Below are 115,343 nucleotides of genomic sequence, written 5' to 3'. Positions count from 1 at the left end.
AAATGAGGAATCACGACTGTTGCTCTTACAATTCTTGAAGTCCGATAGCTTTGAAGACGAGCTTGCAATGGCGGCAATCAGTGCGATCGAGCAACATAGAAACGCAGCTTACATTCCAGCTTTGATCGAAACGATCGAGCGACATAGAGCGATTCCGACCAGCAAGTTACTGCCGCCGGCCTTAAGGTGTCTAGCGTCGATAGCAGCGTCAACTCAGGATAAATCCGATGTAAGTGAGCTGCTCGTCAGTTTCCTTGACTCGCCTAAGACCGTAGTACGTGTAAGCGCCTTGGCTGCAATCGGAACGCTGGGCGATAGTCAGTCGATTCCGATCCTGGAATCGATTCAACAAAGCGGTCATCCTCAGTTAAGGGACCAAGCTGCCGAGTCACTTGACAAGTTGCGAACTTTGAAACCTGTTGCACCGGAGGAAATCATCAAGTTGCGTGAAGAGGTCGGCGACCTGCGAACAAATTATGATAAATTGAAATCTGAAATCGAAGACCTGCGGAAGCTACAAAAGGCACTGCCTTAATTTGCATGACACCGCCTGTCCTGAGTAACCATTCTGTAACGATAACGCGGTGTTTGTTATGCCTGCCAGTTCGAACGCAGCCTTAGACGCTCCACTTGCAGCTCCCAGACCGTCGCTGCTGGTCCGACTCATTCGATTATCCGCAGCCATCGCGATCATCGGAACAGTTGTGAGTTTCTTTGCCGCGCATTACTGGATTGCTGACATCGTATCGAATCTTTCTGTCCAGTTTTTTGCAATGCTGATCCCGGCAGCGATACGTGCGTTGCGTCAACGCCACAAAGTCCTTTTTACCGTGTTGCTGGCCTTTATAAGTTTTCATGCGATCAAGCTTACCCCGTACTGCCTCCCGTTGAACAGACAACAGGCTGGCGTGCCTGAAGGGAAAAGCCGCCGTCTCGTAGTTTACAATGTGTTGCGCACAAACGAGAAGTTCCAGCAAACACTCGACACGATCCTCAGCGCCAATGCGGACGTCGTGTACTTGATGGAAGTTCAAAATGCTTGGGAGCCTTATCTCAAAGGAGTTCAAGATCAGTACCCCTATCAAAAGATTCTTGCTGCACCCGATTACACGGGAGTTGCTTTACTGTCGAAACATCCGTGGCGAGAACTGAACGTTATTTCGTTGGGCTATGTGTCGAATCCGTCGATCGACGCTCACATACAGTTTGATCAAGATGAGAACGCAGAGCTTCATCTGATTCTCACCCATCCGCTGCCTCCTTTTGGTAATGCGTTAACGGAATCGCGCGACGACCAAATGATCTCCTTGGCGCAGCGCTTCAGGGCAGGCGAGAGAAGAATGCTTTGCGGAGACTTTAATTTAAGCCCTTGGTCACCACGATTCGCAAAGCTTCTGCAAGCGGGCCAGTTGAGGGATGCGTCGTTGGGTTTCGGTCTTGCGCCTACGCTCGTCCCGTTGCCGACTTGGTTGGGAGGTGTTCGAGTCGACCACGTTCTTTGCAACGAGTCGGTTCGAGTTCATGACTACCAGGCCCAACGAACACAGAACTCCGACCATGCCATGGTTATTCTAGACTTTTTGCTCCTCACAACCGACGTAGAACCCGCCACAGTTGAAACAAAGCAGTAAGTTCGAATCCTTGAGTGCCAGATCGGCACATCCCTGTGCCAACTCCTGCCGCTGCTCATTTGCTATTTGACCTACTCCTCCGTCGCGCAATTTTGCTACAATCAAAGGTCCCATCGACTACAATAGGGTGCGGCAACGGGCATCTTTACTGCCTTCCGACCGATACCTTCCTTCCTCCCTACTGCCCAACGTTGGTTCAGCTATGAGGTTAACCGCTCGCTTCGCTCCAATTCTTGCCTTGCTGTGGCTTCCTTGTGCGTTACAAGCCGCTGAACCAACCGAATTGCAACAACAATTCTTGCATGACATTCAACCGATGCTGAAAACGCATTGCTACGACTGCCATGCCGGTGGAGCGAACGAAGGCGGATTGGCGTTTGATACGAGTACTGAACAAGAGTTACTCGCGAATCGCAACTTGTGGTGGAGTGTGCTTAAAAACGTCCGTGCTGGCTTGATGCCGCCAGCGGGCGAAACGAAGCCAACGGACGATGATCGCGAACATCTGAGTAAATGGATCTACACCGGAGTCTTTGGCATCGACCCCAGCAATCCTGATCCGGGGCGAGTAACCGTTCGTCGATTGAACCGAACGGAATACCGGAACACTATTCGAGATCTCATGGGCATCGACTTCAACGCGGAAGTCGTGTTTCCACCCGAGGATACAGGTTTTGGGTTCGACAATGTGGGAGATGTGCTTAGCATCTCGCCGTTGCTAATGGAGAAGTATCTACAGTCTGCCAGCAAGATCGTACAAGAAGCAGTTCCAACCGTTTGTAAGATTACGCCAATCTCTAGAATCAACGGTAGCGAGTTCCTGAACGAAGATGGCTCAACGAAGGGCTCCCGATTAGATTGCGGCACGCCGATCAAGATCAGCAAGAAGTTTAGCGTTGAGACGACTGGCAAGTATGATTTGCACGTCAACATTCGTTCGTTCGGCTCGTTCTTCTTTAATCCCACGCGCTGCAAGTTAAAGCTCTTCGCAGATGGTGAAGAGCTTTACGAAGACGAATATGGGTGGGACGAAAACAAGCTGAGCGAGTATCACTTTACAAGAGAATTGACCGCCGGCGAACATGAGTTCATTTTTGAATTAGAACCGACAGTTCTGCCCGACGCGCCTGTCGAAGGCGAAAGCGGAGACGACGATACTTTCGTGGGGCTCGGCGTTGCACATATTGATGTCGAAGGCCCGATGGGCGTCGATAAATGGACACATCCCAAGAACTACGAACGCTTCTTTCCACGCGACGAACCACCTACATCGCAAGCCGATCGCCGTGAATATGCGGAAGAAGTCCTAAGCAAGTTTCTAACTCGAGCGTATCGCCGCCCAGCAGATCAGCCCACACTGGAGCGGCTGGTAGACCTCGCAGAATCCGTTTACGAAATGCCTAACAAGACATTTGAAGCGGGCATATCACAGGCGATGGTGGCAATTCTCGCGTCCCCAAGATTCCTATTTCGCATCGAGAATGTCGAGGCAAACGATGACAGCACATTCCCACTGATAGATCAATATGCGCTGGCTTCACGTCTGTCCTACTTTCTCTGGTCAACGATGCCAGATCAAGAATTATTCGAATTGGCTCAGAACGGACAGCTTCGAGACCAATTGGATGTTCAGCTTGCCAGAATGCTACGTGACGATAAATCAAAAGCATTCATCGAAAACTTTACGGGGCAGTGGCTACGCAGCCGTGACATCGAACATGTGTCGCTCGACCCCGTTGTTGTGTTGGGCTTTGGCGAAGAATACGATTCGCTGCTAGCATCCTTGCGACAGCGAGGCGGACGAGGCCGTGGACAGCCATCACCCTATGACGAAGAGCTTCAAAAGGTTCGCAATCGCATCCGGGAGATTCGCACGCAAACTAGCAAGTTCGACAATGATGCTCGACAAGCCATGCAACGCGAAACCGAAATGATGTTCGAGTTTATCGTCCGCGAAGATCACAGCCTCCTGGAAGTCCTCGACAGCGACTATGTCTTTGTAAACGAAAAACTTGCAGCACTCTACGATATCCCTGACGTCGAAGGGAAAGAAATGCGACGAGTGACGCTGCCAGCGGGCAGTCCTCGTGGTGGCCTGCTGACTCAGGGCACCATGCTAGTCGTCACTTCGAATCCAACCCGAACTTCGCCTGTCAAACGAGGACTTTTCATCCTGGAAAATGTGCTTGGTTTGCCTTCGCCGCCACCGCCGCCGAATGTTCCCGAGCTTGAGGAAGCGGCGGGTAAGTTTGGTGATCGTGAACCGACCCTACGCGAAGTCCTCGCAGCGCACCGTGAATCGGCTTTGTGTTCATCCTGCCATTCTCGCATGGATCCACTCGGCTTAGCTCTCGAGAACTTCAATGCGTTAGGCATGTGGCGTGAATCGGAGCACGACCAAGCCATTGATGCATCCGGAGAGCTAGCGACCGGCGAGACATTCAAATCTGTCCACGAACTTAAAAAGATCCTCGTGGCCAATCATCGCGGAGAATTTTATCGATGCCTGTCGCAAAAACTGATGACTTACGCGTTAGGACGCGGAATGGAGTATAGCGATGAATATGCGATCGAGGAAATCGTTCAGCAATTAGACCACAATGATGGCAAGTTTAGCGTCTTACTGAAATCCGTCGTCACCTCTCCAGCGTTTCAACGTCAACGCCGCAGCTTGCCACCCGAAGCAGTTGCGGGAACAGACATATCTAATTCCCATTAATATTGCACCTGCATTAGCCCACAACAAACGTTCACACCCTCCAAGACTTTCGATCGGAACCTAGCGATGTTATCCAGCAGAAACAAATCGGTCCATCAAACCCGAACCTTATCGGATCGTCGTAGATTCCTCAAAGGAATCGGTACCTGTGTCGCAATTCCAGCGTTTGAGTCACTGCTGCGTCCTGCCAAAATGGCGCTGGCAGCAACGGAAACAACGAAAGCTCCGCTCCGCATGGCTTTTATGTCAATTCCGAACGGAGTTCAGCAGAATCATTGGTTTCCCGAAGGCGACACCAAGAATTTCACGCTTAACACAACGATGAAGCCGCTGGAGTCCGTCAAGCAAAACATTCAGATTTTGGCAGGTCTTAAGCACGACCATGCAACACCCGGCAACGACGGAGCAGGGGACCACGCGCGAGCAAATGCCACATTCCTAACAGGTGCCCGCGCCCGCAAGACTCCCGGCAAGGATATCTATGTCGGTACATCCATTGATCAAGTTGCCGCTCAGTCTTACGGCCATTTGACTCGTTTCCCGTCACTTGAACTTTCCTGCGACGCTATCCGAAATTCGGGCAGCTGCGATTCGGGCTATGCCTGTGCCTACCAGTACAATCTCGCATGGAGCTCACCTACAACCCCGGTGACGCCTGAACCAAATCCACAACTCGTGTTCGAACGCTTGTTCGGCGAGGGGCAACATGGCGAACGTCAACGCAACATGGAGCTTCGCCAAGCATCGCAAAAATCAGTGCTCGACTTTGTGCTCGACGACGCTGCCAGTGTGCGACGAGAACTTGGCTTGGTCGATCGTCGTAAGCTGGATGAATACCTGGACGGTGTTCGTGCCATCGAACAGCGGATCAAGTCGGCGGAACTCTTTGGCGATGTCCCAGATCCGGAATTGGCCACTCCAGGCGGAATTCCTAGTAACTTTGGTCAGCACATGGATATCATGTACGACCTTTTGACACTCGCCTTCCAAACCGATTCGACTCGAATCGCAACACTGCTTCTTTCCTATGACGGCAGCAACCGAATCTTCCCAGACATTGGGATCACCGAAGGCCACCATTACTTGACGCACAACCAGCGTAAAGAAGATCTCGCCGCAAAAGTCGCAGAAATCGATCGCTATTACATGCAACGCTTTGCGAGCTTCTTGGAAAAACTATCCAAGACAGAAGACATTGATGGCAATTCGATCCTTCATAATTCGATGATCGTGTACGGTGGAGCAATCGCTGACGGTAATCGTCACACTCATGACAATCTGCCTGTTATCCTGGCAGGGTCTGCCGGAGGAGCATTCGAAACTGGCCGATACTTGCAGTTGGAAGAAGCACCGATGGCTGACCTTTTTGTAACCATGTTACGACACGCCGGAATCTCGATCGACCAGTTCGGCGACTCCACCGGCAACTTGGACAGTCAACTACTCAGCTAACGCGGCGTCTCAATTAGAAGATTAAGCATTCCTGCAACTGACCATAGGAATTGTCCCGAAACAGTTTCCAATTTTAGCGGAACGGCGCAAGCCGTCCGGTGTCACAAAACCGGAGGGCTCGCGCCCGTACCGCTACAATTGATTTGCGGAAGTTATTTTAAGACAATTCCATAGTGATGGACTAGGCCAGCAACTCGCTCCGCTGACGCATCGTTGTAACAGCGGAATGTTACTTACTTATGTTATTTATACCACCTGACGAAACACCTCCAGCGAACCTTCTTCAGCAGTTATCGACTCATGGAGGTGCTGGATCGGCAAACGGTTTTGATGTCGTGGCCGTTGGCGCGCATCCCGACGACACCGATGTCGCATGTGGCGGGACATTAGCCGCACTGGCCGCTCAGGGCTATCGCGTCGCTATGGTTGACTTGACCGATGGCGAGCCGACTCCCAATAGTACAGGACCGTTGCAACGTCTGGAAGAATCGCGGCTGGCTGGGGAGACGCTTAGGGTTGCTTACCGACGGATCATGAACCTTCCTAACCGTCGACTAATGGACAGTTTCGAGACACGCATTGCACTTGCTCAAGAGCTGCGATTGTTGCGTCCGCGAATTGTGATCGGCTTTGGCAGTAAGACTCCGCTCGCTTCACCCGATCACTATCAAGCGGTCCAAATTACAGATGCAGCCATCTTTTATTGTCGCTTAAGCAAATGGGACGAACACTTTGCGGGCCTTCCACCGTTTGTAATCCAGCGTCAACTCTATTTTCGAATCCCGCTGGAACCGATGACGCCGCAGAGCACCGACGCGCAGATCACAATGGATATTTCCAATCACATGGAAACGAAACTTGCTGCAATTCGCTGTTTCAAAAGCCAGTTCGCGAAAAGGCCGCATGTAATCGATCGGCTGCGTGCCGCCGCGATTCTTGCAGGCGCATCGGCTGGCTATGAAGCTGGTGAGACTTTTGTTAGCCCGCGACCAATCGGTACCCAAGATCTTGTACAATCACTGCTGGCAGATGGTTCGCAAGCCGCAGCCCTCCAATCGCTGTTCGTTGACAGCCAGCCTCCACGCAATATCGAATGATAGTTATACTGGCATTGTGGCTGCCTTCGCTACTCACCGCCACCGACGTGTTAATCGCCGATCACACAGCAAACGCTATAGCCCTCGATAATTCATTATGAACGTATTGATCGTCGCTATGATCGGAATCGCGGTGGTCTTGCTGTGTATTCTCGTCCTGCGTCTGCATCCAATCATCGGCTTGCTCTTGGCCAGTTTGTTCGTGCTCGCTGCAACTCCAGAGCCAATCAAGCTACAAAACCGATTGGAGAAATTTCGCCAACCCGTAGCCGCAGTACAGGGCAATTCGATTGGAACTTTGCATGCGATTGATGATGGAGCATACTATCACTGGCCCCAAGGTGAGCCAATCCAGCATTCGCACGAAATCTTGCTTAGGCGGCAAAGCATAGCCTCCACGTCAGAACAAACAACAGCTCTCGAGTACAAGGATATCGCGTTCTGGTACTCAGCGGACGCCGAACTGGCTTCGTTAAAACAGGGAGATTCTTTCGTAGCGGTGACGGCTTATGAATCGACTAGACTGACGATTTGGTCTGGGCTCGGGAGTCAACTGGCAGATGGTTTTGCTCAGACATTTCGCCGTTTGGGGATACCGGTCACAATGGCCGCGATCGTCGGAGTTTGCCTGATTGAAAGCGGAGCAGCGACGCGATTGGTCATGGCCATCGTCGCGTTATGTGGTGCTCGCGGAACTGCGCCGGCTTTAACCGTGAGCGGGTTTATACTCGGAATCCCCGTTTATTTTGACAATGTTTTCTATCTTTTGTTGCCATTGGCCAAGGCGATAGGCCGTCAAAAGCCGGCTTTCTTCATGACGGCGGTGATGGCAATTATCGTGGGCGCAACCATGGCTCACTCCTTAGTTCCACCGACGCCAGGGCCGCTACTAGTTGCTGCCGCAATGCAAGTCGGCGTAGGGACAATGATTTTGGCTGGGACGATCGTTGGAGGTGTCGCCGCGACGGCTGGGTTCGGCTACGGGGTTCTATGCAAACGTTGGGTGCAACTATCAATCGATCAACTGCCTGCGGGCGAGTCGGCCGAAGTTCCACATTCAAGCATTGCCGCAAAACGAATCCCCTTAGCGCTGGCTGCTCTGCCCATTGGGATACCGATTGCTGTGCTGGGAAGTGCCGAGATCGTTACCTTCCTGGCTCAGGATAGTGACAACGCAGCACTCCAAAATGCAAGCCGTTGGATCGATGCTACCAATGACCCGACACTTGTCTTTATCCTAACAGCGTTGCTTGCCATTTGGATTTTGAAAACGTATGGAGCTCCTCAAGGCGTCCGCAAAGCTGTTTCTCGAGGACTAGCAGATGCAGGCACGATCGTACTACTGACGTGCGCGGGAGGCGCCTTCGGGGCTTCGCTGCAACAACTTCAGTTGGCGGATGCGATCGGCGATCAATTCCAGAACTTTCGGACACCGTGGGGGTTGCTGTTTACCGCTTTTTTCTTGACGACGATCATCCGAGCTGCACAAGGGAGTGCGACGGTCGCGATGGTGACATCGGCCGATATTATCGCTCCAGTTTTGGAAACGATGGAGTTGCCGTTCCACCCGGTCTATCTTGCACTCGCGATAGGTTGTGGATCGAAGCCACTGCCCTGGATGAACGATAGCGGCTTTTGGCAAGTAGCAACGATGACTGGCATGACCGCAGGCCAGACGCTAAAAACATTCACCGCCGCGCTCACACTCATGGGCATCGTCGGCTTCATCGTCACCCTTTTGGGCGCGTGGCTACTTCCGTTCAAGTAACACCACAGATTGCGGCTCACTGGACGGCATGACCGCCAATATGGACAAGAGGACCAACGGCGTCACCCACCAATTACGATCGTTGGGTGACGCGAATGGCACTCCTCAGGTTCCAGCAGCGGATGACCGATATCGTGCAGCAAAACCAATCAGGTGGTAATGCAGTTACTGCAAAGCACGTCGTCATGGCGTACAATGCACTTGGTCAGAAGACATCCATCGCTCGGTACCAAAGCACCGGAACCAGCAACGCTGTGGCAAGTTCGACGTTTACCTACGACACAATCAACCGCCTGAGCGGCCTGACGCATGCCCAAGGCGGCACGACGCTTGCCAGTTATAGCTATGGTTATGACGGCATGTCACGCCCGACTTCGATCACATCGTCGATCGAGGGGGTATCGACTTTCACGTATGACACTACCAGCCAGCTAACCGCTGCCGACCATGCGACCCAAACCGACGAGACCTACGGCTATAATTTAAACGGCTCTCGAAATACGACTGGTTACACAACCAGCACCAACAATCGAACCTCAGCCGCTCCTGGCTTCACCTTTACCTATGATGACGAAGGAAACCGCACCAAGCGTACGGAAACCTCGACTGGGAAGGTACAGGAATACGAATGGGACCATCGCAATCGATTGACTGGCGTCAAGAACCGCAACTCAGCGATGGGCTCCGTTGTATTGCAAGTTGATTACGCTTATGACCATATGAATCGTTTGGTGAAGCGAACGTATGATGCCGATGGCGCAGGAGCCGGAGCAGCCACAACACAATTCTGGGTGTATGACGAAGGCATCAATGCGGTGATGCAATACGACGGAGCGGCAGCGAGCAATCTCTCGCACCGCTACCTATGGGCTGACTCCGTTGATCAACTACTGGCCGACGAGCAAGTGACAAGCCTTGGCTCGGGCGGCAACACGCTTTGGGCACTGTCGGATCACCTCGGCACGATTCGCGACATCGCCGATTTGAACGAAGGCAGCGGCGTTACATCGGTAACCAACCATCGCACTTATAATGCCTTCGGCGCTTCAACGGCCGAAACGAATGCAGCGGTAGATTTGATCTTTGGCTTTACTGGCAAGCAGCTCGACGAAGCCACCGGCATGCAGCACAACCTAAACCGCTGGTACGACTCTGCGCTTGGCCAGTGGCTGAGTGAAGATCCAATCGGGTTTACAGCTGGTGACGAGAATTTGAGGCGTTATGTTAGAAACAAAAATGCAGCTGCTCTCGACCCGTTTGGGCTTGCGGAAACTGTTCTGAAAGACTATGCGCCAAATCCCGATCTTATTCGACTCTATAAAGAATCTAAGATCGGGGGAGCTAAAAGGAGTTCAACTGAAGAACTAGATGAATACGGAAACCGGCTGCCTGGTTGCGCGTGCGTTGACCTTGCATATATGGCACAAATGTTTATTGAATATAAACAAGACCCAAACATTACGACAAATTATGTTGTGTCGTACAATTATATTAGATATAAAGACGCAACCGGTGTCACTCGAACTGAAAAGTCTCATGCTATAAATTTGATTGGCTATAAAGATGGGACATTTGCACTTGGCGACATCACGTTCGGCGAAGACTATGTTTCCCCAACATACAATAGCAAGGAAGACGCTTTGGCTGATTTGCCTTATTTGATTATGGTATGGCATCAAGAACAATCGAAAGATATCGAACTGAGCCTCAAAGCCGCTCGCAAATTGAAATATGAAGGAGGTGATGAGGTTGGGGTCGGTTACCACCTTACTGAATATAAGGACAAAATGCCAGATTCCGTAATGTATTACAAAGATAGAGAAACTCGGAAATCACTTGAAGATTACTTTCGAAGTGTCAAAGTGACAGATGTACATAAAAAATATTGGCCAAAAAATCTTGAGGAAGGAAAAAAGTACGAGCGTGATCAAATTAAGCGGACAAACAGGTAGATAACTAATTTGGTCGAGCCAGAATTTTGTGGGTAAGCACTTTGGAAATTTTGAGAGAACGTCAGTTTTTAGCGGCCGATGAGCGGAGAAGACGAGAATTACCTTTGTTGGTGATGCCAGAATAAGTTACCCACGAAAAAGCTTGGTGGACCACCAATTTCTGGCCACCCTCGATGGCGACAATACTTTATAAAGTTCGACTTATGATTACTTAACACTGGCTGTACTGTCAATCGGCTTAACTTCTTCTGCACAGAAATGTATAAAATGCTAAGCTTTTCTTTCCGCCGTAGACTAGTGATCTTGGTATTGCTTTCAGCAGCTGGTCCCTTCAATTGCCATGCTGGGTTTCCATTGCATGACCTTATTGGAGACCTAATTATAGCCCCTGATCACGAAATAAAGGAGAGGGTATTAACGTTCGATTTCACGGCAGATACAAACGGGGACCACGTAAAATATCTTCACATTACAGACTCATTTGAAATTGACTGCAATGTCAAAGACACAGTTCTGGATGCGGTTCTTATCGCAACAGACGCAACAGATAGGTTCTACAAAGGGCCGACACAAGTGATGCTTAATGACAGGCAATTAGAGGTCGAAAAAACTGATATTGATGCAGAATTAGTTTTCGCGAATTGGGCATCATCACCATCGATTTCAGCCGGAAGCAAAATGCAACACTTTACAGTTGAGCCTGAGCTAGGCAAGAATAAGTTTGTACTCGACTATTATGCGGATTTTGATGAGCAAAATGGATTTGAGTTCTATTTTTCACGCAATTCAAAGCACGGATTTGTGACCGTTCAATTTATTCTCCCACGACACTGGAGTTTGCGCAATGCAAATCTCCCCTATCTTCAACGCGACAATTTCACAGTCAAAACGTATGTGTTCGATGGCGATTTAAGGGATTTAGGCAAATTATCCACTCAATTCAAGATCCTTCCAATTCGAGAGAATCCTAATATTGCTTTTTATGCGACATTTCTACCAATGGCTTTTTTAATTTCAACAGTTAGCACTGTTATTGCTTATGCTCTTTTTAAGTTTTGGAAACGAATTGAAAGCTGTGGCGCAGAGGTGTCTAGCCACCCTGAATACGAAGATTGGTCAGAACAATAGGTGCCACAGAACAATAGGTGCCACACACGAATGGCACTGTTGAAATGGCTTCGGTGTCATCAAGCAGATAATTTCGTACGCAAAAAATGGGTACCGGCACCAACGTGCAAAAACGCCTAGTAGTAAGGACAAAAGGTGCCACCCACGAATGGTACTTTTGCGTACGTAAGTGTTAAGTTTCGAAAAGGTTATCACCTTTTAGTAGTCTAGCCCGGAGGGACGGTCGCGGCTTCGTCATCAAGCGATTACTGTCCCGGCGTTTCTTGACGACGCGCGGCTCGAAACGATCCGGGCGATTGGCGATGCAACAAGCTGCAATTTGCTCGAGCAATCTCACACTGTATGACAGCCTCCCGGCTTCGCTCAAGTTTAGCATCGCGTTGAGCCAACCAACAAGCACATATTGACGTGCCGTCGTAAAACTGATTTCTCGCGGTCGACGCTCATGCAACGCTGCCGCTCCCGCAATCACAACGCGGATCAGATTATACGCCAGCATGGTCGTCCAGAATTCTAGGCGAACCATCGCGGGGGTTTTACAGCGGAGATGATTCAAGTTCAAAAACGTCTTGATACTTCTGATATCCAACTCCGCATTCCAACGAAATGAATATAACTCGGCGATCTCTTCAAAGCTCACGCCTTGCTCGCCTTGATCTTGCACAAACGTCGAAATGACAATAATCGAACTTTGCTTGCGCCCCGGTGCACTTATCACGTAACGTAGTTCTCGAAGCTCAATCCTCTCGGGCATGCTTGCGTATTGCTCAGCCGACATCCACGATGGCCGAGATGGTCGTACCCAACTGACCAAGTGATCGTCCCATCCCAATCGCTTTCCTTTGCGAAAGTCCGTAGGCCGTTTCTGATGCTTGCGGAAGCGAAGACTGTTTTGAACTTCAGCAGCAAGAGTTCCATCTTTCTCAAAGGCTTTGCGCCAGTTATGAATCAAGTTGTCGCGGATCCCGAGATCCCGAGCGACTTGGCAATAGGTTAAGCCTTGTTCAATGACCTTTTTAACAGCCGCCAGCTTGTAATCACGGCTAGAAACACGTCGGTTCGACATCAACTCATCCTCCGTCAGCATTTTGACATAAGGTGAGTCACTGTCTACCATTCTTGGGGAACTTCACTTCGATCGAATGGGCTACAATAGTGGAACATCACTCTTCAGATTACTCGTAGAAATTCGGCGATTTAGTCCATGATCACTAGAAACACACTCAGCGTATGTTCAATCGGCAACATGATACCTTTCAATCTCAGCGCTCTTATTTGTTATGCGTCGCTGTTCTTGACGCTGCAAATCGAATCATTTGGCCAGACACCTACAGAAAATCGTTTTGAACCAAAGGTGCAGGCATACGAAGAATCGGACAAGTTGATGCCACCACCTAAAGACGCCATACTTTTGGTTGGGGACTCGCAGTTTTATCGCTGGAAGACTTTGGCCGAGGACTTGCCAAATTATACCGTTATCAATCGAGGGATCGATTCGTTTCAGACATCCGATTTGGTTCACTTCGTCGATAGAATTGTTACGCCGTATCAACCTCGCATGATCGTGCTGCATGTTGGCGGCAATGATGTAAACAATGGTAAGTCCGCAGCACAAATACTCGAGGATTTCAAGACATTCGAAAGCAAAGTGCGTGCAAAACTACCCGACGTACCGATCGCTTTTTCCAGCATTACTCCAGGACCAGGACGTTGGGAGCAAGCTGATCGAAGGAAAGAAGCAAATCTCGCGGTTAAGGAGTATGTCGATACGAAGGACAACCTGTACTTTGTTGATCTTTGGGACGCGATGTTAACTGCGGAAGGGCAGCCACGCGAAGAGCTTTGGGTCGAGGACCGAGTTCACCCAAACCAAGAAGGCTATCGATTGCGAGTCAAGATCATGAAACCGATGTTAGGACCTCCCGACATTAAAAAGTAAGAGCCTATCCGTTTAGGTAACCTACCGCTGAGCATTTGCTTCTCTGCTTTGAGCTAGGCGACTTGGCGCTCTAGCTGCCGACGATACAGTGACGCGAACACCATACGAAGCGGGCGCCTTAACCAAGATTTAAGCCGGGTGGTGGATGACGAACTACGATTGATTGGCGCGGTCGCTTGACTACTCAAGGGTGAATAACTGATACGATGACTACAAAACCTGTTCTTGCAATTACCATGGGCGATCCAGCTGGTGTTGGGCCTGAAGTCTGCCTTCACCTGCTCAAGAACGCTGAGCTTGCCAAGAGTTGCACGCCCATTATCTTTGGCGACGCCGACATACTACGAGCTTGTGCAATGCAAGCTGGATTGCGATTCGCTGCCCCCGTCATTGCCGCGAATGATTGGCCAGTGAAAACTCTTCAGGAGCCGTCCGTACTTAATCTCGGGTTCATTCGACTCGATGACTTCACACCCGGAACCATCAACGCTGCAACCGGTCTCGCGGGTTATTCGTACGTGAACCGTGCTATCGACGCGGCTCTTGCTGGAGAAGTTGCCGCCGTTTCCACTGCACCGCTTAACAAAGAAGCAATGAGCCTTGGGGGGATCAAATTTCCCGGCCACACAGAAATCTTCGCCGCGCGCACCAACGCTGTTCGCTCGTGCATGATGCAATACTCCGAGGAGATAACTTGCACGTTTGTTACTGTTCATGTCGGCTATGCCGAAGTGCCATCGCTGCTGACTCAGGAACGCATTCTTGACGTTATTGAACTAACGGCCGCCGGACTCGAGCGCATCCGCCGTCGAAAGCCCAAGCTCGCCGTTTGTGGACTTAATCCCCACGCGGGCGAACATGGCTTGTTCGGAAACCGTGAAGAAGAGCGCATCATTATCCCCGCAATCGAAGCGGCACGAACTCGCGGCCACGATATCGAAGGCCCGTTGCCACCCGACACCGCGTTTTTGCCATGGAAGCGAAAATCGACCGACGCCTTCATCTGTATGTATCACGACCAGGGCCACATTCCGGTCAAAGCGCTCGCGTTTGATTCCGCTGTGAACACTACGCTCGGCCTTCCGATTATTCGAACCAGCGTAGATCATGGAACTGCGCTTGACATCGCGTGGCAGGGCAAAGCTCGTCCCGATAGTCTCTACTCTGCCGTGCGTCTTGCTGTGCAACTCGCGGAGAGCGGACAGTGATAGTCGTTCTGGCTGATGATTTTTCTGGGGCTGCAGAATTAGCTGGTTTAGCGGCATCGCGTGGTTGGAGTGCTGAAGTACAGACACGCTTTGATGCGAGTAGCGTCGCGGAGGTCATCGCATTGGATGCAGACACTCGGCGAAAGAGTGAACTCGAGGCGGTCCGCATAATGCACGAAGTCACAAAGCAAATTACCGCCGCAAATCCGGCTTGGATTTTTAAGAAGACCGACTCCGTACTGCGTGGCCACGTGCGAGCTGAAATTGAAGCGGTGATGAATGCCGGTGCGCATAACGAGTGCGTTTTCATTCCTGCGAATCCAAGTAAAGGCCGCGTGATCATTGACGGACGCTATTTCGTGAATGGAGTTCCGCTTGATGAGACGTCGTTCAGATGTGATCCCGATTTCCCTCGCCGCAGTTCAAGCGTTCTAGAATTGCTCGGCAAATCAACTCGGATATTCACGCCAGAATTCGTAGCGTCTCGGGAAGATTTGCCATCTTCCTTACCAAAGACTACACTCGCATCAGGCGCTGCCGATTTTTTTAACGCTTTGCTCGGACCTTCGCGTCCCTGCGCGAATCAACAAAAGTCTCAAATCAGATGTGAAAGAATGCTTTTGTTGTGCGGAAGTCTGGCTGCGTGGGAGGCGGGGCGTGCCGGTGAAATGCGCCGTCAGAAGTTTGTCGTCAAGACTCTAGGTGCACCAATCACAGAGACGCTTTGGCGAGAATCATCGCGTTTAATGCTTGGCATCGGCCACCTCGTCGAGAAACGAGAACGCGACTTAGTTGCCGAGTTAATCGCCGCAGCACAGCCTCTGTTGGCCGACAAGCAGAATCTTTGCATTGCAATCGAAGGAGGTGCAACTGCTCGCGCCTTTATCGATAGCTGCGGCTGGACGCGATTGCAAGCGTTGGCTCAATGCCCAGCAGGTGTTGGGGTTCTTCATCCGCCTGATGGACCGCTGATACTTATCAAACCCGGTAGTTATTCTTGGCCTATAAATTTTGCCGATTTTGGTAGTATTCAATAACGCCTTGCTGAAAGGATAGGGGACACGATTGCTCGCTGCTCTTGGTCCGGCCTACGGTAGAGGTAGTGTTTCGCAGAGCTTGTGAAATCTGCTCACCAACTTTGCAAGGAAAATCTTCATTGGGATCTGCAATATTTGGTCTGACTTGCATGCGAGAATTACCAACTGGTTGTTCGGCGGATCGATTCAAGGAACTCCATTCCAGCGTTTGGTAAGTCTTCGTGCGTGCCTTCGAAAATAGTCAGCCGAGCCACTCCGGCTTTTGCGCGAAATAGTACGGCGCGTGAATAAGTTTCGTCGTCGATAGCTGCAGATGTAGATTGCTCGTCAGCTCCGGCACTTAACCACTTTTCGATTTCGATTTCAGATACTGGAGGAAGTTTGTTTGCAATTGCAATGGCGTTGAATGCAGCAATCGATTGGCTAACGGGGACCGATCCGGTATGTCCGTCATGCACGCCAGTGTTTATATCGATCGGCACCTCAGTCGCGTTTGCCAGATGATACACTGGAGAACGCATTTCCAACTCATGCTCGACTGCATCGCTGCTACCGGGAACCCCACCGACTAACGCTTTAGGATTAAGCCAACGCTAGAAGTACATCATTGGGATGATGGCGTTGCTGGATGAACAATCAATTCGTAAGGCCGGTGATCGCTGGTTGTAAGATCGTCTGGAAAATCGTCTTGCCTAACAATCACTCGCGTTTGTGGTTTCCAGTTGCGGGCTGCTCCGGCGACAAAAAAACCGTCCAAGATCGAGGCTGGATAGTCGTTGACGAAATCTAGATTTTCGTCGGTCCAACATGTATCAACAAACTTGTCTGGTTTGACCCACTTCAAAATATTGTCGCGATTCAGTTCCTCAAACGCTTTGTTTCCGCTGCCCTTAACATAGTCGAAATCATAGTTGAAATCTCCCATTACAATAATCGCTTCCGATTGCCCGCGCGCCCATTCGCGTAAACCAATCGATTGCTCATTTCGCATCGCCTCGTCACCCCGTGCTTGATGGACTAATACTGCAAGGAAGCGATTGTTCGTCGTTGTATCTCGAAATGCACAAACGAGCGGACGTCGGAGATTCCCGTGATCGACAGTTACGCCTCCCATCTCGCTAGGCTCTTTTGATGCAACCAGTTGCAATCGATCACTGTCGAAAATGAATTGAAGCCGATCGTCACCGCCGCTTCCGCCGCGTACATCTTTAAAGTGACGTCCCGGTATTGTATTTACGGCCGCTAAGTATCGATCGAATGCACTTGGCAAGACTTCACTCAAGCCGAAAATCGTCGCGTCCTTGAACTCCGCCAATTGCGATGCGATCCGCTCCGGTTCGCTTTGGCCAGATTGCAAGTTCCATTCAATCGCTTTGATGGCGGTTGGTGCCATTTCCGATAACAGCGGAGTCACTTCGGCAAAGGGCGAGCCGGGGCCAGGAGGATCATTGCGGGCGTCTTCTAAAGTCCGCGCGACTTTCGGTGGCGGCAGAATCATCTGCGAATCGATGTCACTCACCAACACGCTGAGTTGTCCGTTCTCCTCTTGCAGTTCACCGGTCGCAGTCACCGTCTCGTTAATAATCTGACCGCGAAAGTTTTCATAACCACGTCCCGGCAACGTCTCGGCTTCTTTCGTCTGTATTTTGATTGTGAAGCATTCGGCGCTACGGAAATCTTTGATGGAATTCAAATACACGTTTGTCTTACCGCCAGAGGCTGCTACGACGAACGAAACGGTGACTTGCTGGCCGACCATTTGCCGCAAACGTTCCATGTCTTCCGGCTTATTCGGCGAATAGCCCACAGTGATCGCTGTTGGTGCATTGGAAAGGTCCGTCGGCGTCGCAGCTAATTTGGCATCAGATGTTGCAGTTGTCGGATTCTCGTTTTCCGGCTCAATTACGTTCGCAGTATTTTCCTGCACATTTGGGGTTGGAACAACAACGTCCGACGGGGCGGCGACCGTGTTTTCTGGAATCGCAGAAGCAGATTCTATCGACGGCTGGCTTTGTCCGAACCATACGACGGCGAAAGCGACGACCGCCACGAGACAGATTGCACCGATCAAAGTGCGGAGATTCTTCTTTGGCATAGGAGCGATTGCAAACGACTAAAGTGAAAATTAAATGCGAGATCTCATGATTTGATCCGATCTAGGGCACTGCAAGTATAGTCGTACCACATCATTTATCAGAGGCTCAACAGTCGATAAATTCCGACGGTTAGCCTTTTTGCCATCGCCATAAGATCACAAAAAAGAGGTCCATTGGTCAAAATAATGGGTACATTCACTAGACTTGCAATTCCATCAACGATTCCCAACGGGTGTAGCAGGCTTCCAGCTGAGCCTGTAGCTTCTGCAACGCGGCTTGCTCTTTCACGATGATCGATTGCGGTTGCTTGTAGAAATCTGGAGCCGCCATCTCCGCATGCTTGGCAGCAATCGCAGCTTCGGTCTCTTCGATCTTTTTCGGCAACTCCTCAAGCTCTTGCTTTTGTTTGAAAGTCAGTTTTTCCACAGGCTTGGCCGGAGTTTTGCCGGATTCCTTGGGAACCGAACCCGACTTTGACTTCTTGTTCTCCGCTCCACCATTCGCCTTGGACTTCGTTTGACGCAACCAATCATCGTAACCGCCGACGTACTCTCGAACACCATCACTCTCGAATACAATTGAACTGGTCACGACATTGTTCAAAAATTCACGATCGTGACTGACAACCATCAGCGTGCCGTCGTATTGCACTAGCCGCTCTTCTAACAAATCCAAAGTCTCCGCGTCCAAATCGTTGGTAGGTTCATCCAACACAATCAAATTCGCGGGCTTGGTGAACAGCTTGGCAAGCAACACGCGATTGCGTTCGCCACCGCTCAGCATTTTGATCTGAGTTCGCGCACGCTCCGGCGTAAATAGAAAATCCTGAAGGTAGCCAATGATATGTTGCGATTTACCATTGATCTTAACTGTCTCGTAGCCGTCACCCACATCGTCCTGAATCGTTTTTTCTTCATCCAACTGCGCTCGCATCTGATCAAAGTAGACGATTTGGACATTGGTTCCAACGCGGAGTGTTCCCGACTGCGGTGCAAGTTTTCCAAGCAAGATTCGCAAAAGAGTAGTTTTACCAGCGCCGTTGCGGCCAATAATTCCAACTTTGTCGCCTCGCATGATCGTGGTCGAAAAGTTATCCAAGATGACTTGATCGTCATAAGCAAACGATAGGTTTTCAGCATGCAACACCAAATTCCCGCTGCGGCCGCCTTCTTGTATTTGCAAGTTGGCCGTACCGACCGCGCTGCGGCGCTCACTGCGTTGCTCGCGCATGGCCTTCAGTGCCCTAACGCGACCTTCATTCCGAGTACGCCTCGCTTTTACGCCTTGACGGATCCACGCTTCCTCGATCGCAAGCTTCTTATCGAAAAGCGCGTTCTGCTTTTCTTCGGCAGCTAGCGCAGCTTCCTTGCGAGTCAAGAACGTATCGTAATCGCAGGTCCAGTCAAAAAGCTTGCCGCCTTCGATCTCAAGAATGCGACCTGCCAGTTTCCTCAAGAACTGACGATCATGCGTGATGAACATGAAAGCTTTGGGCCAACGTGCGAGGAAGCCTTCCAACCATTCGATCGCAGGGATATCGAGATGGTTCGTCGGTTCATCGAGCAGCAGCATGTCTGGTTCGTCAGCCAGCGCCTTTGCTAACAGAACTCGACGTTTCATCCCCGACGACATTTTTTCAAAGCGAGCTTCCGGGTCCAATTCCATTCGCGAGAGGATTTGATCGACAGCGTGTTCGCGCCGCCATTGATCCGTTGCAGCGTCATGCTCGGCCGCCGTGCCACAGACTCCGGCCAGAACTACTTCATGGACTGAGCCATGGACGCCATGCGGCACATCTTGCGGCAGCAGGGATACTTTTGCACCCGATGAGTAAATGATCTTCCCCGAATCAGGCTGGACCGTGCCGGACAGCATTTTTAGCAGCGTGGTCTTTCCAGCTCCGTTTCTGCCTAACAATCCAATCCGTTCCGCCGGATCAATCAAGCAGTTAACGCCATCCAAAAGAGCAGGGCCGCGGTAACGAATTGTCAGATCTGTAATCGTGATGAGAGGCATTCGAGAGTTGTCTAAAGTTGAATTAATCCCGCAAAGTTGCAGGAGTGGCCAAGTGGGAAAGAATCCTAAAAGCTACCCAAAACAGCTCTCTTTTGACAGGGCAATTGGATCGTGCCAAAACTATCATTGGCGTTGAAACCACAAGAATACTTGAGGTTTTCATGAAAACCCTGAAAAAAGGTTACGCCGGAGACCGCTCCTGAATTCGGTGTTGACCTTCCAAAATGGCTCAGGAATGCAATCAAATGCAGACTTAAGGACAAATTGACGAGCCTTCTCGGCTGAGCTATCGTAAATACTCCCCCCTTAAGTATCCCACCCCAAAAGCTCGACGGCCGTCAGCTTTACGCGTTCAGCGCGAGATGCGGCCGTTCGACATCGACGATATCTAGCTCGACAGGTTTTCTCATGCCACGGTTTGAGTTTCGCCGCTTCACCTTACTGGTTGCATCCTGCTGCCTGCTGGCTTCGACGACCATGTCCAGCTTGGCCGAAGAGGTCTCGGTCAGTTTCGAAAAAGACGTTCTACCGATCTTTCGCGAGCATTGTATGGGATGCCATCAGCCCGCGTCGCAAAGCGGCGGGTACATGATGACCTCGCAGGACAAGCTGATGCTGGGCGGCGAGTCGGGCGAGGGAGCAATTGTCCCAGGCGACGCCCCCTCAAGCGCACTCGTCCATTTGGTAACACCGCATGATGGCACGGCTGAAATGCCAAAAAACGCGCCGCCACTTTCCGACCAACATCGCGATATAATTCAGCGATGGATTTCCCAAGGCGCTCAATTCGACGGAAGCACATCTAGGCCGACTTACAACGCTGAACATCCGCCGAAGTACTCGCGTGCACCGGTCGTGTCCGCGCTCGACTTTTCTCCCGACGGTCAACTGCTTGCGGTCAGCGGCCACCACGAAGTTCTCCTGTTCGAAACGGATCGAATGACGCTACGGCATCGTTTGATCGGCATGAGTCCACGAATTGAATCACTCAAATTCTCTCATGATGGAAAACGATTGGCGGTTACTGCAGGGGAGCCCTCTTCGAGTGGGGAACTGCAAGTATGGGACATCGCCAACGGATCATTGCTCTTGAGCAAATTCGTTGGCTCTGACACCCTGTTCGGAATCGATTGGTCGCCCGACGATCAGTTGCTTTCATTTGCATGCACCGACAATACAATTCGTTGCGTCCGATCAGACTCTGGTGAGCAAGTGCTGTTTCAAGGCGCCCACGACGACTGGCCGCGAGCAACGTCGTTTTCGGTCAGCGGTGAACATGTTCTTTCGGCCGGCAGAGACATGACGGTCAAACTGACGGAAGTTGCTACCCAGCGCTTTATCGATAACGTGACAAGCATAACACCTGGTGCCCTTCGAGGTGGCATCAATGCTTTAGCTAGGCATCCTTACCGCGATGAAATATTCGTAGGCAGTTCGGATGGCGTCCCGAAGCTCTACCGCGTCTTCCGTCAAACCGCTCGCCAAATCGGCGACGACGCCAACTTGATTAGGCAACTCCCTGCTATGCCAGGACGCATTTTCGATGTCCGCATCAGCTCCGACGCATCCATCCTGGCCGCAGTCAGCACTCTTGACCAAGTTAGTCACGTGCGCGTTTGGAAGTATGAAACTGCAGACAATGTGCCCGAAAATATCCGCCAGATCCAGTCAAAGAACGCTGCGGATCGCACGACCGAAGAACGAACCGTGCTCGACGCATACAGCAGCGCCGAACCAGTGGAAATCGCTCGCTGGGAATTGCCCAGCACTGCCGCTTACGCTCTGGCAATCAGTCAAAACCGAACGATTGCTGTGGGCAGCGCGGATGGCACAATACGTGTTTGGAAAATTGACGACTCAAGCCTTCTCCACGAGGTGTCCGCCATCACCGACAACATGTTGGCGGGAAGTGAAAAACGAGACAGCCTGCAACAACAACGAACAGCATATCTTGCGAAAGCTGTTCCAACTTCGCCTGCGGGACACCTTGAGAAAGATCAAGCGAGCATTCCAGAACATATCGTTTCCATTCGTGTCTCACCCGCTAAAGTCAACCTCGAGAACTGGAAACACTATACCCAACTTCTTGTTACGGCAGAGCTTGCTGACGGAAGCGAGATCGATGTCACCAGACATGCAACGGTCGAAACAAATGGGCGTTCAGTTCTGGTGCATGAGGACGGCTTCGTCGAACCGCTACACGAAGGCGAGGGTGAACTGAAGGTTAGCATCGGCGATCATACTGCTAGCGTGCCTACCCGAGTTGGGGCAACAGCGATTGATGAAGTGGATTTTGTACGTGACGTAAATCCTGTCCTGTCACGCATGGGTTGCAACCAAGGTACTTGTCACGGTTCGCAAGCCGGAAAAAATGGCTTCAAGCTTTCGCTACGGGGCTATGATCCGATCTTCGACATTCGAAGTCTGACGGATGACTTGGCCGCGCGCCGAATCAATTTTAGCTCGCCCAACGACAGCTTGATCCTTAGCAAGCCACTAGGCACGGCACCTCATGCTGGCGGTGTGCTGATGCATAGCGGCGATCTATACAGCACCATCGTCGAACAATGGATTTTGCAAGGTGCGAATCTGGCAACAGATAGCAAACGTGCCGTCAAAATAGATGTGATGCCCAGCAATCCCGTGGTCGATCAAGCAGGAAATTCTCAACAAGTGCGCGTTGTCGCTACCTATGAGGATGGGACCGAACGCGACGTAACACGCGAGGCCTTTATTGAAAGCGGCAATAGCGAAGTTGCTCAGGTCAATCGAACTGGTTTGGCTACTGCGATTCGGAGAGGTGAAGCGCCGCTTTTGGCACGGTACGAAGGCAATTATGCCGCCACAACTCTCACTGTCATGGGCGAGCGCGACGGATTTGAATGGAGTTCTGTTGAAACGTGGACGCCCATCGATGCGTTGGTCGCCGAAAAGTGGCAACGCATGAAAATACGGCCATCAGAGCTTTGCAGCGATGCGGACTTTATCCGCCGCGTCTATTTGGACCTTACTGGGTTACCTCCAAGTGCGCATCAGGTTCGTGAATTCATCAAGGACGCGACGCCGACTCGAGTGAAACGCGATGCACTGATTGACCAGTTGGTTGGGAGCCCCAATTATCTTGAACACATGACAAACAAGTGGGCTGACCTACTGCAAGTCAACAGTAAATTCCTGGGCAAAGAAGGAGCAACTTCGTTCCGGAATTGGATCGCGGAAGAAGTGAAGAAGAACACGCCGTACGATCAATTTGTAAAAAACATCTTGGTTGCTTCTGGTTCCAATCGCGAGAACCCGGCCGCTTCCTACTATAAAATCTTGCGAACTCCGGAAGAGATTATGGAGAACACAACACATCTCTTTCTTGCCGTACGATTCAACTGCAACAAATGTCACGATCATCCATTTGAGCGTTGGACGCAGGATCAATATTATGAGACGGCAGCTTTCTTTTCGAAAGTTGACTTAAAGAAAGATGAAGCGAGTGGCGATCGGATGATCGGCGGTTCCGCGGTGGAAGGCGCTAAACCGCTTTATGAAGAAGTCTATGACAAAGCGGAGGGCAGTGTCATACATCAACGAACTGGCAAAGCCATCGAACCCAAACATCCATTTAGCTGTGAGTTTGAGCATGAGGAATCGCTGGGCCAACGGGCCGAAATGGCGGCCTGGCTAACCAGCCAGGACAACCCCTATTTCGCTCGCAGCTACGTCAATCGTTTGTGGGGATATTTGTTAGGTGTCGCCTTGATCGAACCAATTGATGATATTCGCGCTGGTAATCCTGCGTCGATTCCCGCGGTACTCGATCATTTGGAACAGGAGTTTATCGCAAGTGGATTTGATGTGCAGAGCGTGGTAAAACAAATTTGCAAGTCGCGTGTCTATCAGCTTGATTCAGGTACAAATGAATGGAATCAAGACGATCAGACAAATTACTCGCATGCGATTGCCCGCCGACTACCTTCGGAAGTGCTCTACGACGCCGTCCATTTTGTCACAGGAACTGAGACGACTATTCCCGGGGTCGATAAGGGAACACGAGCTGCAGCGCTTCCAGATGCCGACTCGGGATTGGCCGACGGCTTTCTTAACAACCTTGGCAGACCAGCGCGTGAGAGCGCATGCGAATGTGAGCGTTCAAACGATCTGCAACTTGGAGCTGTTATGGCGTTGCTGAGCGGCCCGACCGTTGGCAATGCAATTTCTGAGAAGAACAACACGTTGCACCAAATCGTAGCTCAACTGACGGAAAACGAACAACTGATCGATGAGCTGTACATGCGTGTTCTGAATCGACCTGCCAGCGATGCGGAAATCGCAGGCTGTAAGCCATTTTTCGAGCAAGTCGCAACTGATCACATGTCGTTGCAGTCGGCTCTTCAGGAAGTCGAGACATGGTGGGCAGCCGAACGCGAAAATAGGGAAGCGACGCGTGTGAAGAATTTGGCGGAGGCGAGGCAGAGATTGGTCGCGCGTGAAATGGAAATCGCTGAAGCTCGCGCCATCGCCGAGACCGAACGACTTGCGCAGGAGACTGCGGCGACTGCGGCGGCAGACCAATACCTAGCTAGCTGGCAAAGCGATCTTGATTCTTGGTTCTCGGCCAGAAAGTCGACCGTGCGTTGGGATCTGCTCGCGCCCATGGATGCATCGTCTAGCAATGGAGCCGAACTCCGTCCTCAGCCTGACCGATCGATTTTAGCTGCGGGCAACAAGGATAAAGGAGTCTACAACATTACGACCGCTTCGGCGTTATCATCGGTTAGGCAAATTCGGCTGGAAGCGCTAACCGACCCATCGCTGGCGGCAAAGGGTCCCGGCTTTCCTTTCAATGGAAATTTTGTAGTTACGGAATTCGAACTATTCGCGGGCCCCGCGTCTGATCCGAATGCTTGGACAAAGATCAAACTGCGGGAGGGCAAGTCAGATTTTGACCAAGCTGGCTTTTCGGCTGCCGCAGCGATCGACGACAAAACGAACGATCAAGGCGGATGGGCCGTAGCGAATGCGGGTGGAGTCGAACACTGGGCCGTCTTTGCTCTTGAGCAACCGTTGCAACTGCCCGACGATTGGGTGATTCAGGTGAGAATTCATCAGAACCATGACGCCGCCGAGCATCGATTGGGTCGATTCCGACTGTCCGTTTCGAACTCTGAAGAATTCGTTGTAGGGTTGCCCGAATCCTTCTCCACTATCCAGCGAACTCCGAACACATTACGCAGTGAGAGCAGCCGCGAACTGCTTACCGCGTACTTCATGAAGACGGACGCCGAATACATGCGGTTGCAGCAAGTCGTGGCCGAAGCAAAGAAGCCGCTGCCTGAAGACGAGCAATCGGTTGCAATCAAATTGAGCATTCAACGGCTCGAAGCGCCGATTGCCGATGACCTTAAAGTCGTGCAAATGAGGTCGGACTTTGAACAGAGTAAACAACAGTTGGAGCAGAGCCGCATTACTGCAGTCGAAGATATCACGTGGGCTTTGATCAATAGCCCGGCATTCTTGTTCAACCATTAGAATACAAACCACTCGGCAAAACGAGCTATTAACCGGAGACTGATACGATGTTTCGAATTCTGGGCGCGCGCGGAAAAGATCTTTGCGATCGACATCTAAAATTTGATCGACGCGATGTACTACGATTGGGTGGTGCGAGCATGTTTGGTTTGTCGCTCGACAATTTGTTTCGATTGCAAAGTGCATCCGCAAGTGAAGCTGTTGGCGGCGGGCCGGGCTGGAATAAAGCCAAAAATGTGATTCTTGTCTACCTGCAGGGCGGTCCTAGCCACATTGATCTGTGGGATCCGAAAGAAAATGTGCCCGACAACGTCAAATCGGTCTTTCAACCGATCAGCACGAAAATACCTGGCATTAAATTTACCGAAAATCTGCCACAGCTCAGCCAGTTGAACGACCGCTTTACGATGATTCGTTCGATGAGCTATACCCCCAATGGCTTGTTCAATCATACAGCGGCGATTTATCAGATGATGACTGGTTACACGACCGACAAGGTGAGTCCTTCCGGTCAGTTGGAACCTCCGTCGCCAAAGGATTTTCCGAACTTCGGCTCGAATATCGTTCGCTTGCGTCCCACCGACACTCCGATGCTTCCTTTCGTCATGCTGCCACGGCCGCTTCAGGAAAGCAATGTTGTGGGGAAGGGCGGCACGGCTGGCTTTCTTGGCAAAGCGTTTGATCCCTACACGCTGTACCCTGAAGGCGACGATATGGATATGCAGAAGATGGAGAAGATTAACGTTAGCGACTTGCAGTTGCGGCCGGAAGTTTTTTCCGTTCGTTTGCAACGTCGCGCGGCTTTGCGTGATGTGATCAATCAACAGATGCCCAAGATCAATGCGGCTGTCGAGAATTATGAGCTTGATAGTTATTTTGATCAGGCTCTTTCGCTGATCGTGTCGGGTAAAGCGCGAGAAGCGTTCCGATTGTCAGACGAATCGGATGAGCTGCGGGATCGTTATGGACGCAATACGTTTGGACAGAGCTGTTTGCTCGCTCGCAGATTAGTGGAAGCGGGTACTCGGGTGGTCGAAGTTGTTTGGCCCAAGGTGGCTAACAGTGACAACCATTCATGGGACCAGCACTCCGACTTGTCCCGTCGCTTGAAGAATCAATCGGCTCCGATGCTGGATGCAGGACTATCAACCTTGATAGACGATTTGGACCAGCGAGGTTTATTGGAAGACACCTTGTTGATCGCTGTTGGTGAATTCGGTCGGGCGCCACAGCGTGGTGTTAGCACTAGTGGCAATGGTAACTCAGATGACGGCCGTGATCATTGGCCCTATTGCTATACGGCGGTAGCGGCGGGGGCTGGCATCAAACGCGGTTACGTGCATGGTCAGAGCGATGCAACGGCGAGTGCACCGACGGAGAATCCGGTGCATCCAACAGAATTGTTAGCTACCATTTATCATGCATTTGGCATCGCCCCCGACACCATCGTGTACAACCATCTGAACCAACCCCGCGAGCTAGTAAAAGGCCAAGCCGTAACCTCCCTGTTTGGCTAAGACTTCGATGGGCGTCAAAGCGTCAGGGCAATCACACGACAAAGTAGTCACGGGCAATTATTTGCAACGATCTCCGATCCGCGAGTTCCTCGCGAGACGCTGGTGCGGGATTTTGGAAGGTTGTCTTGCAGAGTCGCAGGTCAATCGCACGTGATCGATGCGGCGCAAATTCGTCACAGCAACCGACATTACAAAACTCGAGCTCGCACACGAGCGCAGCTAGCGGGCTAGAGCGGATCGGTCGGCCGAATCATACCCTCGCTTCCAATAAGTAAGCCATCCAACGAGATCGACACTGCACGGATGGAAGAATTCCGAGTCAACCTTCGTTGCCTCTGTGCCAACGTCTCGCCAGATCGGTCAAGCACTGCAGCTTTTCCGCCTATGAAAGATTAGACAGCACCGCAATTCAAGATTGCGGAGATCGTCCACGTCAGAAAAAAGGTGTGTCTCCAACTTGCCGCGCCATATGCGTCCCCGCGTGTTCCATTCGTCGATCTCAAAGTTTATGTCAGAACTCGTTGCACAGGGCGGTTTACAATGCATTGCTGTTGAACGTTGTCGAGATAACGGAATTGCTGCGGGGGATGGAAGGAGTTCCAAGTGTCTCGCAATTCAGTTAGTGATATTGGATTCTTGAAGACCTTCACTTGTGAGAAATGGATACCGACGGCAAGATCTTGGGCATAAAAATAGTCATCAAATTCTTCTCTGGTGACTGCCGAAATTTTGCGTACCTTGGGCCACAACTTTGCTGGTTCAAATGCTTCTATGCGATCTATTACAGCGGAAGCGACCACGGCGCATCTTGGCATGGAGGCATAGATGACCAGCTGTGTACCAGCCTCAGCGCGGGGAATTCGCTTTCTCAACTCTACCGACTTGCGGCCATCCAAAATTGCTTTGACATACCGTGGGTGTATCGACAAAAAAAGCATTTCCTACTCCAGTTTTGAGGCCTGCCGATAAATCATTTCAAATGCCGATTGCCTTATCTCCACTGCAGAAACGAATTGCTGGCGTTTCATTCCATCCTCTACCAAAATCGCATTTAGCTCGTCCAGTGGGATTGTTTGTGGAAACAGTTCGGTATTGGTGAACTCCATAGCGAAAGCGGAAGCATCTGGTTCTCCGAAGTGATCCATAAGGTGCCTCCATTCAAAAACTCCCAGTCGCTGATACTCTCGATATAGATCTTTGACTGTGCCCGTGACACCTTTGGTCATTACCGAACAAGCTCGAATGCACCCGCCGCCACGTTCTTTGCTGCCACTCACGTACCAAAGAATGCGAGCAATGTCGCCTTTGGGACTGTTCTTGGGCCTTTTGTAGTAAACGGAATCGGGGTTGATTACCAAGCGGGTGTCCATCGAAAGAAGCGGACGACTCCAGATGCGAAAGTCAAATAGTTCCTGTGCCCATTCTGGTTGAATTGGAACTACGAAGGTTGGCAGCTTACCGAAAGTCACTTTGCCAGGATGAATCAACGCCTCAAGCCGCTGCGCACTGCTTAGACAACCACTCGCAGTGGCGTCCGCTAATTCAATGATCCCTTCACGCAACGAAGCGGGAAGGCCATTTGCCGCAATGAGGCCGTTAACGACTTCCTCCAACGACTTACGATCCCAAACTCCCGGCAAAATAGTTCTGATGTATTGATGGCCAGCAATTTGGAAACCGCGACGCAAACATGCAGAAAGAAGTGCTGCCTCAACGAGCGGATCTTCAATTTTCAGTATTGCATTTTGAGTAGAGTTCGCTGTTCCGGTCGGCAAATATGCGATCAATTCAGAGATAACATTCCCAAGTCTTGTACCCGCGAGCCTGCGAGCTACCCGAAAGATGCGAATACTTTTTTCGGCAGCACTCTTGGCTTCAGTCAGAATCATAGCCAAAGACCGGCGATTTGTATCGCGAATGTGACTGACCTCAAAACGATCGGGAAGGCTGAGAGCTCCGTCGATCAGCGCCGAAAATACTTTTCGAGTCTCTCCATGTTTTTCTTTTACGAACTCTCCAATATCGATTTCGTTCATTGATTTGACACGATGTCGTTCGATGCCCGTGTTTCGCATTTCGCGATACTGATAGACTCCTGCTCGAACAACAGAATCAATTTCCGAAATGATCTCAGAAGGCCTCTGCACCCGTAGTCCAAGACTGCCTAGAATTTCAGGGGCCTTCTTCAGCAATTCCTCATCATAAGTCGCAAACGCAGCAGCATTCCGTGATGCGGCGATCGCTAAATGTCGCTGGTCTGAAATCTCGCTCGGGTCTTTGGGGTCGCCAAGTATTGATCGTAGCGGGTCTCGGTGTCGCTCTGCAGCGTCATTATCTGAGGAGATGACATTCCACGACATACGAATCGATGAGATCATTTCACTTCTCATTGGCTCTTCTTGTCGATCCAAGTCATTAAAGACTTCTTCTGTAACCGCAATCGATATTTCATCCGCCAACCAATCGGCAAGTAAGCCTGAGGCGTTTTCGTGCCTTGGCCGGCCTGGGTATCGAATATCAATGCAGACATTCGCGTCGCACACGATCAATGGCTGCTCTGGAACGCTGGGTGAAAGCTCGAACAACGGCGTTTCGTTGAGCGTTAAGGTGTAGCCTATCAGCTCGCTTCCACCTAGCTTTTTGCCAGGTATACGCTTGGCTGCATGGAACCCCAGGCGGTGCCAGACTTGAGCTGCTTCATAGTCAGCCCTGCAGTTCAGGCGAATGCGCGCGCATGCCGCAAAGTCTGCTCGCAACTGATTTATCAATAGTCGACTAGTTCTTTTTCCTCTGAATCCGCTCGATACAGCCAAGTGGGCAATCCTGATTTCGCTTTTTTGATTCACTGAGAACAATACGTAACCTACAACATCTTCGCCACTCTTGGCCACGAGTATTTGGCGTTTTGCCAAGCGTTCTTGGAATGCTCCCGCCGGAAGAAACCCAAGCTCGCGCTTATTCTGTCGATAAATCGATGCGATCTCTTCGAGTTCCTTTTGTGATGATGCGTACGCGATAATTGTGTCTTTTATGGCTCGGCCTCGCGTTGCAGACGGACTGTCTTAGTGGAAATTCCAAGGCTACATTGTAGTCGAATTGGCCTGACTCAGGCCTGTCGATAAGTCTTACAGCTTGCTAGGCGGATTAAGAATGACTCGTCCTGCTTATCGTGCGCCCACATGCTGACCCGCAATGCTACACGCAGGCATTGGTAAGAACACCTCTTTACGTTTGATTCGCAGACGAAACGGGGAAAGTATCGTTCAACCGCGTGCCCAACGGGCCACGATACCTGCTACAGGCACCATAAACGCGGGGCGATGCCCACGCGGTTAAACGAAACCCTGCAGTTTCATGTAGCATTACAAGGACGACGCTCGTGCCCTATAGATGGTTGGCACTTTGCCTCAGGTCCACGCATCAACCTCGAGTTAAATACGCGAGGTTGACTTGACTCAGCGGTCGGATCGACGAATGTGCCGTCTTGCTTACGCCTAGCTCGCGGGCTTCAGATAGCCATGCATTCCGAGCCAACTTACATAGGCATCGAACCAGCCGGTGCTGGTCGTGGTTTTCTTGTACATGCCGAAGCCGTGCCCACCTTGTTCGTAGTAATGCAATTCAACAGGGCGATTTGCTTTACGCCAGCTTTCAATCAGACCAAAGCCAACAGGAAAAAGCGGGTCATCGGCGGCAATAGCTGCGAAGAGCGGTGGTGCGTCAGCAGGAACTTCGACCGCATTCAAGCCGCCATAGATGCTGGCGATGAACGCGGGTTTGGCTTCGCCTCCGCTCAACGTTGTGGTCATGGTCAGCATTGCGCCGGCGGAGAAGCCGATCATGCCGATGCGGTCTGGATCCACGTGCCATTTTTCGGCATTCTCGCGGATGAGAGCGAACGCAGCGTTCGCGTCAGCAACTTGCGGTGCGATACGAGCGGTCATCTCGGCCGGTGTAGGACGCGCCGGACGCGGCCCACTCCCGGTTCGGGGCGCAGTCGGATTCGCGAACTCTTTGAGATCGGCCACAGTCTGATTAAGACGATACTTGAGCACAAAAGCAGCCACGCCTTTGGCAGCGAGTGCCTCGGCGACTTGCCAACCTTCATTTTCCATCGACAACGTTCTGAAACCTCCGCCCGGTGCAACAATCACAGCCGCGCCGGTCGCAGTCGAAGGATCAGGTAGAAATGGCGTCAACGTCGCGACAGTAACGTTGCGCGCGAACTTGCTTCCGTACTGACTGTGCCACGACTCGGACGTTTCGGCGTCGGGCAGCGGCCCCGTTCCCAACTCAATGGCGTTTGGTTGTTCGGGAATTTCAATTGGCGTCATGGCGTCTCTTGGAGCGTTTTCGCTCGCGACGTTTTGACTTGCCGCTTGCTGAGCTATTCCAGGCGTTAGCAGCGAGAGAAAGCACGCTGACGATAACGACACACAAAACAATTTTCTCCTTGCCTCTCGAAACAAGCGAGCGACGATTTTACTTGTGTTTCTATTTTTCACAGGTGACTCCAGCGGTGGATGGTTTATTTGAGAGAATGCCGACTTGGGATCTTGGAGTATATAATGCGTCGATTGGTCTAGCTACCATCCAACGTGATTACATTGGGTTGCGTGGATCAAATGAGCTCGGCTAGGTACCAAACAAAATGAAAATGAAATTAGTCGAAGAAGAGAGGGGAGACTTAAAAATTCGTTCTTCCCGTACGTGGCTTCGGGTCGACAGACGGTGCCCGACAGCACTGCTCTCGATGAAACAGCATTTTGTGCCAATTGTCGTTTCAATCTTCATCCATCTCAATCTGGTTCTAGCGCTGCTTCTTTGCACACTTGCTAATCCCGGCGAGAAAGCGCTGCTTACATTCAACTTTCAGCTGCCAGATGAAGCAGACGAGCCAATGCTAATCGTACCTGAGATTCCTATTGAAATCTCACTTGAAGTTCCAGATGAAATCGAAAGTGAGTCACGCTTCTTACCAACTGTTGATACTGTTGCGCCCGTCATGTCAGCAATAGGTATCGGAATTGAAGGAATTGGCGGATCTGGTCAGCCCGAAGATGAATCACATGCTGATGCGCAAGAGTATGCTGTTCGCGATGTCATTGTGATTTCGGGAATAGTCACGCATGCTATCGATGCAACAATGAAGAATCCATGGGAGCGGCTCGAGAAGGATAGGAGTGATTTCCGTCGAGATTTCTCAGCCGAAGTTTTTGAGTTGGACGAGGCCAGATTTTATTCGATCACATTTTTTCCGCTGGAAGCTTCTGCTACTGATCTTTGTAGTGAGGCCATCGCTAGCAAATTGCGAGCGGTTGTTAACTGGTCGAATGAGTACTCCCGTAGAACAGCCGATAGTCAGGGCACACCCTATAGTTCTGAATTAGTTTTGATCTTACATTCTGGCAAGATACCGATTGGTCAACTTCGAGACTTAATTGCGCTGAAATCCAGGGAGATACCAATGCAAATTGTCTGCCTTAAATATTCCGTGGGTGCGGACGATCAGATCAAGAGTTTAGCCGGAAATGCTGGTGGCCAATACTTTGCGTCTAGAAAATGAACAGAAACTTGCCATGCCCGTTGAGTCGGCGAACATGTTGTGTCCGAGGCTGACGGCGAGGTCGTTAATCCACCCGGAAGGCTACAAGCTTCCATGGCAACGAGGTCAACTTTGTGTTTTTTGAAGAAGGCGGTGAGGTTAGTTCGCTCTGTGACAGCGTTGATAAAGTGATGTTTGTGAGTTTCGAAGTCAAGAAAGCAGCACATTGTCTTGAACTTACCGAGGTCTAGAGCGAGAATGTTGACGGTATATGTTCTTAGGGTTTGGGATTGGAAGTCTGTCAGCGAACATGATTCAGGCAACTCGAGATCACGGGCCCGAGTTGCCAGATTTTAATCAAATGACTCCCATCCCAAGCTCAGGACTTACATAGATTTGTTACTCATTAAAGGCAACGCATGATACCTGCTTCAAATCCGCATGCGCGAACGATCGTGCGAAAGCTTGCGCTTTCCGAAGAGGGCGACGAAGTGGTATACTCTGAAATGACCGCTGAACAACGGGTTTTGATGGTCTGGCCCCTCACGCTCACTGCATGGAAATTTGCTAAGCCAGATGGATTTGAATCCAGACTTCAAAGACATGTTACTCGCATTGAGAAACGCTAAAGTCGACTTCTTAGTGGTTGGTGCATATGCTGTTGCGGCACACGGCTACCCAAGGGCAACTGGTGATCTGGACATCTGGATTCGCTCTGACGAGGAAACGGCTCCGCGTGTCATGCTTGCACTGGCGGCTTTTGGAGCACCAATTGGTGAATTATCCGTGGCGGACTTCTCCGTTCCTTCGATTGTTTTTCAGATCGGCGTTCCTCCGGGCCGCATTGATATTCTGACCACTGTTTCTGGCGTGGATTTTTCTGACGCGTGGAAAAACCGAATGCAAATCAAGCTGGATGATCTCTTACTTGACGTCATAGGTCGCGCTGACCTCATCAGGAATAAGAAGGCATCAGGACGCCCCAAAGACTTTGCCGACGTCGCCGCGCTAGAATCATCGAATGACAGATAACAAATAGATAACAAATAAAGGTTACATGTTGCGTTGCTAAGCCAAGAAGATAATGGGCATGAACGGTTCGTACTTGGCACCTTTGTAGATTGACAAGTTGCGTGACGAGATTGGAGCGTGCGTCAGCAACAGTAGCATACGAGCCAGCGACAAGGGATGCTTGCCGAATAGCGTAGCGGCGGTGCTCGCAAGCGAAATCGAACCAGCCGCGACGGCTCCGCAACCTTCGAGCCGCGATCACGAATGCCGCGATATTTTTGGCTCTTGATTGCCTGAACTCCGAATCCGGTACAGAGGACAGTCGGCACCGAATACGAGTAGAGGCACACAAGTCTTCAAAATCTTGTGGGGTATAGAAAGGCAGAAAGGCTATACAATGAGTTTCTGACAGGCTAGAAGCTTATCCCACCTTAGCGGGTGTTAGGGTTGAGGCATTTGGAGCAATAAGACGGCGTCCCCGGTAAAAGGTGCAACAAGTGAGGCCGGGCTGTTGCTGACAGCGATTGCGTCGGATTGAACCCAGCGTCCGCTGCGAGGATCATACCAACGGACCTGCCATTCACCGGCAGGTAGTGATAGATTTAGCGTGACCTCAGATTCCAACACATCGGCCGACTGCGGTTTGTCAGAGGATGGCTGGTGCGCATAGACAATGATCTGCTGCCGGCTGCTGATCACACTGAATTGCTGAGGGAGATCGCCGGCGATTTCGGGAGTAGGATGCATGCCAGTCAGCTCTATACCCGCTTCGCGAAAGAACTGCGAGATAAAGCGAAAATCGTGTGCACCGTCATCCAACAGGCCCGCAGCAACCGCAGTCTGGTAGCCTTGAAGACCTTTGGTTTGCTCTCTGCCTGCGAAAGCTTCATAAGTCTCCAAGCCACCATAAGTCGCGTGTCCTCCACTCAGTAAACTCGACCACATCAGCCGGCGGAAATAATAGCGATCGTGTTGCGGCGACCGGTAGATGCCATAGCGATCTTCATCATTGACAATTGGATCTGCAGTCTTCGTGTAATGCTTGTCAAAAATCGCGCCGGATATTTGGTCCATATCTTCGATGGTGACGATATCGGACCATGGAGCATCTATGAAGGCGTAGCCGGAAAAACGCATTTGGTGATTGGTTAGCAGCGTTCCCCACGCTTCGCGTTCGTACATGTCCCGTCCAATTTGATCGATAATCTGCGGGGCTACGCATCTACCACAATTGGCACGTTCCAAATCCTGGTCATTGGAAATACACCACTGCACATTGGGGAACGCGGAGAATCGAGCTTGTGCATGGCGGGCGATCCATTGGGCTGCCCGATCCCCTTGGCCATAGCGTCGCAGTTCGGGTGCGTCTTCACCATAAGGGATAAGCTGGAATTGAATGTGTGGATAGCGTTCGAGTGCATACAGCAGTCGGTGCTCCATCTCATTCCAATAAGCTTCGTTTGGCCCAGTTCGCTCTGAATTCAGAAGTGCTTCGACCGTTCCCCGGCTGCGACAGAACCAAGTACGAATTTTGGTAAAACCAGTTGCGGCTGCCTGATCGAGATACTCCTGCCAATGCTCTTCTGCATCGGTCACATACCGATAACCAGTATCGCCAATATGCAGAAACCACTGGCCGTTGTCGTACGCGAATTGTCGTGAATCGCTGGAATGTTGTCGCAGCTTGCCCGGGAATCCTGACGGTGCAACGATAAACTCTCCGGTGCGACCGTCGAGCTCCACTGCGGGCGCGACGGCAGTGCATTGCCAGCGGTACGTTCCCAGCAACCGACAGTAGGCACGCGCGATCCACTGAGGCGAGTCATCTGTTAGGCCACGATAAAATGCCTCAACCCGGACTTGTTCGCCGTCAGGTTGCGTGAAGGTAACTTGTACGGGACTGTCCGCAAGTGGATCCAGGGGAGCGTTCCGAGCCGGCAATTCGAGCTGCCAAATGCCATACTGCGCAGCTTGTGGGCTACCCTGGCTCAGGTTGGGCAATTCAGACGCAGTAGAAGATTGGGCGACAAGTGGGCTCGAAAGCCCAAAGATCGCCAAGATGATCGATGAAATGCAAATCAAGGGGCGCATCAATTTCCCATTGTAAATGTTTACTGGTGGTCGTACGGTGCTGGGGCTGCGGAAAGCTATGGAACCAAACGATGGAAACGGCAGAGGATTGGCCAGTAAATGGCTTCAGAGAATTGTTGCACAATTGACAGATTCGAACATGCTTGGGCCTACGAAAAATACAAACCTAAAACTGCATCCATTGTTTTGCTGGGATTCACCGGTTGATTGTTTGCTGTCTTAAGATGCAGCCAATGGTCAGATGAGCTCTGCACCGGCCGAACGCCGCTGTGTTGACTGTGGAGCAATCTTGCCGTCGAGAATTCCTGGTAGAGGAAAACTGAGGCTCAATAAAATGGCTGGTGACAGCAAGGAATCGCCATCGTTCCGGTTCCGTTCCGGTTCAAATTATTGCAATTATGACGATTCTGCGCTTTAATCAACGCCTATTCTCATGGAGCAATCTCGACTGAGTTTCTGCCCTTCTGCGGAAAAATGTCTAGACAATGAGGATTAGGGCCCCATCTTGCAGCAACTAAAGCTAACCTTACTCTTCGTTTTATTCGCTAGTATCTGCACTATTAGCGCCGAAATGTCGCTCGCTGATCTAACGGTTCAGACACCGCCACCTGCGGCTCAAGGCCCCGCCCCGCCGGAAGACATTCGAACGTGGATCAACGCAGGCGAGGTAGATCTGGTGCGAAAATGGGTGCTCGAGCAGACCGCGGGCAAGACTGACGTCCTGCACACGGACATTATCGTCGCGAAACTCTTTTATGATTCAGGCCGAGCTTTCGTGGGCAAGGAGATCCTTGAAAAGCTTTCAGCCCGCGAGCCTGACCGATTCGACGTGCAGTTTGTCTTTTGCGAGCTTGCTGTCGGCGACCAGCGCTGGTTTGATGGCTGGACGCACGCCTCGGCTGCTGAAAAACTTAGCCTGCCGGAAACGTGGAGCAGCGAAAAGCAAGCGTCCGCCAAAGCAGAACTCACGTTGCTAAAAATGGCTTGCCAGGAAGGGCGAGGCAATTTTGCCGCGGCTGCCCTAGGCTACGAGACCGTGCGGCAAACAACCAGTATCGCGAGAGCTTTTTATCAGAGAGCATCGATCGGCGCGATGCGTTGCCATGTACGAGTTAGCCAGCCGGAGCCTGCCTATGCGATTGCCAAGGAACTGGCGGAACAAAAATTACTAAATGATACACCCGAGTGCGTCATTGCAGAACTTTCAGAACTGGCACAAGATGTTGAAAACGCCGAAAAGTATTTTAAGCTTGCCATAGCCCATGCAGGCACTGCTGGCGATTCGGCCAAGATCAAGTATGCGCGCTGGTTGATCTGGAACAATCGACCAGCCGAGGTCGCAGAGATTTTGAAGGATAAACAGGGAGCGGATGCGGCCGAGCGCGAGCGTCAGTATTTGGCAGCGTTGGTCGCGAGGATGGAGGGCAAGCTAGCAGATGCCAAACGGATATTATCCCGGCTGCACCAACAGGATTCGTCATCTTTTCCGATTGGAAATCAACTGGCGCTGGTACTGATTGAAGATTCCGATGAAGCCTTTCGCGCACGCGCATTGCAGATAGCGGAATTGAATGCACGGACGGCGAACAGTGCGGAAGCTTGGTCGACTCTTGGATGGGTGCAATTTCGGTTAGGTGATTTACCCAGGGCGCAAGAGAGCATGAAAAATTCTTCCATCCGTGGCGAATCGAACCGAGACACCGTGTATTACATGTCCAGAATCTTGAGCGCGGCCGGCAAAGCCGCTCAAGCGCAACAGCTTAAAAAGGTTGCACTTACTATGCGTGGCCCCAAGTTCTTTCAGGTCGGTACCGACCAGCCTTGAAACGCCGAGCGCCGCTCAGCGAACGTTCCAAAATCCCCTGTAAATTTGTCCCACTTCGATTTCTAACAAGAAGGTTTGTCTACTGTGAGTCAAAAAGAAATGAACTTGCGCCGAGCATTTCGCATGACGCTGCTGTCAGCAGTGCTCGGTTTTGCATCGCTGAACGCATCTGACAACACGTTGGCAGATGACAATCCCAACGCGGGTCAGCACTATAACGCCGTGGTCAACGTGAATGGTCAGTCAGGTGTAAACGATGGTGATAATGGTAGTAACGCCACATTGCTAAACATGATTCCAGCAGCACCGTATCTGGGTGCAGACTCGCTTTTCGCGAACCAGAGGGCCGTTGGTGGGACTGGGGGATACTCGTTCGAGTTGCAGGCCGGAAATGGCGGGAATGCGTCATCGAAGCTTGCTATCGATGGCAACTTTGGCGCTCTTAACGTGAATACTAGTGCCATTGGCGGCGATGGAGGCTATTCCGATTATGGGACAGCAGGTAATGCAGGGAACGCCACGGCGGAATCTATGGCAAACAATTCCGTTGGTGCATCGACGGCGTTTGCCGAAGCACATGGAGGTGCAGGCGGTTTCACATATTACGGAACGGCAAATGGCGCTGCCGGAACGGCATCGGCTGTAGCAAACTCAAGCTCTATCGGACTTGCGACGAGCGAAAGTTATGCCTATGGCGGGCAAGGTGGAGGACTCTTTTATGGTTCATCAACGGAACCTGGAAGCGTTGGTGGCGCCGCCATTGCCAGCGGTTCTGCCAGCGGGGCAGAGGCAAATCTTTGGCTTGAAGCGCGCGGGGGCAACGGCGGGGAGTCGCTCGGTGATGGCGGTACAGGAGGTAACGGTACTGTTGGCACTGCCGGCGTCACGGCTACGAATTCGGCTCAGATCAACATGAGAGCGTACGGCGGTTCAGGCGGCAATAGCTATGGCTCGGGCAACGGTGGTGCGGCTGGGATTGGCGAATTAGGAACATTTTCATTCAATGGACCAGCTGATCTAAGTTCATTTACCGCTTTGGTCTCAGGGCACATTTATGGTGGAAACGGTGGCAATGCATATGGGACCGGCAACGGCGCTGATGGCGCATCTGTCGCACTGACGAACGCGATCGACGTATCAGCTTTCTCAGGCTCATTCAGACTGACTGCCTATCAGGACGCATTTGCAGGCGACGGTGGTTCGTCGTCCGATGAAAGCGCGACGTCCGGTAACGGTGGTAATGCAAGCTCTTCCTTGACACTCGTCGAAAATGCGATAAACCATTTAGAAGTTGGCGTAACGGCGGAAGGCGGAAATGGAGGAAATGCGTACGGCTCGGGCGTGGGGAACGCTGGTACGGCGCTGGCGAATTCCTCTGCCACTAACACGTCGGATACCGGCCGGGCAATGAGCTATGCTTTCTCGGTTGGGGGTAGCGCAGGTAGGAATTCCACAAACAACAAGACCGGCGGCAGCGCGGAATCGACGGTGTTCGCCCAAGCTAACGGATATGCTTACGGCAGAGCGGATGCGCGGGGTGGTACTGGTAGTGGTTATTGGTACGACGATGCGAATGGAGGTAATGGTGGCAGTGCAACGGTAAGCGGATTCGCACAATCAATTGACAATAGCTTTGTAGCAGAAAATGCCCGTTTGGATTTATCTGCCACCGGCGGTCAAGGCGGAAGCTCTAACAATGGGAATGGTGGAAACGGTGGAGATGCAACCGTAGGAAGCAGTTCGATCATAGGATCAAACTACCTTAGCGCGTACGTTGACGTGAACGGGGGATCTGGCGGCGAGTCGTACTATGGAAACGGTGGAAATGGAGCAGCGATCAGTGTTACGGATTCTATAGCGGTTTCCGATACGGCGGTCGGTGTTTGGATCAGGCAGACAGCTCGCGGAGGGAACGGCGGTTCCTCCTACTATGCAGTAGAGGGTACGGCAGGGAACGGTGGTGCCGCATCAAGTTCTCTTTCGGTGACTGGTGCATATTCAGAAGGAGTCACTATTAACTCCGAGGCAATCGCCGGTGCTGGTGGCATTTCCTACGAAGGCACGCCAGGCAATGGTGGTAACGCCAGCTCAACCGCCAACTCCATAAATACTGGCGTTGGTGAAGCCAACGCTTATGCTTACGCCGCCGGTGGTAGCGGAGGGTATAGCTGGTACAACGGCGACGGAATTGGTGGTAATGCCTCCTCTGCAGCCTTCGCGTCGGCAGCAGGTAAAGCCGATGCGCGAGCTGAGTCGTACAGTTCGCAGCATGCAATTTCTTCCGCGACAAGCATCGGTTTGAACGCTCAATCGACGGCGACCAGCTCGGGTGCAAGCGGCTCCGCCACAACACAAGCAACCGGATTTAGTGCTGGGTCGAACTTTGGAGCCAAAGCCACTGCGCAAGCTTCGGTCGGCAGCACCGCCAATGTTTCTAGTTTTGCATCGGCCGACGGAAGTTCTACTTCGCATTACACAGGCAGCGACGAAGCTTTTTCGTACGCTTCGGCCAATAATTCCAGCTGGTCAGCGGCAAGTGGCACCTCCGGTCAATTCGCTATCCAGCAGGCCTTGCAAATTGATCCTTGGGATGGCTCTGGTTCGGATATTGTCGGGATGGGCGGTTTTGGTGGTCAGCACCCAGACGACTCCTACAACTCGGCAACCCACACGGGATCCGTCAGTGCCGAATTCACCTTTGACAGTAACGCTTACTTGGGCAAAGAGCTTGTCGTTGGTCTCTATAATGGCTACATCTCCGGTTTTGATGCCAGCAATTATTGGGAATTCACTATTGAATCCAGTGGAAGTGGGTTCTCACAAACGTGGAAATCAACCGATTCGGATTTCCTCAGCTTGTTCACCGACAACGTGATCTCGCTTGGAATCTATGATACGCTTGACTGGAATAGTTTGGCCTTGAATTTGTCTTGGACTACCAATGGTTCGGGCCAGTATCTCGGAGGTAACTTCGTAGCAGGCGTTTCAGCTGTTCCTGAGCCTTCAGCGGTAATTTTCTCATTAGTTCTGCTTGCAATTGGAGGTGTATGTGGCGTACGGTACTACAATCGCCAGCAGTTGCAATTAGGCACGGTTTAAGCAAGCAATTGTTTTCCCGACACACTTAAGTGAAGATCTGGCCCAACTTTTTGTTGGGCCTTTTTTATGGGGTTCTTGCGCTGCTTTATCAAATTTCTTCCCGTCCTAGCGAACGCAGCACAAGGCATTTATTGGGTCCATCCGGTTACTTCGAGTACTTTGAAGCCACCACCAAGCTCGGGGACCGTTGAAATACTTCGCACGGCTCAGTGGCTGTAGGATACCTATCGCGGCCGACGACTGAAATTTTTTCGGTCGGCTACATCATCTAGTACCAGACCATTTAGCGCCAGACGCTGTTAGATGCGATCTGGAAGCGGCTAGATGGCGTGTATTTGCGTGAGAAGGGGTCTGTATTCTCCTTTATTGTCCCTAATTGGTCTCCACTTCGAGTTCGTGTTCGTAAAGTGCGCGCAGCTTCCCATTGTGAATGTTGATTGGTGGTCGTACGGTGCTGAGGCTGCGGAAAGCTATGGAACCAAACGATGGAAACGGCAGAGGATTGGCCAGTAAATGGCTTCAGAGAATTTTTGCACAATTGACAGATTCGAACATGCTTGGGCCTACGAAAAATACAAACCTAAAACTGCATCCATTGTTTTGCTGAGATTCATCGGTTGTTTGTTTGCTGTCTTAGATGCGGCCAATGGTCAAACCGCCCCTCTTCCCGAAATGGGGCGAGGGGGGAAGAGCTTTCGGCGCTGTCGATTCAATATCATTGCGCTTGATTGACCCAAGGCCGTCAGGTTAGCGATCTTATCAACAATCTTAAACTGCTGGTTCTACTACTTGGTTTGGAAAGAATATTGAACTGGTTGAAGTGCTACGCCACCAGCACTTTGAAAATTCTTGTGGCGTGGGCTGTTCAAACCAAGCCGGTATGTCCGACCCGACTCGAGCGCAACGGGGATTTTGCAAGTTCGATTGTCCTCAGACCACGAAGGCTGCTTCCCCTCGGCAGCCTTCGGGAACTCAACTCCACCTCCGGTCCACGACATTCCCTTGCCCATCGGCATGTTAAATGTCACCGAAAGCCACTCTAATTTGGGATCTACGTCGATGGCGCCATTGGCGGGTTCCATTCGAACAACTTCAGGCGTCTTGGCAAGCGCGATCAATTCCGCTGAAGCACCCTCCGTGGCAAAGTATATTGAGTAGGGTTCGGATGCAACACCGTCGGTCGATTTAAAGTTGGTATATGATTTGGAGTTTAAGCCGACTCGATAGTATTTACCTCGCTCCAGCTTAACTGGTAAAACGCAAGTTCGCTTGTCTATCCAACGGGCCTTTGCATCGCTTCCCGGTGGAAAGTAAGGTGGACCACCAGTCCAACTCATCCCGGCACTCATGTCGCGATCAAATGTTACACGAATTTCGGTTCTTGAAGCTTTAACGTCGATTTCTCCTGCAACGGGGTCTGTCGAGACGATTTGCGGAATCTTAGTTTTTGACTTGGTGTTCTCTTGCGCTTCACTCGACTGAAGAAGCACCATCGGAAGCAGAGCCAAGCTTGCGACTGCAACTACCAGTCTGGATCCGAGACCAAAATTAGTTTCACTTTTTTTGAACTTCATAATTTTCTCCAATCGAATCTGAATTTGCGAACTACTCTCAAAAACTCCTACCAAACCAACTCCTTTGGGCGAATTTGCTTGCGCCCGAGTCACTAATTTCAGCATCGCGTCGCCGTAGTCCTCGGAAAGAATCGAGGTTTGCTTTAGTACCGCTTCGTCGCACGCCTCCTCGCGAGATTGACGAATCTGACGCATCGCCCACCAAAAAAACGGGTGAAACCAAAAGAAGCTCAGCGCAATTACCTGAACCCAGCCCACCAACGTATCCCTCCGTTGATGGTGAACGAGTTCATGCGCCATCACGATGGCAATATCTTTCGCGCTTGCGTTTCGCACAATTGCCTCAGGTACTACAACGCTCGGCCTCCTTACTCCGACCAGAAATGGACTGGTCCAGAGATTCGTCACGCGCAGGTCTGGGCAATTCGCCATACCAAGTTCCATCGCAATCTTTTCGTACGCGATACGCAGCGATCCTTCATCCAAAGTTTCAACGTCGCGAAGTGATCGAGAAATCCTGCGGTAACGTCGAATAACCATCCACCAAAATAAACCGATACCTACTAGCCAAACCGCCAGGCACACAACTAATGGTGAGAGTGTTTCTGAAGCAACATCGGCCGTCAGAGTGCTCGTCGTTGCCCCAACGGACATTGCTTGCCCAAGTTGCCTGGGCTCAGGCGCGTCGAAAACAATAGCCTGAGGCAGAACAGAAGCGAGCCACGGAAAGGACTCGGTGCTCAAGCGTATGTAAGGTGGGAGTATTGCTTTCGCTAACACCACCAACCATAGCGAATGATGCAAAAGAGCGGAGCGAGAACGGAGCAAGCTTGATATGATCGCAACAATGGCGATCAAGATTGCAAGTTGCCACGAAGCATGGAAAACCCAATGCCACCAACAAACCGCAACTTGCTCGATCCACTGCATCATGATTTGCTCTGATTCGCGCGTCGTTTTTCATCAAGCTGCCGCTTTAATTGACGAATTTCGTCGTCGGTCAATTCGAATTCGTCGATAAAATGTGCCAGGACATGTCGTGACGCATCGCTGATCAAGCGCCCGATTACGCTTTGCACTTCTTGTCGAGTAGCTGCATCGCGATCAATCGCAGCTCGATACAGGTACGAATTCCCTATCTGGTCGTAAGCGACGGCGTTTTTTGCAACGAGACGGGATAACAGCGTTTTGACTGTTTTGTAAGCCCAGACATTCTCGTCTGGCAGCGAAGCGAAAACGTCTCTGGCCGCTGCAGGACCGCGTTCCCACAACACTTTCATGATTTCCCATTCCGCAGGAGACAATCCCACCGTAATCTCTTCGCCCAAAATATAGCCCCCTACCTGAAAGCAATCGCTCAACATACTAAGCGATAGACTACATCTGTAGTCTTCCTGAGTCAAGCGATCTGTTCTGGGTTCGAGCAAAAGTTTTTTGCTTTTGATCGCTTGATGCAAGACTGCATATTGATAGGAAGCGATCGGTGATTGAATTGTGTTCTTCGACCTTTACTAATCAATTGAGATCTGATGTCTTGTAAAAAGACAACACCAATTCAAGTATATTTGGCACCTCGCGACTAGCGCATTAACCTCCATTCAGGCGCCCGTTGGACTATACTATCTAGGTCGACCGGAATTGTTTTCGTCCCCTAATTCACTGGGCTCTTCAACGACGCCGTCTCGTCGGTCAAACGGAATCGAGTTTCGCCACTGGGGCAATCTGCCCACGAACTTCGATCACTCGTTTGAACTCTCTTAAAGAATGGACGAAAAGATGAAGACTTCCTGGTCACTCGCATGTGGCATCCTTGCAACACTCTTAGCAATCACCCCTGTCCGAGCCTCGGTTATAGTCGAACTGACAACTAACGGAGACTTTGAATCGGGTAATACGTCTGGTTGGGCATCCTTCCCAAGTGGAAGCTCAACGTTCGAAGCGATAAGCTCGCCGGCGTCAGATGTTCACGCAGGTAATTTTTCGGCCAAACTTGCCAATACAATTGAAGGTCAAGCAGCTATCATCAAGCAAGCGAATCTTGGTGTTGGTGTCGTACAATCATTCCAAGAGATCACGATCTCGTTTTGGGCAAAAGGATCGGGTACTGCGGGCGGCGTGCAATTTGCCGAATTCTTTTCAGAACTCAGTGGTGGCGGTACTTCTAAATCAGAAATCCTCGGCGGCGCACCTCTTTTTCTCGGCAATGACTATGCGTTTTATTCATTCAATGCAATAACCGGTGGAGATGTCAGCGGCGGCGTAACCTTGCAGTTGAATGCTGCAACGGGCGCAAATCCTGGCAGCACTTCGACGTTCTTCATAGACAACGTGTCGGTATCGTACGTTTCAGCTGTACCAGAACCCGCATCCATCGCCATGTTCGGTGTCGCCGGCACATTAGCACTGCTGCGTCGCCGAAGAGCGCGGCAATAAGGAGTAGTTGGCTTACTACTTGCAGTTTCCCCCGAGCGACCAAGAACGAAATAAGTTATCCTCTGTACAGCGCTGCATCGATCGTTGACCAAATGTGGGCAATGAATCCGAGCATTATCACCCACAACACCGATCCAAGGATAAAGAAAAAGAGCGCCGCGAGAATTCTTCCCTGAGCAAGTTGCCCAAGCCCAGGGATAAAAAAGCTTGCAATGGCGGCGATGACATTGCCTGTACTGCCGCGACGTGTTTCTACTAGAGGATTCATCGTTGGATCCTTACTCAACTGATCGATTGTTACACAACTACCGGAATGCAAGATTGGCAGACTGCCAGTGCTTCCAATTCGTTCACTACGCATAATTCTTGCCAAATGGCAAAAAATTTCAGAATGTGGGCTATCGTGCCACAATAATCGCGTCTCTCTGAGACTCAAATCAGCGTCACGGAGCGATGCTGCTACGTGGCAACATCAACTGCATCTTACTTAGATTGAAGATGAATGACGCCATCCCAGTTGGCTGGCGCGCGTCGACCATGTTGAGCGATGTAAACGGTCAAGAAATCTTTGACCCGGTCACTAGCCGGTACATCGTACAAAAGACGAAAGGCGTCTTCCCACTGTCCAGCCAAGAATGAGTCGAGGGCCCGTTCGTAGGCCAGAATTCCAATATCACTAAGGGTGTTCGCGGTCGACGAAGGAGGGAGCAGCTCGCTCACCACCAGCGGTCGCTTCATACCGACAGGCAAAACTTTGGCCACGCGACGCACGCGAGCACTCGTGCCCGCATCGCTCTTGCGAATAAATTCGGCGGTAGCTTCATCGACCAGAATCGGCGCAAACAATTGTTTGGTCATGCTTTCTAATCGCGATGCCAGATTCACAACTGGTCCGAAGACGGTGATTTTAACTTGGTCAACTGTACCGATTTGTCCAGCCACCGCGCGGCCGCTGGCGACTCCTAAACCAGCACGAAAGCCGGAGAGCACATTGCCTTCCTTACCTGCCGCATCTTCAAATTCAGCGTGGATTGCCAGCGCGGCCGACACTGCTTTCAGGATGTAGTCGTCCGAATCTAGCGGCCAACCCCAAAAGCCCATCGCTGCATCCCCGTGAAAATCACCGACGACTCCGTCCCGCATCAAAATATGCTTCGTCGTAACACCCAGCGCATCGCTCACGCGTTGCAAAAGTACAAGCAGTTGGTCTTCTAGGAGCTCGCTCTTTTCCGAAAAACCTCTCAAGTCACAGAAGAGGACCGACACATCTGCTTCTCTTGGTTGCAATTCAAGGTTGCTACCGCGGCGCAAGATCGATTTCCGGACGACGGGAGCAAAGAAGGGTCGCAGCACGTCCTGACGTTGCTGCAAGTAGCGAGCTTGGCGAACCGCGGCAATCGTGGTCGCTGTTAGCTCTGTAAACTTCATCTCTTCGTGCAAGACCAATGTACTGCTAGCTTGCGGAGTCGCACCTAGCACATCGTTGGTATCGGACAGCTGATCGAGCTTTCCTGCGACGTAGATCGACCAGCCTTCGCTGCCTTCGCCTTGAATCGGAACGCAAAATGCCCAATCGACATTGGCCACTTCCGTGTGCGCGATTGCAAGATTAACGCTATCATCTGCCGATGTATCGTGGTTGTGCCAAGTATGCAGGACGCTTTGCCCTAGAGTATTAGCGCGGCGAATTAGCGAACGACTGGGTGAGAAGGCGCGGCGGTTCAGATCGCGGCTGTCCCAATGCAGGATTTGGATACCGTCGCTTGATAAGTCAGTATTCTTGCTTGAATCCGCGGAGCTTTTCTTCTGTGCAACTGCGCCGGTTGCTTGCAGGTCTTTGACGATGGCTATAAAAGTCGCGTGGCGGATTCCGGTCATGAGCACGTTCAGGACGCGAACTACTAATTCTTCGTCGTTGGTACTGCTGCCGATGACGCTTGGAAGTCGACTGAGCGCATCGATTCGGCGCTGCGCATCGCGGTAGCGAATTTCGTCGAGTTCTTTTGTCGTAAAGCTTTGTTCAGAGACCAGCGGTTGATCGGACGTATCGTTAGAGACTTCGATTTGCTGGTTAGCTAAAGTGAATGTTGTTCCACCGATTACAAAGTGTTCACCTATTTGTAAGGAGAATTCGTCATCTTGTTTGCCTCGAAAGAAGATGGGATTTCGCGCGTCCACGTGTCGTTCGACGTGCAATCGCTGTCCATCCCAGACTAATTTCGCATGTTGCCGAGAAACGCGACTGTCCCAAGGGACTTCAAACGCTTCCGAAGTTCGTCCCAATATCACGGGAGGAAATGTTGGTATGTTCGCAGGTAGTGCCTTGCGCCAACGATCGGTTCCATCGGTACCTTGAGCGATCAAGTCGGGCATATACAGTCCATGTAAACAATACGTAATGCTAGAAAGTCTGCACGCGCGGTTGACAACATTTCAAATGTTTCGATATTGAAACATGTCTGCCACCTATCCGCTACGACCTATGTAATTGTATGAAGAGCAAGAGATCCGCCAAGTCGATGACAGCCGAACAGTTGTCAGAAGCTGCTGAATGCCTCAAAACTATAGCTCATCCGCACCGATTGAGGATGCTACAAATGATGATGTCGGGGCAATATACGGTTGGTGAACTGGCAGCGGCTTGTGACATTGCCAGTGCTGTAGCGTCCAATCATCTGCGGTTGATGGAGCGAACCGGGCTGCTCAATAATCGCCGCGACGGAAAAAATATTTACTATCAGATCGCCGATGTGCATTTGTCACCGATCCTGACGTGCGTGGAAAGCTGGTTTGGGTAAGTCAGCCACGCCCGTTTGTTGCCGCTATGAAACCGGCCAGCAGACTAGGTGTGCTTGATCTCTTCAGCGATGGTTTCTGCAATATTGGTTGCGTGGTCGCGAACGCGCGTGTAGGCGTTCAAAGCTGCCAGGAACGCAACGCTGACAACCGGCGGAGTTCCCCCGGCCGACAATTCTTCGAGATGCTTTTTGCGTAGCGATTTGATCTCGCCGCGAATTCGCTTGCTGGCTGCATCAGTCTGCGTGAGCACGTTTCTATTTTGCTCTCGCATCGCCGTATTCACCAGTCGCAGGTACTCGGTGAGGTGCTGGTTCAACTGTACTAAATCGGCTCGATGCGATTCCGAGAAACGGTGACCATCCCGTCGCAGTTTCCGATCGAAGTTATCCAGATCAACGATGTAGTCACTGATGGATTCGTACTCGTCTGCGAAATGGAACTGTTGACGCGCTTCTTCCGCCGTTGCATGCGACACGTTTGCCGAAAGTAGCTTGGTGACGAATTCGGCGATTTCGTCATGGACAGAATCTAGTACTTTCTCCCGATGTCGCAAACGATCGGCCAAGCTCTTATCGGGCTCATCTTGTTGTAACAATTGAGCAAGCCAGTCGAGCATCTTGCTACAACCGTCTCCCATTTTCAGAATTTCTTTGTGCGACTGTTCGATCGCCAGCAGAGGCGTTTCAAGAATTCGAATGTCCAGATCGGTCAGACGCGGTTTTTCTTTAAAGCCTTTGGATGGCACCAGCTTGGTCAGCAACTTGACCATGTGTGGCACAAAGAGGATGAAAAGCAGCGTATTGGCGATATTGAAGATGGAATGCGTCGCTGCTATAGCAGGAATGGTCCGTGGAAAGGTTTCGTTCCCATCTACCATCACAACCTGCTGTACATCGCCCCCAACAAAAACCTGGATAAACTGGATGTACCATGGAAAGATGAGTGTGATCCACGCCACACCTATCATATTGAATATAACGTGAAAGTAGGCCGCGCGACGAGCATTGGTCGTTGCCCCTAACGATGCTAAGAACGCAGTGATCGTCGTACCGATATTTTCGCCTAAAACCAATGCAGCCGCAGTTTGATAGCTGATAATGCCTTGTGAGGCAAGTGATATAGTGATCCCTAACGTGGCCGATGATGACTGCACGACCATCGTCAATATGCAGCCGACCATCGCGCATTTGAGCACTCCCAAATAGCTGTCAGCTTGGAAAGTTTTGAACCAAGCTTCAAATTCGGGCAGGTCGTTGATGATCGAACAGGCGTTCTTCATGATTTCAAGGCCGAAGAAGACCATGCCAACGCCCATGACTGACATTGCCCAATACCGCCATCGATCGCCCTTGGAGAATAGGTACATGAAAGCGGCGGCACCGAATAGCGGTAATCCATACTTGCCAACGTTCAGCACAAGAATCCAACCCGTGATGGTCGTCCCGACGTTGGCTCCCATAATGACGCCAACGGCTTGCGTGAGTTCCATAACTCCGCTGTTGACGAAACCGACCACCATGACCGTCGTGATGGAGCTTGATTGCACAACGCAGGTAACTGCGATACCGACAGCTGTCGCCATCAACCGATTATTGGTCACCGCTCCAATTAGTCGGCGTAGACTAGATCCTGCGACGGCCTGCAATCCGTCCGACATGTACTTCATGCCCAGCAAGAAGATCCCAAGTCCTCCGACCAATTCAAAAATCAACTTGGATAATGTTTCGATATCCATTGCACCGACGGATTGTTAAGTTTTGTTGAATAAATAGAATTTCAGCTTAGTTTGGCGCAGAATTTTTACCAGGAGCATGAGGCATGGGCATCCAAAAGGCAAGGGTGGGAGACAAAGTTGTCTTTGCCAAAGAAAAATTCAGCGATTCGCCCGGGCGCCGCGCGCAAGAGATTTCGGCAGCCACCAAGGGCGATAGCTACAGCTATATCGTGGAAAAGTACTGGGTGGTGAAGGAAATTAAGCCGGACGGCTCTCTCGTCCTAATGACGCGTCGAGGCAAGGACCACACAGTATCGGCAACTGACCCACGACTTCGCCGTCCCACTCTTTTTGAACGAATTTTCCTGCGGCGACGCTTTCCCACCATAGATGCAACTGAATCGGGATCCAACATCGCCGAATAAGCCTTCGCAGCTCCAAAGGTCCTGAATTGTCGCAAGCGATCGACTACAATACGGCAAGCTCGCTATATCTCCCCACCTAGAAGCACGATCGATGCACAACACAACAAACCAAGCAACGTCTTCACGCCGCGCGACCCTGGCCAAAATTGCGACTGCGACTGCGGCGGTCGTTTGTGGGGTTTCTACATTGCCGCTTGCACCACAACAAGCGATGGCCATTGAGCCGTTCGTCCGTCAATCGCCAAGTAGTTTGCGGGTCAGCCTTGCAGCTTATTCATTCCGCAAATACCTGACGAGTAAATCTGGTGACAAGATGGATTTGTTTGGCTTTGTCGATTGGTGCCACGCGCATGGCGTGCCAGGAGCAGAGCTAACAAGCTACTACTTTCCGGAAGATGTTACCAACGACTACCTGCTGAAGTTGAAACGTCACTGCCACCTAAAGGGCGTAACGATTACGGGTGGTGCAATTCGTAACGACTTTTGTTCGGCTGATGACGAAGCGATTCGTCGCGATCTCGAACACGCCAAACAATGGATTGATCGTTACGCAATCTTGGGAGCTCCTGTCATTCGCATTTTCGCCGGAACTCAGCCGCAAGATTGGGACAAGGAGAAAACAATTCAGCGTTGCGCTCGCGTAACAAGTGCTGCTTGTGAGTATGCACATCAAAAGGGGGTCATGCTCGGGCTTGAGAACCATGGCGGCATCACTTCTTTTGCTGACGACCTGCTGGCGATTGTCAAGCAAGTACAATCGGATGCGATTGGAATCAATTTCGATTCAGGCAACTTCAAAATGATGGAAGACCCATACGCCGAACTAGCCAAAATCGCTCCGTACGCAGTGAACGCACAAATTAAGATTGATGTCTTGCCGAGCGGCAAGCGTGAAGATGCTGATTTTAATCGCATTGTTAAAATTCTTCGCGATGCCAACTACAGCGGATGGGTTGCGCTCGAGTACGAAGGGGAAGCAGAGCCGCTTGAAGCAGTTCCAGGCTGGTTAAATAAATTGCGAGCAGCAATCGAGTCTTAGCTAACGACTCAAGCGAAACCACTGATAAGTCTGGCTGACGATTTAATATGCAGTCAGCGGACAGGTCTAGCTGCGGTCGTTGCCGCTTTCCAGGACGGCCATGAACGCTTTTTGTGGAATGTCGACCGAGCCAATCGATTTCATGCGTTTCTTACCTTCGCGCTGCTTGGCCCACAGCTTACGTTTACGCGTAATGTCGCCACCGTAACACTTCGCAGTCACGTTCTTTCGCAAGGCGGGTACAGTTTCACGAGCAATGACTCGCGATCCCAAAGCAGCTTGGATAGCGACCTCGAACATGTGGCGATCGATTTCCTCTTTTAGCTTCTTTACGACAGCTCGGCCGCGGCGATCGGCATCGCGACGATCACAAATGATCGCGAGCGCGTCGACCTTGTTGTTATTGACCAGGATATCGAGCCGCACCAAGTCCGCTTGTTCAAAGCCGATAACCTCGTAGTCCATGGTTCCATAGCCACGTGTTGCGCTCTTCAACTTGTCATGCAGGTCGTAGATGACTTCAGCGAGCGGCAAATCGTAAGTTACCATCGCCCGGTTTGCAGACAGATACTCTTGGCTCTTGAGCACTCCACGCCGATCTTGGCACAGCGTCATGCAAGTGCCGATATGTTCTGTTGGTAGTACAAAATTCACTCGCACAATCGGTTGTCGAAATTCTTCAATAGTCCCGGTGTCTGGAACATCTTGCGGTTTATGAATCTCTAAGATCTCGCCGTTGCGCGTGAGGATTTCGTACGTGACGTTCGGCGCAGTTTGCACAAGGTCCAGGTTGCATTCATTCTCGAGCCGTTGCTGAATAATTTCCATATGCAGCAAACCCAGAAAGCCGCAGCGGAATCCGAATCCCAGCGCATCACTCGTCTCTGGTGCAAACTCAAAGCTCGGATCATTGATAGCCAGCTTCTCCAACGCGTCTCGCAGTTCGCTGAATTCTTGTCCATCGCTTGGATAGAGCCCGCAATAAACCATTCGCTTGGGTGGTTTGTAACCAGGAAGTGGTTGCGTGACGTCGTCACCGACGGTTAGAACTGTATCACCGATGTGGACATCTTTCAGCGTTTTAATGTTACAGATCAAGTAACCGACTTGACCTGCATGCAGCTCATCGCATTGCTCGCGTTGTGGCACGAAGTGCCCAAGTTCGATACATTCGTGAGTTGCCGCCATGCGCGTGAACCGTAGCTTCTGGCCACGTTTTACAGATCCTTGCATCAGTCGAACGTAAGTAATCGCGCCGCGAAAATCATCGTAATGCGAATCGAACACCATCGCTTGCAAGGGTGCGTTCTCGTCGCCACCGGGCGCAGGAATTCGATCGACGATCGCCGCCAAAAGGTCGTCGATACCGATGCCCGCTTTGCCGCTGCAAAGTACCACTTCGTCTGGATCGATCCCCAGAACTTGCTCCATTTCGTCGAGCACTTCGTCGACGCGGGCATAGGCTAGGTCGACTTTATTGATCACAGGAATGATCTTTAGGTTGTGTTCCATGGCCGCGTAGGCGTTTGCCACAGTCTGAGCTTCGACGCCTTGGAACGAATCGACCAGCAGCAGAGCACCTTCGCAGCAGGTCAAGGAACGGGAAACTTCGTATTGAAAATCGACGTGACCGGGAGTATCGATCAGATTCAGTTCGTACTTTTCGCCTTTGTGCGTATGCTGCAAAGTCACCGCTTTGGCTTTGATTGTGATCCCCCGCGACCGCTCGAGATCCATGGCATCCAGCAGTTGCTCTTTCATCTTGCGAAGTTCGACGGTGCCCGTTTTCTCGAGTAAACGGTCGGCAAGCGTACTCTTGCCATGGTCGATGTGTGCGATGATGCAAAAGTTGCGGATATGCGAACGAGGAGGGGCCATTCTTCTTCCAAACGATGACAGATACAAGGAGCGGCGTTCCTGCCTTTCCCTTACGTTTCCATCGGCGAAAAGCAGTATTTCCTTAGCGAAACGCGATTATAAGTCGGCGGCGGGCGTTTCCGAAGATCTATTCAGAAAGTGATGTTCCGTTCTGCCGACCATTTTGGGCTAGCTAACCAAGTTCGGAGGGGACTGCAAAATAACCGCAGACGTGCAGAATGTGAGCCGATTTCGTTAACTTTCTGTATAGTATAGATTCTAACGACAAGCGTTATGGAGCCTTCACGCCGGAATCACCTGCCCACGGTGGACCTTGATGTTGAAAAATGGAATGCAAAACTACTCGAGCACTTACCCGATTTATCTTCGGCACAACTGTCGGACGCTCCGATGCGGAGTTTTCTCCAGCGCCCTAATAATATGGTGGGCTTCCACACTTGCTTATGCCAAAAACCCCGAATCGGCGGCAGACCAAGAAGCGTACATCCTATCGTTGATCGACGAATTGGGCTCGGAACAATATTCGACGCGAATTGAAGCTTCTACCCAATTGCAACGCATTGGCGTTCCCGCACTCGACCAATTGCGGTCGGCAACGTCGCATAGCGATCCACAAATAAGTGCAACTGCTCGCTATCTTCTTCACAGCGGGATTTCTTGGAGCAATGAAAGTGATTCGCCGCAGGTCAAAAAGATTCTGCAAGGCTACGCGACCGCCAGTCTCATGGAGCGGGCACTTAAGCTGGACCAGCTTGCCGAACTTTCCGAGGACGATGGTATTCAAGCACTTGCTCGAATCGTGCGTTTTGAACCCTATGGGGATTTGAACAAGCGAGCTGCACTCTTGCTCTTGCAGATGCCAGAGAACTATCTAGAGCTTGACGCGATCCAGCTGCGCTGGTCACAGATCATGACCGTCGTCGGTCAATCGAATAATGATGCATGTCTATGGTTACGTAAACAAGCAGCGTTCTATGAATCTGCGATGGCAGCGAGTGCTGCTCCGCCCGATCTGTCCGCCTTACTGTCGCAGATCAAACTGCAAAAGCCGTTAGAAGATTTTGATTATGTTCGCCCCCCCTTCGGCCTCCTTAAACTTGAACAGTACAAACTGAATCTACCTAAAGACTCCTTTGATACGGAGTGGTGGACAAATCAGATCGCCAGGCAAAAGGAACTGCTTCAATCTCTTGACGGGGAGACTTCGAGTGACACCATCGAGAAGCTATGTCGTTTTTGCGTCGAGCTGTTAGTGAGAAGTGGCAATCGAGAAGATGCGATTGAGTTCGCGGCGCAGCTACCAACCGCTTCGCTGAGCGGCCCGGATGCGTACTCCGTCATCGACGAAAGGGCGAGCTGGGCGATCGATTTTGCCATGCCCGAAATTGCTATCGAAATTTACGAGAGCAATCCCGACCTCGTCGCTTCTCAAGCCGCGTTGCGGTATCGTTTCGCTGAAGCTTACCGTTGGCAAGGCGACGAAGCGAAGGCCACCGAGATCGTTTCGCAGATAACCTCTAGGCTTGCTTCGCCGTGGGAAGTATTAGAGCAAGCTGGCAGACTTACAGAACGCGGCCAGCATGATTGGGCAAAAGCCGCCTTTGATTCCGCCCTCAGCAAATTCGTGGCAAACGATGAGATCCGTGTCTTAGCTGCTTTGCAATTCAGCGAGTCGCTGCAAGATGGCGGCGACTGGACCGCAGCCGTAAAGCTCTGGGAGCCGATCATTAAGCTTATCGATGAAGATTTGAAATACCGTCAACGCGTGGACGGTTTGCTATCGCGATATTCTACTGATCTCAATATCGAGTTGCTACGCTCACGCTATCACCAAGCAAAAGCGATGGCGGCATTATCTGACAAAAAGTTTGAAGCCGCCAAGGAACATTTTCGAGAGTCGATCAAGTACTCGCCAGATAATGTCGACGCCGCGATCGAAATGCATCGTTTGGATGGAAATGCCGAATGGAAAAAAGAAGTCGACGACATTATCAAATCCGTACTCGAAATCTTGAAGACCGAAACCAAGGCATTGGAAGGCGATTTTCGATTGGCCAGCTCCGATGAAATGGCAAGAATTCGGAAGCGTTACGCGAATTCGTTGAACACGTATGCGTGGATGCTGGCAAACATTGACCGAGACTTACCTTTGGCATTACAGACGAGTCAACTTTCGAACAAATTAGCCCGAGACCAATCGGCTTATATCGACACGTTAGCTCGTTGTTTCTATGAATCTGGCGATCTGAAATCTGCTATCTATTGGCAAGAACGAGCCTACAATCTTGAACCATCCCAGCGACAGTTGCTGCGTACGCTTCTGAACTATCGGCGCGAACGGGACGAACTAAACTAGTTTACACACCAATCGCGTCCATTTCCTGTTAGACGATTTGACGACAAGAACCTTAAAGAAATCTTACGAATGATCAGCACATCCGATGCACATCCTCAGTTAGAACGCTTGCAACAAGCACGCGATCGAATTCGCGAACAGCTCAGCAAAGTGATTGTTGGCCAGCAGGATGTTGTTGATCAACTCTTGATCGCAATTTTCTCGCGAGGCCATTGCTTGCTGGAAGGTGTTCCTGGACTTGCTAAAACGTTGATGATCAGTTCGCTGGCCAAAACGCTTGATATGTCCTTCAGCCGAATTCAGTTTACGCCTGATCTTATGCCTGCCGACATTACAGGAACCGAGATCATCGAAGAGAATCGCGCTTCGGGACAACGCGAGCGACGATTCATGGAAGGCCCGCTCTTTGCCAACGTCGTGTTGGCAGACGAAATAAATCGTACTCCGCCAAAAACGCAAGCTGCTCTGCTCGAAGCGATGCAAGAACGCACTGTGACGATCGGGCGTAATCGCCATCAACTCTCAGACCCGTTCTTCGTTCTGGCAACTCAGAACCCGATTGAGCAGGAGGGCACTTACCCGCTGCCTGAAGCCCAGCAAGATCGCTTCATGATGAAAGTGATGGTGAAGTATCCATCGTTCGAAGAAGAGTTTGAAGTGGCGCGGCGAACGACGGGAACCAGCACTGCACAGATTAGCCCTGTGTTGGATGGGCAAGAAATTATTGAACTGCAGGATTTTGTTCGTTCGATCGAAGTCAGCGAAAATGCAATTAGATTCGCTTTGGCTTTAGTACGGCAAACTCGCATCGATCAAGAAGGCATTCCTGACTACGTGCGTGAACAGCTAGGCTGGGGTGCTGGCCCTCGCGCGGTCCAGTTCCTGATCCTTGGTGCAAAAGCCCGCGCTGCCATGCTCGGTCGTGCTCAAGTTGACCCTCAAGATATCCAATTTTTAGCCAAACCTGTGTTGCGCCATCGCATCGTAGTGAACTTCGCTGCCGAAAGTGAAGGCGTTACCAGCGACAGCGTTATCGACCGATTAATTGCCGACACTCCAACCGCCCAAGACGATTTGCTTCGCGATGCCCGCTTCCAAAAAATATTTGCTTCCTGAAGCGATCGCCGCAATCCAATCGATGGAGCTACGGGCGCAGCGCATTGTTAACGGATATCTATCCGGCATGCATCGCAGTCCTTACTTCGGCCAGTCGCTTGAATTTGTCCAGCACCGTGAATACGTGCCCGGCGATGACTTGCGACATATCGATTGGAAAGTCTGGGGACGCCAAGATCGCTATTACATAAAACAATACGAAGAAGACACAAACCTTCGTTGCAGTATGCTGCTGGATGCTTCCACGAGCATGGAGTACGGTCGAGGCCCGCTCAACAAGTTTGATTATGCAGCGACGATCGCCGCCTGTTTAGCTCATCTTTGCCTGCGTCAACAGGATGCGGTTGGACTCTCGGTTTTCGACGATCGAGTGCGATTGAAACTTCCCTGGCGCAGCGGTCGCAAGCAAGCGCGGTCGATCTACGAATCCTTGACTCAACAATCGCTTAGCGAGAGTACAAACATCAGCCAAGTCTTCAAAGATGTGCAGCAGAGTTTCCCGCAACGAGGACTCGTTGTACTGATCACCGATTTCCTGGGAACAGACGCTCAATCCCTTCGGGGCTTGGCTTCCTTGAGGAAAGCAGGGCACGATTGCATTGTGTTCCATGTGATGGACGACGATGAACTAGACTTTCCGTTCAACGACCCAACTCGTTTCGAAGGCCTTGAAGCCACAGGCGCACTCGCTTGCAACCCGAGAGCATTGCGGGATGGTTACCTGGAATCGTTACACAAGTTCCTTGATTCGATTCGAAGAGCGTGTGCATCGTACGAAGTTGACTATCACCTTGTCCGAACAGCCCACCCCGTCGATGCGACATTAACGGCGTTTTTGGCTGCTCGTATGGCCCACCTGAGAAAACGTTAGTACAAGAGTTTAGCAAAAATAGGAATGAGAACGCCGTTGAGTAAGGCGTAGGAAACAGTACGAATGCAATTTGTTTTTCAAAGCTTGACTTGGGGATTTCTCTTAGTCTTGCTGCCACTGCTGATCCATCTGATCAATCTGCTGCGTTACCGCCGCCAGAGATGGGCCGCCATGCAGTTTCTTCTGGAAAGCTACAAACGGCATCGTCGCTGGGTCTGGCTTAAACAAGCCTTACTCTTGCTCAGTCGGATGGCCGTCCTCGCCGTACTCGTTGCCATGCTCGCGCAATGGGTAAGCGGCGCGAGACTGCTTTCATTACTCGGGCAAAGCGTAACACATCACTATGTGCTCCTGGACGATAGCATGTCGATGGGCCAAAGCTTCCGCGATGGCACGTTATTCGAGCGTGGCATCCGCAGCGTCACCAGTCTGCTTGACCGCGAAGTCCAGGACGGCGGATCTCATCAAGTCTCGATCATTCGTTTTAGCCGTGCGGCACTTCAGGCCCCCTCAGCAGAGCAGGCGGCATCTAGCGAGACAGATGTTGCAACTCAAGTCGAAGAAAGTTCGGCTCGAAACGTCGATGCGATCGCCGACCTCATGTCTCGATCAGTCATCGGCAAGTCAGACAGCTTATTCGAATCGCTTGCCTCCCAAGGCGTTGTTGATGTCGACGTGGACGGAGTTGCTGCGATCCAACTGGCAAACTCCCTCATTACGAACGCAGGCTCAAACGAAAATGCGACCGTCTATTACGTTAGCGATTTTCGCGACAAGGAATGGGAACAGCCAACTGACATTAAAACTGCGTTGCAAGGATTGGAAAAGCAAGAAAGTCGAATTGAATTGATCGACTGTGCGGACGCGAGCGTTGAAAATATTTCGTTACTTACGCTTGAGCCAGACCAGGAAGTCTTGGCTGCTGGCGTGCCGGTGATTTTGCGACTCAGCCTTCGGAACCAAGGCTTGAATCCCCTGCGCAATGTTACCGTGCGGATTACGTCTTACAACTTCAACGACTCGCAGCTTAACATCGCGTTTGACCAGTTTAGCTCGGGCGCTGCGACCGAACTTCCCGCGATCGTTATCGAAAAGCTCGACCCCAACGAGACTGTAAGTCGGTCGGTTCAAGTCGTATTTCCCAACAGCGGTTCCCATATCGTGAAGGCAGCTGTCGCGGATGATGCGTTGAAGGCAGACAATCAGCTTGCATGTGTTCTCAATCTCGTAGACGCGCAGCGACTGCTGTTGGTTGACGATTCAGCCGAGCGTCTTACGGCAAGATTTTTGCAAGCGGCCCTTGATCCAGGCGGCACGACGAAGACTGGCTGGAAAGTCTCAACGGAATCATCGTCGTACTTGCGTGATTCGCAGATTGAATCGCTGCAAGATTATGCAGCCATCATGTTGACCAACGTAAATAGTCTGGACGAACGGGCCGTTCGCAACTTACGTCAATATGTCAGCAACGGTGGTGGCCTGGCAGTTTTTCCAGGAGCCGCTTGGAGCAGTTCTGACGCACAACGAATGACTCAGTTGCTTGGTGACATTCCTTCAAATGGCTCCGGTGCCGACAGCAATTTACCAACCATCTCACTGCTACCTTACGCACTGGCCAGCGTGGAGGAGGTAACTCCAAGGTCAGAGACGGAGACCGTTCAATCATTGGTTGTGGAAAATCATCCGATATTCTCACCGTTGCTCAGCCTCGCTTCCTCACCTTTTCAGTTCGTCCGATTTTCGAAGTATGTTCGAGTTCGAGAACTTGACGCGAACAATACTCAATCGGCCGAATCACGCAGCAGCTCTGTTAAGGTCATAGCCAGGCTTGGAAATCGAATACCCTTGATGGTCGACCATACGTATGGCGATGGGCACGTCGTGCTATTTACTTCGGCCGTTGACCCATCTTGGAACAGCTGGTCTCAGGACCCGACCTTTGTCGTGGTCATGTTGAAACTTTCCGGTTACCTGGCTTCATTTCAGCGTTCGCCGACTAGCCAACCTGTGGCCAGCGGCATCACTCACGCGTTCTCGCCACAAGAGTTCTTGCCCGATGTTGAACTTGTGCTTCCCAACCGAGCCGGAGCTTCTCGACAGAGCATTCAATTGAATGCGAGAGCCGTCGATGACCGTAATCTAGTCGTGCGATGGAATCCGCTGGATTCCTTGCAGGCAGAATCTGACGAACGGTTTTTATTCGGGGGCGCTCGCGAGTTATGGTTATCGTCATTGTCGGGCGGTCGCAAAGTGATTAACTTCCCGGCGAACGCTCCAGCTCGCGAGGGCGAACTACAGAGAACTCCCAAAACCGATCTACTCGAGCGATTGAGTCCATTGAAAGCAAACTATCGTACGGCCGATGCGGCGCTCGACTCAAGTCCATTCTCCAGCGGATCCAGCCAGCAGACTTGGCTGCTCGGACTGCTGATCGTGCTTCTCTTGATCGAGCAAGCGTTAGCATATAGCGCAAGCTATCACCTCCCGCAGCGTTCTGCGACTCCGACACCTGGAGTTGCGTCATGAACCCACAATCCCGTGTTTACTATGAGTGGAGCCGTCTGGCTGCCATGGAGCAATGGTGGCAATACGCTGTACTCGCCGCTGCCGTTGCGTTGATCATTGGATACATTGTTGTTCTTTATCGACGCGACTGGATTGAGCTTCCGCGAGGTTTAGGGTTAGCCTTACTCTTCCTGCGCATCGCTGCGTTTGGTGGCCTGCTGCTATTCTTTTTAAACTTGCAAAAGCGTTCCGAACAACCGTTAGTTCGACCTTCACGACTAGCGGTACTCGTGGACAGTTCGCTCAGTATGACGCTCCCGGCAGGCGACGCCGCCAGCGAGTCAGGACGACGTGACGAAGCGACTTTCGCGAGTGATCCCGAGTTTCCTCTCGAATCTCGTATCGAACAAATTGTTCGAAAATTCAGCAGTTCGGACTTTCTGAAAAACCTTGCGGCAGATCACGAGTTGAGTGTTTATCGCTTTGAATCAGGAGAGCGTCCGGTTTCGATCGCGTCGTTTGCAAAAACGAATTCTGTTGAAGGGGTCGATGGCCTTGGGAGCGATTCGACGTTATGGACATGGCGGTCGATTTCCGTCTTCATCTGGGCCGGTACAGTACTTCTCACTTTGTCGCTTATCACATTGATCGCGACTATCGTGATTCGGCTTCGTCGTCCAATGAGTGTGCGAACTGCGAAAGAGCGGCGAGCGAACATACTCGGTTTTAGCGAGTTCAATCCTGATCGGCTTGCCTACATATCTCTCGCCGCGGTCGTGGCCTCGATTGCAGGCATCGTCTTTATCGGCGCCGCAGCGCTGCGTGGATCCGATTATGCTTTTACAAGTCTATGGAGCTTTACGGAACCACCCCGGCTCGATCAGTCAACCATTCAAGAGACGGGTAGTACCGCTGAGGATCAAGGCAGGCTGGATGCATCGCCTAACGCTTTGGATTGGGCAACTTTGTTGACCGCCCAAGGCTCTGAGACTCGATTGGGAGATGCCATCGCAACGATTCTTGCACGCGAGCAAAATGCACCGTTGGCAGGCATCGTACTTCTGACAGATGGCCAAAACAATTCAGGACTTTCGGTGGAAAGCGCTGCTGGCCAAGCTGCGGCGGCTGGAATTCCATTACACGTCATTGGGCTAGGGTCAGCACTGGATCCGGTCAACGTTCGCTTAGTCAATGTCGATGCTCCTCGTCGCGTGTTCCCAGGTGACCGATTCCGCATATCTGCTACGCTTCAAGCAACAGGTTTGGAAGGCAGACCGGTAACAGTCCAGCTTCGTAGACGTGGCGGGGCCGAGCCGAACGCTAGCTCCAGCAATTTTGCGATTGAACAAGAAAAATCGATCACACTTGCGTCCGCAGACGAAATGTCGGCTATCGACTTTGAAGTTATGCCGCAATCGATTGGAACTTACAGCTACGATGTCAAGGTATTGCCACCTAGCCAAGATGTGAACGAGAAAGATGATTCCGCCGAAACCGATGTGGAGGTCATCGAACCCAAGTCGACCGTGCTGGTTTTTGCTGGTGGCCCAACTCGTGAATACCAGTTTGTTAGGAACTTGCTCTTCCGAGACAGCACAATCCAATCGCATGTGTTTTTGCAGACGGGCGGCCCAGGGATGTCGCAAGAATCGGATGAACTGCTGACGGAGTTTCCAGCGACAGCGCAGGAGATGGCGAGGTACGATTGCGTGTTATGCTTCGACGCCGATTTTATGCAACTCGAAGCGGCCTCGATCGACGTGCTCGAACAGTGGGTCAGCAGCGGAGCAGGGGGATTGGTAATCGTTGCAGGCCCTGTTTGCACCCCTGAGTGGACAGGATCGGGCGCAAACACCGATCCTCGCGCTGCAAAGCTGCGGGATATGGCTCCGGTTGTTTTGAATTCCCAAGCGTCGCGTTTGGTATCGCTGGGACGGTTTGAAGGCGAATCGGTCTGGCCACTCAAGCTCACGAATGAAAGCCTCAGTGTTGACTTTATGGACGTGGCAAACTCTCGCGAACTGTCCGCGCAAGCGTGGGACCAGTTTGCAGGAGTGTATAGCTTCTACAACACCTACGAATTGAAGCCGGGAGCGACTGCGATTACTTACTTCTCAGATCCAACAACATCTCTTGATGCTGCACTTCCCATTTATTCAGCCAGCCACTTCTACGGAGGCGGGCGAGTGGTATTCCAGGGAAGCGGTGAAATTTGGCGGCTACGCGAGGTAGACGAGAACTATTTCAATACGTACTGGACAAAACTTGTGCGTTGGAGCGCCCAGGGGCGACTACTGCGAGACTCCGATTATGGACTGTTGCTAGTCGATAAAGAAGCAGCTTTGTTGGGTGACCAAATTTCGGTTCGCGCCGTGTTACGAGACCAGCAATTCCGTCCCCTTGAGCAATCCTCAGTTACGGCCAATCTAGTCGAACCCAATGGTCGGCTCGTGCCGTTAACTCTTTCACAGATGCAAGGGACGGGACAGGCCGGCGTTTTTGTCGGTCAATTCTTGCTTCGTCAGACTGGTAAGTACCTTATTCGACTCGATTCCAGCATTCAAGGTGATGCCACACTGACGGCTCAAGTAATCTCAAGTGTTCCAACGCGCGAGATTGAGCGTCCGAAGCGAAACGATCCAGTCCTGCTTGCCGTCAGCCAGCGCACGGGCGGCTCCTATTTTGCCGGTATCACCAATGCCATGGCGGGCAAGCCAATCACCAAGCTTCCCGTAGCGAACGAGCAAACAGAAACGCTTGAACCACCGGTAATTGAACAGGCCGAGTCGGCGTTGCCAATTCATGAATTGATTCCAGCGCGGGACCAAGTGAACTTCCTGCCCGGCGCGCCTGACCGAGACTTTCAACAGCGCTGGATGTTGATTCTGATGTTGTCGATCGCGTCCGCTCTGTCGCTCGAATGGTTGCTCCGCCGTCTGAGTCGACTTGCCTAGTATTTCGATTTGAGTGCAACCACTGCGATTTAAAAAATGAGTTCTGCTAACGTTCCATTTACCGATTCGCGCGTTATCGCTGAAACGCTTTCGCGTTTGCGTCGACTGATTCGTCGCTACATTTCCGTTCAAGGACTAGTGCTTCTTGGCATCTGGCTGATCGGATTCTTTTGGATTGCCGGACTTTTAGACTATTTGCCGGTATGGCTTGGTGCTGAAGAGTCCCCGCTCGCCGTCAGAGTTGTGTTCTTGCTCCTGGGAATCGGCGTCGGGATTTACATCCTAGTTCGGTTTGTCTTGTCGCCACTTTTAGTCCGTTGGCCTGACCGTGCTGTAGCCTTGCTTTTGGAGCGAAAATTTCCCTCGTTAGAAAGCTCGCTTGTCACTTTCGTTGAGAATCGTAATTTGACGAAGGATCGCGAAGGCTCAAGCCTCGCTCAAGGGTGGAAATTGGATGCTGACGAGCGATTGCGGCAACAAATTGCAATTCAGGCAGAAAGCCGACTGAAAGAAATCGATCTTGACGACGTGCTGAAGTGGGATCCGCTTCGCCTACAATGTGGCATCTTGGGAGCTTTGGTCGCCGCAAGCGTATTGGCTTCAGTCGCGATGCCCAATTGGACATCGCTTTGGAGCAAGCGATTGTTAGCACTTTCCGATGTGTCTTGGCCACGAAAGTCAGAACTCAGCGTGCGGGGCCTCCAAATTCCAATTCCAAATTTCACTGGCGAGACCGATCGTAATTTTTACGAAATGCCGTTCGAGAACAACCAAGTTACCGTTCCGTTCGGACAAAATAGCCGCTTGCTTGCTACGGCTAGCTTGAAAGCCGATGAGGTTCCTGCTTTTTGTACCGTGAATTACCGAATGGCCGATGGTCAAACGGGGCGAGCAAACTTGCGGCGATTGCCAGTTGATCGGCTTGAACAACAGCAGCCTTTCCTCCTGGAAGGACCTCCGCTCGATTCGATCCATCAAGACATTGAACTTTCGCTCCGAGGGGGCGACGTACGAATTTCTGGACTGCGAATCCAGTCGTTGCCGGCTGTTGAATTCGTGAATATGGACCTTGCCGTGATCTATCCGCCCTACTTGCGACAACGGTCCACTTCGACGGCCCTGGATGGGGTCCAGGCGTATCGCAACGGTATTCGCCTGCCTGAAGGAGTCGATATTACATTGCAAATCAAGTCAAACAGTGAGTTAAGCCGCTGTGAATACCGAGTGATGCATCAATCCGCTGAACAGAAAGAAACCTCTGGTTCAATCTCAATTACGTCCGACGCATTCGAACTTCCACTGGGCGTCCTTCGCGAAAACGTATTGATTGAATTTCGCCCTTGGGATTCGCTTGGACATGCTGGTACCGATGTCAAACAGTACGTCATCACGATCGTCAAAGATCAACTTCCGAACGCTGACTTTCGATTGGAAGGCATTGGGAACTCCGTAACACCGCTTGCACGACTGCCATTTCAAGTCAACGTGCGAGACGATCATGACGTCAAATCTGTTGATTCTCAGTTGTTGATCGGTGACAAAGATCCAATGAAAGATTCGATTCAGCTTAACAAGTCGTTGGAGCTAACGGGCGAAATCGATTTGCGAGAGCTCCGGGACAAGCAGAATATCGTTATCGAACCGGGCACTCCGCTCATGTTGCTTGCTACGGTTACGGATTACTTCGATTTAGACGATTCATCACGCACCGGCAGCTCTAGCCCGGCTCAACTTACGGTAGTTACAGAAGACCAACTACTTGTGCTGCTGGACCGTCGTGAGCTTGACCTAAGAAATCGACTCGAGCAAATAATCATTGAGCTCAATCGGCTGACAGAACTGCTTAGCAGAAATTTGGAGTCCACTATGGAGGCTCCGACATCCGATGAAGCACAACCGACGGAAGAAAACAGCGACGAAGGCAACTCAAACCGCATGGTTCTTGTCCGCGTTCAAGAAGCGAAGATTCAGGTTGAAAAAAGCAATGGGGAGCTCAGTGGGATTGCAAACCAGACTGCGGCGATCAATAAAGAACTGGTCAATAATCGAATCGATAGTGCAGACCGCCAAGTTCGGCTAGAAGAAAAGGTACGTTTACCAATCCAGTCGGTCCTGGACAATGAACTAGCTGAACTCGATGCAAAGTTGAAAACGATCGAGAATAGCTTGCGTGATAACACCTACGAGCTTTCGCAGATGAATGAATCAGTCGCTTTGAACCTCGCTGTTATTTCAAGGTTGAACGAAGTCCTTCAGAGTCTGCTCGACATTCAAGATTTCAATGAGGTTGTCGACATGGTTCGCGACATGCTGCAAAAAGAAGAAGAGCTAATCGACCGAACCAAGGAAGAACAAAAGCGTCGAGCTCTCGAGTTATTCAAGTGACGTAACGTCTGCTTCACTGTGCTGCAAATTCGAAATTGAGTCGCTGCTTGCCGCGCAACACCGTAATCGAAAGTTTGTCGCCCGGTTTTGTTGTAGACGCGAGGTAGGTCAGGAGTTCGTCCTCAGAGAGATTATCCGACCGACCTTGGAAAGCAACGATAACGTCATCTTTCAGAACGCCTGCGTTTTTGGCGTACGCGTGTTCCCCGTATTGCCCCACATGCTTCGCCAAGAGGGCCATTTCGTTACTCTTAACCCCAATCTGCGCCCGCGCATTATCATCAAGTGACTCTAGAAGAATGCCGCCTGTCAACATTCGCCGCAGATCCCAACTGGTTGCCCGCCAGCTAATGTCATCCAAGCTCCGCCAACCTTCCGGAAGACTCAGACTCAACTCCATCTGTTTACCGTCTCTTTCCACGACCGTTTCCAAGCGGTCCTTATCGGTGTGGTGCAACACCCATTGGATATCTGCCGTCGACAAGATGGGTTGATTGTCTAACTGAACTATTCGATCATCCTTTTTGAAACCATCGCGTTGTCCCGTGGATCCCGTGGTGATCTTGCGGATTGCATTTGCCTTCCTCGGGTCCATGATAAGCCCCAAAGCCTTTGGATTTGGATACGGATGCAGCAAGTTATCCGGGATTGCTTGGTGTTTATCTCGATAAATCAATCGCTGCGCTTCGCCAATCATATGGCAGTGGATACAGCTTTGGACCACTTTACCTTCGTAGTCCAATTCAGATTTGAACTTGCCGTTGAAAGAGGGAAATTGTTCGGGCTTCTCAACCTCTAGTGGACCACCAGTCTTTGCAGCGAAAATTTCATCATTGTCTTTGTATTGGTCGTGCCAACGAAGAGCTATCGTCAGCGCGTCTGCAAAGCCCTCAATTGAAATATCATCTTCGGAGCGTGTTTGGTGCGAACGCGTGCCGTACCGTCCATAGATAGTCTTGTTGGCGTTCATCATTAACGCCGTCCAAGACTGATCGTAGTCGTACTGCAACAGTGAGAGGTCCATGCCATTGGTATAGATTAACCGCACGGCAACGAAGTTGGACATGAGTTCTTGAATGCGTCGATCACGCTTTACCACTTGCTCATCTAGTTGCGCGCATGCTTCGCATGGCACGCAGCGCATCACGACCAAGAGCGGCTTGCCAGTTCGTTTCGCTTCATCCAAACCTTTCTGCAAGTCGTTGTAGATCCAATCGCCGGCTGCTTCAATTGCTTCTTTATCGCCCCTCACTTTGGTTTCGCGATCTTGCGCTGAAACGTTTGCGCAAGTCGTGCCAATGGCTAGGAGAGCGACTAAGTATCGTAGCTTGCTGATTTGCATCACAGGTTCCCAAGAGAGAGCGAAAATGGCCAATGGCATCTCGGATGCCTCATCTAACAGACACGGCGGCCTTCATTGTATGCGGTTTGCGACCACACTTCGATCAGGGCGCGTATAATAACCGCCTGGAGGTCGTCGTTTACCTGCGTTGTATTCCCCTCCTTGTAAAGTACTATACGGGTTCCGGTTCCGACAACGCTGGTATGAATTCCTATTTGTTTACGCGAGGATAAAATTATGGAGATTGCAACGCTGGCTGGTGGGTGCTTCTGGTGCACAGAAGCGGTATTCCAACGGCTAAAAGGCGTTGAGCAGGTCGTGTCGGGATACATGGGTGGTGCTTACGAAAACCCTACCTACGAAGCGATCTGTACCGGTAAGACGGGACACGCTGAAGTCATCCAGATCAAGTTCGATCCCGAACAGATTTCGTTCAGCGAGCTGCTAGAAGTATTTTTCAAAACGCACGACCCTACGACGCTCAACCAACAGGGCGCAGACCGCGGGACGCAATATCGATCGGCGATATTTTACCATTCTGACTCGCAGAAACAGGTTGCCGACGAGACCATCGCAGGCTTGAACAACATCAAAGCCTTTTCAAAACCGATCGTAACCGAGGTTTCGGAGGCTTCCCGCTTCTATCCAGCCGAGGAATACCATCAGAATTATTACAACGACAACCCACAAAACGGGTATTGCCAGCACGTTGTTCGCAGCAAAGTGGATAAGCTGGAAGAGTATTTTCCGCAGCGGCTTCGATAATCGCAGCAGGCGACTGGAGCCAATTTGTCCTTTTTAGACTCATAAGCCGCAAATGGGGACACTTTCTCCCGGATTTATCGGCGAAATTTTTAGACCACGTGGGGCTCCGAAATATTATATGATCTGGATCTGGCACGCCCCTGCGTGCCCCAACCTCGACCGACACTAGCAACTGCGTTTTATGGCCGTTTTGGCTGACATGTCTCTTCCTCAAAACATAGCAACCTTGGACTCCGACCGCGATTCCAGGTCTGCCGTTGCATACAGAGTTACAAATCTTGATGTGACCCTTTTGCGACCGTCGGAACTGGATGTCGAGATGCAGACCGTTTGGAATGAACTTCGATCGACCCATCCAACATTTGCAAGCCCGTTCTTTTCACTTGAATTCGTACTTGCCGCCGAAAAATCTCGCGATGACGTAGTTGTACTTGTTGTCCGCCATGAAGATCGTCCCATTGGTTTTCTCCCTATTCAATTCGCAAGCAAGGGACATGCAGTGCCGGTGGGCGGAGCCTATAACGATTCGCACGGCTTGCTCTTCAACCCGCAGGTTCATTCGTTCGAGTATCTTGAGCTTCTAAAGCTTAGCGGTTTAAAAAGCTATACCTATCATGCAATAGGGATTGAGTCGTGCGAATTGGCTCAGTTCAGCTTCGGAAGCTCCAAAAGTTTTCTTGCGGATCTTCAATCACATCCCGAAGGCTATGTTTCATTTCTGGAGCAATCTCGAGAAACGATTTTTAAGCAACGCCGTAAGACCAAAAAGATGATTCGCGACCTTGGACCGCTTCGACTTGAGTTCGAATGCCAGGACCCAATGGTTTTGCAACAACTGATTGATCTTAAACGCTCGCAATATCGCAGAACGAACATCTTTGACTTGCTATCGATTGAGTGGATTGTCGATCTAATTAAGCACTTGTATTCGCAGCCCAACAAACGAGATTGCCGCGGAATTGCTTCGGCACTTTACGCCGGTGAAACGCTGGTGGCCGGCCATGTAGGTATTATCGAAGGAGATTTGCTCCACTATTGGTTCCCAACATATGACCCTCAATTCCATGCATATTCTCCTGGAACCGCATTGTTCCTTGAGACATGTAACTTTGCTAAAGCTCATGGTGTGAAAAAGATCGACTTTGGATACGGTGAGCAGCCCTATAAGACAAAGCTCACCGATACTATTTCAACGATGCACTTCGGTCGGGTTGATGTTTCCAAAGCACGCTGGTTACGCCAAAAGGCACTTTGTTGGTTATGCTCGCAACGGAAGGCAATTCCTTTTCGCGAGACGATCAAAAAGCACCTGAGAAAAATCAGTCCTGATTTTGGTGCTGCCCAATACCGCTAACAATCGCTCGCGCCTCATAAATTTTTAGAGGTTATCTTCTAGCTTGGCCATCGCTTTCGCCAAATGATGCCACTTGATCGCCATGTCGTACGTTTCAAGAACGTCTGCATCCGTACGATCAAAGCCTCGTTCGCTGATATGAATTGTACTTTCAAGTTCGATCAAAGCTTGCATCATCACTTGATCAAGCTGTTGATCTTCATCGTAATTATCGTCGCCATAGATGCACGATATTGGTGAAAGACGTGAGTGCATGGCCCACAATGCAGCTCCGGTCAAATCCTTTGCATCTAAAACCATCTTGAGGCTACCGCTTTGAACATAGTACTTGGCCATAATGTAACTCCCGGCTGAGGGATCCGACTTTCAAAAGGCTACAGTGAATGATAAGGTGAGATGACTGAAGTTGGGTTTCCGTATGCCAGGCATTCGTGTCGCTCGAGAAATCATCTGGAGAATTCTCTGTCGTCGAGGACCAACCTCGGTGCGAATCGACCGCTCGACTCCACCTGCAGGAGATCCTTCGGACACGTGACTATGCTTGTCCAACCTCGATATTACAATTATCGAAATGGCTTGGACACGTTTGGTCACGGGGCGAAACTTTTGGAAACAATTTTCGAATCTTGCAATTGAGTTTACTCAACCGGAAGTTGAGCTATGCCTTTGCAAGCATTTTGCAGTTACGCTGTAGTCTTAAAGCGTGTCCGGACTCCCCAGGATAAAGCCTGCTGAAAGCCCCAGTGCCACCAGTAGATATAGAGCCAACGGAAAGAACGTGTCTAAAGAAATCGATAACATATAGCGATCGGATTGAATGAGTAAAATTGATGGTCTTGACAGTGGACACATTCCGTCTTGTGTCCGACCAAGGATGCTAACCGCCGGTTACACCTTGGTCTCCATTTGAATCCGTTCGCAAGTCTTGCCGGCGTGATTAGCTGGCATGAAGGGATGTATCGGCCAGTTTGCGGCCAATCTCACCATCAAAAATTGCCGTCTGTTTTCAGCCGAGCATCCGGCACATCTAAAACTTTTAGTCAGGATTTATAGACAGTTTTAGGGTCGACGACTTGCTCCTCACTAATTGCATAACCGTCCTCTGTCAGCTCGCGGAAGAAGCAGCTTCGATAGCCTTCGTGGCATGCAGCCCCCACTTGGTCGACGAACAGTAGTATCGTATCTGCGTCACAATCTATCTGGATCGTGGTTACTTTCTGTTGATGACCGCTCGTCTCGCCTTTTCGCCACATCGAACTGCGAGAGCGCGAGTAATAAGTTGCCAGACCGGTTGCAACGGTTTCCTCGTAAGCTTCTTGATTCATCCAGGCCAGCATTAACACGCGGCCGGTTCGATGATCTTGAGCGATCACTGGCAGCAACCCATCATATCCTTTTTGAAAATTGGGCTTCGCCGTTGGCACCATCATATCGAAACGCTTGATTAAAAGGGGAGTCGCTTAAACGGACGATTCAGCAAAGACAGAACAACTGACAGATTCGTTCGTTTTTACATTGATTCATCTCTTCCTATTTTGCTTGCCGACGCAAGAAAGGGGAAGGGCTCTCCAGTTGAGCCCTTCAGTTCCGCGGATGTTGTTCGATTCAATGAACATACAAAGGGTTTTTTGCAGTGAATCGATCGGAAAAACTATCGGTCGTCATTCCAGTCCGCAATGACGAGGCAGGAATCGCGGCCGTAATTGAATCTCTGTTGAACTATGTTTCCTCTCTTGCCAGGGATGTGCAGATAATCGCGGTCGACGATGGCACATCGGATGCTACCGCCGAGGTGCTTGACAGTTTGCGTCTCGCGCACGCGCAGCTGGATGTCAAGCGATTGAATATCGCGCGTGGCCCTCGCGCAGCCGCCGCGGCTGGCCTGTCCATGGTCCACGGTGACTTTGTATTCGTCCAGGAGTCGTACGAACCCGTCGATCTTGATGCGTTGCAACAGCTGTGGGAACTGCGAAACGATGAAGACTTGGTGATGGCCAGGGTTCAAGTTTTCAAAAACGAGATCGACGCGGAATTAGTCCAAAACTTAACTCGATTTGCAGCCAGCTTTGAGACGCATTTTTATGCCAACCGCGGCGAAAGAAATTTAGGCGATATCTCTGCCACCGGTAGTCGCGGAGAGGGATACATTAATCGCCGCCCGGATGGTCAGCTTCAAATGTTGCGGCGAGACGCAATGAAAGAGTCCGCTAAAGCTATCAACGCATGCCACTTGGATTTCGAACGACAGCGTCACTCCAGCGTCTTGGGCAAAGTCGACTAACGTTCTTCCGTTCGCGAAGCTTCGTTTGGGTTAGGAAGGCAACGGATTAGAGCAACGTGGTGGTGGAGCAGGGCGACCATAGAAGTACCCCTGTCCAAGCTGGAAGCCCATTTCTTTACATACGGCCGATTCTTCTACAGTCTCGACCCCTTCTGCAAGGGGTTGCACCCCAAGATCGACGACCATGGAAACTAAAGACGCGAGCATCCGTTTGCGCTCTGGCAACGCTTGATCAATTCCCCGAATCAAGGCCATATCGAATTTCAATACGTCCGGCGGAGCTTCGCTCAGTTCGGCCAAACGGTTTTGGCCTGCACCGAAATCATCGTATGCCAGCTGAATGTTTAGATCGCTTAGGGCTCGTCGCAGGTCTCGCATATTGGCTGGGCTAGTCACCGCGGCCTCATGAATCTCAAGCATGAGCGAGCGGTTTGGCGAGGCCTCTCGGAGCCTGCGCAAGCTGTCAAGGAGATTGCTTTCCGCTAGCTCCCGCGGGTGTGTGTTTAGATAGATGTGATTGCTGTCTGGTATCTCAATATTTTGGTTGATAGCTTCCCATCGCAGCATCTCACTCAATTCCACTTCCATGTTCAGCCTACCAGCGGCGGAAAACATGGCATATGAGCTTTCCAACCCCAACAAACGACTGCGAGCTAGGACTTCGTAGCCACAGACTTCGCCAGATTCCAGCACGATAATTGGCTGAAAGAAAGGCGTAACAAGGCGATTTTCAATGAGTCGATCGAACTGGACGAGCGCAAGGGCTTGGTCGCAAACGTCATGAGATTCGGTATGTGCTGCCGTTGTCGGTGCGTCGCAACGCAAGCGAAAGGCGACATCAGCAAATTGAATGTACTCGCCACCATGCAGATCGATACTGCCTTGAACTCGCTGGCCGTTAACGTAAGTGCCGTTTGTACTTTGATTGTCGATCAACGTGAGCACGTCGCCGCGCATGACAAATTCTGCATGCTTACTGGAAACGGTCCGTGAATTGATTTGGAGGCTCAGGCCTGCTTGCCGCCCCAGTGTGTAGGGACAAGGATGGATGACCGTGAGTGGGTTACAAACGTGTTCGGTCCCTACAGCCGCGAGAATCCACACCTTCTGCGTAATAGTTTCCGCAAAGTTCCTCGTGCTGATTCGTGGTATTGAGATGCCAACTGCCGATTGCATAACCAAATTTGCCTTCCTCCGAAATCATCGCTCGCCGTTGCGAATGTGATTCCCCGCGATCAATGAATTTATCCATCTCGCCAACTCGCAAGTCCGATTATTCGGATTGCACCAGCTGACACGCTGACACAGATTATCGGTACGTTCGAGCCAGGAGAATCTAGGTTGCAGTTGAGATACTAGCCAGCATTTTCGGAAATTTACCAAGCAATCTCAACGGACGCCGCTCTCAAGTCGATGCAAATCGACAAGGCACGTACTCGTTTTGAAAAATGTGAGTCATAAACCGATTGAGAATCCGAATCGCCGCTAGCTGCGAAATGTGGGATTCACTTTTCCAGCTCGTTGCCCGCACAACGTTGCTCGGCAAGTGAAAGGAAATAACGTCAATGTCCTATCAACAAAGGCCCCGCGATACGCAATCCGTCGTGAATGATGCACTGCCATCGGTCATGAACGAGGATGCGTTCTGGCCAAGTGAGCCCAGGACACTTGAAGAAGCTGGTATCACGGAATCGAACCTCGAGAGCATCATGTGCCAGATGCTCCTGAATTCGGGAACATTGAGCGGCAGAAATCTTTCCGAGAAGATCGGACTGTCTTTTGCCATCATCGAACAGCAGCTGTCGACGCTCCGCATGCGTCAAGTTGTTGCCCATGCTCGCCCAGCTCCGTTGAATGATTTTTATTATTCTCTTACCGAAAACGGACACAAGCGCGCAAGCAGTTATCAGAAGAGCTGCGCGTACGTTGGTCCCGCACCAGTCCCGTTGATGGACTATTGCTTGAGCGTTGAAGCACAGGCCTCTCATTTTGATCCGATCACGGAAGCAAACTTGCGAGCCGCCCTTTCTGAAATTACATACGATCCCAGCTGGTTGGACCTGCTGGGGCCAGCAATCAACAGCACCGGAGGCATTTTTCTCTTTGGCCCTCCAGGCAACGGCAAGACGACTCTAGCGAAATGTTTGACGGCGTGCCGCGGTTCCGAAATTTGGATCCCTCACGCTATCATCGACGACGGTCAGATCATTAAGGTCTATGACACAGCATATCACCAGCCGTCGCGTGGGGCCAAGAGCGCGTATAGCATCATGGCCGCGCAGGATTACGACCGGCGTTGGATTCGAATTGTAAGGCCAACGGTCGTCGTCGGAGGCGAACTGACTCTTGAATCGCTCGAACTGCGATATGATCCGCGCAGCAATACCAGTGAGGCACCGCTGCAGGTAAAAAGCAACTGCGGATGCTTGTTGGTAGATGACTTTGGTCGCCAGAGAGTTGCTCCGGCGGAGCTGTTAAATCGATGGATCGTCCCTTTGGAGAGTAGAGTCGATTACCTTACGCTCTCGACTGGCAAAAAGATTACAGTCCCCTTCGAGCAATCAATTCTCTTTTCAACGAACCTGCAACCAGAACAGTTGGTTGATGAAGCATTCTTGCGGCGTGTCCCTTTCAAAATCGAAATCGCCAGTCCGCCGCGGGCAGAGTTCGTTGAATTGTTCAAGCGGTCGTGCGCTTCACTTGAAATAGAATGGCGCGGCGAAATCATCGACAACTTGATCGAGCGCCAGTATGTTCGAGCGAACCGCCCCTTTCGACGCTGTCACCCAAGGGATTTACTAAGCCAGTTTGCTGCCATTTGTGCCTACCGACAAGAACGCTCTGACTTACGATTGGACTACCTCGAAATCGCGTGCAGGAACTATTTTGGTCCGGCTATTCTTCCAGGGGCTAGTGTGCAACGAGCTCCGGCTCAACCTATGGCATCGCGACCGCCACTCACTTCGGCCGCTAGACCTGGGGAAGCGCCGCGGTCTGTTCCTCGAAAAGCGCCGCCGAACTCCATCCCGGCTCGCCCCACCCAAGATCGAACTCAACAAATTGCTGCACCGGGGCCAGTTCCGACAGACGTTTTGGCTGCAAATCCCACGGGCAATTTTACAGTTCCGATTCCTTTCCCCAATCCTTCCTAGTTCCCTTATCTCGTAGTTTCCATGGCGTCACTCGTAGCATTTGCTGAAGCAGGATTCGAACCGATCCCCGGTTACGTCCTGCGCGAGAAGATCGGGGCTGGCGGATTCGGTGAAGTTTGGCTGGCCGATGCGCCAGGTGGACTCAAGAAGGCACTGAAGTTAGTTTTCGGCAGTATCTCGGAAGACAGAGCCGCCGGCGAGCTTCGTTCCCTGCAACGCATTCGCCAAGTCAACCATCCTTTCGTACTCTCACTCGAGCGAATCGAAGTTGTTAATGGACAACTGATCGTTGTAACCGAACTCGCGGATGGCTCCCTCTTGGACCGATTCCGAGAACTTCAACGTCGAGGAATGGTAGGGATACCCAGAGAAAAATTGCTAAGGTATCTGGGCGATGCAGCAGATGCGCTCGATTTCATTTGCCAGCAACATGATCTCCAACATCTGGATGTAAAACCCGCGAACCTACTGTTGATCGCCGACCGCATCAAGATTGCTGACTTCGGATTGATCAAGGATGTACAGCGAACTAACAACTCTTTGCTTGCGGGGCTAACACCAACTTACGCAGCACCGGAAATGTTCGATGGACGCCCAGGGCGATCCAGCGATCAGTATGCGCTGGCGATCGTCTACCAAGAAATGCTCACTGGTTGCCTGCCGTTTCAAGGCCGAACGACTGCGCAGTTGGCAAGCGAACATCTGCATAAGGCACCAGGCCTTGACGCCCTACCAATCTTTGACCGACCAGTCATCGCTCGCGCATTGAGCAAAAAACCGATCCAGCGGTTCGCCAGCTGTCGGGAAATGATCGACGCGCTGATCAAAGCAGAGGTTGGAAACGCAATCGACAACGTCGGCCCACCAGCGCCCGCTCGACCTCGAGCTGTGTCACGCGCAATCGCCAACCCGCGGACTCGCCGAATCCACCCAACACGGCCCGAGCAAAGCGCAAAGCTAAACTCTGGTACTCAGCCCAATTCAATCCCTTCGGATTCATCCCAGTCGCCGTATCGCACAGACCAGTTCGGCTCACAATCGCGTTCCCAAAACATTGCAACGCTACCTCCGATCAACCTTCAGGAGAAAGATGCTCGGAAGACGATCAATCTCTTCGTAGGCGTAGGCCGAACTGGCATTGAGTCGATCATGTACGCTCGTCAGCAACTCGCTGGCCGGGGAATCCTTGAAAAGTCGTCTTACGGTTCGGCTTGGCTGGCATTTGACACCGATGCAGTGGTTTTACAGCGTGCAACCGATCCTGAGACGATCGCCGCATTGCACCCGAGCGAAGCGATTCACCTACCGCTCAAGACACCGCAATACTACAAGGAACAGCCCAAAGAACTCTTCACTCCCATATCACGTCGATGGCTGTATAACATTCCGCGATCCCGTGCTACAGAAGGTGTCCGCGCACTTGGCATGCTGGCTTACCTTGACGCAAGCGTTGAATGCTATGAAGCTCTTTACCACAGCATAAGCGACGCAATGTCGAGCAGTGAATTTGAGCCGACAGAACTTGTTCCGAATGTTTACATCGTAGCTTCGGCGCATGGTGGAACTGGGGGTGCTATCGTATCGGAACTCGCCTTCTTGGTTCGACGCGTGCTGGCCGAACTGAAGGAAGACAAGCATCTGCACGCTGACGGGCTCGTAACTGCCGTGATTACTACCGCGGTTCATGATGATGGCGCAACGCTTGAGTTACCAGCAGCGTCGGGGATGGCCTGCATTGCTGAACTTACGCACCACATTAATACTTCAGGTCTTCACCCCGGAATACCTGCCCTCCCAGTATTTCCGCTATCCGTTGCGCCGGTTGATGATGCATATTTTATTCACGGCGGGCGACTCGGAAGAACCGACGACTGGAAACGAGCAATTCTCCAGGCTGCTGACTATCTCTGCACCGATGCATACTCGCTGTTCGGCACCGCGATGCAGGAATGTAAACAACAGTTGCGTTCTGGTGAAGCGAATATGTCTCATGAATGTACGCCTTGGATGCACACTTTCGCGGGTACGCGAGTCGAGCTGACCAACGAACTGCAGCCATCGCAACTCACAAAACACTTCTTGCTTGAGACAATGCAGAGATGGATAACTGCCTTTGATTCAGGAGAAGCGGCTTGCGAGCCAATCAAACCGCAGTCAGCGAACCCTAGCAGCACGAGCACTCCCGTTCGATCCAAGAAAACCAATCAAGCCATCGAACTGTTTTGCGACGATCTCTTCCGCGATGTTGGCTGGAACGCACAAGCCTGGGTCAGGACTTGCTTCGCTATCTTAATTCCGGCGGCCAAGGAATCTTCAAACCAGAAAAGTGCTACGGACTCAAACGATTCAACAGAAAACTCATCCTTAGAAGACAGCTTGCTAGCTTTAGTAGCCCCCGACTTAGAACTTGTTCAGCGCAGCTTAAACATATCGATCGATTCATCACGAACGATTGCAAGGCAACTTATCGATTCGTCTCTTATGAGCATGTTCGAACAGTTGCGGGTGCATTGGACAACGCACTACCAAAACTGGGCATTTATGTCTTCGTTGTTGCATCGTGTGTCCGAGCGACTGACACGCCAAGCAGAATCACTAGTGATCGTAAGCGGACGCTTTGCAGAGCGTCTTCAAGCCATCGACATTGAATGGATCCGCTTGCCAGAAAATGCTCTTGAGGAACGTTCGCAAATCCAGACAGAGCGCAACACGGTGTTAGTCCAGCGTGATGTGCACCAACTGGCGGCTTCGTTGCTCAAGCGGCTCGCAAGTCTGATCGATCACCATACGCGACTGTGGAAAGTCGAGTCAAATTCTTTACGTGAGTCGTTGTGTTCGTACTCTACCGTCATCGCGCAAGAATTAGGATTATCTGTCGACAAGAACGGCCGAGCAAATATTGCCTATCTTCCATTGCCAGCCTTTTGGACGCGGGTAAGCCGCGAAGTGCATCGAGCGTTAGACGAGGCGATCGGTCGCAAAGCCATTGATCAGTTGCAATTCGTCTGGTCCTCAGGCACCAATCCAGCAATCCCCGTTCAGCTCGACGCACTCGGCTCTAGCGCGGCAGGATCACAGGACGTTGTTCAAAATCCAGCGTCCATTGCCGCTTCTGAGACCGGTAGCTTGGTGAACACCAGCGTAGCTGTCCAAGGCGAAGTATCGGTTGATGGTACGATCGATAGCCCCAACCCGTACACGCCGGAACTCTCACAACTTTTGCAAATCGCAAATGAGTCTCAGGAGACTGCGGCCAAGGCGCAAGGTATCGCTCTGGACGGAGGTGACAGCGTCGCTTGCCCACGCATGACTCTGCAGACATTGCCAGAAATGTTGCGTGAGACAACTCCACCGCTGTTGCTATCGGGCAATTCAAAACGCGTATTCTTGCTGTTGCCAGAAGATTATCGACTGGAAGAGAACGATCCTCTATGCGCGGAAGAACTAAACAAAGGTGTGACAATCATCCGTACCGATCTTGTCGACAGTCCGAGACTTGTAGTGGATGGCGAACGCATGATATTAAATGAAGTCGTTACTTCGCTTTGGCCGCCTTCGTCACACCGCTCCGAGCTAGCCAATCGGTTATTTTCCCGTACTGACGTCGACTGGCCCGCGATAATATAGTTCACTCTGTAAGCCAAACGCCGTACTTTACATCTGCACCTAACAAACAAGTACGCAACAATTGCCTACCGCTCATTAAATCCACAACACGCGTACGTTCAGATTCCATGGCAGAGCGTAAGCTTGTTCGAACGGTGCATTTAGACGGTGGTTCAAATGCGACTTCCAGCCTAAACTCGACATGCCTGTCCAGCGCGTGCTTTCAACAATCTCTTGATAACTCTGCCCGTCGACTTCTATATTGTCACGCTGCAATTGGACTTTGATTGGCTCGAAGCTAAGCAGATTAAATGAATCCGCTGTGACTATCGCCGCCGATTCATGTCCATCAAGCGTGAAAGTCGACGATCGATCCGTAAAGATGACGATGCTATCTGTTCCTCCTCCAGCATCAATGTTGAACGACGTGGACTTTGGAGCAAGAACGGTAATTTCATCGTTGCCGCTTCCGCCCGTAAGCTCAATTTGACTATGCTGAGCGAAACTCTTGACGGCCAGTTCGTCATCGCCAGCGTCTCCTGAAGCGAATATAGAAGCGATATTGCTTTCGACTACCCAACGATCGTTTCCACCCAAGCCATACGCTTCAAAGAAGTCCACGGTCGCTGTTACAATAAACTCGTCGACTCCAAGATCGGCTAACGGTGCTGGAGCAAGTACGTTGGGCACAAAAAAGCCATCGCCATTTTCATTCGTACCGGCAACGACGATAGCGTTGATCGGTTCATCACGTCGTACGGCAACGGTCTCTACCAAGTTGCTCGAATCGCGTTGGCCAGGCGTTCCAAGAAATACAACTTCGACTCCGCCGTTGTCACCAAAGTCGCGAATGATCCATTTGTTGTCCAGATTGTTTCGGAAGACAAGCGTGTCGGGCGTCCAAAACACTTCGTCCTGCACTTCGATCCCCGTGTTGCGATTGATAATGTCCGATAGGCGTGTCGATTTGACTTCTGCAATCAATTTCGAATCAAGATAGTTCTCGAAGTAGAAACGGTCACCATCGCGCATCCGAGTAAACTGATCGACCATGTAAGCGTAGATCGTTTGTCCGACGCTAGTGCCTGGAACGTGGTCTTCCGAAATGGCGACAATCCATGGGTCGGCATGATCCGGCGAACTATAAAGTTCAGTCAGTTTGTTTGCGAGTTCGACATCGGATATAACATCATGAAAGGTTGCTACTTTACTTAGCCCAATCGCAGCGCGGACCGTGTTATAGTCGGGCAAGCCATGATCACGACCACGTTGAATATTTCTCGCAGCCAAATCAAAGCCGCCTGGTCCCGCGTTTAAGAAGTTACGCACCCCGTCGACAATATGATTGTCAACTTCTTGCATCTTTTGCTTCACGATCCCAGCAAATATTTCATCGATTCCTCGTTGAGTAATGAATGCGGGGCTTGCAAAAGCATCCTTCAACGAGATAGTCTCGCCGTCAGTACCAATCAAGAATTCGTTCGGCAAAGTCGTATGACCTAGACGATACATTACCGTAGAAAATTCATTGGACAGCGTCGCGTTGACGTTTGGGTCGTAGCCTTTGTAGGTCGCAATGGCGTTAAAGCCGATCGTGCTTGGGAGAAACTCGTTGTAAGTGATGTGCTGAATCAAGGCCGCTACAATCTGCCGAGCTCGATGAAAGATTTCTTCGTCAACCGCCGCATCGGCTAAATCACGTCCTGCAAACTCCGTCGCCGCAAGCTCGCCAGCGATACGATTGTGCTCACGGACAAACAGCGTCTGCATCGCCGTCAAAGCGATATTCTCATTGACGCGAACATCTCCCGCGAGAAACCCCTGATCGCTCAACGGCAATAGTTCACCCACGTCGGTGACTATCGAAGCCATGCGTCCCCCGACATGAGCTCGCAGCGCCGAAGTGGTGGCTGCATTGGCTCCGTATACCGCACCGCCGTCAATAAAGGATGATGCGAAATTGATTTGCTCGCGTGGTGATGTAATACCCGTTGTTCGATCAAATGGAGAGCGGGTGAAAGCCATTTCTTCGTTGATGGCAAATGGTTCTACAGGCAATGTTCGATCAAGACTAAAGCTCTGAGCTATATCGTGATCCAGGAATTGCCCCCATTGGAACCACACGGAGGTTATGAAGCGATCATTTTCAATCGACTCACTTTGCGCTGCAACAGCGTTGCTAATGTCGCGAGGATTAGGGTTGCTGGTCAGCGATGGCGCGTTCAAGCCATCGGCATACGCGGCCGGAGCAACTCGATCGAACTGCTCGTTGGCAGCTCCCCATGTGGGATTGCTCAGATTGTTACCAACGCCATCCAGGCGCTGGATCTCGCCCAATGATCCTAACGCAAATTGAAAGTAGCCGTTAGTATGAAGGTATTCGCCCTGTCGAAATCCAGGCGCGATCCCATCAGCCGCTGCCCAAGTCCCAGTCGAGAACACCCCAGCACTTTCCGTTTCTACAACAGTTCCATTGATTACAACTTTGTCGACAATCAAGTTCCGATCAATACCTTCCTCAGGTCGATAGGCGTCGTTCGTAAAGGCAATACGAACTTGATCAGGCCTGACGGAATCCGCGATTTCAAAGCGGTAAGTTTTCAGCTCACGGTCAACCTGCCAGCTAGCTACTTCTTGTCCATCAATTTGCAAGACCATCCGTTCATCCGCAGTTTCGCCACGTGCGTAGACTTCAATGATAGATTGGTTGGCAAAGCGGAATTCGCCATTGGTGTGCAGATATTCGCTTTGCCTGAAACCAGGCTGTATGCCATCTTCCTGCTTCCATGTCCCGGTTGAAAAGACAGACGAACTCTCTGTTTCGAACCGGATTCCATCGATAGCGATTGCGCCAACTCGCACGTTGCGATCAATTCCTTGCTCGGGGGTATACAAGTCATTGATAAACTCGATTTTCACTTGCCCGACTGCAATCTGTTGATCGGTTGCATACGATAACTTGACGAACTCCCCGGCGTCTGCATTTCCACCCAAATTCTCCCAAGTCTGCACGACGACATCGTCAATCTTGAGTTGAATTGTTTCTTCGTTCGTTGCTCCGGCTGCAAAGATGTCTACTGCGGACAGCATCTGCCGATTTTCTAGCGTTTCGAGGTGCAGTGACAGAAATTCATCACGCTGGTTGGCTGGACTTATTTTCGACGGACTCTTTATTCTCTTCATCATGCTTTAAACCTGGCGCCAGACTATTGTCAGGCGTTGAACCGGAGCACATAGGGATAGTTATCGCAGCGATTTATTTCGCCCAAACGTTTGCTCAATTTGACTACCTTGCAGTCCGCCTGTTGCATCGGATTAGTAACGCCATGTTCAGCGCAACGTAACACTCAACAAACGCTTGAGCACGAACGAGACTGAGAATCGGCTGCGTTTTGACGAGTTTAGTTGGTCGAAAAGCGAATTCAATGAACTCGTTTGACAGAGAAATTGCCTAGAAAAACTTGAGATTCCATGTCCCTAAATCGGACGAATAGACATCCCTTTGACATCTGCGAAATTTTGAAACGAGCCGCCCTTAAGGCAAGCTGATTTTGATCACTTGGTCAGCGATCTGGGTCAAAAACGCTCGCAAAAATTTTGCGACGATTGAGAAAAATTTTGACGCTTCTGCGGCTAGCAAGCGCCTTCAGAATGGATAGTCGAGCCAGCCGCCGGCGTTCTTTGCCTTAGAACAGCTTTCGATGAAACTTAAGATTCTCGAATGCGCAGAATCCTACTTCTGCGCATTCATAGCAAAGATCCCTCTAGGCTGCGCGGCTCAAGTTTTCACTCCGCTCGCCCGCCATCTCAAGATAGGTGTTCCAGGAATCCTGTGCAGCGGCGATTCGATTGGCGATGGTCCTCGATAACGAGCCATCTTGGAGTCCGAACGTCCAACCTAAACGATGCGCGACTGATACAGGATTGAAAAGGCTAGCAGCCAGTCGTCCCATGCGAACCGGGAGGCTATCAAGCTTTATCGGCGACTCAGGCAAGTTGGCGTAGGCACGAGCGATGCGACCTAGCATCTGACCATCGCCATAGCCAACGTCTTTCGAATCGGGTAGCACTTGACCGGTGGAAAGCTTGGCTTCTGCATACCGAGCCACCATCACTCCTGTTGCTTGCAAGGCCAGCGCCAGTTCAACCTCAGCAGATGCCAGCGAACCTTCCGTGAACAGCCCCCCCAAACTGAGCAAGAGCTTGCGGCTGAAATATCCGCCGTTGATCAGCGGAAACGCTTGCTCGTTTGTCTCAATACTGGAAACCAACTGGCGACGTGGGAGCTGGGAAGCTCGGATACCGATCACAGGATTTTGCGTCCCGGTGACGTTCGTCGCCGCCGCAACTGCAGCTACCTTACGATCATTGAAGGCTGGCAGCACATCTTCGTACCAGCCATCCGCGACCACGGTCCCAGGCATCAAGATTTGCACTACTCGCGATGTCGCTGCGCTTGCAGCTTCGTTGATCAAATCAACTGCAGTGGACTGCGGATCCAGTTCGAGGAGCGTGATTTCATCGCCGCTCAAACAATACGGATCGGCATAGTCACCGCTATGGGCAACGATGACTTCCACTTGGGAGCTACGATGTTCTAGCAAGGAAACGAGCGTTTGTTCTAACGCAGCTTCGTTCGCTAAATGCGGTACTATTATGGAGAGACGAGGCACAAAATTACCCCTTCTGATACTCAAAACGCGATTTTCGCCTCTGGCGTTTTGCAAGCTTTAAGGTGTGATCGCACACGCTTGCTGCCACGACAGATCTAATCGAACTGTCTTTAAGTGTTGTTCGGTCTGAACCATTCAGCATGTTCAAACATTGTCGCCCGGTCCAGTAAGGCAAGCCTGGCAAGATTTGCAGCCGGGGCAAGATTTACGGCCAACAAGATGCTTTGAATCATGCTCAGCGGGCGCTTTGTTCCCACTTCATTAGCTCTCGTGCTGCGGTCGCGACATCTGCATTCTGCGAATCGCTAAGAGCGTCCAGCATGGGCGTGATCTGGCCTGTATTGGCGACTCCGGCCATTTCAACAGAATAATGCAGAACTCGGATAGGATTGATTCCATCTCGCAGATCCTCCAAAATCTTGAATTTCTGTCGAATCTCTTCCGCGACGGCCCAATCCTTGGCTTGTATCGCTCGCAACATTCGCATGGACCACGTTGGCGCAACACAGACGCAGCCGCTTGTAAATCCCGTCACACCGAAGTACTTCATATGGGCGATCGCAGGTTGTTCTCCCATACCGCTGACCATCATCGATGGTGAAACGAGTTCGACGATCTCTTTCAAGTAATCGTCCTGCAATGGATCGGGCAAGACCACGGCATACTTGATCCAGGATATCAGTCCATCGTCGACCAGCTTCTTCACTTCCAACGGGCTAATCCAACGATTGTGCTTGAGGTAAAGCACGACGGGCTTACCGTAAGACTCTGCAAATTTTCTTATTCCGCGACACAATCCCGACGGTGTATTAATTTCGACCGAAGGCAGAATCATAGCTGTGGGAAAATCTAACGATCGCAGTATGTCCGCTTGATCCATCATCAGCCCATAGCTCGGCCCAACACTAGGTACGACCAGTGTGTCAGACGCAACGATCTCACTTAGCATTCCTAGCGTCGATTCAAACTCGGACAAGCGTAAATGGTAGAATACTGCGTTGCCGCCATAGAGCAACGTATCGACGCCACCCGCTTCGAGATGTCTTACCAGCTTCTGGTTTTCTTGCTTGCAAACCTCGCCTCGATCATTGCGAGACAAAGGAGGAACTGCGATGACGCTTTGAGCGAGCCGAGCTTTGGTGATTGGTTTAATATCCATTCGTATCTCTATTAAAAGATGTCAGGGTCACGGTTGTCGGAACCTGCCAAGAAGTTGAAATCGCAGCCATCGTTGGCCTGAGTTACGTGGTCTTTGAAAAGCCGCGTATATCCTCGCGTGAATTTTTCTTCTACCGGTGTCCATTGTGCAAGCCGACTTGCAATCTCGTCATCGCTCAAATCGAGGTGAATTCGACGATTGATGGCGTCTATCTCGATAAAGTCACCATTGCGAACGATAGCCAGCGGACCTCCGACATGCGACTCCGGTGCAACGTGAAGGACGCACGTGCCGTAGCTCGTGCCACTCATTCTCGCATCAGAGATACGGACCATATCCCGAACGCCTTGCATGAGCAACTTCTTAGGAATAGGAAGCATGCCCCATTCTGGAAACCCAGGTGCTCCTTGTGGCCCTGCATTTCGCAACACCAAGACTGTATCCGCTGTGACGTCCAAATCGTCCGCATTCAATTGCGACTTCATGTGTAGATAGTTATCGAATACCAGTGCCGGCCCACGGTGAGTCAGTAGCCTTGGGTCTGCAGCCGACGTTTTAATGATACACCCGCCGGGTGCCAGATTGCCTCGTAAGACACACAGCCCTCCATTGGGATACAAAGCCGTGTCACGATTGCGAACGATATCCGAGTTGATCGTTTCCGCACCTGCAATCCGCTGGCCGAGCGATTGGCCTTCAACGCATTGCGCGTCGATGTCTAGGAGATCTTGAAGATGCGAGAGCAGGGCGGGCAAACCACCCGCTAGATCAAAATCTTCCATGAGATAGGTACCGCTTGGTCGCAGATTCGCTAACACTGGCACGCGGCGTGACCAGTAGTCAAACTCGTCGAGTTCCAGTGGCACGCCAGCTCTCCTGGCCATCGCGATGATATGCACGATGGCGTTGGTCGATCCGCCGATAGCCAACAAAGTAATCATTGCGTTTTGGAAGGACGCTTTGGACAAAAAGCTAGATGGCTTTCGATTCTTCCATGCCAGATCAACAGCCAATCGACCTGCGATCGCAGCCTGCCGACTATGTTCTGACACAACGGCTGGCACGCTACTCGACTTCCGAAGCGCGAATCCTAACACTTCAGCGATACTTGCCATCGTCGACGCTGTCCCCATGGTCATGCACGTGCCGGGGGATCTCGCAATGCAGTCTTCGACTCCTTTCCAATCGGCGTCGCAGAAGTTTCCTGCACATCGCTCGTTCCAAAACTTCCAAGCGTCTGATCCGCTGCCCAGCGTTTGATCTTTCCAATACGCTTTCAACATTGGCCCGGCCGGGAAAAAAACGGAGGGAATATCGGCCGAGATTGCCCCCATTAACATCGCTGGTACTGTTTTGTCACAGCCGCCCATCAGCACAGCCGCATCGATCGGATGACAACGCAGCACTTCTTCGACCTCCATCGCCAGCAAGTTGCGATAGAGCATCGTAGTCGGCTTCATCATCATTTCGCCCAGGCTCATGACCGGGATTTCGACGGGGAAGCCACCCGCTTGGAACACGCCCCGCTTAATCTCTTCCGAGCGTTGTCGAAAGTGCGAATGGCATGTATTCAAATCGCTCCAGGTATTCAAGATGCCGACAATCGGTCGGTTTTGATAATCGATATCGTCAAAACCCATGCCCTTTAAACGTGATCGATGACCAAAACTACGAAGATCATCTGGGCCAAACCAACGGTATGAACGGAGTTTTTGGGGATCGTGACTTTCGTTTTGCGAGCCTGTTGTCATAGCCGCGTTACACTGCCTTTCCGTTGCTGGAAACCAACAAAGATCCGCTGCTTTCAAACAGCAGCCGCGGCAAGCACATCAGCCAGCGATATGTGACCTTCGTAAAGCGTCCGTCCAATAATACAAGCGTCCGTATTCATAGCGGTCAGCTTAGAGACATCTGCGATCGTTGTAATTCCGCCGCTAGCTACGACCGGGAATGGACTCGCCGCTTGCATCGTCGCTAATGCGCCAAAATTCGGCCCCGCCATCATGCCATCCATCGCAATATCGGTATAGACGACCGCAACACAAGCCTTCGTGCGTTTGGCAACTTGTTGTACAAGATCTTCGGCAGGCGTTTGGCTGGTTTCAAGCCACCCTTCGGTCGATACGAAGCCGTCCCGCGCGTCGACGCCCAACACCATGTTGCCTACGTACTTTTCACACATCGCAGCAAACCAGTCGGGATCTTTCAACGCCGCAGTCCCAACCACCAAGCGACTGATGCCCAACTTGAGCAAACGCTCGATGGTCGCTTCATTGCGTACTCCACCACCTAGTTGAACGGGGCGATCACCCGCAACTTTCAGAATGCTTGAAATGGCTTCTTCGTTGATAATGCTGCCCGACTTTGCGCCATCCAAATCGACAACATGCAAACACTGTGCGCCTTCCGTGAACCACTTTAACGCAGTCGCTGCCGGATCAGGGCTAAAGACAGTGTTTCGCGCATAGTCACCTTGTTGTAACCGGACACATTGTCCGCCTAGAAGATCAATCGCAGGCCATATCTGCATCGTATTGGAAACCGGTCGCTCGTAGTTAACGTCGTGAATTCAGTGGCCACAGCATAATGCGTCGCCAGCAATTTTGTTCTTCGGAATGATCGGCGAACAGCGTCCGACCGCGCCGGCACTTACTAGAACAAACATTGGAAGTTTCGAGAATAACCCTCGGCGCTAGTTTGTGAACAAGCCAGCTCGCAGAATCCTCGATTTTGCGACGTTTGTACAGCTACGGCAAAAAGGGGACCGGCAGCAGAAATGCGTGCTGGACAATCATGACCGCGGAACCATCCCAGCTGGAAAGCGGCGCAAGATATAAAAAGAGCATGTATATCGGAAAGCTGGCGACCATCAGCAACCATGCTGGCCAGCGATTGTACCAAGCTCGCTGGACAGTGCGGCGGTCAGCGTACCGGATTGCCCATCCGACAAGAAATTTAGCAGGCAGATTGAAAAGCACAAAGAAGATACACAACAGCCAAATCAGTTGAGACGGAGGAGTCTCGATTCTCAGTAGATATAGCGGCAATGAAAAAAGTACCAGCAGCACCATAGAAACCGCATGCAGCCACGGCGCCCTACGAAATCCTTGTCGCACATCGCTCAGTCGAATGAACGACGAGAACTTCAAGGTTTGGGCATAACGCATTTGCAAAAATGGTAGGTACTGCAGCACGATCATCATGGTGATAATCCCCGCGAGTGTTAGCAGACCGCGTGCTCCATCCGATTGTGCCTTGAGGCCGCCAATCATCAGTAGGCCTGGGATTATCAAATAGAGCAGGGTTCCGAGAGCGCCGAAAAATCCGATGCGCAGTAGATAAAACAATCGAATGCTTTCGACCGCCTTGCTCAGGCTATCAGCGGCGCTGGTCCATGTCGCTGGCCGAAAAAATTCGCGAACGAAACGCAGAGGAGCTGGCCAAATAAAGTGATAGACTCTTCCACCACGCAGCAAAGCCCACCACACGTAGACGCACCATATCGCTCCGATAATGGCAGAGCCGATGCGCCATCCGATGTCCTGTGACGTACCGGGCGCGAAGAAGTGAGCCGACGCTGACAAATCCCGTACAACGAAAACTGGGATGCTTGTTAAGGCGATCCAGAAAGCAGCGGTTCCGATGTACCCGGCGACTACCAATCCGGGCAGACATCGCCCAAGCCGCTCGCCGCGAGCCCATCGCCCCGCCGCTTCTAGCAGATAACCCAAGCTAGCGAGCTGGATGATTGGCAAGCTTGCTGCTATCGACAAGATCACAACCAAACACGCAAACTGCCAGAGAAAAACGGCAAGCTGCATGGAAAGCCGCAGTGATTGCGACGCGAATCGAACAGGCCAACTACGAGCTTGAACCGTATAACTCTTTGTTTCGGCCACTTCAGGAACTGCGAAGTCTTCCGAGATTGCTAGAGTTGCCATCATCGCGCTGGGTACTTTTTCATGATCGGATTTTCCTTGGCTGGACACGCTTCACTCGTTTTTGATTCGAAGTCAGACTACGATTATTGATAGAAAACTGGGCGAACTTTCAAAAAGGTCTCGAATGCTCGCTGCCTTTCGCACGCCAACCAGCCCACCAACCACTACAATCCACACAAACAACCCTATCCGCAGATTTGCCGTATTTGATAGACGCGGCTTCATTATTGGTTAATAATTTGGAAAGAATGGTGGTTAAATTTTTGACCGTCTCTCCATTTTAACGGATGCTGACATGAGCCCTGGGGCATTGCATCCGGAAACTTGGCAAATGATTGCCTGACCCGCAAAATTCCCGCTTTTAGAGCTTTAACTGATTTACTCGTTTTGGATCTACCGAATGCGTTTTCAACTTTCCTCGCTTGCTATCGCTCCGCTTACTATCTTGATGGCGTGGTCCACAACCATCGTTAGCGCCCAGGAGCCAGAGTTCCCTCCATCGGAAAAGATACTCGAAGGATATGAAAAGGTCGAATCCCGCTCGCCGGATGGTCAAACGCTAGGGAACCTGTACAAGCGTGAGAAGGACGCGCAGGTCTACATCGAACTGCCGAAAGATTTTGCCACCCGCAAATACTTTATTGCATTGACAGTTAGTAGCGGCGAAGAATACGCAGGCCTTCAGGCGGGTGACTACTACGTCTATTGGCGCCAGTATGACAACCGCCTAGCTCTCATCCTGCCGAATGTCGACATTCGCTCAACGGGTGAACCCGAGTCTAAGTCGAGCGTGAAAAGACTCTTTACAGACCGCGTTCTAGCCGACGTGCCCATCGTGACGATGGTTCCGCGGGGCGGCCCTGTTATTGATGCAGACGAACTGCTCGTCAAAAGCGCGTCTACTTTCTTTGGTAACGAATATCGTCCTACCAAGCCGCAATTAACCAAAATCGTGAAGGCGAAAGCTTTTAGTAAGAATTTAGAAATGGCTTTCGAAACCGTCGGACGCAATGGTACTTTGCAGACCTTGCACTATTCGTTGAGCGAAGTACCTGAAGAAGGCGGCTACCGCCCACGACGCTCCGATGAACGCATTGGTTATTTCTCGACGGCTTACAGCGACTTAGGAAAGTACCGCGAAGACGACGTCAAAACCCGCTATATCAATCGCTGGCGACTCGAAAAGCGAGATCCGAAGCTGAAAGTCTCCCCGCCGGTCAAGCCCATTCGATTCTATGTCGAGCATACGACTCCCGTTCGCTATCGCCGTTGGGTCAAGCAAGGCGTTGAGTATTGGAATGAGGCCTTCGAAAAGATTGGTTTTGCTGACCCTGTGGAAGTCTATTACCAAGATGCTTCGACCGGCGCATATATGGATCTTGATCCCGAAGATGTGCAATACAATTTTATTCGTTGGTTGAACAACAACAACGGAACAGCGATTGGGCCTTCGCGAGTTCACCCTCTGACGGGAGAAATTCTCGATGCAGATATCATTTTGACCGATGGTTGGATTCGTCACTTCCAGATCCAGTTCGAAGAAATGATGCCAGAAATTGCAACGGAGGGCATGGGGCCTGAAACTCTCGCTTGGCTGGCTGATCATCCTAGTTGGGATCCACGCATTCGCTTTGCGCCGGAAGCCGATCGCAGACACATGAGCTCGATTATCGCCTCGAGTGCCAGCCAGCCGATGGCAGGCCATCCAATCACCAGGGTTCATGGAACCCTGATCGGTGATAACCCATTCGATGGTCTGGCTGGCCGAACAAGTCAGATTAATGGCCTGTGCTTGGCGGCGCGCGGCAAGAAACTGCAGATCGCCATGGGCAAGATGGCCTTTGAAATGCTTTCGGTCGCAGAATTAGCAAATGAGGAATCGGCCGAGGAGAAGAAAGAAGAGGAAGAGAAGAAGGACGATAAAGAAAGCATCGAGGAGAAAGATGGCGAAAAGTCGGACGACGAGAAGAAGCCGGTAGAAGAGGGCGATGAAAAGACCGACGACGAAAAAGCCGATGAAGCCAAGGATGACGACAAGAAGAAGGACGAAAAGGTTGCAGAAAAAGAAGACGAAGAAGACAAGCTTGACGGCATGCCCGAGTCTTTTATCGGTCCATTGCTAGCCGAATTGGTGGCGCACGAAGTTGGCCATACGCTTGGTCTGCGGCATAACTTCAAAGCATCAAGCGTCTATGACCTTGAAAAGATCAACTCGGAAGAAATTCGTGGCAAGAAAGCCTTGGCTGGTTCGGTAATGGATTATTTACCGATCAACATTCCACTCGAAGTCGGCGATACCCGTGGCGATTACACGATGATAGGCATCGGGCCATACGACTTGTGGGCCATCGAATACGGCTACACTCCCGACGACGCCAAGCTGGATAAAATCCTGGAACGTGTTGCTGAGCCTGAGTTGCAGTACGCTACCGATGAAGACACTTACGGACCCGACCCACTTGCACGACGCTATGATTATTCGGCAGATCCGCTGGATTATGCCAATAATCAGATGCGGTTAGTTGAGAAGTTTCGCGAAAGGCTGCTAGAGCGTTACGTGAAGAAGGGGAACTCCTGGGCCAAAGCTCGCGAGGGATACGAAATCACATTAGGTATGCAACTCAAGGCCGTTCAAATGATGGGCAACTGGGTAGGAGGTGCAAGTATCAATCGTGACAAAAAGGGCGATCCTGGCGATCGAAAGCCGATTGAACCGATCGATGCCGACACGCAACGAGCCGCATTGCAGTTCGTGATTGACAATTCATTTCCTGATTCGTCGTATGGCCTGACGCCAGAGATTCTTGAGCGTATGACTCTGGACAAGTGGTGGGACGAGCAGGACAGCGTCACAAACGATTCGACGTTCCCTGTCCACGACCGAGTACTCAGCATGCAAGCGGCGACGTTGACGATGTTAATGAATCCGACAACTCTACGGCGAGTCTTTGACAACGAGCAGTTGATTCCGGCGGATCAAGATGCGCTGGTACTTCCTGAACTGATGGAGAAGATTTTGAGTGCTGCGTGGAGCGAACTGGAAAGTAAACCGGAAGGCGAAGTCTCGGCTCGCAAGCCTCGAATCAGTTCGTTGCGTCGAAATCTGCAGCGTGAACATATGGAACGCTTGATTGACCTTGCATTGCCTGACGATGGCAACGCGGCGATGAAACCAATAGCAACATTGGCAGTGATGCAATTGCGTGAGATCAAGCGAAAGATCGATAATTCGCTGGAATCCCGCGATGCGCTCGACCCGTACTCGGTTGCGCACCTGAGTGAAGCGTCGCACCGAATTGAAAAAGCCATCGACGGTCAGTACATCTATAACATGCCGAAAAACATGGGAGGCGGCGGTGGAACGATCTTGATTTTGGGTGAAGACGGCAAAGTCCTCTCGCACGATTTCAACCAAGCCTTCCCCGCCGACGCACCGAAGCAGTAGCGGAAACTTGAGTTTGGGTGTAGCAATTCACCCATGAATCTGGCTCCCCTCGCCCCGTCTCGGGGAGAGGGTTCGGGGGTGAGGGTTTGTTGCGCTAAATTGGAGCCTGCACGAGCGCTTCGTATTCCGTCGATCACGCTCTCGATCCAGCCGCTTGCCTTCTTCTGTCATATGTGATTCACCGTCTAACTTCGATCACCAAGTTCAGATCCATGCAACAGAAGTCGACCGCATAGGAGGTACGGGAACTTCGCGACGAAATTTTGCATTGCCACATTGGCGATTGCGAATCTATTGCCAAACGGCATCGGCAAACTCGTTGGCTGTTCGTCTTTGCGACTTAGCGAATTGAATCGATTCTTTTGAACGTGCACGACTGCGTTTCATATCTGCTACCTGCCGCGAAAGCCCCTCACCCCTTCGTTCCTCAAGGGCGAGGGGGGGAGAGTTGTCGGCGCCGTGCATTCATTTTAGGAGTAACAGTGCGCTGCTGCAATTCAGCTATGCAGGAGCAACGCAACTCTTCAAAGGTCACATGCCCCAAGCGTAACCCCTTGCCATCTTCTCCCCTCGCCCCGTTTCGGGGAGAGGGGTCGGGGGTGAGGGGTTTTGAACTGGAATTTCCCAGAAAAAATAGACCGTGGATCACTATTGTTTGTTGCTTTGAGGTGGCTCCCTTGGAATTCACCAACAAAGGCAGGGAATGAAATCTTAGCCTTCTCTGTCACCATTCCTCGCTCGCCAGACAAGCTAGTTAGCGAGCGACGAATGGCTACGACGAAGGCAGATTTCAGGCGGTCATTTCTATTTCGACCAACTCTTTGTTTTGGTAGTGAATTGGACTCGGATAGCCGATGGCTGAGTGCAATCGAGCACTGCGTCGAGCGGGGCAATCAAACGTTGAGCGAAAAAGATTTGTCGGCAATGCGCACTTGTGTTGAGCGTGGTCGTCCTCAATGGCCTCACAGATCAACACAACTCCATTTTCTTGGTTAGAATTGCATCAATCCCGGCTTTTCAGAATATGTTCCCGCGTCCGCCAAAGAGTCCAGTCACTTCCCATGTCAATCAAAGACGACTGACACGCCAAACGTAAACTACCTAATAACTCGCAAATGAACGATTCCAATTTCTACAGCGCGGCGAACGACGTTCAGAACTTTCCGAACGGTCGCGGACGGCCTAGCCCAGGTGGGAATCCTATACTGATTGTTCTTGGAATTCTGGGCGTTCTAAGTTTTCTTCTCTGCGGAGGCATTGTGGCGTTCGGCTTCTTCGCAGCTCACTCCGTAAGCAACCCAAAAGTCAATATCGTGGCGCCCGATATCGATTCCGGTTTCTCCGCAGATGAACGCCTGTTTAACATAGCATTGCAGCAAAAATTGCGCGAGGTCAGACTCCTTGGCGATCCGATTCAGGAGTTGGAAACGAGCCAACCGCTTTCGCCCGAGAACGAAAGTTTGATTTCATGGCTGAAAGCGATGGCTGAATCCGAACAGCCGGTATTATTGGATAATGAATATTTCCAGTCGGCAGTACTGAAAAGAGGAAGAGGAAAGATTGGCGTGCTTTCTGCCATATCGCTTCGCAACACAATACAGGATGGAGCAGAGCTTGAAGCGGAACGGGATGAACATGGAACACTGCTGAGTGTCGCTTTGAGTGAAGATGGAAAGTATGCAACGGCCAACTGGTTGTTCTATGACTCAAGCGGTAACGTTCTTTCTACCCAGTGGTTCATTGCAAAGAAGCAATCACAATGGGTCGTCTACGATTGGCAGCGGCTTGAATATGGTCGCCGCTACAGCGATGAATTTGCAAACTACTTTGCAAATAGTATGAACACCAATGCAGATGGCTACGATATCGCGATGGAACTGGTTGGTGAAGCTTTGCAGACAGAAGATCAGAATGAAGCGTTGCGGAAGATTCGTCGCGCGGAATCGATTCGCATGTTGGACGAAGACCAGAATGTCGCAAAACTGAGAATCGCGTGGACTTACATGCACTATAGTAAGTACGATGACGCCAAGAGGTTGCTCAAGTCCATTGAAAACCCTAAGCGACTTTGGGGTGCGTGGCATACCTTAGCCATGATTCATCAGATTGAAGGGAACGAAAGCGAGGCGATCTCTCTCGCCCAACGATCACTTGAAATCAGTCCAGATCATCCCACGATAAACATGGTCTTGTGTGATGAATTGCTCAAACGCAATAAAGGTGACGATGCGACCAACGGTTATCGCAGGATGTTGGATTCATGGTTGCTTTGCCCCGAATACACCTCACTTTTGTATCGGTTGTCGGCATCTGCGACTCAAGCAAACGCACTTTCGTTGCTCGTCGCCAGTGCACGCAGTGACCCATCCCTTGCAGGTTTTGATAGAGTTGCCGAAGAACTGCTTGCCCGTGATTTGCTGGAAAGCGACTCCGTTGACCAATTGCGTAAATTGCGAAGCATAGATGTCGATCGAATTCGATATTTGGAACTTCGTATACAAGCAGAAAACGGTGGCCAAGAAGATTTTGACCAATTGGCCAGTTCCTTTAGAGACCTCGTTGCGAACTCTAAGGATGAGGATTTTCGTCAATCGATTTCAGATTGGTACGTAAACCACTGCGAATCGATCAGCCGTTTCGACCTGATTTTTGTCGATCCTGATTTGACGAATAACTATCTCAAGAATGTCGCGTTGCAATTCGCGTACGAAGAAGTTTACCTTAACCAGCAGAAGCTACAGCAAGCCCTCGACAATGCGCCTGAGTATGTTCAGAAAAATCATTTCTCCCATCTGATTCGCGGCGGACTCGTTTCTGATACCAACGCTCCCCTTGCGATCGAAAGCCTTGAGAAATACTACGTCGCGACGGCAGAGGTAGGACAACGCGTTGATGAACATGCAGACGAATTTTCAGATCCGCAGATCAGCGAGTCTGAAGGCTTTCAGAATGAAGAATATTTACGCCAATGGGTATCGAAACAACTGGGCATACTTCTGGCAAGGATCGGAGATTCGTCAAAGGTCTTCGAACGCTACGCGACCGATAAAACACTTCTTACGTCTTTTGTTGACGGTCTCATTTTAAAACAAGATCTACAACGAATTGTTCATACCGCTGAAATTCTCGAAGCTGCCGAGTCGGATGAAGATGCACTATTGCTTCATCGCCTCAGATCGGCAGCTTGTTATTTGTCTGACGATCCGAGTGGCGGTGATCGCGAACTACTGAAAGCAATCGAACTTCAGGAAGCATTGCCAACCGGTGACGAAGAGGGCAGTGCGGAATGGGCATCCATTCTGTTGAAAAGACAGCGAGGAATCGCGATCGCCAGAGCAGGAGTCGCAACGGAACAGGATTTCGACCAGCCATTTGCGACGGAAACGAAATTGGCCATGCTTGACGAGTTAATCTCGCTCCGAGACATCGACGCTTTTGAACGCGTTCGGGTCGCGTTGTCAAAGCAAGAATCGCTGGAAAGACAACTTGAAATAGGGATACTGGAGGCTGAGGTTGATCTGGCTGACTGGATGCGGGACACGCAGAGCAACAAGGCATCTCGAAGCGAGTTGCTACACCTACAAGAACCTGAGAATGAATGGGAGTGGATGAGAAATGCAGAATCGCTTGCGTCGTTATATATTCGCGATTCTCAATTCGACGAATGCGAGCGTCTTTGTGATAGTATCGATCGAGTTGCACAGCAAAGCCAAAGGCAGTTCTCGCGTAGTCGCGGTCATCTTTTACTAGCGAGTGGCGAAAAGGAAAAGCTGATGCAACTTTTACAAACCGCAGCACCTGAGGACGTGAGTTCATGGATGGGGACTGCGGAAACAGGAAGAATACTTCGTCAGCATCCAGATATTGCCAAAGAGTTGCTTTCGCAATGGCCTCTTGATTTGTCATATGGTTGGATGATGACGGAACAGGTTCAAGATGAACTGATTGTAGCTGCAGAAGCGGGCAAGCTGCCTGAGAAATCTTCAATCATCGCTGCTGTAGAAGAGTACTTTCCGAACCAGGAAATTGACTGCATCGAACTGAAGGACGAAGATGAGAAAAGTACAAATTCGTCCGCTTGGTTGATTCGTTTCAGCAAAACGGACCAACTCTTCGTTGAAATTCAAAACGAAACGCGGAGCATTGATCCAAACCTACCTGATTCTATCGTCGACTTGGTAGCGAACGAACTGCAGTGGATCAGTTTGTCAGCTAGCTACGAGCCAAATTTTGAACGGCAAGACCTGTTGGGTATCATTCGATCGATTGCCGGCAAGCCTCTAGTGTTGCTTTATGACCCAAAATCAAAAGCGACTTGGACGAGTGCGGACATGCCCTCCAGTCTCCCGTTTGATCGGCGATTGCCAACTTCGAACAGGACCGTATTTGTGCCATACTTCGGTACAGAATATCAATATTCAGTCGAAGAAACTGAGGACACTGAAGATCAGATTACTCTGCTTGATGTCCTCGAGAAGATGAACAATGGCGAACGCGTTTTGGTTGACTTGGTGCTTCTTAATAATGGTTTCATTCAAGAGAAGGTTCAAGCGGAAGTAGCGGAGGCGAACGCAAGTGCATACAGCGTTCAGGTCAAATTGCTTCAGGCGAGCGAATCAGACTTGCTTCTACAACCAGGGCAACAAGTAATCGCATCTCCGTACCAACTTCGTCGCAGGCATTAAAGTGATTGGTGTAGCCTGCGAAAATCAGCGAGGCAAAAAATCGATAGTGGGCGTGATGCCGCCGGAGACCAGCTCATTCCCGACCGAAGACAGCGCCATCAAACGCAACACTATAACCCGTGTTAATATTAAAGTTTGCGCGATCTTCCTTGGCATCCTAGTGGTCTTAAGGAAACGCTTCCGCACCCTCAACTTTTCTGTGTTAACGTTTCCATGAAGCCTGGGCCACCGCAGCGTGAATAGATATGTTTAAGATCACATCTTTGTTAATTGCTCATTTATTCTTGTCGACCATTGCGATGGAGATAAATGCTCAGACAGCGCTCCCCTCTAATTTCGATGCTAGTACTGCGATAATCGAGGCGGCAAAAAACGTCCACTATAAAGCCCCAATCCTCGTGGAAACAATGATCAATCAATCTGGCGAGATCGCAATCTCCGCAAAGATGTCTAACGTTGTCGGTACCGCGTTAAGCGAAAACAAAAGTCCAGACGTAGTACTTGCAGGGAAGAAGGACAGCGTCGTGTTTTTTGTCATCGTTCCAAAATTGAGCAAACAGGATTGGGCCCTAATGCGACAGCTTGTGAAAGAAAGACAAGACGACTTAAGTAAAAACAATCTGGAGGAACTAAGGCTACTTGAAAAGAATACAGCGGACGTAATGGGCTCAGAATATGGAATTCGCACTGAATCCAATGGATTTTACCCAACAGAAGAGGCTGAAAAGAGGGCCTTAACACAACTGGCGCAGAACCTTGCTAAAGTGTTTTCAGCACCGGATGGATTGGATACTGCCAAGTACATTGAGCGATTTCTAATTCCTGATGCAAGCGGATATGGATACTAGTTATCCCGTAACTTTCACTGGGAAATTTAAGGCATTACGCTATATGATTGGTTACGTTGGTATGAAGTTTGAAGTTCCCCAAGTTTGGCAGACAGCGGATTACAGTTGGCAACTTTACCAAAGGTGCATAGCTTCTTTAAATCTGCTGCCGAACCGCTATTGCGAGTCGCCCAGCTTCGATTCGCTATCTCTCACCATAGTATTCGCCGCTTTTAAACTTCCGCCAGTGTAAAGCGTCACCATTCCAATAACACAAGCAAAAACTTGAGCAAAACAGAATGCATCCATGCCATCCATCTCAGTCGGAAGCCCGCGAATGATCTTTTCTTGGGAAGTGTTGAAAAAAGAAACATAGCAAAGAGCCGCCACTACAAGGCCAACGCTATAACCCGTGCTAAAGAGTTCTTGCCCTCGAGAAACACAGGCCCTCGCGATAATAACGCTCGAGGCCCCGCAACAGATCAGGCCAAAATAGAATGTGGTTGATTCGTACATGCAGTTTTCCATGTCAAAAGAAAGAAACCGTTAAAGAGTCCTGACACCTTTATTGGGAAGTCGGTAGTAGGTGCTCCAGCGATCGATTTTTACAAATCCATGCTTGAGGTACATAGAGGATGCTCGCGAGTTGGCAATGTCGACGTACGTCAAGAGCCGACGGCCTTTCAACTCGTCTAACTGACGCAGTGCGTGACGGAGCGTCTCAGAGCCCAATCCCTGGTTACGGTAAGGCTCTGCGACCCCCATGTAGCTTAACTCCCACACTTCCTCACTTACCGGCGTCAGCAAGTATGCAGCGCGAATGGCAGCCGACTCGCTTTTCAACTCTGGGTCATACGTCGCCCACCACTGGGGCAATGCGACTTCGCCTGCTACCGACTCTCTCGCCATGGTCGCGTTTGCCGTTTTCCAATAAGCATCCATCATCGATTGCGTCGTTCGAATCGAGTTTAGTTTGGGGCAATCTTGCGTTCCACGATACGTCGCATTCAGCCAGTCGACATACGCATCCCACTGGTCCTGGGTAAATCTTTTCCAGTCGCACCGAGTCTGAGCTTCAGCAAACCCACTGCTGGTGACAGAGGGTTCGAATACCAACTGATCCAGTTCGGCCAGTCCCAAGAATCCGGCGGAATCAATTACATCCTTCTCAAAAGCACTCCCGTCGGGCAGCGACACTTGTAGCATCTCTAGATCCCAGCGACTGGAGGCCGCACTGCATAGCACGTCGCACAATTCTTTCGCGCAGCTGGCGCGAGCCTCCTGCGACTGGTGCGATTCTCCTTCGGTAAGCGACTTTGGCCCCGTCAGGATCGCGACCTTTCCAGGATAGTGCAGAATGTAAGCTAAAACGTAGTCGCCGGAAGCAAGGGTCGCTAAACCGCCCAAAAAGTTGGTCTCGCCCCCCATATCGGTGATATGATTTTGTACGAGGCGAACGACAGACTGGCGAATGGCCGGCGGTTGGTCGCGAAAAACAAGATCCACGATTCGATCCGCTTGCCGTCCATCAAATAATTGCATTGCGGAGCTCCGCTAAAATAACCCGCCGCTAGCTGTCGACCGGATGATTTCCCGACCGCAACAAGGGTCCCAAGTAACAGACGAACCGTTTCGCGAAAACGACCTTGATGCATAGAATAACAAATCGAAGAGGAACAAGGCGAAGGGGCTGGACTGTTTTATGGTCGATTCCTCCTTCGACCAGCAGGCGTGTTGATGGGTGCCGTTATTGTATGCAGGAAGGAAACTCGATGAAACAAACATTGCTTCGAAGTGTATTGGCCTTGATAGCGACATGCTTGGTCGGCACTTCCGTACAGGCGCAAAATTACCTGCAAGAGCTTGAGCGCAGGCTGGGGCTAGGAAAACCTGCCAACGACGCCGGCGCATCTGCCGCGACAGAAAGTGAAGAGAGCTTGCCGGCACCGGTCCGCACGCCACCGCCAATACCTAGTCCAAACGCGAACCAGCCCAGTGCCAGTACGCCGAATGCAAATCCGCTCGACGTACCTGCCGTCTCGCCCGTCGAACCGCTCGGCACACAATCACCGTTTTTCGAGATCCAGCCTCCCGCCGACAACGCTCCTGCGCAACCGAACGAAAGTGATGCTCAAGTCAACGATCGACCTTATTTGGGCTTAACCGCCGAGAATCTCAACGGTGGGGGCATCGGATTACGAGTTGTTGAGGTGCAAAACGGATCACCTTCTTGGAAAGCCGGGATTCGAGTTGGCGACAATATCCTAGCCGTGGATGGCAACGGAGTCGCAAATTTGGATCAATTCGCAGGCGAGATCCTGCAGCGAAAACCGCGTGAGTCAGTCCGTTTGCTGATCGATCGCGGCGGCCGCAATCTGCCTCAAGTTGTTGTTCTGGGATCGGCGAATCTGGCGAAGCGGACGGGGCAGTTACCTCCGGATGCTCCTAACATCGAAGGTCCATACGAAGCGGAACTTGGGACAGAACCCGAACTTGCGCTTGAACGTGATGGACAGCAACGACCATCGCTGGGAGTTCAGGTCGAGCGACTTTCGGAAGCCGCGCGACGTCAATTTGGTATTCCTGTTCCACGCGGTGCATTGATTGTGGAAGTCTTTGCAAATTCGCCGGCAGCGCGGGCCGGATTGGCTCCCGGAGATTGTATTGTGGAAGCCGAAGGGAATGTGATCCAATCAGACACAGACATTCTAAGCTGGTTTCAAACAGCCCAGCCAGGCGCTATAGTCACCTTACGATATTTTCGCGGCCGGAACCTTTCCACTGCCGATGTGCGTTTAGGTACGCTCGACTCAAACGTCGACCCTGCGCAGCAATCACTCAAGCCACCTCTTATGATCGCTCCGCCAGACGCTGTTCCGTACGGAGGCGTTAGCAAAATCAACGAACTTGAAGCCCAATTGATGGACCTAAGAAACCAGTTGGAAGAAAAACAAAGGCAGCTTGAACAACTTCGCGAGTCCCGCTAGCCTGCCATTTCCACTTGTCATCAATTGAGCCAACCGCAACTTTCGCAAAGAAATCTAATGCAAACAGAATCGCCCAACGCCGCAGTCATGGCAGCCATTCCTCATCGCGCGCCCATGTTGCTTGTCGACGAAATTGTGCAGCAGGACGAAAAAAGCATTGTTTGTCGTAAAACTTTCTCGCTCGACGAGCACTTTACGCAGGGGCATTTTCCTGGCTTTCCACTGGTCCCAGGCGTGATTTTGTGCGAATGCGCGTTGCAGAGCGGGGCGATTTTACTTAGCAAGTTCACGCCTCAGGAAGGAATTGTGCCCGTTGCGACCAGGATGGACAACGTGAAGTTCAAGCACATGGTTCGGCCCGGCGACACGATCGAGATCGCCGTCACGCTCAATGACGTTGTTTCCACTGCTTATTTCATGACGGGGAAGGTTACCGTGGGCGGAAAACTAGCTGCTCGGCTCGATTTTGCTTGTTCCGTCGCGCCGCTCCCCGCAAATTGAGCCATACTTGAAATACGGGAACGCTCAGATAGTCAAAATATTGGCTCAAGCAGTGATTCGATAGATTTTGCGAATACTATGGAAGCGTCCAAGTGTTCGCCGGCCTTCAATTATCGTAAATCTTGTCTTCGTCCACGACCTATGAATCGCCGGCAGCCGAACTTCAGCCTGAGAAGCTGCCTACGCCACCGGTATTGACGCGTTTTCGCAAGTTCACTGGCGTTGCGAGCACGATCGGTGTCTCGTTGGGTGTCTTCGGATTCTTTGCAATCCAAGGGATCGTCCTAGCGAGAATGCTTGGGCCGACCGGCCGTGGCGAATTCGCCGTCGCATTCATTTTTGCCCAAGCCCTCATGTATCTGGGCTTGCTGGGTGCTCCAGAAATCTTTGCTCGATTGGCGGCCAATTCCACCGATGCAGATTCCGTGCGGCGTTCGGCATTGAAGTATGGTGTGCTTGCCGGATTCATGACGTTCGTCGTCTGTTCTACGCTGAGCGCGCTGACGCTGCCAAAGGAGCAACGTTATTTGCTGCCGATGGCGATGGTCTGCGCTTTAGCAGTTGTATTTCAGCAAGTTCGCTTGGCGGTCCAATCGGTTGATCACGGTAACCGAGCGATGTTTCGCTACAACGTGTCTCGGCTGGTGGCCGGGGCAGCGTTTCCTGTGGGGCTGTTGATATCTTGGGGCATGGGATGGAATACTGTCCCGGCGGCGTGTTGGACCCTTCTAGTGACCTCGATTCTAGCTATCGGTCTTTGCCAGTGGGGAATGCATAGTAGCTGGATCGGTGCGGGCGCTATTCAGCTTTCCGACACAATTCGATCGGCGGGCCCCATCACGGGCTCAATCGCAGCGAACGAAGTGATGGAGCGGCTCGACATGGTACTGATCGTTGGAATGCTTTCCAGCACCGACCTCGACTCCGTAGGGGCGTACGCTGCCGCAGTGCCCGTTGCATCCGTCATGATGATTATTCCCAATGCCGCAGGGCTTTACGTGTTCAATCGAGCGGCCAGAGCGGATGAACTTCCAACTCCAAAGGAGATGTGGAGTACCTCGCTAGCGTTAATTTTGCTGCAAGTGGTTTTTGGAATCGTCTTAGCCTTGGCAATCCCGGTTATTTTGCCGTTTTTGTACGGCGAGCGTTTTGATCCTGCGATTCAATTCGCTTTAGCTCTCATTCCTGCCGCTGCGATCCGCGGCTTGCTGCAGGCTGCTGATTCGTATCTCCGCGCACGAAACATGTCCGCAGCGAGCATTCCGCCGCGAGTCCTGGGGGTTTTCGTGATTCTCTTGACAACCTACCTGGGGTGGGACCGTTTGGGGGCATTGGCAGTGCCTTTGGGCCTGACGCTAGCACAACTGATCTCACTTTTCCTAGTGCTATCCACAGTTTACCGCGACGTCCGCCGCAATGCTTCCAAGCTTCCGTAACGAATGCAGGTGCTCAAATGCATCACTCATGCAAATAAGCTTAAGGATGTCCGAATTGTCTCTCAGGCATTACAATCCAGCGGTTTCGCGGTAAGCTCCGTCGCTTGCACATGAAGTGTGCGTGGCCGCTTTCCCGAAAACATATCGCTGCCAGCAAGTCTCGAATCGAGCGGTCGCGGCAGCATTTACACTTGCGACACCCTAAATCTATCGGAAAGCATGTCCGAACCTACAACAAAGACTTACGACGGAGTCCAGATCACGCTCTGCAATCCCCTGGTTGCATCCGTCTTGGCGTTTTTATTCCCCGGCGCGGGGCATGCTTATCAAGGTCGGACAATGAAGGCCTTGATCTATGCGGTGTGCATTTTAGGACTATTTTTCGGCGGACTGTGGATCGGGCGCGGGAAAGTTGTCTACTGCTCGTGGGCAAAAGAAGACTTTCGCTGGCAGTATGTATTGCAAGGAGCCGTGGGTTTGCCCGCTTCGCCTGCAGCCTTACAAGCGTATTGGCTCAAGAATTACAACAAAACGTTTGCTGACAGCAACTGGATGGCGGCTCCCAGAGATACCGATGTCCTAAGTGACTGGCATTATGAATCAAGTGCTGGTTTCGATTTGGGTACGCTTTACACGATGATCGCAGGGATATTGAACATCCTTGTTATCTTCGACGCTTATGCTGGTCCGCTGCCGCCGCCAAAGCATGCGCCCAAGAAGAAGTCGAAAGAAGAAAACGCCACCGATCCAGCGCCCGAACCTGCCAGTTAGTTACTCTAACAACGGCCTTATGCACGCTGTCTTTGACAGCCGACTTTACATACTTTCCTAAATCCTTTCCAAGCCCCGAGACTGTTACGAATGCAATTGCTTGAACAAGTTCGAACTCAAGTCGCCAACGCACTTAGCGAAATCACTCCGAACTTTGAGGCTCATGCAACAAGAGTCAGCCCAACGCGTGATGCTGGTCACGGAGACTACCAAGCGAACGTAGTCTTTGCGTTGGCGAAAGAACTCAATCGCAAACCAGACGAGCTTGCACAGGAGATTGCGAATCGTCTGCAAGCGTGTGAAATGTTTGAGACAGTAGAAGTTGCAGGAAAAGGCTTTATCAACGTTCGCTTGAAATCCGAGCTGCTTATGCAGCTCGTTGTCGAAGCCGCTAGCGATGGTCGGTGCGGCGTTGCAGCAACAACATCTCCTCGCACGTACGTTGTCGACTTTTCGTCGCCAAATGTGGCTAAACCAATGCACGTTGGTCATATCCGTTCGACGGTTATCGGTGATGCAATTGCCAGGACCCTTCGTTTCGTCGGCCACCAGACAATCACCGACAATCACTTAGGCGATTGGGGTACTCAATTCGGAATGATCATCTATGGCTACAAACATTTTGTAGATGCATCGCAATACCAAAAAGATCCCGTTGCGGAATTGAGCCGCCTGTACCGCACAGTTCAACAACTAATTGGCTACGAGTCGTCGTTAAAGGATTTGCCTGAGCTTACTGCAAAACTGGCCGATTGCCATTCAAACGCCGACGCCGCTCGCGCGCAGGTTGCAGCCAACCCGAATGATAAAGCTGCAGAAAAAGCTGTCAGGGCAGCCCTGCGTCGTATCGAGTCGACGGAAGAGGAGATCGATGATGCTCGAAATAAAATCGCGGCAGTGGAAGCTAACCCTCTTCTTTCTGAGTTTGCAAAATTGCATCCGAATATCGAAGTCGCCGCACTCCGCGAAACTGCGGCGATGCATGCGGGCGATCCTCAAAATATCGCGCTGTGGAAGCAATTCATGCCGCACTGCTTGGTTGCAATCGCCGCAGTCTACGACGCCCTGAACGTAGAATTCGACCACCAGTTGGGCGAAAGCTTTTACAACGATCGCTTACCAGGCGTTGTACAGGAGCTGGTCGATAAAGACTTGGCAAAGGAAAGTGAGGGCGCGGTTTGCGTATTCTTGGATGGCTTCGATGCACCGATGATCGTCCAGAAACAAGATGGTGCTTATCTCTACGCAACCACAGATCTAGCCACGGTGCAGTACCGACTCGAGCAATTCAATCCCGATGCGATGCTCTATGTCGTTGATCATCGACAAAGTGAACACTTCCAGAAACTTTTCGCGGCCCTAAAAGCGCTGGGGTATGACCTAGAGCTACGACACATTAGCTTTGGCACAGTGTTAGGCACCGACGGGAAGCCCTTTAAGACGCGATCAGGTGATGTCGTAGGACTAGAATCGCTGCTTCAGGAAGCCATCGACCGCGCTCGTGCCGTCGTGTGCGACGAAGAACGACTGCAGAAGGCGTCGTTGCAAATGGATGGCGATGAGCAAGAGCAAGTGGCAACAGCAGTCGGGCTCGGGGCCATCAAATACGCCGACTTGTCCCACAACCGGACGAGCGACTACGTTTTCGACCTTGAAAAGATGGTCCAACTGGAAGGCAATACCGCTACCTATATCCAGTATTCGTATGCGCGTGCGGCTAGCATACTTCGCAAGTTAAGCACCGATCCTGCAGTCGATCTCGCTGATTCCATTCCAGCGACCGAAGATGTCGAACTGACGCATCCCGTTGAGCGCAGCTTGGCGATCCAGTTGCTGCGGTTCGAAGAGTCGATCAAAAACTCTCTTCAGGATTTTCAGCCAAGTATTTTGGCGGACTACCTGTTTGACACCGCCAAACAGTTTGCTTCGTTCTTTGATCAATGCCCCGTTGCCCGCGCCGAAACGGAGAGAATTGGCAGAACGCGTCAGCTTCTTGTCAACCTAACGCAACAGGTCTTGCGACAAGGCTTGGAACTGCTGGGTATCGCGACGGTCGAGAGAATGTAGGCTCCCAGGCCAACCTGCCGCCCCATTCACTACAACCGTCATACGCAAATCATGTGAGGGCTTTCTATTGAAAACTCGATTGCAGGTTGTCCCGAATGATTGTTGTAAAGCATTGACCTGCTAATAAGCTGAATCAAGCTCCTCTCGTCGACACCAACCCACCGCTGAAAATTTCTGCAACGCTCCTTTCCATGATCGATACCGGCAAAAAGAATCTAATTGGCGTTTACATTGACGCAGTTGACTATGAAGGTGCTGTCAACCGAATGATCGAAGCGGCTCGCGCCAAGCGACGTTGCACTGCGACGGCCTTGGCGGTTCATGGCGTGATGACGGGGGCGTTGGACAAGGAGCATCGCTACCGGCTTAACAGCCTGGACTTGGTCGTGCCGGACGGGATGCCGGTTCGGTGGGGTTTAAATTTGCTGCATAAAGCGGCATTACCTGACCGAGTTTACGGACCTAATTTGATGCTCAAGGTCTGCCAAGCCGCTGCTGAAAATGGCATTTCGATATTCTTGTTTGGGACGAATCAAGCAACGTTGGACAAGCTATCGAGCAATTTGGTTGCGAAGTTTCCCGCTTTAAAGATCGCTGGTCAGCAACCGTCCCAGTTTCGCCGCTTGAATGAAGCTGAAAGCGAGGAATTGGCTGATAAGATTCGGCAGAGCGGGGCGGGGATTACTTTCGTCGGGATCGGCTGCCCTCGTCAAGAAATCTGGGCTTATGAATTTGGCGATCGTCTGCAAATGCCCGTCTTCGCCGTCGGTGCAGCGTTTGACTTCCACGCTGGAACTCTAGCACAAGCCCCCAGTTGGATGCAGAACGCTGGACTGGAATGGCTTTTCCGATTGACCAAAGAACCCAAACGCCTCTGGCGCAGATACGTGTACCTCAATCCAGCCTATCTGACGCTGCTAGGTCTTCAGTTGATAGGCCTGCGATCCTGCAAGAAGGACACGAGTGTCCCGCCTAACGAAGAAATGTTGTACGGATAAGAAGACGGAGTTTGAACAAGTTTTATCGTGCAATAAGCGATAAACCTTTGAGCACGAGGTTTGCTACTGGTATGATCGGCAACGGAAGTTCCCGCACTATGTGCCCAACACCGCCGCCCGTCGCAATCACCTGAAGCTCACGCCCCACCAATTCGCAGTACGAGCGATACGTACGTTCCACCCCACCTAACACACAGTTTGAAATTCCGATCCGAAGCGCTTGCGAGGTATTCTTGCCCGGCGGCAGCAGCTTGACGAACTTCCCTGTGGATGATTCGTCTTTCATGATCTCACCCGGGGCCAAAGCATCTAGCCCTAAACCATCAGGCTCCGGTTGCAGAAGCGGTAGCTGAGCCGTTTTTTCGGCTAGACTCCTATACAGAGTCGCTTCACTTGGCAAGATAGCTCCTCCCTGATAACTCCCGTCTGCTCGAACTAAATCAATTGTAACGGCAGTGCCCACCTGGAGGATGATCAGTGGTTCTTGAGTGCCAAAAAGTTGCCAAGCTGCGAAAGCGGCAAGCAGTCGATCGATGCCCAGCTTTTCCGGTGCGTCAAGTTCGATCTTCATCGGGACATCGCGATTGCTAATCTCGACAAGCGTAAGGGCAGCAAAATCTTGAAGCATCGCACCGAACTGATGGCTTCGACCAGGATTGACCGAACTCAAGTAGACCTTAGTTGGATTGCCTTCGATTAAATCTCGAAGCAATCTTGACTGGGACGATGAATCTTTTGAGTCAAAATCCGACCAATCAATTCGACGCGGGACGCCGATGAAATTTTTCTGAGCGGGCTCCCATTTGATGGACTTCAACGCAGAATTACCGATATCGGCCAGCAGCACACTGTCCTTCATCCAAAACTCGCTTCCTACAGCTTGCTAGGCCTTTACCATTTTAGTCGTTCGCATACAAATTCGTCGCGCTCGTTCGACGCATGAACTCATTGACAGTATACACCGCACCCGCCGCGGGTTGAAGCTGCTGCTGAATGCTCGATATTAGATTTAGATTTACAGCGAGCGCAGGTACAATTAAAAAGTTATAACTGCAGGAGCATGACTTGCTTCCACTTCGGCTATTCGAGATATACCAGAATCGATGAAACGTTCACAGAATCTACTAGAACCTCTCAAAATCCACCTCTTCACGACCCTGCTTGGCGTTGCAAGCTTATTGCCTTTAGGGAACGTCGCCGCTCAAGACGTTGCCTACTCCTTGGTAACAGATAGTCAGCTACCGCAAGGCACCGGTCTTGCCGCAGACTATGTGGCTGATCAGAACATCGATAAACACGCCTCTGTAATTTTTGCAGATAACTTCGAAGCCGGTCCACTGGGCGAAAATTGGGACGAAGCTAGCGACACCGAGGGAAAAACCTTACAGATCGTAGAACAGCAGACAACTTCCGATCCAGTTGGCAAGCGTGCGTTGCAAGTCACAGCAACGTTGGACGAAAACACAGGTGGTGGATTAACGAAATGGTTTGAATCGTCCGACCAGCTCTTTATCCGCTTCTATACCAAGTTCGATCCGCAATGCGACTACGTACATCATTTTTGTACGTTACGTGCCAATAAGTCACTTCAAGGCAAAGACCGATGGAGTGGCTTTGGTGGTGCAGGCATCAAACCCGATGGTAGCGACCGCTTCTCCACTGCAATTGAACCGTGGGGCAATTGGGGAGAATGGCAGCCGCCGGGACAATGGAATTTCTATAGCTATTGGCACACCATGCAACCCAGTCCTGATGGGAAGTTTTGGGGAAATGGTTTTCGACCTGAATCGCAGCCTAACATCGAACGAGATCGCTGGATTTGCGTCGAAATGATGATCAAGCATAACACTCCGGCGCAAGAGGATGGAGAGCAAGCATACTGGATCGATGGCGAGTTGCGGGGGCATTGGCGCGGGATCAATTGGCGTACCAGCCCCACATTGTTTGCCAACGCGTTCACCTTGGAAAGCTACGTAACCGATCGATGGACCAAACAGAAGAAAAATACTGTCTACTTTGACAACGTGGTGATTGCTAAACAATACATTGGACCTGCAGCGATTAAATGATCACGATTAAACGTTACCCTTTAAGGAACAAAGCATGTTTTATAAGTTTCAAACTCTCCTTTCAATCCAACTGTGGATGGTCTTACTCATGTTCGGAATGACGGCAACTGGGCAAGAGTCGCAAACTCAAGCTGAAAATTTTGTTGGGCGTTGGGATGTGACGGTGACGGACGGTGAAAGTGAATATCCTTCCTGGTTTGAGATCCGAAAATCGGGGCACAAAACGTTGGTAGGAAGTTACGTAGGCCAGTTCGGCAGCGCCCGTCCTATAGCCAAGGTCGAAGTAAAGGGAGACACTTTCCGATTCGTCGTACCGCCTCAATGGGAAGAGCGAGCGTCGGATGTTGTATATGAAGGGCAGCTAAATGATGGGCATTTAAGAGGGACGGCGACCAACGATAGGGGCGAAACGATTCACTGGCAAGCGGAGAAATCGCCCCCGCTCCTTCCCGAATATGTAACGAATTGGTCTGAGACGAAAGAGCTTTTTAATGGCTCGGATTTGACGGGCTGGAAGCCTCAATTTGTTGATAGCAAAATGGGTTGGGAAGTTCAGGACGGCATACTGAAAAATGTCGCCCCAGGTAACAATCTCGTGAGCAATGAAAAGTTCCGCGATTTCCAACTGCATGCTGAATTTAGATATCCGAAAGGCAGCAACAGCGGCATCTATCTACGTGGTCGGTATGAAGTCCAGTTAGTCGATGAACCCGATCAAGCACCAAACGACCACAATATGGGAAGCATCTACGGGTATCTTACGCCTTCGGAGAATGCTGCGTTACCAGCCGGCGAATGGCAGTCGATCGACATTACATTCGTGGGTCGGCAAGTGACGATCGTGCTGAACGGAAAGCGCGTCATTGACAGGCAGTTCATACCAGGAATAACCGGCGGAGCACTGGATAGTCGTGAAGGAGAACCAGGTCCAGTTCTGATTCAAGGCGATCATGGCCCAATCGAGTTTCGCAGAATCGCAGTCTCGCGTGCGGCAGACGATTCAAACTGACCAATGAGTTAACAAATGAATACAACCGAGTTCTGGCAGCTACTGGCGAACATCATCACATGCTTTGGCTTGCCGCTGGCGATCTACACGTTCGTTCTTGAACAACGCAAGGAACGAGACAATGAAGACGAAGAGATCTACCAGCTTCTTTCTGATGCCTATATCGACTTTCTAAAACTAGTGCTGCAACATCCCGACCTCAAATTGCGTACTCAACATGCAACGCCGAACTTGAGTGACGAGCAGCTGGAGCGTATGCATGTGCTCTTTGAGATTCTGATATCACTTTTCGAGCGAGCATACTTGACGGCTTATAGCGATTCTATGACACCGCAACAGCGACGTCGCTGGCATAGCTGGGATGACTTCATGCGAGAATGGTGTCGCCGTTTTGATTTCGCTACCGCTTTGCCTGGCCTGCTTCAAGGTGAAGACGCCAATTTTGCTGCGTACATCTGCAAAATAGCTGACGAAGAAAGCACCAAGTCCGCTTCAGAAATGTAGCAACGAGGTTTTAGCGGACCGCATCACCATTGAGACTTTCATCATGCTCGGCTCTCTCGATTCGTTCTTCAGCCTCTTCTTGATCTGATTCGTTTTCTTCTAGCGTTGTATGCTCTCGCTTTCTGCAAGGCTCATGTCGTAGCCGAATCTGCATCGGAAAATGATCCGATCCAACGTATGGTAATCGGCGAATTCCGGCAACGGTGAAATGCCGAGAATGAAAGAGGTGGTCGAGTGGAAATCGCATATAAAAATGCTTGGCATTGAATGTATTAAACAGTCCCCGTCCGCGCCGAGGATCCATCAATGAACTTGTCCGCAAGAACAGTCGCGTAGTATCTGACCAAGCGACGTCGTTCAGGTCTCCACCGATGATAGCCGGACGTTGCTCATGTGAAAGTTCTTCCCCCCACAGCATTAACTCGGCATCTCTTGCTGTCGCGTCGTTGTCTCGAATGGGCTCGGGCGGCCTTGGATGAACAGCGACAAAACGCATCAATTCACCATTTTTTAAACGTATGTCGGCATCAATAGAAGGCACATCTTTCTGCACCAGAAAACGCAATTCATGCCGCTCGATGGGAAAACGCGAAAGCAGCATCATGCCGTACCAATTGTCCTGAGGGTAGATTACTCGATATGGATACCGAGCGATTACACTTTCTGCTTCTCGTATCCAATGTTCATCTACCTCGACAACAATCAGAATGTCAGCGTCTGCACCGGAGATCACTTGACGCCATTTTGCATACTCTTCGTTTTCCCTTTCTACATTTGAAATGACGATGCGTAGAAATTCGCTGTGGTCGTCATTTAACTGATCGCTCGACGTCGATTGTGCTTGCTTTGGGGAGAGTACCGTGTAGGGAAAAATTCGGACGAAATGCCAGATCGTGAGGAAGAGCGTGAGCGATACAAAGATCCAATCTGCAAAAACTTCCGATTCTCCTCCAAGGTATTTCGTTAGATAGAAAAGCCCCAAGAAGCCCCATGCGAGAGCGATGATCTGAATTCTTGGAAAATCCCAGCCTCGAACGAACCAATGTGGATGTGAACTCAAACTCAAAAGTGAGCCCATAACGAGCCCGATCAACCCGAACAGGATCAGAGAGAATATGACCGTTACCACAATCATTGGGAGCGTACTTTCAAGGAAATCTTCATACCGACGCTATGGCTTTGTACAAACAGCAAGGACGTCATAGAAACCGAAGCAAAAACCAGACCATTACGTTTTACTTCTAAACGAAAGCTGAACGCTGTTTTGACTCGGGCTTTAGATAGCCATGGGCATATCTCTGTGTCCTTGGACGTGGCCAAGTTTCATTCGCCACCACGGTAGTGCATCAAAACGACCCGGCTATCTACCAATTGATCATGAAGACTTCGCCCCTCGGACCGGAACATCGCAAAAATCGCATCCAACAGCAGAAAGATCACGATGCCGAGAGATAACGGCATCCAGACCATGTCGGGTAGTCCGGCGTGTTCATTCCTATTGAATGCTGGTAAAAGCCAGATCGGAAGCAATGGGGCAATTGATCGCAGAGCGCGCACCTTCGGATTCAGTTGCAGACCATGACGATCCACAACTCGCAGTTGCATCAGAGCCTTTCCCGGCGATGACCGACCACGACTGATCCACCACGTTACCAACAGTGGCACAAGCAACCCGCTGGCAATCGTGCTAATAGCGACAAACTTGGACATGGGGAGTATCCACGCCAGAGATTTTTCAAATGCGAAATTGAAAAAGAAAACGGCGATGGTGAGTACGACTAGATCGATCCCCCATGCTATCGCCCTTTGTAAGCGCCCTGCAGGTATTGCTCGAAGCGGTCGCAAGGCACGCATGCTTTCAATCAGTGTATCCCAATCGACAAAACGATCCTCGGCACGTTTCTGTAGCAGCTTCTCAAGAAACATTCGCCATGCCTCGGGAAGCTCTTTTGGCCAAACCTCAGGAAACGCAGGAGCGTCATACTGGTGTGCTTCTATTCTAGCCAAAATGCTGTTGTTTTTGAACTTATATGGCAGTCGTCCAAAAGTCATTTCGAACAGCATAACTCCGAATGAATACATGTCTGCACGCGAGGTCGGTGGCTCTCCGCGACAAGTTTCCGGCGCCATATAGTTGGGCGTACCGCTTGTGGAGTAAACAGCAGCTTCGCCCGGTGAGACTCGTTGAGCGAGCCCAAAGTCGGAGAGCTTTGCGTGATTCGCTCGTAACAGAATGTTGCTGGGCTTGATATCACCGTGCACAATTTCGAACTTGGCCGACTCGCGAAGTGCACAGGCGACTTGCAATCCAATTCCCACTACCTCTTCGTAGTTAAGCGAATGTTCTGCAATTCGATTGGCAAGTGTTTTGCCTTGAACGAGCTCCATTGCCAAGTACGGCAATTGCTCGTCTCGCGACACAAAGTAGATATGCACTACATTAGGATGATTTACACGAGCTTGAGCTCGAGCCTCTTTGAGAAGGCAATCAAGACGATTTGTATCGCTGGAATTGCATCCTTCTCCTTCATGCCGTCGAATTACTTTGATAGCGACATCTCGCTGCAGCGATTCGTCTTTAGCTCGATACACGGTGCCCATGCCGCCGCTGCCTAACCGCTCAACGATAGTGAAGTGATCGAGCGATTGGCCGACCATAACCTCACTGTGTGCGGTCGCGTCGTTCGTTAGCTGAGCAATCAGCGGCGAGGCTAGTGACGTTTGATCAGGGATAAATCGCAGAGACGTAGTCAACTCACCGACATCTGAAAAAGCAGCATCTTTTCGTCGCCCACAGTTCGGACACGCCTCACCAGCACGCAAGCTTACGATTCCCTGTTCTTCGCACTCGCACAGCTCTGAAATTCTGTCGTTTGGAGTCATGGGGCAATCTAGCCGATTGACGTAAAGCTTGCGAGTAACAAACCAGTTGTATTAAGCTACCCGCGGGACGGTCGGATTTCAACCTGCACAAATGACACTCGAGTAACCTCCATATTCGCCGATTATGTGAATTTGACAAAGACGTTCACTAATTTCTTCCATTCGAGCACCTCGGTGAGCCGGGCGAATTCTTTGATTGCCTTGAGTCTTTTCGATCGGACATCCGAACGAACCCCTTCGCCGAAATGCGATTGAGCCAACCGACAGCAAACACTCGCGTCGAAGCAACAGGGACAGAATCTCCATAGCGTGCCGACTTCGGAAAATTGACTCAACGAGTTTTTTAAGACTTATTCAGCCTTTCCGAATCGTTCAAATTCACTTCTCTCTGTCTCCTCAAGAGAAGAAGAATTATGCAAACGAAAAATATCCAAGTTAAACAAAAAATGAGAATCCACCAAGCAATCCGATAGTCGGGCGGAGAATATTCCGGACGTTGAAACCCACCTCTCGAAATCGCAACGAATTTGCAGATCCAGTCTTCGACTGACGGCGATGCAACTAACATCATGAAACAATATAGACCGCAGAAGACCAACGACACAGTTAAAGCCCACTTAACTACGCTGACGTGTGAAACTTCAACTTTCGAAACAGTGCTACCAGCATACGGATTCATAACACTAGTATATTCGAAACAAGACGTGTCGCGTCTGCCTGTTTTCACTTCCAAGTGCGAGCCTCCTGCGCAATAGAACTGAGACAAGCTACTACTTCTGCCTACTTCAAAAACATGGGATTCACCAGTTTGCTTGCTGCAACCCCAATCATTTTGAGGAAGCATGCGTAACGCATTTCATCTGGCCTCCACTTGGGAAAGGCTAACACCTCATTTTTTGGAAGTCGCGAACATCAGTGCAAGCCCAACGACTGCAATGCCGCCTGCTAATATCGCATCTGGGATGGGAGCTTCTCGATTATTCTCGATCGAGGCAAAAGCAACAATTGACACTATTCGCGCGAGTCCCAAAACAACCAGAACTAAACCAATAGTCTTCTTCACAACTTATGACGTCCCATGCACGGGAAAATTAGAATGGCTAAGAACGGCACACAATCAACGAGCTCAGAGCAATCGTGCGGTGCTGGTGAGTTAGTGCGACCCGGACACGAAAAAACCCAGCGAGTTGCTGGGTTTAGACGATTTCGAAGGTTCGTTGAACCTACCTAGTGACCCCGACGGGAGTCGAACCCGTGTTACCGCCGTGAAAGGGCGATGTCCTAGGCCTCTAGACGACGGGGCCATGTCTCAAATGAACAGGGAGCAGTGTAACAATGACTATTGCAACCGGTCAACCGCTGAAATCACGTTACTCGTTAATGTTCAGCTCGTTATTGTCCGCATCTGTCGATTGACTGCGTAGAATTGCATCGTACACCTCCTGCCGGTGCACTGGCACATCCCTTGGAGCTTCCACTCCGAGACGGACTTTGTCGCCACGAATCTCAACAACCACGATTTTGATCTCGTTGTTGATGACGATGCTTTCGTTCTTCTTTCGTGATAGGACGAGCATTTTCTCTTCCTTAAGTGAGGGCCTTTCCCCAATAATTCCTACAGTTCGTGCTGCTGTACCTGCAAAAACAGCTTGTCAAGTATGCAGATAAAAATTCTGTCGCTCATCAAATCTAGACAAGAAAGGGGCAGAGTCAAGTAAAGCCGTACCCAAACTAGGCAATTTCCCGCAATTTTCGCGCAATAATCGGATTTAGGCAGTTCTTTTGCTACGCTGGCAAACCAATATCTGCATTATTCGCGTAAATGCTTGCGCTTTCCCACACGTTCACGTCGGCTTCATTCAACGCCAAACCTCATCGTAAAACTTCGACAGAGGTTGCAATGCCCGCCTCGCTTGGTCTATATCGTTAGCAGACCCTGGGCAGACATCTGAACGATGAAGAATGATTGTTGACATACCGTTTTCAGCAGGCAAGCAAGCTCTCGTATTCGCGTTGGGAATTTTTTTCCTTAGCTCGACCGGCTGCGTTAGTTTTTTAAGCGGACCACGGAAAAATGTTGCCCCGCTGGCCGTTTCCGAACTCGAAGATATCCAAAAATCATCCGAAAGAATAACGCCAGCTGTCTTAGCGCGACTCGCATCGCTCACTCCGAACTTTGTTCGAAAGCCTACCCATGACCGCATTTGGCGACCGGAGTACTCTGTATTGCCGATAGTCGAATCTGACGGTTGGAACGTCACAATTCGAAATGTTCGCGACAACCGATACCGATCGGCTACCGACTACGACGTTCGATTCTACGACTTAACATTTCCACTTACATCCATTGAGTCGGTTGATTTTATCGTCGTTCCGTTCCAATCGACCGATCTCCTCGCTCACACCATGCTCTCTTTTGGTCTAAACGACGGTAGATATTTTACGGTCTCTGTCGAGGCGAGACTGGAGCCGGGTGAAGCGTACTCCGCGACGGGCGGCGCAAAGGGCGACTTTGAACTGATATACGTGGTAGGCGATGAGCGCGACCTGCTTCTCCTGCGCACTCATGTGCGAAAGGTCGACTGTTACTTGTATCCAGGAAGAGCAAAACCCGACGATGCACAGCGTTTGTTCGCAGATATCATGGCCCGAATAAATAGCATCGCGAGAACGCCCGAGTTCTATCATACACTTCAAAATAACTGTACGACCAATCTCGTTGATCACGTAAATCGAGTTTTTCCAGATCGGATTCCCTATAACTGGCGCATCCTTTTGCCAGGCAGGTCTGATCGCTTGGCTTTTGACCTCGGTCTATTAAACATTCCAAGCGAAAACTTTGAAGCGAGCAAACCATTCTACCGTGTCAACGCAATTGCGGAATTAAACGCAGACCGGCCTGATTTCTCGTCCCGAATTCGCACAACGCACGCTTACACATCCACGCGTCGCTAGCGATTTTGGGAACGCAACATTATCGTCAGAGCCATCGAACAGATGTTCCAGCCATCGAATTTTTCCCTTTCAGGGCTGACGCATAGCGGACCGCTAGCCTTTTTCCGGCATCGATATCTTGAGATCGCGACAAACTTCTTCAGTCAAACGGTTTAACACAAAATCACTCTTGAGCCCAGTGTCTATTTTACGGACCGAATGCAGGACGGTCGTATGATCGCGCCCACCAAAGTATTCTCCAATTTTTGCTAAGGGCATCTCGGTAAAGGTACGGGATAAAAACATTGCCAAAGAGCGAGCTTGCACATGGTGGCTCTTGCGAGAATCGCCGCGCAGTTCGGTCAGCGAGACGCCTGACTGTTTTGCTACGGCTTTGGCGATTGAACCTATTTTTAGATTGGAGGCTATCTTTCGCACCTCCACTGCCGCCTTAATTTGTTGCAACTGATCCTTGCTTACAGCAGCCGAACTGGAATCGCTCAACTGCTCAGCCTCCGGTGATCCGCTGTTTAGACGCGTTTTGAGGTAGTCTTGTAACAAACCACGCAACGTCGTCATACTTGTTTGCGGTGGCAGTTGATTCAAAAATTCGGAACTGATCGCTGGCGTCACCACCTTTGCAAGCTTCTTGTCCGATTGAACGAGACTTTCGATTGCAGCCGACACAGCCTCGGGGCCAGGAAAACTCATTGGCACCGAGAGCCCGCACATCAACCGTGACGCAAGAGGCTTTCGCAGGCCTCGCACGGTGGGCGGTAAGCCAATCGATGTGACAACTACCAAACAACCAGCTGCGTGCAACTGATCTATTGTATGCGACAGCTCATCTTGCGCTGTAAACTTGTTCTGCAGCATCTCCAATCCATCAACCAAAAGCCCGTCAAGGGTGCGAAACCTATCTCGAAACCTTGGCATGTCGTCCGCTGATATTGCCCCTGCAAACTGCCTCGCGAAATCGACCGCTGGAATGGAAATCGAAGTCGACTTATTGTGAAAGCTCAACCATTGCCGCATTAGCGTCGTGGCAATCGCGGTTTTGCCCGTGCTATTCGCGCCGTAAATCAGCAGCGGGGATTGGAAGGCAAGTGACTCTAGTTGTGCGGGCTCAAAGAGTTCTGCGACCAGAGCATTTTCTTCGCCTGCAAAAAAATAGGGGAGTATGCGTTCGTACGAAAGAAGCGCTTGCCGATTGCCCGCCTCGCGATCCACAAGCTCAAGGAATATTGAATTCAC

The 115,343-nt window shown here is 51.0% G+C and carries 77 protein-coding genes and 1 tRNA gene (1 of these 78 running past the window's edge); 45 read left to right on the top strand and 33 right to left on the bottom strand.

Going from position 1 to position 115,343, the window contains the following annotated elements; all coding sequences use genetic code 11:
* The 8 genes from SH451x_RS00390 to SH451x_RS00355 form a co-directional block, all read left to right on the top strand.
* A protein-coding gene (locus tag SH451x_RS00390; RefSeq protein ID WP_479360265.1) for a M1 family aminopeptidase crosses the window boundary here: on the top strand, positions 1 to 535 show its 3' end. Its footprint begins 2,081 nt before the window's first position; the window shows 535 of its 2,616 coding nt (coding positions 2,082–2,616); its start codon lies off the left edge, out of view; it ends in the stop codon at positions 533 to 535.
* A gap of 58 nt (positions 536 to 593) precedes the next feature.
* Positions 594 to 1,631 carry an endonuclease/exonuclease/phosphatase family protein gene (locus SH451x_RS00385; protein WP_479360264.1) on the top strand — a complete coding sequence of 346 codons (1,038 nt, stop codon included), beginning with the start codon at positions 594 to 596 and terminating at the stop codon, positions 1,629 to 1,631.
* Positions 1,632 to 1,833: 202 nt separating this feature from the next.
* A complete protein-coding gene (locus tag SH451x_RS00380; protein WP_479360263.1) occupies positions 1,834 to 4,350 on the top strand; it encodes a DUF1592 domain-containing protein in 2,517 nt (838 codons plus the stop codon).
* A gap of 66 nt (positions 4,351 to 4,416) precedes the next feature.
* On the top strand, positions 4,417 to 5,802 hold the full coding sequence (locus tag SH451x_RS00375; RefSeq protein WP_479360262.1) for a DUF1552 domain-containing protein: 1,386 nt from the start codon (positions 4,417 to 4,419) through the stop codon (positions 5,800 to 5,802).
* A 239-nt stretch (positions 5,803 to 6,041) separates the two neighbouring features.
* Positions 6,042 to 6,899: a PIG-L deacetylase family protein gene (locus SH451x_RS00370; RefSeq protein WP_479360261.1), complete on the top strand. Its 858-nt coding sequence runs from the start codon at positions 6,042 to 6,044 to the stop codon at positions 6,897 to 6,899.
* A gap of 97 nt (positions 6,900 to 6,996) precedes the next feature.
* On the top strand, positions 6,997 to 8,667 hold the full coding sequence (locus SH451x_RS00365) for a GntP family permease (protein WP_479360260.1): 1,671 nt from the start codon (positions 6,997 to 6,999) through the stop codon (positions 8,665 to 8,667).
* A 95-nt stretch (positions 8,668 to 8,762) separates the two neighbouring features.
* Complete coding sequence (locus tag SH451x_RS00360; protein ID WP_479360259.1) at positions 8,763 to 10,619, top strand: RHS repeat domain-containing protein; 1,857 nt, start codon at positions 8,763 to 8,765, stop codon at positions 10,617 to 10,619.
* Between the two features lie 258 nt (positions 10,620 to 10,877).
* On the top strand, positions 10,878 to 11,747 hold the full coding sequence (locus SH451x_RS00355; RefSeq protein ID WP_479360258.1) for a hypothetical protein: 870 nt from the start codon (positions 10,878 to 10,880) through the stop codon (positions 11,745 to 11,747).
* Positions 11,748 to 11,919: 172 nt separating this feature from the next.
* Here the strand turns inward: SH451x_RS00355 and SH451x_RS00350 are convergent, their stop codons facing one another.
* Complete coding sequence (locus SH451x_RS00350; RefSeq protein WP_479360257.1) at positions 11,920 to 12,864, bottom strand: transposase; 945 nt, start codon at positions 12,862 to 12,864, stop codon at positions 11,920 to 11,922.
* Between the two features lie 87 nt (positions 12,865 to 12,951).
* Here SH451x_RS00350 and SH451x_RS00345 point away from each other — a divergent pair, with 87 nt between their 5' ends.
* The 3 genes from SH451x_RS00345 (at position 12,952) to SH451x_RS00335 (ending at position 15,931) form a co-directional block, all read left to right on the top strand.
* The gene (locus SH451x_RS00345; RefSeq protein ID WP_479360256.1) at positions 12,952 to 13,686 is read left to right on the top strand and encodes a GDSL-type esterase/lipase family protein; all 735 of its coding nucleotides are present in this window, start codon (positions 12,952 to 12,954) and stop codon (positions 13,684 to 13,686) included.
* A 206-nt stretch (positions 13,687 to 13,892) separates the two neighbouring features.
* Positions 13,893 to 14,894, top strand: a complete 1,002-nt coding sequence (gene pdxA, locus SH451x_RS00340; RefSeq protein ID WP_479360255.1) for a 4-hydroxythreonine-4-phosphate dehydrogenase PdxA — start codon at positions 13,893 to 13,895, stop codon at positions 14,892 to 14,894.
* On the top strand, positions 14,891 to 15,931 hold the full coding sequence (locus SH451x_RS00335; protein ID WP_479360254.1) for a four-carbon acid sugar kinase family protein: 1,041 nt from the start codon (positions 14,891 to 14,893) through the stop codon (positions 15,929 to 15,931). Before pdxA ends, SH451x_RS00335 begins: the two co-directional genes overlap by 4 nt.
* Positions 15,932 to 16,089: 158 nt before the next feature.
* Here SH451x_RS00335 and SH451x_RS00330 read toward each other — a convergent pair whose 3' ends face one another.
* The 3 genes from SH451x_RS00330 to SH451x_RS00320 all read right to left on the bottom strand — a co-directional run bounded on the left by SH451x_RS00330 (position 16,090) and on the right by SH451x_RS00320 (position 20,043).
* Positions 16,090 to 16,452: a hypothetical protein gene (locus SH451x_RS00330; RefSeq protein ID WP_479360253.1), complete on the bottom strand. Its 363-nt coding sequence runs from the start codon at positions 16,450 to 16,452 to the stop codon at positions 16,090 to 16,092.
* 83 nt (positions 16,453 to 16,535) lie between these two features.
* Complete coding sequence (locus SH451x_RS00325) at positions 16,536 to 18,026, bottom strand: endonuclease/exonuclease/phosphatase family protein (RefSeq protein WP_479360252.1); 1,491 nt, start codon at positions 18,024 to 18,026, stop codon at positions 16,536 to 16,538.
* A 199-nt stretch (positions 18,027 to 18,225) separates the two neighbouring features.
* A complete protein-coding gene (locus SH451x_RS00320) occupies positions 18,226 to 20,043 on the bottom strand; it encodes an ATP-binding cassette domain-containing protein (protein WP_479360251.1) in 1,818 nt (605 codons plus the stop codon).
* Positions 20,044 to 20,451: 408 nt separating this feature from the next.
* On the opposite strand from SH451x_RS00320, the gene SH451x_RS00315 reads away from it, so the two are divergent.
* Both SH451x_RS00315 and SH451x_RS00310 read left to right on the top strand, forming a co-directional pair.
* Positions 20,452 to 25,563 carry a DUF1549 domain-containing protein gene (locus tag SH451x_RS00315; protein WP_479360250.1) on the top strand — a complete coding sequence of 1,704 codons (5,112 nt, stop codon included), beginning with the start codon at positions 20,452 to 20,454 and terminating at the stop codon, positions 25,561 to 25,563.
* A 47-nt stretch (positions 25,564 to 25,610) separates the two neighbouring features.
* Positions 25,611 to 27,080: a DUF1501 domain-containing protein gene (locus SH451x_RS00310; RefSeq protein WP_479360249.1), complete on the top strand. Its 1,470-nt coding sequence runs from the start codon at positions 25,611 to 25,613 to the stop codon at positions 27,078 to 27,080.
* Positions 27,081 to 27,586: 506 nt separating this feature from the next.
* Here the strand turns inward: SH451x_RS00310 and SH451x_RS00305 are convergent.
* The 3 genes from SH451x_RS00305 to SH451x_RS00295 form a co-directional block, all read right to left on the bottom strand.
* Entirely contained in the window at positions 27,587 to 28,018 is a 432-nt protein-coding gene (locus SH451x_RS00305) for an ASCH domain-containing protein (RefSeq protein WP_479360248.1), read from the bottom strand.
* A gap of 3 nt (positions 28,019 to 28,021) precedes the next feature.
* The gene (locus SH451x_RS00300; protein WP_479362935.1) at positions 28,022 to 30,052 is read right to left on the bottom strand and encodes a GNAT family N-acetyltransferase; all 2,031 of its coding nucleotides are present in this window, start codon (positions 30,050 to 30,052) and stop codon (positions 28,022 to 28,024) included.
* 522 nt (positions 30,053 to 30,574) lie between these two features.
* Positions 30,575 to 31,516: an alpha/beta hydrolase gene (locus tag SH451x_RS00295; RefSeq protein WP_479360247.1), complete on the bottom strand. Its 942-nt coding sequence runs from the start codon at positions 31,514 to 31,516 to the stop codon at positions 30,575 to 30,577.
* Between the two features lie 317 nt (positions 31,517 to 31,833).
* Here SH451x_RS00295 and SH451x_RS00290 point away from each other — a divergent pair, with 317 nt between their 5' ends.
* Together SH451x_RS00290 and SH451x_RS00285 are read left to right on the top strand one after the other, a co-directional pair.
* Entirely contained in the window at positions 31,834 to 32,646 is an 813-nt protein-coding gene (locus SH451x_RS00290; protein ID WP_479360246.1) for a hypothetical protein, read from the top strand.
* Between the two features lie 555 nt (positions 32,647 to 33,201).
* Positions 33,202 to 33,657 (top strand): hypothetical protein, encoded by a 456-nt coding sequence (locus tag SH451x_RS00285; protein ID WP_479360245.1) that lies wholly within the window; start codon positions 33,202 to 33,204, stop codon positions 33,655 to 33,657.
* 420 nt (positions 33,658 to 34,077) lie between these two features.
* Here the strand turns inward: SH451x_RS00285 and SH451x_RS00280 are convergent, their stop codons facing one another.
* Positions 34,078 to 35,727 carry an apiosidase-like domain-containing protein gene (locus SH451x_RS00280; protein ID WP_479360244.1) on the bottom strand — a complete coding sequence of 550 codons (1,650 nt, stop codon included), beginning with the start codon at positions 35,725 to 35,727 and terminating at the stop codon, positions 34,078 to 34,080.
* A 571-nt stretch (positions 35,728 to 36,298) separates the two neighbouring features.
* On the opposite strand from SH451x_RS00280, the gene SH451x_RS00275 reads away from it, so the two are divergent.
* Positions 36,299 to 37,552, top strand: coding sequence for a tetratricopeptide repeat protein (locus SH451x_RS00275; protein ID WP_479360243.1), 1,254 nt, complete (start codon positions 36,299 to 36,301; stop codon positions 37,550 to 37,552).
* Positions 37,553 to 37,636: 84 nt separating this feature from the next.
* Entirely contained in the window at positions 37,637 to 40,651 is a 3,015-nt protein-coding gene (locus tag SH451x_RS00270; protein ID WP_479360242.1) for a beta strand repeat-containing protein, read from the top strand.
* Between the two features lie 785 nt (positions 40,652 to 41,436).
* Here the strand turns inward: SH451x_RS00270 and SH451x_RS00265 are convergent.
* Together SH451x_RS00265 and SH451x_RS00260 are read right to left on the bottom strand one after the other, a co-directional pair.
* The gene (locus SH451x_RS00265) at positions 41,437 to 43,158 is read right to left on the bottom strand and encodes a M56 family metallopeptidase (protein ID WP_479360241.1); all 1,722 of its coding nucleotides are present in this window, start codon (positions 43,156 to 43,158) and stop codon (positions 41,437 to 41,439) included.
* On the bottom strand, positions 43,155 to 43,589 hold the full coding sequence (locus SH451x_RS00260; RefSeq protein ID WP_479360240.1) for a BlaI/MecI/CopY family transcriptional regulator: 435 nt from the start codon (positions 43,587 to 43,589) through the stop codon (positions 43,155 to 43,157). The genes SH451x_RS00265 and SH451x_RS00260 overlap by 4 nt, the downstream gene beginning before the upstream one ends.
* A 412-nt stretch (positions 43,590 to 44,001) precedes the next feature.
* On the opposite strand from SH451x_RS00260, the gene SH451x_RS00255 reads away from it, so the two are divergent.
* Positions 44,002 to 44,658 (top strand): carbohydrate binding domain-containing protein, encoded by a 657-nt coding sequence (locus SH451x_RS00255; protein WP_479360238.1) that lies wholly within the window; start codon positions 44,002 to 44,004, stop codon positions 44,656 to 44,658.
* Between the two features lie 55 nt (positions 44,659 to 44,713).
* Here the strand turns inward: SH451x_RS00255 and SH451x_RS00250 are convergent, their stop codons facing one another.
* On the bottom strand, positions 44,714 to 44,926 hold the full coding sequence (locus tag SH451x_RS00250) for a hypothetical protein (RefSeq protein WP_479360236.1): 213 nt from the start codon (positions 44,924 to 44,926) through the stop codon (positions 44,714 to 44,716).
* 215 nt (positions 44,927 to 45,141) lie between these two features.
* Positions 45,142 to 47,031: an adenylate/guanylate cyclase domain-containing protein gene (locus SH451x_RS00245; protein ID WP_479360235.1), complete on the bottom strand. Its 1,890-nt coding sequence runs from the start codon at positions 47,029 to 47,031 to the stop codon at positions 45,142 to 45,144.
* Positions 47,032 to 47,150: 119 nt separating this feature from the next.
* On the opposite strand from SH451x_RS00245, the gene SH451x_RS00240 reads away from it, so the two are divergent.
* The gene (locus SH451x_RS00240; protein WP_479360233.1) at positions 47,151 to 47,456 is read left to right on the top strand and encodes an ArsR/SmtB family transcription factor; all 306 of its coding nucleotides are present in this window, start codon (positions 47,151 to 47,153) and stop codon (positions 47,454 to 47,456) included.
* A 44-nt stretch (positions 47,457 to 47,500) separates the two neighbouring features.
* Here SH451x_RS00240 and SH451x_RS00235 read toward each other — a convergent pair whose 3' ends face one another.
* Positions 47,501 to 49,192 carry a Na/Pi cotransporter family protein gene (locus SH451x_RS00235; RefSeq protein ID WP_479360231.1) on the bottom strand — a complete coding sequence of 564 codons (1,692 nt, stop codon included), beginning with the start codon at positions 49,190 to 49,192 and terminating at the stop codon, positions 47,501 to 47,503.
* A gap of 83 nt (positions 49,193 to 49,275) precedes the next feature.
* Here SH451x_RS00235 and SH451x_RS00230 point away from each other — a divergent pair, with 83 nt between their 5' ends.
* Positions 49,276 to 49,596, top strand: coding sequence for a hypothetical protein (locus SH451x_RS00230; RefSeq protein WP_479360230.1), 321 nt, complete (start codon positions 49,276 to 49,278; stop codon positions 49,594 to 49,596).
* Positions 49,597 to 49,687: 91 nt separating this feature from the next.
* On the top strand, positions 49,688 to 50,635 hold the full coding sequence (locus SH451x_RS00225) for a sugar phosphate isomerase/epimerase family protein (protein ID WP_479360229.1): 948 nt from the start codon (positions 49,688 to 49,690) through the stop codon (positions 50,633 to 50,635).
* A gap of 66 nt (positions 50,636 to 50,701) precedes the next feature.
* Here the strand turns inward: SH451x_RS00225 and lepA are convergent, their stop codons facing one another.
* Positions 50,702 to 52,513, bottom strand: coding sequence for a translation elongation factor 4 (gene lepA, locus SH451x_RS00220; protein ID WP_479360228.1), 1,812 nt, complete (start codon positions 52,511 to 52,513; stop codon positions 50,702 to 50,704).
* A gap of 331 nt (positions 52,514 to 52,844) precedes the next feature.
* Between lepA and SH451x_RS00215 the strand changes: the two genes are divergently transcribed.
* The 6 genes from SH451x_RS00215 (at position 52,845) to SH451x_RS00190 (ending at position 64,700) form a co-directional block, all read left to right on the top strand.
* The gene (locus SH451x_RS00215) at positions 52,845 to 54,869 is read left to right on the top strand and encodes a tetratricopeptide repeat protein (protein WP_479360226.1); all 2,025 of its coding nucleotides are present in this window, start codon (positions 52,845 to 52,847) and stop codon (positions 54,867 to 54,869) included.
* A 69-nt stretch (positions 54,870 to 54,938) separates the two neighbouring features.
* Positions 54,939 to 55,985: an AAA family ATPase gene (locus SH451x_RS00210; protein WP_479360225.1), complete on the top strand. Its 1,047-nt coding sequence runs from the start codon at positions 54,939 to 54,941 to the stop codon at positions 55,983 to 55,985.
* Positions 55,954 to 56,856 carry a DUF58 domain-containing protein gene (locus SH451x_RS00205; protein WP_479360223.1) on the top strand — a complete coding sequence of 301 codons (903 nt, stop codon included), beginning with the start codon at positions 55,954 to 55,956 and terminating at the stop codon, positions 56,854 to 56,856. Before SH451x_RS00210 ends, SH451x_RS00205 begins: the two co-directional genes overlap by 32 nt.
* 63 nt (positions 56,857 to 56,919) lie before the next feature.
* Positions 56,920 to 59,382 (top strand): BatA domain-containing protein, encoded by a 2,463-nt coding sequence (locus SH451x_RS00200; RefSeq protein ID WP_479360221.1) that lies wholly within the window; start codon positions 56,920 to 56,922, stop codon positions 59,380 to 59,382.
* Complete coding sequence (locus SH451x_RS00195) at positions 59,379 to 62,315, top strand: hypothetical protein (protein WP_479360219.1); 2,937 nt, start codon at positions 59,379 to 59,381, stop codon at positions 62,313 to 62,315. The genes SH451x_RS00200 and SH451x_RS00195 overlap by 4 nt, the downstream gene beginning before the upstream one ends.
* Positions 62,316 to 62,351: 36 nt before the next feature.
* Positions 62,352 to 64,700 (top strand): hypothetical protein, encoded by a 2,349-nt coding sequence (locus SH451x_RS00190; RefSeq protein ID WP_479360218.1) that lies wholly within the window; start codon positions 62,352 to 62,354, stop codon positions 64,698 to 64,700.
* Positions 64,701 to 64,713: 13 nt separating this feature from the next.
* On the opposite strand, the gene SH451x_RS00185 is transcribed toward SH451x_RS00190, so the two are convergent.
* Positions 64,714 to 66,081, bottom strand: a complete 1,368-nt coding sequence (locus SH451x_RS00185; protein WP_479360216.1) for a Trx7/PDZ domain-containing (seleno)protein — start codon at positions 66,079 to 66,081, stop codon at positions 64,714 to 64,716.
* Between the two features lie 198 nt (positions 66,082 to 66,279).
* Between SH451x_RS00185 and msrA the strand changes: the two genes are divergently transcribed.
* Together msrA and SH451x_RS00175 are read left to right on the top strand one after the other, a co-directional pair.
* Complete coding sequence (msrA, locus tag SH451x_RS00180) at positions 66,280 to 66,807, top strand: peptide-methionine (S)-S-oxide reductase MsrA (RefSeq protein WP_479360214.1); 528 nt, start codon at positions 66,280 to 66,282, stop codon at positions 66,805 to 66,807.
* A gap of 199 nt (positions 66,808 to 67,006) precedes the next feature.
* Positions 67,007 to 68,161 (top strand): GNAT family N-acetyltransferase, encoded by a 1,155-nt coding sequence (locus SH451x_RS00175; RefSeq protein ID WP_479360212.1) that lies wholly within the window; start codon positions 67,007 to 67,009, stop codon positions 68,159 to 68,161.
* A 24-nt stretch (positions 68,162 to 68,185) separates the two neighbouring features.
* Here SH451x_RS00175 and SH451x_RS00170 read toward each other — a convergent pair whose 3' ends face one another.
* Both SH451x_RS00170 and hisI read right to left on the bottom strand, forming a co-directional pair.
* Positions 68,186 to 68,497 carry a hypothetical protein gene (locus tag SH451x_RS00170; RefSeq protein ID WP_479360211.1) on the bottom strand — a complete coding sequence of 104 codons (312 nt, stop codon included), beginning with the start codon at positions 68,495 to 68,497 and terminating at the stop codon, positions 68,186 to 68,188.
* A gap of 704 nt (positions 68,498 to 69,201) precedes the next feature.
* Positions 69,202 to 69,585 (bottom strand): phosphoribosyl-AMP cyclohydrolase, encoded by a 384-nt coding sequence (gene hisI / locus SH451x_RS00165; RefSeq protein WP_479362934.1) that lies wholly within the window; start codon positions 69,583 to 69,585, stop codon positions 69,202 to 69,204.
* A gap of 209 nt (positions 69,586 to 69,794) precedes the next feature.
* Between hisI and SH451x_RS00160 the strand changes: the two genes are divergently transcribed.
* A complete protein-coding gene (locus tag SH451x_RS00160; protein ID WP_479360210.1) occupies positions 69,795 to 70,442 on the top strand; it encodes a glycosyltransferase family 2 protein in 648 nt (215 codons plus the stop codon).
* Between the two features lie 30 nt (positions 70,443 to 70,472).
* Here SH451x_RS00160 and SH451x_RS00155 read toward each other — a convergent pair whose 3' ends face one another.
* Positions 70,473 to 71,618, bottom strand: a complete 1,146-nt coding sequence (locus SH451x_RS00155) for an EAL domain-containing protein (RefSeq protein ID WP_479360209.1) — start codon at positions 71,616 to 71,618, stop codon at positions 70,473 to 70,475.
* A 389-nt stretch (positions 71,619 to 72,007) separates the two neighbouring features.
* Between SH451x_RS00155 and SH451x_RS00150 the strand changes: the two genes are divergently transcribed.
* Both SH451x_RS00150 and SH451x_RS00145 read left to right on the top strand, forming a co-directional pair.
* Positions 72,008 to 73,594 (top strand): DUF8689 domain-containing protein, encoded by a 1,587-nt coding sequence (locus SH451x_RS00150; protein WP_479360208.1) that lies wholly within the window; start codon positions 72,008 to 72,010, stop codon positions 73,592 to 73,594.
* Between the two features lie 21 nt (positions 73,595 to 73,615).
* A complete protein-coding gene (locus SH451x_RS00145; RefSeq protein WP_479360206.1) occupies positions 73,616 to 77,221 on the top strand; it encodes a protein kinase domain-containing protein in 3,606 nt (1,201 codons plus the stop codon).
* A 75-nt stretch (positions 77,222 to 77,296) separates the two neighbouring features.
* Here the strand turns inward: SH451x_RS00145 and SH451x_RS00140 are convergent, their stop codons facing one another.
* From SH451x_RS00140 to SH451x_RS00115, 6 genes are all read right to left on the bottom strand, one after another.
* Positions 77,297 to 80,386 (bottom strand): peroxidase family protein, encoded by a 3,090-nt coding sequence (locus SH451x_RS00140; protein ID WP_479360204.1) that lies wholly within the window; start codon positions 80,384 to 80,386, stop codon positions 77,297 to 77,299.
* A 578-nt stretch (positions 80,387 to 80,964) separates the two neighbouring features.
* Entirely contained in the window at positions 80,965 to 81,873 is a 909-nt protein-coding gene (locus tag SH451x_RS00135) for a glycosyltransferase family 2 protein (protein ID WP_479360203.1), read from the bottom strand.
* 235 nt (positions 81,874 to 82,108) lie between these two features.
* Complete coding sequence (locus SH451x_RS00130; RefSeq protein WP_479360201.1) at positions 82,109 to 83,032, bottom strand: dihydrodipicolinate synthase family protein; 924 nt, start codon at positions 83,030 to 83,032, stop codon at positions 82,109 to 82,111.
* 11 nt (positions 83,033 to 83,043) lie between these two features.
* The gene (gene araD / locus SH451x_RS00125; RefSeq protein WP_479360200.1) at positions 83,044 to 84,783 is read right to left on the bottom strand and encodes an L-arabinonate dehydratase; all 1,740 of its coding nucleotides are present in this window, start codon (positions 84,781 to 84,783) and stop codon (positions 83,044 to 83,046) included.
* Between the two features lie 53 nt (positions 84,784 to 84,836).
* Positions 84,837 to 85,562, bottom strand: coding sequence for a 1-(5-phosphoribosyl)-5-[(5-phosphoribosylamino)methylideneamino]imidazole-4-carboxamide isomerase (gene hisA, locus SH451x_RS00120; RefSeq protein WP_479360199.1), 726 nt, complete (start codon positions 85,560 to 85,562; stop codon positions 84,837 to 84,839).
* 217 nt (positions 85,563 to 85,779) lie between these two features.
* On the bottom strand, positions 85,780 to 87,021 hold the full coding sequence (locus SH451x_RS00115) for a hypothetical protein (protein ID WP_479360198.1): 1,242 nt from the start codon (positions 87,019 to 87,021) through the stop codon (positions 85,780 to 85,782).
* Positions 87,022 to 87,373: 352 nt separating this feature from the next.
* Here SH451x_RS00115 and SH451x_RS00110 point away from each other — a divergent pair, with 352 nt between their 5' ends.
* The 3 genes from SH451x_RS00110 (at position 87,374) to SH451x_RS00100 (ending at position 95,951) form a co-directional block, all read left to right on the top strand.
* Positions 87,374 to 90,418 (top strand): zinc-dependent metalloprotease, encoded by a 3,045-nt coding sequence (locus tag SH451x_RS00110; protein WP_479360197.1) that lies wholly within the window; start codon positions 87,374 to 87,376, stop codon positions 90,416 to 90,418.
* Between the two features lie 1,115 nt (positions 90,419 to 91,533).
* Entirely contained in the window at positions 91,534 to 95,103 is a 3,570-nt protein-coding gene (locus tag SH451x_RS00105; RefSeq protein WP_479360196.1) for a tetratricopeptide repeat protein, read from the top strand.
* Between the two features lie 245 nt (positions 95,104 to 95,348).
* Complete coding sequence (locus SH451x_RS00100; RefSeq protein WP_479360195.1) at positions 95,349 to 95,951, top strand: hypothetical protein; 603 nt, start codon at positions 95,349 to 95,351, stop codon at positions 95,949 to 95,951.
* A 156-nt stretch (positions 95,952 to 96,107) separates the two neighbouring features.
* Here the strand turns inward: SH451x_RS00100 and SH451x_RS00095 are convergent, their stop codons facing one another.
* On the bottom strand, positions 96,108 to 96,446 hold the full coding sequence (locus SH451x_RS00095; protein ID WP_479360194.1) for a hypothetical protein: 339 nt from the start codon (positions 96,444 to 96,446) through the stop codon (positions 96,108 to 96,110).
* A 30-nt stretch (positions 96,447 to 96,476) separates the two neighbouring features.
* Complete coding sequence (locus tag SH451x_RS00090) at positions 96,477 to 97,472, bottom strand: GNAT family N-acetyltransferase (RefSeq protein WP_479360193.1); 996 nt, start codon at positions 97,470 to 97,472, stop codon at positions 96,477 to 96,479.
* Positions 97,473 to 97,702: 230 nt separating this feature from the next.
* Here SH451x_RS00090 and SH451x_RS00085 point away from each other — a divergent pair, with 230 nt between their 5' ends.
* From SH451x_RS00085 to SH451x_RS00060, 6 genes are all read left to right on the top strand, one after another.
* A complete protein-coding gene (locus tag SH451x_RS00085) occupies positions 97,703 to 98,917 on the top strand; it encodes a PDZ domain-containing protein (RefSeq protein ID WP_479360192.1) in 1,215 nt (404 codons plus the stop codon).
* Between the two features lie 57 nt (positions 98,918 to 98,974).
* A complete protein-coding gene (locus SH451x_RS00080) occupies positions 98,975 to 99,418 on the top strand; it encodes a 3-hydroxyacyl-ACP dehydratase FabZ family protein (protein ID WP_479360191.1) in 444 nt (147 codons plus the stop codon).
* 122 nt (positions 99,419 to 99,540) lie between these two features.
* Positions 99,541 to 100,854: a lipopolysaccharide biosynthesis protein gene (locus SH451x_RS00075; RefSeq protein WP_479360190.1), complete on the top strand. Its 1,314-nt coding sequence runs from the start codon at positions 99,541 to 99,543 to the stop codon at positions 100,852 to 100,854.
* Between the two features lie 219 nt (positions 100,855 to 101,073).
* Positions 101,074 to 101,625 carry a DUF6677 family protein gene (locus tag SH451x_RS00070; protein ID WP_479360189.1) on the top strand — a complete coding sequence of 184 codons (552 nt, stop codon included), beginning with the start codon at positions 101,074 to 101,076 and terminating at the stop codon, positions 101,623 to 101,625.
* A gap of 90 nt (positions 101,626 to 101,715) precedes the next feature.
* On the top strand, positions 101,716 to 103,692 hold the full coding sequence (argS, locus tag SH451x_RS00065; protein ID WP_479360188.1) for an arginine--tRNA ligase: 1,977 nt from the start codon (positions 101,716 to 101,718) through the stop codon (positions 103,690 to 103,692).
* A gap of 191 nt (positions 103,693 to 103,883) precedes the next feature.
* Positions 103,884 to 104,690 carry a WecB/TagA/CpsF family glycosyltransferase gene (locus SH451x_RS00060; RefSeq protein WP_479360187.1) on the top strand — a complete coding sequence of 269 codons (807 nt, stop codon included), beginning with the start codon at positions 103,884 to 103,886 and terminating at the stop codon, positions 104,688 to 104,690.
* A 22-nt stretch (positions 104,691 to 104,712) separates the two neighbouring features.
* On the opposite strand, the gene SH451x_RS00055 is transcribed toward SH451x_RS00060, so the two are convergent.
* The gene (locus SH451x_RS00055) at positions 104,713 to 105,549 is read right to left on the bottom strand and encodes a type III pantothenate kinase (RefSeq protein ID WP_479360186.1); all 837 of its coding nucleotides are present in this window, start codon (positions 105,547 to 105,549) and stop codon (positions 104,713 to 104,715) included.
* A gap of 244 nt (positions 105,550 to 105,793) precedes the next feature.
* Here SH451x_RS00055 and SH451x_RS00050 point away from each other — a divergent pair, with 244 nt between their 5' ends.
* Genes SH451x_RS00050 through SH451x_RS00040 form a run of 3 tightly spaced genes read left to right on the top strand, consistent with a single transcriptional unit; the run spans position 105,794 to position 108,272 of the window.
* Positions 105,794 to 106,759, top strand: a complete 966-nt coding sequence (locus tag SH451x_RS00050) for a hypothetical protein (protein ID WP_479360185.1) — start codon at positions 105,794 to 105,796, stop codon at positions 106,757 to 106,759.
* 34 nt (positions 106,760 to 106,793) lie between these two features.
* A complete protein-coding gene (locus tag SH451x_RS00045; protein WP_479360184.1) occupies positions 106,794 to 107,768 on the top strand; it encodes a 3-keto-disaccharide hydrolase in 975 nt (324 codons plus the stop codon).
* Positions 107,769 to 107,783: 15 nt separating this feature from the next.
* Positions 107,784 to 108,272 carry a hypothetical protein gene (locus SH451x_RS00040; protein WP_479360183.1) on the top strand — a complete coding sequence of 163 codons (489 nt, stop codon included), beginning with the start codon at positions 107,784 to 107,786 and terminating at the stop codon, positions 108,270 to 108,272.
* Positions 108,273 to 108,282: 10 nt separating this feature from the next.
* On the opposite strand, the gene SH451x_RS00035 is transcribed toward SH451x_RS00040, so the two are convergent.
* The 5 genes from SH451x_RS00035 to csrA form a co-directional block, all read right to left on the bottom strand.
* The gene (locus tag SH451x_RS00035) at positions 108,283 to 109,407 is read right to left on the bottom strand and encodes an endonuclease/exonuclease/phosphatase family protein (protein ID WP_479360182.1); all 1,125 of its coding nucleotides are present in this window, start codon (positions 109,405 to 109,407) and stop codon (positions 108,283 to 108,285) included.
* A 188-nt stretch (positions 109,408 to 109,595) separates the two neighbouring features.
* A complete protein-coding gene (locus SH451x_RS00030) occupies positions 109,596 to 111,155 on the bottom strand; it encodes a protein kinase domain-containing protein (protein ID WP_479360180.1) in 1,560 nt (519 codons plus the stop codon).
* Positions 111,156 to 112,044: 889 nt separating this feature from the next.
* Positions 112,045 to 112,218 (bottom strand): hypothetical protein, encoded by a 174-nt coding sequence (locus SH451x_RS00025; RefSeq protein ID WP_479360179.1) that lies wholly within the window; start codon positions 112,216 to 112,218, stop codon positions 112,045 to 112,047.
* Positions 112,219 to 112,386: 168 nt separating this feature from the next.
* Positions 112,387 to 112,459 (bottom strand) — tRNA-Glu (locus SH451x_RS00020).
* Positions 112,460 to 112,525: 66 nt separating this feature from the next.
* A complete protein-coding gene (csrA, locus tag SH451x_RS00015; RefSeq protein WP_479360178.1) occupies positions 112,526 to 112,732 on the bottom strand; it encodes a carbon storage regulator CsrA in 207 nt (68 codons plus the stop codon).
* A 385-nt stretch (positions 112,733 to 113,117) separates the two neighbouring features.
* Between csrA and SH451x_RS00010 the strand changes: the two genes are divergently transcribed.
* The gene (locus SH451x_RS00010) at positions 113,118 to 114,110 is read left to right on the top strand and encodes an Lnb N-terminal periplasmic domain-containing protein (protein ID WP_479360177.1); all 993 of its coding nucleotides are present in this window, start codon (positions 113,118 to 113,120) and stop codon (positions 114,108 to 114,110) included.
* 93 nt (positions 114,111 to 114,203) lie between these two features.
* On the opposite strand, the gene SH451x_RS00005 is transcribed toward SH451x_RS00010, so the two are convergent.
* Positions 114,204 to 115,343, bottom strand: a complete 1,140-nt coding sequence (locus SH451x_RS00005) for a DnaA/Hda family protein (RefSeq protein ID WP_479360175.1) — start codon at positions 115,341 to 115,343, stop codon at positions 114,204 to 114,206.

This window comes from Njordella aestuarii (assembly GCF_056494165.1).
The sequence above is the reverse complement of the archived record's forward strand: the minus strand, read 5'-3'. Positions and strand labels throughout refer to the sequence as shown.

What these genes read in the sequence shown, in the direction of transcription:
- SH451x_RS00375 (WP_479360262.1), top strand. Translation starts at nt 4,417, where the DNA reads ATGTTATCCAGCAGAAACAAATCGGTCCATCAAACCCGAACCTTATCG.
- SH451x_RS00010 (WP_479360177.1), top strand. Translation starts at nt 113,118, where the DNA reads ATGATTGTTGACATACCGTTTTCAGCAGGCAAGCAAGCTCTCGTATTC.
- SH451x_RS00345 (WP_479360256.1), top strand. Translation starts at nt 12,952, where the DNA reads ATGATCACTAGAAACACACTCAGCGTATGTTCAATCGGCAACATGATA.
- SH451x_RS00085 (WP_479360192.1), top strand. Translation starts at nt 97,703, where the DNA reads ATGAAACAAACATTGCTTCGAAGTGTATTGGCCTTGATAGCGACATGC.
- SH451x_RS00110 (WP_479360197.1), top strand. Translation starts at nt 87,374, where the DNA reads ATGCGTTTTCAACTTTCCTCGCTTGCTATCGCTCCGCTTACTATCTTG.
- SH451x_RS00055 (WP_479360186.1), bottom strand. Translation starts at nt 105,549, where the DNA reads ATGAAGGACAGTGTGCTGCTGGCCGATATCGGTAATTCTGCGTTGAAG.
- SH451x_RS00155 (WP_479360209.1), bottom strand. Translation starts at nt 71,618, where the DNA reads ATGCAATCGGCAGTTGGCATCTCAATACCACGAATCAGCACGAGGAAC.
- SH451x_RS00130 (WP_479360201.1), bottom strand. Translation starts at nt 83,032, where the DNA reads ATGGATATTAAACCAATCACCAAAGCTCGGCTCGCTCAAAGCGTCATC.
- SH451x_RS00175 (WP_479360212.1), top strand. Translation starts at nt 67,007, where the DNA reads ATGTCTCTTCCTCAAAACATAGCAACCTTGGACTCCGACCGCGATTCC.
- SH451x_RS00205 (WP_479360223.1), top strand. Translation starts at nt 55,954, where the DNA reads ATGCCCGCTTCCAAAAAATATTTGCTTCCTGAAGCGATCGCCGCAATC.
- SH451x_RS00350 (WP_479360257.1), bottom strand. Translation starts at nt 12,864, where the DNA reads ATGGTAGACAGTGACTCACCTTATGTCAAAATGCTGACGGAGGATGAG.
- SH451x_RS00090 (WP_479360193.1), bottom strand. Translation starts at nt 97,472, where the DNA reads ATGCAATTATTTGATGGACGGCAAGCGGATCGAATCGTGGATCTTGTT.
- SH451x_RS00280 (WP_479360244.1), bottom strand. Translation starts at nt 35,727, where the DNA reads ATGCGCCCCTTGATTTGCATTTCATCGATCATCTTGGCGATCTTTGGG.
- SH451x_RS00080 (WP_479360191.1), top strand. Translation starts at nt 98,975, where the DNA reads ATGCAAACAGAATCGCCCAACGCCGCAGTCATGGCAGCCATTCCTCAT.
- SH451x_RS00255 (WP_479360238.1), top strand. Translation starts at nt 44,002, where the DNA reads ATGAAGACTTCCTGGTCACTCGCATGTGGCATCCTTGCAACACTCTTA.
- SH451x_RS00195 (WP_479360219.1), top strand. Translation starts at nt 59,379, where the DNA reads ATGAACCCACAATCCCGTGTTTACTATGAGTGGAGCCGTCTGGCTGCC.
- SH451x_RS00285 (WP_479360245.1), top strand. Translation starts at nt 33,202, where the DNA reads ATGGATTTGAATCCAGACTTCAAAGACATGTTACTCGCATTGAGAAAC.
- csrA (WP_479360178.1), bottom strand. Translation starts at nt 112,732, where the DNA reads ATGCTCGTCCTATCACGAAAGAAGAACGAAAGCATCGTCATCAACAAC.
- SH451x_RS00315 (WP_479360250.1), top strand. Translation starts at nt 20,452, where the DNA reads ATGCCACGGTTTGAGTTTCGCCGCTTCACCTTACTGGTTGCATCCTGC.
- SH451x_RS00140 (WP_479360204.1), bottom strand. Translation starts at nt 80,386, where the DNA reads ATGATGAAGAGAATAAAGAGTCCGTCGAAAATAAGTCCAGCCAACCAG.
- SH451x_RS00040 (WP_479360183.1), top strand. Translation starts at nt 107,784, where the DNA reads ATGAATACAACCGAGTTCTGGCAGCTACTGGCGAACATCATCACATGC.
- SH451x_RS00050 (WP_479360185.1), top strand. Translation starts at nt 105,794, where the DNA reads ATGAAACGTTCACAGAATCTACTAGAACCTCTCAAAATCCACCTCTTC.
- SH451x_RS00320 (WP_479360251.1), bottom strand. Translation starts at nt 20,043, where the DNA reads ATGCCTCTCATCACGATTACAGATCTGACAATTCGTTACCGCGGCCCT.
- lepA (WP_479360228.1), bottom strand. Translation starts at nt 52,513, where the DNA reads ATGGCCCCTCCTCGTTCGCATATCCGCAACTTTTGCATCATCGCACAC.
- SH451x_RS00275 (WP_479360243.1), top strand. Translation starts at nt 36,299, where the DNA reads ATGTCGCTCGCTGATCTAACGGTTCAGACACCGCCACCTGCGGCTCAA.
- SH451x_RS00210 (WP_479360225.1), top strand. Translation starts at nt 54,939, where the DNA reads ATGATCAGCACATCCGATGCACATCCTCAGTTAGAACGCTTGCAACAA.
- SH451x_RS00145 (WP_479360206.1), top strand. Translation starts at nt 73,616, where the DNA reads ATGGCGTCACTCGTAGCATTTGCTGAAGCAGGATTCGAACCGATCCCC.
- SH451x_RS00310 (WP_479360249.1), top strand. Translation starts at nt 25,611, where the DNA reads ATGTTTCGAATTCTGGGCGCGCGCGGAAAAGATCTTTGCGATCGACAT.
- SH451x_RS00215 (WP_479360226.1), top strand. Translation starts at nt 52,845, where the DNA reads ATGCAAAACTACTCGAGCACTTACCCGATTTATCTTCGGCACAACTGT.
- SH451x_RS00260 (WP_479360240.1), bottom strand. Translation starts at nt 43,589, where the DNA reads ATGTTGAGCGATTGCTTTCAGGTAGGGGGCTATATTTTGGGCGAAGAG.
- SH451x_RS00305 (WP_479360248.1), bottom strand. Translation starts at nt 28,018, where the DNA reads ATGCTTTTTTTGTCGATACACCCACGGTATGTCAAAGCAATTTTGGAT.
- SH451x_RS00060 (WP_479360187.1), top strand. Translation starts at nt 103,884, where the DNA reads ATGATCGATACCGGCAAAAAGAATCTAATTGGCGTTTACATTGACGCA.
- SH451x_RS00365 (WP_479360260.1), top strand. Translation starts at nt 6,997, where the DNA reads ATGAACGTATTGATCGTCGCTATGATCGGAATCGCGGTGGTCTTGCTG.
- SH451x_RS00185 (WP_479360216.1), bottom strand. Translation starts at nt 66,081, where the DNA reads ATGCCATTGGCCATTTTCGCTCTCTCTTGGGAACCTGTGATGCAAATC.
- SH451x_RS00330 (WP_479360253.1), bottom strand. Translation starts at nt 16,452, where the DNA reads ATGCGTTCTCCAGTGTATCATCTGGCAAACGCGACTGAGGTGCCGATC.
- SH451x_RS00360 (WP_479360259.1), top strand. Translation starts at nt 8,763, where the DNA reads ATGGCACTCCTCAGGTTCCAGCAGCGGATGACCGATATCGTGCAGCAA.
- SH451x_RS00290 (WP_479360246.1), top strand. Translation starts at nt 31,834, where the DNA reads ATGAAACAGCATTTTGTGCCAATTGTCGTTTCAATCTTCATCCATCTC.
- msrA (WP_479360214.1), top strand. Translation starts at nt 66,280, where the DNA reads ATGGAGATTGCAACGCTGGCTGGTGGGTGCTTCTGGTGCACAGAAGCG.
- SH451x_RS00225 (WP_479360229.1), top strand. Translation starts at nt 49,688, where the DNA reads ATGCACAACACAACAAACCAAGCAACGTCTTCACGCCGCGCGACCCTG.
- SH451x_RS00230 (WP_479360230.1), top strand. Translation starts at nt 49,276, where the DNA reads ATGGGCATCCAAAAGGCAAGGGTGGGAGACAAAGTTGTCTTTGCCAAA.
- hisA (WP_479360199.1), bottom strand. Translation starts at nt 85,562, where the DNA reads ATGCAGATATGGCCTGCGATTGATCTTCTAGGCGGACAATGTGTCCGG.
- SH451x_RS00200 (WP_479360221.1), top strand. Translation starts at nt 56,920, where the DNA reads ATGCAATTTGTTTTTCAAAGCTTGACTTGGGGATTTCTCTTAGTCTTG.
- SH451x_RS00370 (WP_479360261.1), top strand. Translation starts at nt 6,042, where the DNA reads ATGTTATTTATACCACCTGACGAAACACCTCCAGCGAACCTTCTTCAG.
- SH451x_RS00265 (WP_479360241.1), bottom strand. Translation starts at nt 43,158, where the DNA reads ATGATGCAGTGGATCGAGCAAGTTGCGGTTTGTTGGTGGCATTGGGTT.
- SH451x_RS00095 (WP_479360194.1), bottom strand. Translation starts at nt 96,446, where the DNA reads ATGTACGAATCAACCACATTCTATTTTGGCCTGATCTGTTGCGGGGCC.
- SH451x_RS00355 (WP_479360258.1), top strand. Translation starts at nt 10,878, where the DNA reads ATGTATAAAATGCTAAGCTTTTCTTTCCGCCGTAGACTAGTGATCTTG.
- argS (WP_479360188.1), top strand. Translation starts at nt 101,716, where the DNA reads ATGCAATTGCTTGAACAAGTTCGAACTCAAGTCGCCAACGCACTTAGC.
- SH451x_RS00380 (WP_479360263.1), top strand. Translation starts at nt 1,834, where the DNA reads ATGAGGTTAACCGCTCGCTTCGCTCCAATTCTTGCCTTGCTGTGGCTT.
- araD (WP_479360200.1), bottom strand. Translation starts at nt 84,783, where the DNA reads ATGACAACAGGCTCGCAAAACGAAAGTCACGATCCCCAAAAACTCCGT.
- SH451x_RS00240 (WP_479360233.1), top strand. Translation starts at nt 47,151, where the DNA reads ATGAAGAGCAAGAGATCCGCCAAGTCGATGACAGCCGAACAGTTGTCA.
- SH451x_RS00250 (WP_479360236.1), bottom strand. Translation starts at nt 44,926, where the DNA reads ATGAATCCTCTAGTAGAAACACGTCGCGGCAGTACAGGCAATGTCATC.
- SH451x_RS00150 (WP_479360208.1), top strand. Translation starts at nt 72,008, where the DNA reads ATGTCCTATCAACAAAGGCCCCGCGATACGCAATCCGTCGTGAATGAT.
- SH451x_RS00030 (WP_479360180.1), bottom strand. Translation starts at nt 111,155, where the DNA reads ATGACTCCAAACGACAGAATTTCAGAGCTGTGCGAGTGCGAAGAACAG.
- SH451x_RS00235 (WP_479360231.1), bottom strand. Translation starts at nt 49,192, where the DNA reads ATGGATATCGAAACATTATCCAAGTTGATTTTTGAATTGGTCGGAGGA.
- SH451x_RS00385 (WP_479360264.1), top strand. Translation starts at nt 594, where the DNA reads ATGCCTGCCAGTTCGAACGCAGCCTTAGACGCTCCACTTGCAGCTCCC.
- pdxA (WP_479360255.1), top strand. Translation starts at nt 13,893, where the DNA reads ATGACTACAAAACCTGTTCTTGCAATTACCATGGGCGATCCAGCTGGT.
- SH451x_RS00245 (WP_479360235.1), bottom strand. Translation starts at nt 47,031, where the DNA reads ATGCCCGACTTGATCGCTCAAGGTACCGATGGAACCGATCGTTGGCGC.
- SH451x_RS00190 (WP_479360218.1), top strand. Translation starts at nt 62,352, where the DNA reads ATGAGTTCTGCTAACGTTCCATTTACCGATTCGCGCGTTATCGCTGAA.
- SH451x_RS00170 (WP_479360211.1), bottom strand. Translation starts at nt 68,497, where the DNA reads ATGGCCAAGTACTATGTTCAAAGCGGTAGCCTCAAGATGGTTTTAGAT.
- SH451x_RS00070 (WP_479360189.1), top strand. Translation starts at nt 101,074, where the DNA reads ATGTCCGAACCTACAACAAAGACTTACGACGGAGTCCAGATCACGCTC.
- SH451x_RS00100 (WP_479360195.1), top strand. Translation starts at nt 95,349, where the DNA reads ATGTTTAAGATCACATCTTTGTTAATTGCTCATTTATTCTTGTCGACC.
- SH451x_RS00105 (WP_479360196.1), top strand. Translation starts at nt 91,534, where the DNA reads ATGAACGATTCCAATTTCTACAGCGCGGCGAACGACGTTCAGAACTTT.
- SH451x_RS00035 (WP_479360182.1), bottom strand. Translation starts at nt 109,407, where the DNA reads ATGATTGTGGTAACGGTCATATTCTCTCTGATCCTGTTCGGGTTGATC.
- SH451x_RS00325 (WP_479360252.1), bottom strand. Translation starts at nt 18,026, where the DNA reads ATGCCAAAGAAGAATCTCCGCACTTTGATCGGTGCAATCTGTCTCGTG.
- SH451x_RS00045 (WP_479360184.1), top strand. Translation starts at nt 106,794, where the DNA reads ATGTTTTATAAGTTTCAAACTCTCCTTTCAATCCAACTGTGGATGGTC.